The following is a 113090-nucleotide window of genomic DNA, read 5'->3' on the forward strand; positions in this document are numbered from 1 at the left end:
CTGGAGGGGGACGGGGACGGCCGGCGTCCGCCGGGGTGACGAGCAGCGCGTTGACGAGCAGCGCGGTGGCGGTGGCCGGGCAGGGCGCCGGGGCCTCGGATCGGTGGGCGTGGGCGGTGTCCCGGTGCGCGACGGCGAGGCGGTGCCGGCTTCAGGTGCGGTCTGCCGCGACGGGTGGCCGGCGTGGCCGCGCTTCGTGCAGCAGCGGGTGGACCGGGTCGTCCACCCTGATCGTGCCGCCGCGGACCACCTCGGCCCGTAGTCCACCGCGGTGCAGCAGGCCGCGGATCAGGCCGGGCCGAACCAACTGTTCGAGGCGGGCGCAGGGTTCGCTGAGTCTGAGGCCGCGCAGGATCACGGTGCCGACCTGGAACTCCTGGTCCACCAGCGGGTTCAGCCTGATGTCGCGGCAGACCAGGTTGCGGCGGCATTCGGCGGGAGTGAGGGTGATGCCGTACTCGCGGGCCAGGGCGTCGAGGGCCTCGGTCTCGATGAGGGTGACGTCGCAGACTCCGGATGCCCGTCCGGTCCCCCGGCGCCGGGGCCGGGGCCCCTGACCCGCCCAGTAGTTGCGGTCCCCCGCGAGGCCGCGGCCGGTCACCGCCCGGGCCTGTGCGACGCGGACGGTGGGCTCGCCGGTGTGCGCGGCGAGGTGCAGGGAGGTGACCCGGCCGGGTCCGGGAAGCGGCGAGGCCTGCGTCATGGGTGGTTCACCTCTTCAGGAAGTGGTCCGTGAGGGAGCGAAGGGTGCGGAACTGGTTCACGTCGATCTGGTCGAGGCGCAGTTCCCGGCCGATCACGTCTTCCAGCAGCAGGATGAACTCCATGAAGGCGAGCGAGTCGATCAGCCGGTTCTCGATCAGATCGAGGTCCTCCGGGATCTCTTCGACGGTGGGGTTGCGTTCGCGCAGCCAGTCGACGACCGGCTTGATCGCATCGTCCATGGTCACCTCTCCTGGATCCGGTGCGGCTCTTCGGACCTGTTGGTGTGTGCTGCGGTGGTGGCGTTCGGGGCGCCTTCCGCGATCTGCCGCCCGGCCTCGTACTCCCGGCGGATCCGGGCGACGACGGCGGCGGCCGGGTGCGCAGTGGTGACGCGGGTGCAGGATCGGCCGCAGTACATGGCCATCTCCTCGATGCGGCCGGTGGTGGCGTCGCCCGGCGCCGCCGCGCTGTAGCGCGGAACCGGGTGGTTCCGGCCGTCCACCCGCGTGGTGGCTATGAAGGTGGCCGGGGCACGGTCCGTGGTGGTGGTGAGGGGGTTGCGCAGGACGCGGTGCGGGCGGCGTGGCCAGCCGATGTCGAAGAGGGAGGTGATGAGGGTGTCCTCGGCTGCCGCTTCGATCACTCGTCGCTTGAACTCGGGGTGCGCGGTGGATTCTTCGGCCGGCACGAAGAGGGTTCCGGCCATGGCGCCGTCCGCGCCTCGGGCCACGGCGTCGGCGAGGTCCGTTCCGGTGGCGATCCCGCCCGCGACGGCCAGCACCGCCCGGGGATGGCGGGCCCGGACCGTGGCCAGCAGGCGGTCCACGGGATCCCGGCCCAGCAGATGACCGCCGGCCTCGGTGCCTTGGAGGACCAGAGCGGCCGCGCCCTGTCCGAGGGCGGTCCCGGCGTCCGCGAGGGTGCCGGTCTGGACCACCAGCGGGTGTCCGGAGGCCTGCACGGCCCGTACCGCTTCGGTGCCGAGGAGCCCGAAGGCGGTGACGAAGCCGCCCCCTGGCAGTTCGGGCAGGACGGCGCGCAACTGGTCCAGACAGCGGGCCGGGCCGGTGACCTCGGGGACCACGTTCACCCCGAACGGGCGGTCGGTGGCCGCCGCCACCTCCCGGACCAGCCGGGCGGCCCGCGCGGGCGGTTCCTTGTACAGCGCGAGGGTGCCGCCCGCTCCGGCCCGGGACACTGCTGCGCACAGAGCGGGGCCGGCGACGGCTCCCATGCCGGCCTGCAGCAGTGGCAGTTCGAGCCCGAGCAGGGCGTCCAGCCGGGTCACGAGCGCTCCCCCGCCTGCCGTACCGCCCGGTGTGCGGCGGCCAGGTCACCGTCGAAGCGGTCGCCGAGGGCATGCACCCAGCGTTCCAGGCCGAAGGCGACGCAGCCGGTGAAGGCCGGGCTGCCCGCGTGGCGGATGGTGCGGCGTTCGCCGAAGAAGTTGCGGTGGTTGTTGGTGGAGGCGACGGCGGTCCCGTCGGAGTGCAGGTACTCGTCTTTGACCGGGGCGAGCAGCTGCATCACGGTGCGGGCCCCGTCCTTCTGGAAGAACGGGTCGGTGGCGGGCCGCCGGTCCAGGGTGAGACCGAGAGCCGCGCCGAAGGCGAGGATCCGCTGCCGGTACCGGTCGAGATGGGCGCGTACGTCCTCGGCGGAGCCGACGCACACGATCTCGCGCATGGTGAACCCCCAGAGTCTGCGCAGCCCTTCGTGGTGGTCCTCCCTGCGGAAGCACTGCGCGACGGTGGTGATCAGGACCGGGTCGTCCGCGCTGGTGCCGGTGAGATGCAGGAAACAGCCGTAGCAGGCCGCGGAGGGCAGCAGATGGGTGGCGTCGGCCAGATCGGCCGCAGGCAGCGCGGTGGCTCCGGAGCGGTCCGCGGCGAGGGCGTCCAGCCGGTCGGCGCGGATCCGGGTGACGGGGCTGCCCAGGTGCGGAAAGTTCCGGAAGTAGTCGAGGGTGCGCAGGTCGTCGGCGCGCAGCAGCGGCGGGTAGCTCTGCTGCCGGGCTCCGGCCTCGGCACCCCAGCGGGTGAACACCTCGTCGAGTGCGGCCTTCAGCAGGACGGCGGGTTCGTCGAAGGTGGCCAGGCCGTCCCGGACCGACCAGGTGGTCCCGGTGTTCCCCGGGACCGTGGGGTCAGTGACGGGCATCGAACACCCCGATCCGGTGCAGGAAGTCGGTGGTCTTGTGGAGGACCTTGGCGTGGGCGGCCTGCCGGGCGGGGTGGGCGAGCAGCCGTCGGCGCAGCGCGAAGCCGTCCGTGAGGCCGGCGTCCCGGTAGACGGCCGGATTGTAGAAGGACTCCATGCTGGTGGTGAGGTAGCGGCCCAGGTAGTCGCGCAGGTCGAGCCGGTCCGCCTCGTTCAGGCCCCGGTCGAGGAGCCGCTGCCACAGCAGTTGCACCAGGCGGCAGCCGAACGCGATGTGGCGTGACTCGTCCTGGTGGTGGAGCCGGTTGATGTGCCGGACGGTCGGGTGCAGACGCTGGTCTGCGGCCAGGTGGACGTTGTAGTGGTCCACGATCTGCTCGAAGATCAGGATCCGCGCGAAGACCAGGAAGTTCTCGATGTCCTGGGCACGGGGTGCCTCGGGCAGCTTGACCGTTCTGTCGGGATAGATCTTGTCGGCGTACTTGAGGCAGAAGGTGGCGAAGAACCACATGTGGTCGTTCTCCTCACCTATGAAGTGGTGGAAGAACTCGGAGGGCAGCTCGAAGCCGGACGTGTGGACGCGCCGGGTGACTTCGATGAGCAGTTCGCGGATGCCGTGCACGTTGAGGCTGTAGAAGTTGACGCTCTCCCACCGGCCCAGGGCCCGGAGCTGGGCGGGACTCAGTTCGTCCGTCAGCCCGGTGCCGTGGACGGAGAGCAGTTCGGGGGACATCCAGAGCCCGTCGGCGGGGATCTCGGGAGGCCAGTCGAAAGTGGTGAACGGGTTGTAGTAGTCCGCGGTTGCCTTGTCCGACAGCCGGTCGAGCAGCGCGCGGAACTCGGTGTCGTCCCCGGTGGTGGGGCCGTCCGGACCGGTGGGCGGTGTGTTCACGGAGGGCACGGTCATCACTGCCTCCATCGCACGGCCGACAGCAGGGCCTGGTGGAGTTCGGGCGTGGACGCCGCCACGCAGGACCGCTGGTTGGTGACGCTCAGGTCGGTCAGAACGGTTTCGCCGAGCGGCTGTCCGTAGCCGTCGGTGATGACCGCCCCGGCCCGCTCGGCGAGGAAGACGGCCGCCGCGATGTCGTACGGGAACAGGTGCAGGACCCGGCCGTTGCCGGCGCGTTCGAACTCGGGCAGCAGCGCCGGGTCGTCGCGCAGCAGCCGGTTGCCGATGTCCACGTAGGCGTCGAGCTGGCCGGTGAGCAGCCGGGAGATGGACCAGGTGGCGCTGTTGAAGACGAACACACCGCCGGTGTTGGCCGAACGGTCGATGAGATGACCGTAGGCCTCGGTCATCAGCCGGGCCGGGTGGCCGTTGAACTCCAGCGACCAGAACATCCGCGCGAGATCGGTGGTGCGGGTCAGCGCCGGGACGGCGCGGTCGTACCCGTGCGCGGTGATGCCGGGCGTCGTCAGGTCCCCGTAGAGGTGGGCGCCCGTGCGCAGTTCCATCAGCAGCGCGTACTCGACGTCGGCGATGCGGGGCCGCGGTGCCATGCGGGCGACGGCGACCGAGACGGTCGCCGACTCAAGGCCGGCGACGGCGGGCCGTGTCCCGTCGATGGGATCGACGACCAGCAGGTGTGCCGGGTCCTCGCCGTGGTACTGGAGGCCGCGGTCCTCGGAGTAGACGGCCACGGGCAGGTCGTGGTCGACGACGTACTTCCACACGGCCGCCTCGGCGACCTCGTCGAGACCGAACTGCGCGTCGCCGCCCGGTGAATGGCCCCGCACCAGGCGGCTGCCGGACGAGTGCTGAGCGGCCAGTACGGCCTCCCGGACGGCGCCGGCGAGGCCGGTCACGTAGTTCCGCACGGCTGCGGCCTCCGGAGGGCTGTCGTGCTCGGGTCCGGTCATGCGGCGGCCTCCGCCGCGAAGAGGGCGTCGAGCCGGTCGCAGAGCAGGTCGGCCTCGGCGCGGGTGAGGATGAGCGGTGGCCGGATCTTGATCACGTTGCCTCGGCCGTACCTGGAGGTACGCAGGATCAGGCCGTGTTCCATGCCGCGGCGGGCCAGGGCCTGGGCCCGCTCGCTGTGCGGGCGGCCCTCGTCGTCGCCGATCTCCATCCCGATCATCAGGCCGAGGCCGCGCACGTCCACGACGGCGGGGTGCCGGGCGGCCAGCGCGCGGAGCCGGTCCATGATGTGTGCGCCCACCTCCCGTACGTTCTCCAGGAAACCGGGGCGCCCGATCACGTCGAGGGTCACCGCCGCGGCGGCAGCGGCGAGGACATTGCCGCCGTAGGTGAAGGAGTGGTGGTCGCTGCTGAGCCCGGACATCCGCTCGTCGGCGACGATCGCCGCGACCTGGGCGCCGGAGCCGCCGAGGCCCTTGGCGGTGGTCAGGATGTCGGGCCGGACCCCGTAGTGCTCGGCGGCGAACATCCGGCCGACCCGGCCGATACCGGTCTGGATCTCGTCGAAGACGAGGACGATGCCCCGTTCGTCGCACAGGGCGCGCAGCGCGGGCAGGTAGCCGTCGGGCGGCACGATGTTGCCGCCGCTGCCGGAGACCGGCTCGACGACCACGCAGGCGACACTGCCGGAGCTGGCATGGTCCAGGAAGTCGTGGATGCGTTCCACGCAGAGCATGCCGCAGCTGTCGGGGCCGGCCTGGCGGTAGAAACAGCGCAGGCAGTACGGGTCCGGGACCTGGAGCACGCCGGGCATGAGGTGCGGGAACGGTGCCTTGCGGAAGGACTCGCCCGACATGGTGGTCGTCATCATGGTCTGGCCGTGATGACTGCGGAACAGGGTGATGACGTCGCGGCGTCCGGTGGCGAACTGCGCCATCTTGACCGCGCCCTCATTGGCGGTGGAACCGCCCGACACCTTGAGGTGCACCTTGGTCAGGTTCGGCGGGGTGACCTCGACCAGACGCCGGACCAGTTCGTTGACGGGTGCGGTCTGGAAGGTCGAGGTGGTGTGCACCAGCCGCTCGGTTTGGTCGCGCATGGCCTTGACCACTTCGGGGTGGCCGTATCCGAGGCTCAGGTTGAAGGTGCCGGACGCGCAGTCGAGGTACTCGTTGCCCTCGCTGTCGTACAGGTGGATGCCCTCGCCGTGATCCATCTCGAATGCGCTGACCGGGTAGTACAGGTGGTTCTGTGCGTAGCTCAGGGCTTCACCGCGGACGTCGCTCCGGGCACCGCTCCGGGCATCTGTCTGCGTGTCGTGCCGGGCGCGCATGAGGTCGGCCATGTGTCTCCTGTCGACTTCCGTCCCGCGGAATCACGGACGACGGACACCGATATCTCCGGGCGGTGAAATAAAGGGTTCCCTCCGGAATTCGGGGACCAGAATTCATACGTCCAGAACGAAGGTGAAAGCGGCATCCCAGCCTTCGGATGTCTCGCGTACATCCATCAGGCATTCTGGCCGAAAATACTTGTCCAGATGGTTTCGGCGTTCGCCGGGAAAGTAGAGCATCGTGGTCAATACGGCCCCGCCGGGCGGCTGCACCTTCACATGAACGTGCCGCGTCCGTCCCGGGTACACGGCGGGCAGCACCGTCTCCAGCCGCCACCGCCCCTCGGCGTCCGCGAACTGGTGGCCACGCAGTCCGAAGCCGTCGCCGTCATAGACTCCGGCGTCCCCGACCTGCCAGAAGTCGAGCAGGGTACCGCCGATCGGACTGCCGTCAAGGGTGCGCACGGCACCGTGCAACAGCAGTGGGGTACCCCCGTCGACATCACCCCGGAAGCTGGCCCTCAAGGGGGTGTCGGGCTTGTAGTACGGCCCTTCACGCAGGGCGGGCGTGGGCGGCGTCCCGTTGCAGCGAACGGTCGGCGTGAGCGTCTTCACGGCATCTTTCGGACTTCCGCTCGCCATTGCAGAATTCTCCCTTGATCAAGGGTATTCCGGGTTCGATCCAGGCAGACTAACCGACGTTTCCGACGTTGAGAAGAAGGCCGCGTGTCACCTCTCCGCCATTTATAGGACTCTTATCGCCAAGGCTTTCGCCATCGGCACGGACAGCAGTTGGCTTTCGGGAATGGAGCGGCGCACGAGCCGCATGGGAAAGGTGGGAGAGGCGGGACAGGCGGAGAAGACGGGATGCAGGACGTACGGTTGCGGCGCGCGCTGGTCCGGCCGCGACCGGTCCCGGCCTGCTACCGGCTTCCGTCAGTGCCGGCATGTGCCGGCCGGTCGGCAGCGGTTGTGTGCAGGGCGGTGCGCACGCGGGTGAAGTAGGCCGGGTCGGGCGGTGCGGTCAGGATGTCCGCGAGGGCGAAGAGGTCCAGTGTCCGGCTGAGTTGTCGCCAGTGCCCGGGCAGCCGGCCGTTCCCGCCCCGGAATCCCTGGAGGAAGCCCGTGGTGAAGGCGGGCGGGTACTCGTGGGCGAACCGCAGCATGTTCCCGACGTCGAAGAGCGGGGAGCCGCTGAAGGCGAGTTCCCAGTCGAGCACGGCGGCCACCGTCCACTGCCCGGCCCGCCGTTCGACCAGGACGTTCTTCGGGTTGAAGTCACAGTGCACCAGGCTTCGTTCACCGGAAACGGCGGCCAGTGCCCCGGGCCCCCGGCGGGCCAGTGCCCGCAGCACGCCCGCGTCCGTGCCGCTCAGCGGACCGTCCCCGGCCGCGGTGGCCAGACAACGGTCGACGAAGCCCGGCAGGTCTCCCAGCGGCACCGCATCCTCCGGGGCCGGGGCCAGCGACGCGTCACCGAAGGCGCCCGGGCGGGGCAGTCTGACCCGCCCGATCCGCGCCAGCACCGCGCCGACGGCCTGCCCCAGGCTCCGCGCTTCACCGCTCACCGGGCCGTCCGCGAGCACCTGGCTGAGCGGGATCCCGTCCACGAACCGGTAGAGCAGGGTGGGGCGGCCGGTGGCACGGCCGTGCGGATCGGAGGCGACCACCGCGGTCACCGGGACGGAGCGGGCCGCCGCCCGGCCGAGGACGGCGACCTCCACCGCACAGGTGTTGCGCGGGACCCGGCTGCCGCTCGGCCGGTAGCGGCGCAGTACGTACCGCTCCGGACCCGGCGCGTCGGCGTGCTGGGCCGTGAGCAGGGCCATGTCATTGGTGAACCCGCCGGGCAGCGGGTCCACCTCGTGCAGCCGGGCCCCGGGCAGGGCGTGCCGGGTCAGCCAGGTGTGGGTGGCCGGGTCGAGGAGGCCGGCCCGGTCGGGGCTCGTCACACCGGCCAGCCTGCCCGGCCAGGGGCCGTCCTCATGCATCCGGTCCCTCCGACGGCTCAGTTCCGGTCTGCGGCCGTGCTGCGGCGGCGGCTCGGGCCGCCAGGACCAGTCCACCCGCCGGTCCGGCGAGCCGGCCGAGCCTCGCCGGGACCACGAAGTCCTCGGCCGCGTGCTCGGGGAGCCCGGGGTAACCGGCCAGTGTCGCGGTCAGTTCGGCGCGGAGCAGCGGGAACAGCCCGGGGAGTTCGGTGATGCCACCGCCGATCACGATCCGCTGAGGTGCGACCGTGTAGACGATGTTGCGCAGCCCTGCGGCCAGGTAGGCCGCCTCCAGCCGCAGCGCCTCGTGCAGTGTGTCGCCGGTCAGTTCTTCGGCCGGGCTCCCCCAGCGGATGCTCATCGCCTCGCCGCCCGCAAGGCCCTCCCAGCAGTCCTCGTGGAAGGGGCAGGAGCCGCGGAAGGCGTCACCCGCGATCCGGGGTACGGCGAGGTGGCCCATCTCCGTGTGGATCAGGCCGCTGACCACCTTGCCGCCGATCACCGCGCCGCCGCCGATACCGGTGCCGACGGTGAGGTAGACGTAGGTGTCCAGGCCGCGCGCCGCGCCCCAGCGGCCCTCGCCGAGGGCCGCGCCGTTGACGTCGGTGTCGATGCCCACCGGCACACCGAGCGCGGCGGCCACCGGACCGGCCACGTCCACACCGGTCCAGCCGGGTTTGGGGGTGGCGGCGAGGTGGCCGAACTTCGCGTGGCCCGGGCGCAGTTCGAGGGGCCCGAAGGAGGCGATGCCGATCGCGTCCAGCGGACCGGTCGCGGCGGCCGTCTCCTGGAAAAAGGCGATGGCGCGGGCCAGGGTGGGGCCCGGTTCGCCGGTCGGGAAGCGGGTCTCGGCCTCGATCCGGTCGGGGGCCGAGCCGACCAGGCAGACGAACTTGGTCCCGCCGGACTCGATCGACCCGAGCCGCTGAGCGCTCACGCGTCCACCGGCCAGCCGTCGGCGCCGACCGGGCCGGAGTGCGAGCGGATGACGACCTTGAGCGCGTCGTAACCCGCCGGCCGTCCGGTGCCGCCGCCGTCCCGGGTGAGCCCGCCGAGGGCGGTGAACGCATCACCGTAGCGTTCGAGCGGGAACTCGTGTGTCACCAGCCGCTCCAGGACCGGTCCGGTGCCGGTGCCGGGCCGTTCGGGGCCGCCGAGTTCGACGGCCAGGTCCACGGCGACCGGAAAGATGTCGGCCCGGTAGTCCCCGGCACCGATCAGTCGGATGCCCCGGTTGGTGAGCTGGAGCGGGCGCAGCGGCACGGTGTAGGAGTCGTCGAAGCCCATCACCACCACCCGGCCACCGTCGTCGATCAACCGCAGCGCCGCGTCCAGGCCGGTGCCCGTGGTGTCGAAGACGACGGAGGGACGCTCGCCGCCCGCGGCCTTCACCACGGCTTCGGCCGGATCCGTCCCGGCCACGTCCACCACATGGGCGAACTGTTCGCGGGCCAGCTCAAGTCGGTACCCGTCCGGCTCGGCGACGGTGACCCGGCGCGCCCGGCGGGCGGCGACCAGTGCGGTCAGCATCCCGATCGGGCCCGCGCCGAGCACCACCACGGTGTCGTCGAAGGTGAGGGAAGCGGCCCCCACGTTGCTCAGTACGCAGGCGAGCGGTTCGATCAGGACCGCGCTGCGGAAGGGCAGCCCGGCGGGAACACGTTCGACGAATCGTTCCGGCAGGGTCACGGTTTCCGCGTACGTGCCGTCGCGGTCCACGCCGACCTCGGTTCCGGCCTTGTGGCGGCAGAAGTTGGTCGCTCCCCGGCGGCACGGGACGCACCAGCCGCAGTACAGCGTGGGGTTGACCACCACCCGGTCCCCCACCGCGACCGAACGCACCTGGGGGCCGGTCTCCCGCACCACGCCCACCGCCTCGTGCCCGAGCACCACGCCCGGCCGGGCCGGGAACCGACCGAGCAGGATCTTGCGGTCCGTTCCGCAGACCCCCGTACCGACGACCTCCACCACGACATCGTCATCGTTCACGAGCCGACCGGCGGGCCGGTCCTGCAGTTCGGCGGAGCCTGGACCGAGATAGACGAGAGCGCGCACGAAACCTCCCCATCGGTGTGTGGGGGGCGACGCTAGCCCAGCCCGACGCGGCTGGGTACAACGCCTCTGAGCCACTTCTCGACCGGGCCCGTCCTGGCGGCGGTCCCGCGGGCTCCGGGACGGCCGAAGTGCCGGTCTGCGTGCTGGCTGGTCAGCGCCTCCTGCCGGCCCGTACGGAGCCGGGATCAGGTCGTACGTGTCCATGCGCTGCTTCAGTCCGAGATTCGGCGGTGGCGGACAGCTGACGACACGAACACATTCCTCCTGCCCGGCCCTCCCCCGTCGTCGGCCGAAGAAGTCGGGCGTCACGGGCTGAAATCCTCGCAGGAGGGGCAGGCGCCACATCCACCGCCGGTCACACCCCCGTGCCCGCTGAGTGCCGCGCCGCCGTCGGCCAAGTCGTCGCCGGCCGAGTCGTCCCCTTCCTCGATCCGCCGACCGAGGAAGCGGACGAAGCCCCGGTGCTGCGCAGCGTCGGGACGGCACCCGGCCGGGGAGCTGCGACGGCAGGGAACCGGCTCGGGCGCTGTCGGGCGGCGGGTTCTCGCAGCGTTTCGTTCAGGGCCGACAGGTCACCGGAACGCGTTCAGCCCGGTGAGCCCGATGGAGAGATCCCAGAGCCGGGATGCCGCGTCGGGGTCGATGGCCCATGGCTTGACTCCGCCGATGAGCATGTCGTCGGTGGCAGCCGGTTCCGCGATGTCGCAGTCCTGGCAGTAGGCACCTCCGTGGCCTTCGAGCAGAGGAGACGTTGCCGCCCATACGGCTGTCGCCGCACCCTGCTCCGGGGTTTTGAATCCGTCGGCCGGCTCGCCGTCCGGGGTCATCCAGCCTTGCGCGAGCCATTCCTGACGAGGAATGTGACGCTGCAACGGCGTGAGGATGCTGCCGGGGTGCACCGCGAAGGCACTCAGGCCCCCGTCCGCACCCGCGGCCACTCGTGTCGCAGCAGCCCGAAGACCAACTCGTCGACGCGCTGCCCGGCCCGGTGGATGCTTTCGCGCATGACCCCCTCACGCACGAAGCCCACGCCCTCCAGCAGTCGCACCGAGCGCGGGTTGTCGGCGAAGACCTCTGCCGTGATCCGGTCCAGGTGGAGCACATCGAAGGCGTGCTCGACCGCGCGTGCCACCGCCTGATGCCCGTAGCCGAGCCCCCACAGTTCCTTCTCACCGATGACGATGCCCAGCCGGCACCGACGGTGGGCTCGCTCGATGAGCGCAAGGTGAAGGAACCCGATGGGCTCCGCACGGCCGACGAGGCCGATCGCGAGATGGACGGTTTCCTCGCTCGGGCGCATCCACCGCTCAAGCGTCACGGCGACCTGCTCACGAGTGAAGACGAGTGTCTCGTCGTCGCTGAGCCGCTGGATCTCGACGTCGTTCTTCCAGCGCAGCAGCGGTTCGAGGCTCGCCTCGGTGTGCGGCCGCAACTCGACGACGTCTTCGGTCGCCGGGGATGCCGGACTCTCGTTCATGGGGCTTGTCTCTCCCTCACCAGTTCATGGACGCACCGCATCGCGATCTCGGCGGCCGCTCGGTGGGCGGGACCTGGCAGCCCCTGTCCCGTCCGGCGTTCACCTTCCTGCCCCACAGAACCGCAGAACCCCCCAGTCGCAGAACCGCAGAGCCGCCGGGACGGTATTCTCGTCCACCACCCCGACCGGACGGCCCGACTTCGACGTGTCACTCCGGCCGGTGTTCCGGGCCCCCGAACTCCGGAGTGGTGAAGTCGGGGCCGGTGAACGTCCGGCGGGACGTGGCGGCTGGGCCGTCTTCCGGGCTGGAGAAGCCCGGCCTGCTGTAGCCGAGTGTCTGGATGCGGCCGGCCGGGCGGTGCCCAGTGCGTTCCGGGGGTAGGGCTCCGGGGTCGGCGAGGGCGTCCCGCAGAAAGGGCAGGATGCCGCGTTCCAGCAACGCATGCCGCCATGCCTCCCTGGCGCGTGCCACGTCCTCCGGCAGTTCTTCGCCGCGCTCGTCGGCCACCGGCGATGTCGAGCCGTTTCGCAGTGCCGTGGTGAGAAGACCGACAACGCAGAAGACAATGGCGACCGCGGTGAACGCCGCGAAGGCCCAGCCCGTAATGATCATGGAATCCGCGAACGGCGGCGGTGGATCGAGCAGCTTCAGGATGTGGCCCACCAGCAGAAGGAGCGCCGCGCCGCTGCCTGCCATCAATGGCGCCAGAACGGCGATGACGACAAGCACGCCGGGTCCGGAGGCCGCCTCGGCCGGCTGCGGTGCCGCCGTGTCACGTCTGACCGGCCGTGCACGTGCACGGGCTCGCGCCCTGGCCGCCGCTGGAGCTTCCGGGCGTACCCGTAGGCCGAGCAGCGCTGCCAGCAGACGACGGCCGAAGGACATCCCGGTCCACCGATGCGGAACGACACCATCGCCGACCGGTCGGCCGCCCCATCGTGCGGCACCCAGGACAGCGGCATCGAACCGGCGCTTCAGCGTTGCCGGGCCACGGTGACCGGTAGCCGTCGAGCCGGGTCCGGATCCAGGCACGGCGGACACGGCGCGGGCAGGCACGGAGCCGGTGGACGGATACGTGTGCACCGGGCCACGCAGTTCACGGGCCCGCACGTAGTGCTCGTACTCGGCGGCCGCAGCCGCGGTGATGAGAGCGGTGGCATTCAGCGCCATGGAGCGCAACTGCTCGGCATTGAGCCGCTCGCCGACCGCCGCCAGGTCCGGTCGTTCATGGGCGTGACGCAGCGCCTCGTCGAGAAGTCGCTCGTACTCGGGCCGGTCCTCGTTCAGCAGGTTCCGGGCACTGTTCAAAGTCCCTCCTCCCCGATCGGGGGCCCCTGCCGCCATGATGGCGCGCCCTGGCCGTCGAGCCCAGGACCCGAGCCTTCGGTCGAGTCGGAGGAGAAGCGGGTGTCTCGGGCACGCGTGGTGTCTCGGGCACGCGTGGTGTCCGGGAGTTGCCCCCGGTCCGCGGAGAGTTCGTCGGATGCGGGCTCTTGGGTACGCGCATCCGCGACTGCGGCTGGTCGCCTCGGCGAGGCCGCCGGTCGCATGGTTGACGGGGGCCCGCCTGCCTGAGCGGAGGGCCCGACCGCTTCCGCGGAGGGCGCGGGCCGTTGCGGCCGTCGGGGTGGCCGTACGGACGGCGAGGCCGCGGTCACGGCACTCGGGGCTTGCGTGGCGTCGGAGCCGACTGCATCGGCGCCGGCAGGCTCAGTGGAGGGGGTACCGGCACCTGCGGCGTCGGCGGGCTGCCGTTCGCCCGTCACCAGCTGGTTCACCGTCTCGATGCGGCCGAGTTGGGTGAGCAGCATGGGCGCCGATATGCCGACGACGAGGGCGGCGTACCCACCGCTGATCTGTCCCGTTGTCCCGAACAGCACCGCGGCCCCGGCACCCATCAGGCTGTGTACGACGGCCGCGACGGGGTCGACGACGGGGTCGAAGTACGCCTGGAACTGCGGAGCTTGCCCCCGCTCCGCTGCCGCGGCAGTCAACTGCCTGTATGCGCGCCGGTCGTTCTGCCAGGAATCAAATCGGTTGTACAGGTCCAGCGCGCCGCGCAGTAATCCACCCGTCGCCCCCCAGCAGGATCAACGTCGGTACGTCCACGGTCTCCCCTGGGTATCGGCGCTGGCACCTGGTCGTAAGTCTCCGGCCACAGCAGCGAGCGTATGGCCGGCGACCGGCCAAAGGGAAGTGTCCAGGTCCGGGTGAGCGTACTGCGCGCCGCTGATCTCTCCGGCACGGTGGGCCGACCGCGTGGAAGAATCCCGACCCGGATCATCTGGCAGTGGCCCGGAGGACATGTTGCGGGAGTCCGAGAACGAGCATCGGCCAGAAGACCAGGTGTCGGCGACCCGGGACCTGGTGCTCGCCTTCGTCGACGCACTCGGCACTGCCCGCGCTGCGGTTCGGATGTCCGTGCCCTCATTGCACCGGCTGGCGGACCTGCTCGCGCTTGCTCGCTCGGGCGAGATCAGCCGCCGCGGCGAGGTGGGGGGCTACTCGTATGCGGTGCACGGGGCGGGTTGTCGGCCGGCGGGCCCGGACGGGATCGACATCGATGTGGACTTCACCGCGGATGGGACGGAGATCTTCGACTTCTGGCGCCTTCGCCTCTTCGGCCGGAGCCGGCCGACTCCTGTCGACCCCACGCCGAAGGACCTGCGTTCAGCGGTCGAGGCGCTGGATGACGTACTGACCGAGGTCGGGCCGGGTTGGTTCACTGTGTCGGGGACTCCGCAGGACGCGGTCGAAGGCCGAGCAGTACACAGCGATCCGGCATGACCCTCGCAACGGCCTGTCTGCCCGCTGGTCGAGGAGCACCCGGCGGGGGCGTCTCCCGCTCCACGAGCGCCACCACAAGCCGGGCCGCCCGCACCGGGTGCAGCCCTCGGACCACCCTTGGCGCCAAGCAGCGCCGGCGAATCTGCACGGGCTCGGCGCATCGTGTTCCCCACCGCTGCTGTCCTCCTGAACGAGTTCGGGGTTGCAGCCGACGTAGATCCAGAACCCGATCGCGAGGCCGATGGTGACCGGCCAGGCCAGGACACCGGTGAGGAGCAGGTGGCCCGCCCAGGTCGAACGGCTCACTCCGGGGGCGAAGGCCAGAGCGATCAGGGTGAAGGCGACGCCAGGGCAAACGGCTTCCCGAATGGCTCGATGCCGTCCGCAAGGAAGACCCGCTCGCTCCGTGAACGAGCTTCGACGCACAAAACGGATGTCACCCGGAACGGCCAGACGGCGAGAAACTGGTGCCATGCACACAGACAAGGGCGAGGTTCCACTGCCCGGAGGACGCATCACTCCGGGGGTCGTCCGTGTCGGCGACACCGTCCGCAGGCCGGTCACTGCCAGGTCATCCTTTGTCGCCGAACTGCTGAACCACCTACAACAACGCAACTTTGACGGTGCACCACGCCATCTCGGACTCGACAGCGCAGGCCGCGACACATTCACCTACCTGCCTGGTCGAGTGCCGGCCAGATTCCAGCTCTGGAAAGACGATCAGGTTGCGGCTGCCGGCGCACTTCTGCGCTCGCTGCACGAAGCCACTCGCAGCTGCCGCCTTGCCGGTACCTCTCCGGTCGTCTGCCATCACGATCCAGGCCCGAACAACGTCGTGTTCCGCCGGGGTCGCCCGGTAGCCTTCATCGACTTCGATACAGCAGCACCCGGCAACCCTCTGGAAGACCTCGGGTACATGGCCTGGACCTGGTGCATCTCCTCCAAGCCGCAAGCCCCGTCCCCCCACGCACAAGCACACCAGGCAAGGATTCTCGCCGACTCCTACAGGCTCGACACCTCGGAGCGCGGAAACCTCGTCGACGCCATCCTCGACCGCCAGCACCGCAACGCCTGCTGGTGGCACCAACATCTCGACGCTCCAGACCCGCGCGTGGCCGACCGCGGGCAGATCCTCGCCCGGATCGCCTGGTCCTGGCGGGAACACGCACACACAGCCGCCAACCGTGCTGTCTTCGCGGACGCTCTGCGCTGACTGGGATCGACCAAGGCTGGAGAACGCGAATACGTAGGGTGAATCCGTCACGGAATGCGTGCCGGAGCCCTTCCAAGGGGCAGCGTTTGGCAGCGAGTTCGGGCAGCAGAACGGTGCACGTGGCAACCGGAGTGTTCACGAAACTCAGCGGTGCTTCCCGGGATCGTTCGACGGCCGGAGGTCGCCGGGCAAGAGAGAAGAGAACCAGGTCGACTTGAGTTCCGTGCACGAAGCCGGCGTTTCGCAGGGTGCCTTCGCGGTGGAAGCCGGCCTTGCGGGCGACTGCCTGGGACGCGGCGTTCTCGGTGGCGGCTCGCAGTTCCATCCGTTGGAAGCACTGGTCGGTCAGGAGCCGGTGCGGGTCGGGCGCCGGCGACACCAAGCACTCGTTCACGGCCGACACTCAGGTGGTCGACACCCTCACCCGCTCCGGGGCATGTACGGGTTGGGCCTCGGGTTGCCGCTCCGGGCAACGGTGCGCGTTGCGCTCGGCAAGCCGACGTGCGTGCCCGGAAGCGAGCTGTGGTGCGTTTTCCGCGTCCGGCCGCGTCCCGCTTCAGCTCACGTGGAACAGCGGCCCCCGGGCCGTGAAAGGCAGCCGTCCGCCGCGGGGCAGCAGGTAGGCGTGCTCCGTCCTGATCCGCAGCACGTCGCACTCGCCGTCGGTGATGACCAGGATCGGGGCCCCCGGTGGGAAGTCGTCCGCCCGGTGCAGCAGATCGATGCCAGGCTGCAGCAGCGTGCCGCCCCGGCCGCGGACCCGCAGGCGCTGCGCGATCTCGGTGACCGGCAGGTAGCCCGCGTCGTGGGGCGCCGCGTCGCAGAACACGACCCGGGCGGCCGGAACGTCGCGCGCCACCGCGTACGAGGCGATGGCGCCGAGCCCCTTGCCGAGCAGGGTTCGGTTCATCGATGCGGAGGTGTCGAGGACGACGCCGAAGGTGCAGCGCTGCACTTCCTCGGGCGGGAAGTACCGGCCTGCCCGGGGGATGTCCGGGGTGGACGCCTGGCGGCGGGCGGGGCGGGCGAAGCTGCGGATGGGCTCCGGACTCGGCACGAACTCGTCGAACCAGCGGGCGAGTTGTGCGTCCCAGGGCAGCGGCGGCTGGGTCAGGGCACGGATCTCCTCCACCAGGCCGGCGGGCAGCACGGACCGCTCGCTCTGTCGGTGCAGGTCGAAGCCCTGGGTGAGGCCGCGCCGGTAGAACGTGTCGAGGTCGACGTAGTCCCCCGGCGGGCGGAGCGGTTCGCCGAGGATGTCCCCCGCGCCCTTGCCGCGCAAGGTGGCCAGTCGCCGGATCCGGCGCAGATCGCCCGCGATGCGGGCGTAGATCTCCTCGGCGGACAGGCCGGCGAGCTCCGGATCGTACAGCAGCCCTTCCGGCATGTCGCCGATCTGCATCTCGCGCAGCCATTGGTTGATGACGTAGTCGGCGGCGATGTTGAAGAGGTACGGGTCGCGGGCGCCGCAGCGGTCGGCGTGCCGCAGTGCGGCGTGCAGCATCTCGTGGGCGAGTACGAAGCGCCACTCCTCGTCGGTGAAACGGCGGTGCGGGTTCAGGTAGATCTCGCCCGCCGACGCGTCGACGGCGGCGACGGAAATGTTGTGGGCGCGGGCGAGTTCGGCGTCGGCGACCAGGGTCATACCGGCCGCGATGCCTCCGAGCAGCGGGTACGAGGAGACGAACCAGTTGAGCGCGTGCTCCCACGGCGGACGCCGGGTCGCGTCACCGCCGATCGACTCGCGCAGGCCGCCGGCCACGTCCATGGCCCGTGACATGGTGCGGGTCAGGGCTTGGGCGAAGGCCAGTTGCCAGTCGGGCGGGACATCGAAACCGCGCCAGGGCAGCAGGAGTTGGTCGCCCGAGCCGTCCGCCGTTCCGCAGTGGCGGTAGTCGGGCGGGATCCCGTCCCGCCGCCAGCGGGCAGCGAGCTCTTCCTCGTCCCCGCCGGGGTAGGAGACGGGCAGCTCGTCCGGTGCGCGGCCCACCGGGAAGGTCAGCAGGAAGCGGTTGACCACGGCGCAGCGCGCGGCTTGGTCGTACGGGTCGGTCTGCGTTCGCTCGCCCCGGGCGGCCGGTACGTGCCCGAAGCCGAGGTGGATGACGCAGTGTGCCAGCGCCCAGGCCCATTCGGCAGGTTCGGCGCGGCGGGTGGGGTGCGCGTGGACGGTGCCGGCGGAGTCGACGCGTGCGAAACCATGGTCGGGGGCCAGCGTGCAGCCCTTGTCCCGGCAGAAGGTGGCGCCGACGACCGCCAGCGCCGGATTGGCCCGCAGCAGGACGAGTCCGGCCTCGAACGACTCGGCCGCGTGGTCCGGTCTGGCCGCCGCACGACGGCCGCGGGGGTGGCTCATCGCCGTGCCTCGACCAGGCGCGGCATGTCGCGCGCCGCCTCCACCAGGAACCAGGCGGGCAGCACGGGCTGACCGTCCGCGTCGTCCGCGATGACCGTCTGGGCGACTTCCACCGAGATCTCGGCAAGTTGCACGAGCAGGGACTTGGCGCGGTACGCGGTCCGCCGCCCCGCGGCGCCGACGTGTTCCTTGGAGGCGGGCAACTCCTTGACCAGGCGCCCGCGGAAGGAGTCGGCCAGATAATAGAGCAGGTCCCGGTCCTCCAGCCGGCGCGGCCAGGAGGCGTCGCCCTTGATAATGGCCTCGATGCCGTACTCGTTCCGGACGATCTTGGCGTAGCCGCAGAAGGAAACGGCATGCGCGGGCGTGAGCGTGCCATGCGCGACGATCTTCAAGGTGTCTTCGTCGAGAGCAGCGCCGAAGGAGTGCAGGGCGTCGGACAGCATGTGCCACGAACGCGGTGTGGAGAACGGCTCCTCGGTGCGGGGCGGCTTGGACCACAGGTGGTCGGGCCGGTCGGTCAGGTAGTCGGTGATCCACGGGTGGATGCCGTTGCCGACGGCCCACGTCAGCCAGTCGGTGGCCGAGGCCTCCAGGTGGATGTGAGTGAGTCGGTTCACCAGGGCCGAGGCCATGGGTCTGGCCAGGGCGTTGTCGGTGGCCCGGTTTCCGGCGCCGATCACCAGGGAGCCCGCGGGCAGTTCGTATCCGCCGATTCTGCGGTCCAGGATCAGCGAGTAGAAGGCCTTCTGTACGTCTGGGGTCGCCGCGTTGAGTTCGTCGAGGAAGAGGCAGTACGGCTCGTCGCGGGCGATGGACTCGGGCGGGCAGAACACCGACCGCCCGTCGCGGATCTGCGGGACGCCGATCAGGTCCTCGGGGGCGAGCTGCGTACCGATCAGGCTGACGCATTCGAGTCCGAGCGAGTCCGCGAAGGCGCGCACCAGCGACGACTTGCCGATGCCGGGTGCTCCCCAGATGAACACCGGCCGCACCGTGGCGAGTCCGAGCAGCAGCTCGGGGATTCGGGCGGGGGTGACGGACACGGCAGCCTGCAAGGCTCGGCTCCTCGGGGCGGGACGGCACAAATGGCGGAAGGTGTGACGGAACGAACGACCGCGCGCCACCACCTGCGAAGGCGCCCGGGCGATCCAGTGTGCGCGAGCAGAGGGGGCGACGCAGCTTCTTTTCGGCTGCGCAGCACCTGGTGGACCTGCTCCGCGCCCACCGGTCCGTTGTCTCCTGGACCGGGTCGGAGAGACCGTCGCGATCTGTGGTCCGGAGCTGACCCGTCAGGCCCTGGCGGGACGACTGTCCCTGCGACAGGCAGCCTGTCGTGGGAACGCCGGCGGGACGCGGCGGGCGACGGCCTCTTTCCCATCCGCCGTGTCGAGTGCGACAGGTACGGTGCCGTCTCCGGTTCGAGTGGTTCCGGCGATGTCCCGCCGTGCGAGGATCTCCCGATGCCCCCACCTCTGGATGTCGCCGATCCCCCATCCGCCGAAATCGAGGCACTGCTCACGGCCTCCGTCGGCGTCCCGACCACCGTCGAGCGCATCGAACCGCTGCACCATCCCTGGGTGCTGCGCGCCCACCTGGCGGAGGCGACCGGACTCCCCGGGACGGTCGTTGTGAAGTGTCTCCGCCCCGAGGGGTACGGCCTCCGCTCCGCCGAGGAGCTGGCGCGGTGCGAGCACGCCGCGCTCGCCCTCATCGCCGACGACCTCCGCCTCGATCTCGCACCAGGCCTGCACGCCGCTTCACCGGACTCCCGGCTGCTCGTGCTGGAGGACCTGCACCCGCGCAGTGAACTGGCCGAACTGCTGCACCGGGACGGTCACACCCCGGCTCTGGACGCCGAGCTGACCGCCTTCGCGTCCTCGCTGGGCGAGCTGGCCGCCGCATCCGCCGGCCGTGGCGCGCTGTTCAATGCCCGCCGCACGGCGCTGGGCACCGGCACTGACCGGTTGGGCGACTGGGAACACGCTCACACCGGCCTCTGGCGTATCGGGCTCGTCCAGGCCGCCGCATTCGGCGTCCCGCTGCCCGCCGCTGCGGAGCGCGATCTGGAGGCGGCCGTGGCCGAACTGGCAGAGCCCGGCCCATTCCTGGCCCTGACCAACGGCGACTCCGAGGCACACAACTTCCTGACCGGGCCGGGCGGCGGCAAGCTGATCGACTTCGAAGGGGCGGGCTTCCGCCATGCCCTCACTGCCGCGACCGGTTTCACGGTCCCCGGTCCGGACTGGTTGGGAGTATCGGGGCCGGCTCAGGTCGAGGCGTTCCGCCGAGCCCTCGCCCGGACGGTCCCCGAGGCCGAGGACGACCACCGGTTCGGATTCGGCCTGGCTGCGGCTTCCATGGTGTGGGTGATGACGCGCACCGGCCGGCTCAAGACGCTGGACACACGCAGCCCGGGCAACAGCTCCCGCATCCAGATGGTGGCCCTGCTGGAATCCGGAGCCCGCACCGCCGAGACACACCGGGTACTCCCCCACCTGACGGCCTGGTGCCGGTCCACGGCCGACCTGCTGCGCCGCCGCTGGCCCGACACCGACGTCGACGCTGCCGCCGTCGCCCCCTACACCTGGCGTGAACGGTAGGGCGGCAGCTGGGCGGTCGCCGCCGTGGAGGTGCCGGAGGCACCGGCTCGGGCAGCCCGGTCCCGACCACGGGCGGAAGGCCCTGGGCCTCGTGTGTTGTGTCGGGCGGAGGGTCGGACCGGCATGTACCGACGTCAGGATTCGGCAGCGGACAGGTGCCGAACCAACTCGGTGGCCAGTCGTCGCATGACCGTACGGTTGGCACGCCGCATCGTGGCCCGGACGACGGGCGCCAATAGGCGTTCGGAGAGCGGGGCGCGCACCCAGGTGTACGTGAACGCCACGTGGCTTCCGCCGGTCCGCAGCGGTTCGACGGTGTAGGTGCCGTGAGCCAGCCGTCGGCCGCCCGCACTGACGTTCCGCTCGACGATGCACCGCGGCGGATCGGCCTTGACGACCTCGATGGTGACGTCGGTCTTCTTGCCACCCAGCGTGGCCGTGACCGAGGCGCACGATCCGATGCCACGGTCGGGGCCGCTGTAGCTCCATCCGGTCAGGTAGTGGTTGGTGAATCGCTCGTGGTGAGCCATGACATCGAGGAAGTCGTAGACCTGCTCGGGCGTCTGCGGTACGTCGATCGATACGGAGACTGACCTCATGTACCACACGGTACACAGGGCATGTACCAATTGGTACACTCATGACGTGGTGGAAATGGACGGCTCGCACACCGAGGACAGGTCGGCGCCCGGCACCGACGAGGACCGGCGCTCTCAACTGGTGAACGCGGCTGTCGACCACGTCGCGGCACACGGCTTCGCAGACCTGAGCCTGCGCGGGCTGGGTGCCGCGATCGGTGTCAGCCACCGCATGCTGATCCACTACTTCGGTTCGAAGGAAGCGCTGCTCGTCGAGATCGTCCGGACGTCGGAGCAGCGCCAGCGAGATCTGTTGGGCCGGCTCCGCCTGGAACCCGGTCTTTCGCCCTCCGACACGGCGAGGCTCCTATGGCGACAGCTGACGGATCCTCGGCTGGCGGGTCAGGAGCGGCTGTTCTTCGAAATCTGCGGACACGCGCTGCGGGGCCGCCCCGAGGCCGCCCTGGTCCTGGACGGGTTCGTGGACGGCTGGCTGGAGCCGCTCATGGCCGCCGAGGTCGCCGCGGGCAAGGACCCTGCCGTTGCCCGGAACCGCGCCAGGCTGGGGCTCGCCACCGTCCGCGGTCTGCTGCTCGATCTGCTCGCCACCGGTGACCGCGTCGGCGTCGACGCGGCGATGGAGGAGTTCTTCCGGCTGTACTACGGCTCGGAGTGACGCCGTCACCGGTCGGACCGAACGAGGGGTGCGGCGCACACCGCGAGCGACAGCGCCCGGTTCCCCGTGATTCTTCTCGCCCCAGTGAGCCGTATGGTGCAGCCCATGGAATCGTTGATCGCTGCCGTACGCGAACAGGCCGAGGCTGCCAGTTTCCTCGCGTGGCCGGGTGACTTCGACCTGGACCGAGGCGACCATGTCGAAGAAGTGCACCTGGCCTCGGGAGCCGCGCTTGAGGGTTTCGCCGGCGACGGCGCCGGGGGCACGTACTTCTTCTGCGGTGAAGGTGGGGAGGACCGCCCCATCCTCTATGCCGACTCCGAAGGAAATGCGGCTCTGGTTGCGATCGGCCTGCCCGAACTCCTGCGGCTGCTGCTGGTCGCCCCTTGGTGGCGTGACTGCCGAGCGTTCACGGACGAGGAGAGTCACGAACTCGCGGCCGAGTACTTGGAGGACATGCCAGATCTCGTGGCCCAAAGGGACCGTGCCGCGGCAGCCCTGGGCCTGGACTTGTCGGACCAGGCAGACGTCCTGGCCCGCTTGCGGGAGGTAGCGGTTCGAATGGGAGAGAACTTCGTCCTCGTCATCACACCGGAGGGCCACTCCTACGAGCCTCTCATCAGGAACTGAGACGTCCCGCCGCAGCACGCACGCACCGTCCCGAGCGACAGGCGTCAGCCCACGGCGAGGCGGGACAGAAGCGGGCCGCGGTCTTCAGGTCGATGCTGGAGAGTTCGTCGTCCCCCACCAGGGTTGTGCATCGAAAGCACTGGTCGCCGGCGCGACACCGCCAACAGACAGCCCAAAATCGGATGCGGCTTTCACTCGGTCATGCTGGGATCAATCACCATGAATGATCACTTCCTCGATGAAGCCGAGTTGATGGACAGGATGGAACGGAACCTGGCGGAACATGCCTGTCACCTGCACCGGGGTATGAGCGGTGCGAGCGTCACGGATGCGGGTGACCTCCTGGTCGCCGACAGCGGCCTGGACGACGACACGTTCAACATCGTTGCTGCGGCCCGCTTCACCGCCGCCACCGCCCCCGCACGTATCGCCGGGACCGCTCGGGCGCTGACCCGCACCGGCCGTCGTTTCTCCTGGTGGGTTGGGCCCGCCTCGACACCGCTGGACCTCACCACCCGACTGACGGCGGCCGGTCTGCCGGTGTCCGAACGCGAGACGGCGATGTGGGCCGAACTGGACGACACCCTGCCACCGCCTGCCGCCCAGGGTCTGGAGATCCAGCAGGTGGCCACGCCCGAGCAGCTCGCCGACTACGCCACAATTCTTGCCGCGAACTGGGACCCGCCCGCAGACACCGTCCGCCGCTTCTTCGCCCAGGCCGCCCCTCAGGCCCTGGCAGCGCAGTGCCCGGCCCGGTATCTGGTCGGCTACGTGGGGAACCGCCCAGTCTGCTCCGCCGAAGTGTTTCACCACGCGGGAGTCGCCGGCATCTACAACATTGCCACCCTGGCCGCCCACCGTCGACGCGGCTACGGCGGCGCCATCACACTCGCGGCACTCCGCACCGCCCGAGACCGGGACCAGCGCATCGCGGTCCTGCAGGCGTCAGCCGACGGCGAGCCCGTCTACCGTCGCCTGGGGTTCCGCCCCTGTGGCCAGTTCACCGAACACGCCGTCAGCCCCTGAACCGACCCAAGCTCCACAGCCCGGTTCCTTGCGCCCGGGGCACCAGGAGAACCTGGCGCCCCGGGCACCCAACAGGCCGGGCCGGAACTCCGTGGCTGGTGTGTCGTCGGTGGCCGGCAGGATGCCCCGACATCAGAAGCAGGGCCCACGAGGGGCGGTCGTGTTCCGTGTACACGGGACGGGCCGGCCCCCAGGGGAACAATGGTTGACGGCGGGCCGCCGAACGGCACTCAGTACGTCTGGATCTCCAGAAGGTTCCCGTCAGGGTCACGCAGGTGCGCCGCCCGCAGACCCCAACCCGGCAGATCCCGGGCCGGTGCCACCAGGACCGCACCGTGCTGTCGGCACAGCGCGACCGCCGCGTCCAGCGCCGCAGCGTCCGCGACAGGCATCACGAAGGTCGCACCACCCTCATCAGGAGCCGACGGAACCTCTCCGACGAACGCGTCCCGCTGGATCACGGCGAACGCGGTCGCTCCCTCGGGCGCGTCCCAACTGGCGTACCCGGACGCCTCGTCACCGTGCGCGAGCGCATATCCCGTCAGCTCGGGCAGCACGGCCGCGTAGAAGGCAAAGACGGCAGGATAGTCCCCGGCGAGTACACGCGGATACAGAACGAACATGAGTACCAACCTAATAGCCAGGTTCTCTCGACCGGGCCGGTCACAACATCTTCTGCCCATCGATCCGGTCGGCTTCGCCGGGCACCCCTGCTCCACGTGGTCGGCCGCCGTGTTCTGTCGGCAGCTGAGGCACGGTCGATGGGCCGCGTCCGACGGTGTGTCCCGTGCTGTCCACCTGTCGTGCGGGGCGAGGATCTCGGAGGTGCTCACGGACCGTCAGGATCAGTGCTGAGGGGATTGTGGTGGTGAAGCGTTTTCGTGCGGCGCCGGGGCGGCCTCGGCCAGGAGGATGTTCCTGGAGCGGTGTCTCCACATCTCCAGGAAACACTCCTTGTGGCTGGTTCGCTGCTTCGGATCAGCCGCCCGGCCGGAGGAGCACGACCGGCGGCCGGGGCGCCCGGCGGCAGCGTTACGGGCGGTGCTTGCTCGCGAACACCCACCGGTTGCCCGCCAACGCGTCGTTCGGCTCGGGCAACGGTCCGCGTCCGTGCCGGCGGGTGAAGTCGAAGGGGGTCCGAACCGATGTGTCCCAGCCCCTGCCCGCCAGGTGACCGACGGAGTCCGGCCGCGGCTCTCTGTCGAACAGGTTGAGCAGGTCGATGCCGATCTGGTGTGCCGTCGCGGTGTAGAGCGGGCTGTCGCGGTACTCCAGCAGGTCCTTGTCGAGCTTGACCTCGTACGCCAGCGCGCTTCCTCCCGTACTCAACCGGTCCACCGTGTCGATGAGGTCCGTCTCGGCGGCGGCGGGCAGGTAGAACAACAGCCCCTCGGCCAGCCAGACGCTCGGTGCGTCCGTATCGAACCCGGCGTCCGCCAGCGCTCCGGCCCAGTCGGCGCGCAGATCGATCGGGATGGGCATGCGCGCGGCCTTCGGAGTGGCCGACATCCTGTCGAGCACCGCGTGCTTGAACGCCAGCACGCCTTCCCTGTCGATCTCGAAGACCACGCAGCCGGGAGGCCAGTCGAGTCGGAACGCCCGTGAATCCAGCCCCGCCCCGAGCAGGACCACCTGCCGGGCGTCACTCGTGTGTACAGATCGGAGGAGAAAGTCGTCGAGGACCCTCGTCCGCAGTCCGAAGTAGCGCGCGAACCGGCCCCACAGCGGGTTGGTGTCGCCGTCCGGAACCTGTTGTATCCGGACCGGCCAGTCGGCGGACGCCGGTGCGGCGAGCACGAAGTGCTCCGCGTAGATGTCCCGTGCCAGTGTGTCGTGGCGGTGGGTCTCGATCGCCCGCGCCGCGGCGACCAGCAGAGCGGTCAGGCCGACACCTCCTTCCACGCCCTCCACGCCGGTGTTTCGAGACGTTGTGCCGACCACGGGTTCTCCTTCGGACAGTCTGGGACCATGAACAACGGGAAAGGCGGATGAGGACGGATCAACGGTGGACGCGCGACGCCACCGCTCCGGGCACCCTGTGCCTCGGGGAGCGCCCGACCGCGCGCGGTCCTGCGGCCGGCGGTCGGGCAGCGGCCGTCGAGTGCCGCGATCAGCGGCCCTGCCCCTCCGGAAGCAGGACGGGTTTGACCACACGGCCCGCGTCGCAGTCGCGTTCGGCTTCGTTGATGTCGGCGAGTGGGTACGTACGAATGAGCTCGTCGAAGGGGAAACGCCCGGCCTGCCACAGCCCGGTCAGCCGCGGAATCATCAGTCCCGGCACCGCGTCCCCCTCACAGATGTGAGAGATCCTCCTGCCCCGGTCCAATGCCCCCGGTTCGAGCTGCAGCACGGTATGGAGCCGTGCCACCAGACCGAGATGACCGGTCGGGCGCAGGGACCGTAGCGCGTCGTTGATCAGTTGGACGGAGGCCGTGGTGTCGAGTGCGTACTGCGCTCCGCCGTCGGTCAGTCGCCGGATTCGGCCGGGCAGGTCGGCCGACGCGGCGTGCAGCGGAATCGCGCCGAACCGTTCGGCGAGAGCCAGCCGTTCGGGGTGTCGGTCGACAGCCACGATCGTCGCTCCGGAGGCGGCGGCCGCCATCACCGCGGCCAGGCCCACCGCTCCTGCGCCGAAGACTGCGATGGTGTCGCCGGGTCCGGTGCCGAAGGAGTTGAAGACCGCTCCGGCGCCGGTGAGGAATCCGCAGCCGAGTGGCCCGAGCAGTTCGACGGGCAGCGAGGGGTCGACCCGGACGGCGTTGCGGGCCGCGACCACCGCGTACTGCGCGAACGAGGACTGGCCGAACCACCGGGGGGCCAGTTCGCCCCCGGCCGCGTCGCTGAGCCGCGCGGCCTTCTCCTCGCGCCCGCCGAAGAGGTTGAGCGGGGCGAAGGAATCGCAGTAGGCGGGAGCTGCGCTCATGCAGTTCTGGCAGTGTCCGCAGGAGTCGAAGCTCAGCACGACATGGTCGCCGTTGCGCAGGCCGGTGTGCGGGCCGCCAGTCTCCACCACGACCCCGGACCCCTCATGGCCGAGAATCGCCGGCAACGGTGAGCGGCCGTCCGAATGCCGGACCGCGAGATCGGTGCGGCACATCCCGCAGCCCGCGATCCTGACCAGGATCTCACCATCGGCCGGTCCGGTGTTCAGGATCACCTCCTCGACGGCGAATCGGCTGTCGTACGAGCGCAGTACGGCCGCGCCGAACCTCATCGTCATGCCACCTCCGGGCGGTGCACGACGAACGGCCTGAGGTTCCCGTAGAGCCCCCAGGGCCCGCCCGCGACGCCGACACCGCTGTCCTTGATGCCGGTGAAGGGCTGGGCGAGGGACAGTTCGGCGTGATGGTTGATCCACGCCGTGCCGCACTCCAGCCGGTCGGCCACCGCTTCGGCCCGGTCGAGATCGGTCCCCCACACCGAGCCGCCCAGTCCGAAGCCGGTGTCGTTGGCAGCCCCGACGGCTTCGTCGAGGCTCCGGTACGGCAGCACCGGCAGAACCGGACCGAACTGCTCGTCCGTCACCACCGGACTGTCGGGAGGAACATCGGCCAGGATCGTCGGGGCGTGGAAGTAGCCCGGTCGGTCCAGCCGGTGGCCACCGGCCGCGGCTCGGGCGCCGTCCGCCAGGGCCTGTGCTGTGTAGCGCTCGACCCGCGCCAGTTGGGGGATGTTGTTGACCGGACCCAGCTGCGTGTCCGGGTCGAGGCCGGATCCGACGACGGTCGTCCTCGCGCGCTGTGCGAGGGCCTCGACGACGTCGGAGTAGAGCCGGGCCGGAGCGTAGACGCGCTTGACCGCCATGCATACCTGCCCGCAATTGCGGAACGCCGCCCAGAACAGCCGGTCCGCGATCCGCTCCACGTCGACGTCCTCCAGGAGGATGGCGGCGTCGTTGCCACCCAGCTCCAGGGTGACGCGACCGAGCGACGCCGCCGCGCCTGCCGCGACGGCCCGTCCGGTGGGAATCGAACCGGTGAAGGTCACGTGACGGATCCCGGGGTGGGAGGCCAGGCGGGCCCCGAGGGGTTCATGACCGGTGACGATCGTGAGCACGCCCTCGGGGAGGGCGGCGGAGACAACGGATCCCAGCAGCCGTGTGGCGAGTGGTGTGAAGGGCGAGGGCTTGAGCACCACCGTGTTGCCGGCGGCGAGCGCGGGTGCCAGCTTCGCCGACGCCAGTTGGAGTGGAAAGTTCCACGGGACGATCGCTGCGACGGGCCCGAGCGGTCGCCAGCGGATCTCGCTGCGTACCGGGCGGCCGTCGGTGATGGGTCTGGGCCTGGGGTCGAGTTCGGCGAAGTAGCGCAGTCGGGCGGCTGTGCGGGCGATCTCCGCGTACGACTCGGACAGGGGTTTGCCCTGTTCACGGGTGAGCAGGGCAGCGAGCCCCGCCCCGGCAGCCTCCGTGGCGTCGGCTGCCGCGAGCAGGGCGGTGGCACGGGCGCTGCGGTCGGTCCGCCAGTCGCGCCAGGCCTCTTGGGCCCGGCCGACCACGACGTCCAACTCGTCCGGTCGCAGGTCGGGAGCCTCCTCGAATGCCTCGCCCGTTGCCGGATCGAGGACGGCGAAGCGCTCGCCGCCGCTGCCGGGCGACGCCTGACGGGGTTGGTCCGTCGACATTGCCGCGGTCAATTCGCGGCGGCGGCAGCGGCCGCGTGTTCCCGGGCGTGCCGGTCCATCTCCGCCCGGAAGGCGGCCACCAACTGTGGCTGAATCCTTCCGGTGGTGCGGTCGCCCCCCTCGCAGACCGCTCCGCGCACTCCCACGATGTCCGTGCCGACGCGGGTCAGCGTGCCGAGGTCTCCCACCTTCACACTGCCCGCTAGCGCGGCGAGCAGCCCGGCCTCGTGGGCCCGCCGGACGAACTCCGCACAGGCCTCCGGTGGAACGTGGTCGAACAGCCGGGTGCCGTCCTTGACCGCGGTGTCGAGCATGGCCGCGTCGGAGCCGGAGCGGAGAGCGATGTCGGGCAGTGCGAGCGGGTTGACGCAACCGATCCGGTGGGCGTCGGCATAGCCCGAGGCGACGACGAACGCGTCCGACCGGTAGTCCTTCACCGCCCGGACGACGCCCCGCATGACGTCGATGGCCTGTTCGGGCGTCGTGCATCCGTAGAGGCCGACCTTGATGTACGTGGCTCCGGAGACAGCCGCGCCGAGCGCCGCCTGGGCCACCGTGCCGGGCTTGTACGGGACGTCTCCCACGGTGGCGGACACCGGCTTCTCCGCCGGCACCGCGTCACGGATCTCCTTGATGACCCACGGAAAGTTCGCGCCGAGCGATCCCTCGTCGGGCTTCTTGACATCGACGATGTCGAGGTGGTCCGCCGCCTTCGCGCAGTCGAGGGCTTCCTCGACGCTGTCCGGGGAGATGAGAAGCAACAATGTGGACTCCTTCCACCGCATGTGCACCTGGCCGAGGGGCAGGTGTGCGGTGTCGCCTGGATTCCTTGCGGTCGGCTCATCATTGCCAGGGGCCGTGACCACCGGTAGGGCGCGCGGAGTCGGAGCGGTGTTGCCGCCGCGTTCCCAGTGCGCCGTGCACGCCGGTTCGAGCCGGCACATGCATCGGACCAGCACATGTCCGAGCCGCTGACGTCCCGGCCGTTCACGGACAGCTCGATGCTCCGGTCGGCCCGGCCCCGGTCGACGACAGGCGCCGCCGGGTTCTCCCACGGGCAGAGATGCGCCGCCGACATCGTCGACGTGCGACACACCGCAGCAGAACAGGCAACCGGCCTTCCGGCGCCGGGCACCGAGGCGGACATCAGGGCGGACGACAGCTTTGTGGTCCCGTGGCCGCCTGCCTCCTGCCTCCGAGGCTCGGGAGGAGGCGGCCGGCCGGACGCGGGCGTCCCAGGCCGTCGCCTGCCCGGAACCGCTGTGCAGTGGCTGCCGTCACGATCGTGACGATCCTGGGACATTCCGGCGAGTGGGAGGGGGCACAGATCAGACCGACCATGGCTCCGGCGGAGAACAGCCGCAGGGCCATCGAGCAAGGCAAGGAGTACCCATGCGCGTAAACCGCAGGACCGCCATCACTCTCACCGCCGTGCTGCTGGCCGCCGCGGCCCCCACAGTTGCGCAGGCTTCCCCGGCAACGGAAACCGGTGCTGCCCCCTCCGCATGCCGTCCGGCCAACCACACCGCGAAGATCACCGATGCCCCCGCCAGCGCTGGGCACCACCACTACCGCGTCACCCTGACCGCGCCGCGCGGGTACGACCCCTGCGAACTGGCCGGTTCGCCGACCGACGTACGGTTCTCCTACCACGGCTCGCAGACCCGGCTCACCGCCGGCCGATACGGCGACCAGCACACCGCGGTGACCTTCGGCCCCGGCCGCCCGGTGCACTTCGACATCCAGGTTCCCAACGACGCCCGCCAGGTCTCCGCGGACGAGGCGTCCTTCACACTCCAGGCTCCAGATGGGGAGATCCCCGGCACGTCCTTTGCCGAGGGCACGCTGAAGGTTGCCACCGGAACCCTCATCGGCCCGCTGCGGCAGGGTGCCTGACCAACTGCATGCCGGTAGCGGTAGCGGTGCTGGTACCGCTACCGGCGCCGGTTCGGCGCCGATGCCAGTTCCGGTGGGCAGGGCCACGGTCGGATCTCTCGATCAGGCACGTTCAACAGCCCGGAGCGGCAGGTTGGCAGAACATCCGGATTGGCAGTCCGGCTCGCCCGAACCCTGTCTCAGCGTGAATTCGGTCGGCCCCGTCTGGGCACACGCGATGGGTTTCCTCGCCGAACAGCTGCGCGGCACGTGCCCCTTCAGCTATGGAAGCACCATTGACTTCGGCGAACGAATCGTGCCCGAGTCGGAGATGACAGCGTTCTGTGTCTTCGCGCCCATGGTCCTCGGCACAGAGGACTGCCTGGGCATCGACGTCGGCGTTCCGGGACACGAGGCGCACGACGTGATCAACATCCAAGGGATGTACCCCATCCACGAGGTGGAGCAGGAGTTCATCGACGAGCATGGAATTGAGGCCTTCTGGAGAAGCGGTGGGAATCCCACCGACGTACTGCGGCGCCCCGCAGTCTGATCCGAAGATCTTGATCCGTTCGACATGACCTTCACCGGCTCCCGGCCTCCCGGCCGGTCCGGGACGAACCGGCGCAGCTCGCGTCGGCGCCCGTAGCCACTCGGCAACGGCCAGGCGGTCCCGAAGGCGCGCAGCGCGATACCGAGGCCGGCGAGCGCCTTGTTCCCCCACCACGACAGTCTTCCCGGCCAGGACCGTACCGATCACTCCGGCAGCCCGGTCAGGAGCTACGGCATCGTCGAGGAATCCCATACAGCCGGCCGGCGCAGTGGTACTTCGGTCGCAGGCAGCGTGGAAGGAGTGGAGATCCCGGTCGAGGAGCTCGGCGGTCTGGCACTGGACGTGGGCGTCTTCGTCAGACAGTGGGAAGCCGGTCCATCCAGGCGTCGAACAGGCCCAGGTCATAGCGTTCGCGCCGCTCGCCCGACAACGGTTCCTCGGGCCACTTCCACACGACGCGTCCTGGATCCACGCCGTTCAGGGCTTCGTACCACTCCCTCAGGGGAGCGGCCAGCAGGACGTGTTTCTCGAAGTTCCGGCGTGTGCGGGTGGCGTCACCGGCCCGGTGCGCGCGCAGGACCGACTCGGACGGGACGACACAGGCGACCAGGTCGGCGATGCCCAGTGTCCTACGCTTCAGGGAGTTCCGGACGAGCGTCAGTTGGCAGGTGAACGCGTCCGCCCCGGCATCCAGACCTGCCCGCGCGAGGGTCCACGCGTAGTGCAGCTTGAGCGGATCGGTATCGCAGACCGCGATACGTTGCACGTCCTCGTCGTGGACGGCTTCTGCCCACCTGTCTTCGTTCCGACGCACCCAGAAGCGACTCGTCTCCTCAAGAGACGCCGCGTCATCCGGTTGACGACGCCCGTCAAGTTCGCACACCACCTTCGGAATCCGCAGTGAGCTGACATAGCGGCTCTTGCCTGCGGCGCTGGGCCCCTCAACCACGTAGATCATCCTGTCAGTGTTGCAGGACCCGCCCCTGCCGGTCCGGTGGACCGAGCCGGTCCTCGATCAGGCGCAACGGTCCACGGCGGCCGTGGCCCGAGCCGGGATGTGCCGGACCATGATCCAATGACGCACCGTCCGACAGACGAGGCCGATACGTTCCACATTGCACGCCAGCGACGTCCGGTCGGTCACCGTCGGACCGGCGTCCTCGACCGCGGCACCGACGCGTTCGCTCTTCATTCCCCTTGTCTCCCGCTCCACAACACCCCACCCGTACGGGAGCAAAGCCTGCCCCCAGCGTCCTGTGCAGCACGTTTTAAGCTCTCCCTTGATTCGAACGGGAGGGGCGGAAGCGTGACAGCCTGGGGACTGGTAATCGAGACGACCGTGGGCGTCGGGGAGCGCAAGCACACGGAGGCGTATGTGCTGACGCATGTGGAGGGCACGCGCGAAGAGGCTCTGGTGGAGCTGGAGCGGCGTGCCCGGATGCATTCGCCCGAGCATCCCAGGAGTCCGAAGCGGCGTCGGCTCTTCCGGGAAAGCAACGGCTTCCTTCTGGTGATCGACGGCGCCTGGCAGTCGTTCAGCACTCGGTTCACGGTGGCGGAACTGCTGGACGACAGTGCCGCACCCGCCCCGCCACCACCGACGGAGGTCGCCCCACCCGAGGCCGAACCGGCTCCGGCGGAGACGGTGCAGCCTCCGTCTCCGCCCTCGACGCCGCCGGTGGAACGCGACGCGGACGGAGTGCCGGTGCGGCCCACCTGGTGGGGCCGCACCGACCTTCCGTGACGACTGACTGCACCCTGTCGGGCCTCCGGATTCCTCGCAGGGGCTTTCCACACTGCGGATGGGGTCGCCCGTCGGCTGTTCTTCGATGGGGGTGGGGGTGCCGGCTGCGACAAGGGCGGTGCCGAGCGGCGGGCGCAGCAACGGCACAGCCACCCCGGCTGCCGCACTCCCGTCACCGGTGCGGGCAGGAGGAAAGGCCGCGGCCGCCCGGCCGGTACGCTGCCGGGGTGATGGAGCACACCGAGCAGGAGGGGCGGCGACCCGCGAACGACGGGCCGAAGGCCGCCGCCCGTAACCGCGCCGCTCTGGTCGCCGCTGCCCGGGAGATCTTTGCTGAGCACGGTCTGGAGGCGCCCCTGTCCGCGATCGCGCGCAGGGCCGGGGTCGGCCAGGGCGTTCTCTACCGGCACTTCCCGGACCGGACTGCCGCGGTGGCTGCGGTTCTGGAGGAGAACGTGCGCCAGGTCGAGCAGGCGGCCGACGCCGAGGGGGCGACGTTCGCCGAAGTTCTCGGTGTGCTGACCTGGCATCTCGCGGAGTCGGCGGCTTTCATCGGTCTTCTGCATGCCGACCGGGCGGGCAGTCGTTCCGGCATCCGCGCGCATGCCCTGGCCCTGTCCGAGCGCGTCGAGCGTGCCCTGCGAAGTCATCTGCCCGACGGTCATCGGCTGAGTGGCGCGAGCGATCTCGTGCTCGCGGTCGCCATGGTCTCCGCCGCCGTCATCGGCCCCACTCGCGAGGAGCGGCAATGCCGGGCGCTGGCTGCCTGGCGGCTGCTCGGTGTCGAGGTGGGACCGGTGCGGGCCTTCGGAGAATGAGTGGAGGTCGGGTGTCAGCCGCCGTTGGACTGCCGGATGCCTTTCGCGAGCGCGTCGAAGCTGTACAGGTATCCTCCGGCGGGACCACTCACCGTCATGTACGCCTTGGTCCCGCCGGGCGTGATGGCCACGTTCGTCGCCGACTCCAGCCCTTCGGTCCGTGCGGGAATCTCGACTGTCGCCAGTCGCTCTCCGTACCGGTCGTACACGGCCATCGCGGCCCGCCCGTGCAGTCCCTGGTAGAGGTTCCCGTCCGCGTCCACGGCGATCGAGTCGGTCTGGGCGATCCCGCCGTCGACGCGGATGGCCGTGTGCCGGGAGGTCACTTCGCCCTTCGCGTCGAGGCGCAGGTAGGAGATCCGGTTCTCGGTGAGTTCGCTGAACCACAGCCCGCGGTGGTCCGCGTCGAACGAGACCCCGTTCGGCGCGGCCAGTTCCTTGGCCAGAACGGTGGCCTTCGCGCCGTCGCGGCTGATCCGCACCACCCGTCCGTGGGCCTCGCCCTCGGACAGGCCGCGTGAATCGCTGACGTACAGGTTGCCCTCCTGATCGAAGGCGATGTCGTCGGGATTCATCTGCGCCCCGTCGACCTCGCCGGAGAAGAACGTCCGCTTGTCGCCACCACCGGGGGCCAGGCTCACGACCTCGCCGTGGGCGAAGTCGCTGAGGTAGAGCCGTCCGTCGTACGGGCTGAACTGCGCCGAGGTGTAAGCACCACGGCCGTCGGTGTGGACCGCCCGGGACGTCTTCTTCCTGATGTCGATGCGCATGACCTTGGGCTTGCCCTCCGGCGCTGTGACGTCCACGACGAACAGTCCGCCGTCCGTGCCGAACGTCGGACCTTCCAGCAAGGTCATCCCGGTCTCGCTGTGCACCTGGGTCAACTGCATGAACTTCTGCGCGCGGATGGTCCTGCCCGTGGAGACGGACACCGCCGCTGCCTCGGGATCGCCGCTCTCCGTACCGCATCCGGTGAGCACCAGGGTGCAGATCGTGGCGAGCGCGGCAAAAGATCGGGCCGGAATTCGCTGCATGGGGGAACACCTTTCCTGTCCGTTGCGTGGGGTCCGAAGGCCAGGGGATATGTAGCGCGCCGGAGGCGTGAACAGAACCTGGCCGGGTTTCGCTCTGCCTCCGAACTCCAACCGGACACCACTGTCCGGTAGTTGCTACGGTAGCGGACGGCTGCCCGCTCGTGGTGGCCCCACCGATCAGGATCGAGGCCCCGCATGACGACCCCTCACGCGTCGGCGGCCGACGAACTCGCCGCACTGAGGCACCGCTACCGCCTCGAACGCGAGCGGCGCGTCCGCCCCGACGGAGCCGCCCAATACCGCGACGCCGACGCCGAGTTCGGCTACTACGCCGCCGACCCGTACACGGAGGGGCCGGCCGAGCGCGACCCTCTCCACGACACCGTCGATGTCGCAGTGATCGGCGGCGGTTTCGGCGGCATCCTCGCCGGGGCGCGACTTCGGCAGCAGGGAGTGGAGCGCGTCCGGATCGTCGACAAGGGCGGTGACGTCGGTGGCACTTGGTACTGGAACCGGTACCCGGGCGTCCACTGCGACATCGAGGCGCACGTGTATCTGCCGATGCTCGACGAGACGGGATACGTACCGGAGTGGAAGTACTCCCCCGGTGATGAGATCCGCCGCCACGCGGTGCGGATCGCGCACAAGTTCAACCTCTACCCGGACGCACTGTTCTCCACCGCGGTCACTGCTCTGACCTGGGACGAGGCTTCCGAGACATGGATCGTGACCACGGACCGCGGCGACGCCTTCCGGGCCACGTACGTCGTCACCGCCACAGGCACCCTCACCGACCCGAAGCTCCCCGGGATACCCGGCATCGAGGACTTCAAGGGCCACACCTTCCACACTTCTCGATGGGACTACGCCTACACCGGCGGCACCCCGGAGGGCGGCATGACCGGCCTCGCGGACAAGCGGGTGGGCATCGTCGGCACCGGGGCCACCGGCATCCAGGTCATTCCGCTGCTGGCCGAGGACGCCGCACACCTCCATGTCTTCCAGCGCACCCCCTCCACCGTGGACGTGCGGGCCAACCGCCGCACCACCGCAAGCGACGTCGGCGCAGACCGCGAGGGCTGGGCCCACGAACGACGCGAGAACTATCTCCGCATCGTCTCCGGCGAACCGGAGGACCGGGATCTCGTGGCTGACCAGTGGACCGCCTCGGCGGGCCTGCTGGAAAAGCTGCTGCCGAGCTTCCGGCGCCAGGGCGACCGGAAGACCTTCGAAGCCGCCTACGAGGTGGCCGACGCCGCCAAGATGAACGAGCTGCGTGCCCGGATCGAGCAGACCGTCACCGACCCCGAGACGGCCAGGAAGCTCCAGCCCTGGTACCGCTACGCCTGTAAGCGGCCCACCTTCTCCGACCTGTACTACCCGGCTTTCAACCGCGACAACGTCACCCTGGTCGACACCGCGGACACCCACGGCATCGAGCGCATCACCGAACACGGCGTCGTGGTCGGCGGCATGGCGTACGAACTGGACTGCCTGATCTTCGCCACCGGATTCAACGTCGGGACCTCCGGCATTCACTCCGGCAAGCTCCCCGTCCACGGCCGGGGCGGCATCCAACTGCTGCACACCTGGGCACAGCAGGGCCCGCGCACGCTTCACGGCCTCACCAGCAACGGCTTCCCGAACCTGATCCAGATGGGCCCCCTCCAGAACGCCAGCAGCGTCAACTTCACCCACATCCTTGACGAACAGGCCGTCCATGCCGCCGCCCTCATCGCGGCCGCCGAAGCCGGGGAGGCCCTCATCGAACCGTCCCGGGAGGCCGAGGACGCCTGGCTCGCCGTCCTGGCCGACGGCGCCCCCGACCACGAGTGGTTCCACGCCGAGTGCACACCCGGCTACTACAACCGCGAAGGACGCGGCCGGCCCAACGGCCCGAACGCCTACCCGCACGGCGCCGTCGCCTTCCACCGGCTCCTGAAGCAGTGGCGCGACAATTCCGTGGGCGAAATCCTCCGGGCCAGGACTGCCACTCGGTGAGGAGGTGCCCCGGTTCCGTTCCGAGGAATTCTCGCAGGCTCGCGAAAGCCCGTACTGAGGCCTCGCCGCCCCGGGCGCGGAGCCTGCCGTACAGAGCCCGAGGGCATTGTCCGAGGTGGCGGGTACGATCCCGGGCATGCGTCTTGAAGATCAGCTGAGCACACTGGCGGAACTGGGCTTGCCGCTCGCGGTCGGCCGGACCGTGGACGAGTTGCTGTACTCGTGGCCGCGGGAGGCATACGAGCGCAAGCCGTTCGACCTGGTGCTGTTCACGCTGGGCTGCATGGTCGAGGACGAACCGTGGGAACGGTGGCTCTGCGACCGGGCATGGCACTTCGATACCGAGTGCGTCCGCGGCCAGGGTTCGTATGTGGCGATCGCCAGGCAGCTGTGCCGGATCGCCGGCCGGCCGGACGCGTTGTCCGGCCTGCGGGATCACGTCGACCTCGAAACGGAGGAAGCGTGGATCGAGTACACGGCCGACGGCCGGCGGGTCAACTGGCCCGTCGAAGTCAGGGACGACTGGGCCGACCTGATGGTCGTCGGCTACCTCATCGACGAGCTGGAACACGGGGACCGGCGCTTCCATGTCCGGCACAACGGCCAGGCCATGACGCTCTTCTTCCTCGACGACGAAGCGGCCGTACGACTCAACGCGCTCGCCGGGGAACAGGTGGTCTCCCCGTTCCCCGGGTAGCCGGCCCGCTGCCACCGCCTCACCGTGCCGGTGCGGAGTTCCCGGGCGCCCGGCAGCGCGGTGACTTCGGCTGCTTCGGCCATGACCACATGACCCGGCAGAACCTCCTGCGGACGGTCCCGAACCGGAACGATTGAGCTGTCGGGAGGCGTCGGGCCGCGCCGCGGTGACGAACGCGTCAGTCGGCATCCGTCTCGATCCGCCGGCGGGCAGCCGGCGATGTGACCCATGCACGCAGGGCGGACAAGCGGTGTCATCGCGCCGGCGGAATACAACGGTTCCTGGCGAGTCCGGGTCAACCACCCCGACGGGGCACAGGCCGGTGCCCTGCCGGGGGGGCGAGGTGCCTCTATGTTCTTCGTCAAGGTTCGGCTGTGCACCCGTAGTTGGCAGCTCCTGAGCACCTCGGCAACCATTTCGGCTCGGCGGGGGTCCTTCCCACCAGACCCCGCTCGGGGTCATCGGGCACGAGAGTGGAGGAGCTCCGTGGGGGTCCGCAGGGCAGCGAAAGGCATCGGCGACTTCCTGACCGACATAGTGGGAGAAGCCGTCGCCGAGGTGATCCTCAGCCTGCTCGCCTGCGCCCTGCTCGGCTGCCTCGCTCTGATCGCCTACCTGAGCTGGTCCTTCAGTCCACGCCTGACCATCGCGGGGGCCGGGCTGCTCGGCTTCGTCCTCGCCCACGGTGCCTGGCAGACCTTCCGTACTCCCACGAAGGGCGGCCGTCGGGGCCTCGCCGCCCCGACCGCTGTCGGCTTCACTGTGACCGCCATGACGGCCCTCTTCCTGTTGCTCTACGCCACAGGATGCGACTGTCTGTGAGGCCGTTTGGCTCCATGCGCTCGGCCGGCCGGTGCAACGCTCAGCGGCTACGCGAACGCTCAACCATCGCAGGACCGGCGCCGGTCAGGCGATGGCTGATTCCGGGACGCGTGACTCATAGAAGGTTCCGTCGCGGAGTATGGCGAACAGGACGCTGATGCGGTGCCGGGCCAGGCGGAGTAGCAGTCGATGCACGCTTCTGCGACGGACTACTGACCAGCGGCACGATCGGCCGGACGGGTCCGAGCGGCTGCACCGGAGGGCCCGGTGATACGCGTGACGGCGTCGAGGGTCAGCAGGCGGTCGTGGGGCTCCGTGGCCAGGGCGCGGTGTAGGGTCAGCCCCTCGATGAGGGCGTCGAGTTGGCGAGCCGTGTCCGGGTCGAAGTGTTTCTCCAGGTGGCGGCGACTGCGAGTCATCCATTCATGGGTGAGTTCCCGATAGGAGGGCCGGCGGGCGGCGAGGGTGTAGAGCTCCTGGGTGAGAACGAGGTCGCGCCGGCTTCCGTCGGACAGGGTATGGATGAGGTCGACCACCGCCTCTCGGACCTGGTCGCGGTCGGCCGGGGCAGCGAGGTACTCGTCGAACAGCGCGACGATACGCCCGGCGAAGTGGCGGAACGCCTCACGGAGCACCTCGTCGATCCCACTGAAGTGGTAGGTCATCGAGCCCAGCGGGACGTCCGCGCGCGCAGCGATCTTCCGGTGGGATACTCCGGCGGTGCCTTCCTCCGCGACGAGGTCGAGCGTGGCCGTGAGAATGCGTTCGCGGCGCTGTGGGTCGATGTGTCCGGTAGCCATGGTCGTCGCGGCCTCAGAGGGTGCGGACGGGGCGGGCGGGGTTGCCGACGGCTACGACGTCCGCGGGGATGTCCTTGGTGACGACGGCGCCGGCACCGATGACGGAGTTGTCCCCGATGGTCACGCCGGGGAGCACGATCGCACCTCCGCCGATCCATACGTTGTCGCCGATGACGATCGGCTTGGCGGCTTCCAGCTTGTCTCGGCGGGGCTGCGGCTCCAGGGGATGCGTCGGGGTGAGCAGCTGGACGTTGGGGCCGATCTGGCAGTCCTCGCCGATGGTGACGGCCGCGACATCGAGGGCGGTCAAGTTGTAGTTGACGAAGGTGCGCGCCCCGATCGTGATGTTGCTCCCGTAGTCCACGTACAGGGGCGGTCGCACGTGAACTTCGTCCCCCACCGAGCCGAGGAGTTCGACAAGAAGGGACCGGGCAGCGTCCGCGTCTTCGATGTAGGCGGCCTGAAATCGGGCGGCCAGACGCACGGCTCGCTGCTGGCGGACGGCGATTTCGGGGTCGTCGGCGATGTAGAGATCGCCCGCCGCCATGCGTTCGAGGTTGGTGCGCGGGTCCTGTGCAAAGTAGTCCATCGACATGCGTACGATCGTACACTCTGGAGAGTATGAACGTACGCTCCACCTTCCGGCGCTGCGGGGCAGGGGGCGCCCTGCCCCCTGCGGCATGGCGGAGCACTGGCCAGTCGGTGCGAAGGCCGGCCCCTCCGCCGAGGGCACACACGACTCGGCCGGAGCCGGTTCCCACAGTGCTCGGCGGTGATCAACGCGGCATCGCACGGTCCTCGGACGAGCTGTCGGCGCTCGACGGGATTGCGAAGAAGGCCAGCGCCCCGAGGGCCGCGACACTCGCCGCGAGTGCCAGAGCGCCACGCAAGGACCAGGTGGCGACCGGTCCAGCCGCCGCGACTCCCAGCGCGAATCCGGTGATCTTCAAGCTGGCGCCGGTGGTGAAGATCTGGCCGCGCAGATGTTCCGCGGCCTCCCGGTGGCGGACTGCGAACAACGCGGCCAGCTGAGGTCCTTCGCCGATCCCGAGCACCAGTACGGCCACGACCAGCAGCAGCGGTTGCTCCGAGGCGGCCAGGACCAGCGCGGCAGCCTGGACCAGGGCGCCGGTCCAGATGATGGAGTCCGGGGCGAGCGAGTGCGGAAACCTCGCGAGTACGGCGTTGGCCACGAGCGCGGAGACCGCCGCACAGGAATGCAGCATCGCGCCACGGCCGGCGCCGCCCATCACCTGCTCGCCGAGGAACACCGTGCAGGCGGTCAGCATGCCTTGCGCAACGCTGGAGACGACCGAGGTGAGAGTCGCTCGGGCCAGTGGCGGTCGCCCGACAATGACCCGGAATCCGGCAATGAGATCGCTGATCACCGACGCCTCCCGAAGAACGTGCTCCCGAACGGGGCGGGCCGGGAGCATCAGCGCAGTGGGCAGCGCCAGGCCGACGAGCGCCGCGGAGACCACCACAGCGGTCGGTGCCCCCAGCAACTCCGCCGTTCCACCCGCAAGGGCCGGGCCGGCCAGGCTCGCCGCGCCGTACGTCATGGCGTCGAGCGTGTTCGCCCGGGGCAGGCCGGCATCCGGTACGACCCGGGGTAGTTGGGCCGTCCATCCACCCGACAGGGCCGGCGCCGGGATCCCCGTGAGAACTGCGATCAGGACGGTGACGGCAAACGGGAGGCGCCCGATCCCCGCGAGGATCGTCACCAGGCCCACCGCGTACACGACGAGCGCTCCGGCCAGCAGGCGACCCGGCCGGCTCACCCTGTCGAGGAGCGTCCCGAGCAGTGGCCCTCCTGCGGCGGCGGAGATCGTGATGCCCGCGAGCAGCGACGACGCGTCCGAGGTCGATCCGGTCAGCGCGAAGCCGGCCAGCATCAACGCCGGTCCTGATGCCTCGTCCCCGGCACGAGCCGCCACTGCTCCGACGAGGTAGACGGGGAGTGAGCAACGCGTTTTCATGGGCAGGACGTTACGGAGGTAACTCAAAACTCAGCAATATGCGTTACATTGCGCAGGTGTCCCCCAACATAGACGACTGGTCCACCAGGCACTCCGTATTGGCCGTGGCTCGACGTACCGCCGCTCTGGTCAATGCCCTCGATACCGACCGCCCCGACCCTGGCGAAATCGCCGATGTGCTCCGCGCACACGGTGAAGCGGACGACATCGAGCTCACCGCTCACGACGTCGACGGGATGCGCGCGGCGGCCACCCTGCTGCGGGAGGTCTTCGCCGCCCGGACCGCCGACAGTGCGGCCGGCCACCTCAATCGTCTTCTGGCAGAGCAGACCGGACCGCTCCGCCTGACTTCCCATGACGGCAACTCCCCCTGGCACCCTCATCTCGACCACGATGACGACGCCCCCTGGGACGAGTGGTTGCTGGCCTCGTCCTGCATGGCCCTGACGGTGCTCGTCTGGGAACACCAACGTCCACCCGGCAGGATCTGTTCGTCCCCCAGTTGCCGGAACGCCTTCATCTCGCAGGGCAGCGGCCCGGAACGCCGCTACTGCTCCCGCCGATGCGCAACCCGCGAGCGGGTCTCCGCCCACCGACGCTCCCGTTCCGTCGAGCAGTCGGGCGGAACGAAGTAGAAACGTGTCCCGCGTGGCCGTGATCCACGCGGGGCGTTGCGGCTGTCCCGTCCCGCCGGATCCGTACTTCTCAGGTTGTTCGTCCAGATCTGCAGTTGATCAGTCCAGGCTTCCGCGCGGGAGGGCACTTTCGCGTCCCGGCGCCGGGGATCGCCCCGCCGGTAGAGTCGCCAGGAGGAGAGCGTGTCGATCCGGGGGGCTCATGACGGCAGCGGATGCACCGCCCATCGTCCTGGTGCACGGGACGCGGTTCAGCGCGGGACAGTGGAGCCCGCAGCTCGCCGCACTTCAAGAGGACTTCCCGGTAGCCGCCATTGACCTACCGGGCCACGGCGCCCGCTCTGCCCAACCATGGAGCATGAACGCGGCGACGGAGATCATCGCTTCCGCGGTGGACTCGCTCGGCCGCGGGCCGGCTCTGATCGTCGGGCACTCGCTCGGCGGATATGTCTCACTGGAATTCGCGCGGCGCTGCCCGGAGCGGCTGCGCGGGCTGGTCCTCGCGGGGGCCAGCGCCTCGACCAGCGGCCCGTGGGCAACGCCGTACAGGTGGGTGGCCGGCCTCGTCCCTCGTATACCGGCACACCGGTTGGCCCGGTGGAACGACCGTTTGCTGCGCCGGATCTACCCACCCGAGGTGGTGGAGGCGACCATCCGCTCCGGCTACGCCTTCCACACTCTGCCGGCCGCCTGGGGCGAGGTGCTGGGCTGCTTCGACGCGGGTGCGATGCGTCATGTGGCGGCTCCCGTGCTCATCCTGAACGGCGAGAAGGACACCGTCTTCCGGTCCGGCGAGCGGGACTTCGTCCGCGCGCATCCGCATGCCCGCGTGGAGTTGATCCCGCGTGCCGGACATCTCGCGAACTTCGACGATCCGGATGCCTTCACCGAAGCCGTCCGCCGCTTCGCCCGGGATCTACCTGTTCGCAGCTGACCGCGGACCCGTGTGGGTACGACATCCGTTGCCGGCCGGGCTCATTCACGAACCGCGCAGCACCGTCCGGAACCTGATCCGTTCCGGTGCCGGCGGCAGCACGCGTTCATGCCACACCTCGGTGTGGTTCCCGGCCGGGCAGTGCTCAGGTCACGGGAAGCCGTCCCGTCACCGACGCCCCGGCGTTCGTGGGGTGATCCGCAGGAGACCTGCCTAGACGCGACGTGCCCCGACAACCATTGAACTGGCCGGTGTTGTCAGGATCTCGGTGGCGTCCAGGTCCGGATGAGTGAGGTAGAACATGCGGAGTTCATCCACTTGCCCCTCGAAACGAGGCGGCCAATGGGGTGAGGGGGTGAAGTCGTCCAGGACGAGGAGGCCGCCGGGAGCCAGCTGCTCGACGACCCGCTGGGGATCGTCACGCTTGCCACCGCCGTCGCAGAAGAAGACGTCGAACGGGGCGTGTTGCTCAAGCAGCTTCCAGTCCCCCGTGAGAACGCTGACGCGCTCGTCGTCCGCGAAGACGCCGGCCGCTCTGCGGGCCAGTTGCTCGTCACGCTCCACGGTGACCAGACGTGCACCGGCGCCGAGGCCGCTGTGCAGCCAGGCTGTGCCGACTCCGGCACCGGTACCGCTCTCCGCGATGACTCCGTCGGGCTTCGCGGCAGCGGCCAGTTTGAGCAGCCTGCCCACTTCAGGGATGCAGCTCTTCTTGAACCCCGCCTCGGAGGCCACACGCTCTGCGGCCACCACACGAGGCGGAACAATACGTTCCTCCATGGTCCCAACCCCTCTCAACATGAAACATGACCATATCTGCCGGCAAGGGCCTTCAGACAGCTTGCTCCGCCGGGCCTCGGCGACAGAACTCGTTCGCGTCCGTACGAATCATCTGATGTGGTGGGCGCGACAATGGACTTGGAGCCCGAGGGGACATTCATGGCGGACCACGGATGCATCTTCTGCACGATTGTTCAGCGTCGGGCGGAGGCCAGCATCGTCCATGAGGACGAATCGGTGATCGCCTTCATGGATCTCCGGCCCGTCAACCCCGGTCACCTGCTGGTCGTTCCCAAGACGCATTCGGCGGGACTGGAGGATCTTCCGGAGGACGCCGGCGTCCAGGTCTGGAGGGTGGCGCACCGGCTCGGGCGGGCACTGCGCCGATCAGGCCTGCGGTGCGAGGGTGTCAACCTGCTTCTCGCGGACGGCGAAGCCGCGTTCCAAGAGGTCTTCCATGTGCACCTGCACGTCATCCCTCGCTTCACAGGTGATCCGTTTCGCATCGGCTCCGACGGGCGTGTCCATGAACGCGAGCAGCTCGACGAGGCATCTGCCGCCGTCCGCGGCGGTCTCGCCGTCCTGGATGCCCTGCAGCATTGAGAGCCGGAGGGCGGCAGCTCCCAACGGTCGCGTCGGCCGTCGGGAGCACCTGCCGCTCACCAATCCCTGGCGGCGATCAGCTCCTCCGCATCCGCGTCCGAGAAGCCGTACGCCGCCGCCACGAACCAGAAGTCCTCGCCTATCTCCTCACGCGCGACGGTCTCGATCTCGCTCCCCGCCGCCACGAACTCGGCTTCCAGCGCATTGAACTGCTCCGTCGCCACCTCCGTGAGCACGTACAGGGCCGGCAGATCCGCCGGCTGCTCAGCCTCGATCCGCTCGCACAGATTCAGCAGGATCGCCTTGCCCTTGTCTAGGACGTGGTCGGGAAAGTAGGCGTCCGCATACAGCGGCTGCAGAAATGCGTGCCCAGCCACCTGCTGGTTCGTGATCGGCATGGTGCCCCATCTCCTCGAAGAGCCAACGTGCCGATCATGCACCACACCACTGACAGTCCCGGCGCGTGCCCGGAAGCAGTACTTTCGTGCCCCCATTACCTTCTTGGTGGCCCCGCAATGGGGATCCCGGCCTCCGGGCCCGGCACTCCGGTGCACGACGGCGATTTGGCGACTTCCCCGCCGTAACCCTTGTGAGCGGCTTGGGCGCCTACCGCTCCTCGATGGCGTGTTCCTTCAGGAATGCGCCCGCGTGGGCGGCAGCCTCTTCCTTCGTCGCGTAGTGGGAGGTGCTGTCGGCCTCGTCGCGCGTGCCGTCCGCCCCCTGTCCGGTCCACCGCCAGCCGCCCGATGACGGATCCCGGGACAACTCGGCGCTGCCCCCGCACAGTTCGACGAAGCCGGTCCCCGCCGCCGAGGCCGACCTGTCGATGGCTTCGGGCCACTTCTTGCGGGCACCCTGGCGAGTGATCCCCCAGGCAGCGCCCAACTGTCCGTAGCTCGCACCGTAGGAGCCGGCGGTCCTTGCCGCGATTGCCGTCAAGCGCTTGACCTCCGCGTCCACCACCTTCCAGGTGGTGAGGATCGAGAGAGTGACGTCGACGGGGTCGGCATCCCACATGCGTTCTTCGGGAAGTCCGGTCGCTCGGGCACGCATGGCCGAGGCCAGTGGGTTGAGGGCATCCAGAAGAGCTTTGCCGAGGGCGGTCTCTTCCTCAGTGGTGATCTCAGACGGCATCATGCATGCAACTTTAGTTACCGCATGATGGCTTGGCAACCAAAGTTACCGCGAGAGTCGCGGCGTGGGATTGATACTGATTCGCGCCACACGCATATGCACAGTGGGCTCATGGACAAGCGGGGTATGCATCCGGCTCCCGAGGTGCCGGCCGGGACTCTGATGATCGCCGTGGAGCAGACGGTCCGCCATGTGCGAAAGAGCGCCATCGATCTGAGCGTCCCGTTCCGTCCCTGCGCCGCCACCTCCCTCCTCACCGTCCCTGTTCTGGCCGGCGGCCACGGCCTGCTGCGCAAGGCCGAGGCAGAAACCGGCGACAGCGAACCGGTCGCGCCGTCACTCACCCTGGTCGGCAGTCCGGCCGCAACAGGCGACGCGCCTCCCGCCATCGTCACCCCGGGCGCCCACCACCGGGCCTGCGCCACAGTGGACGCTGCGGCCCCGCTGGCTCGCGACACCGGCAGCCCTGCGGGGGTGGTCCACGTCCAGCGGACCGCCGTGATCGAGGAGCAGGCCACAGGCGCCGAGACCGCCGACCGGGCGCGTGCCGCCGAAACCGCTCATCTCGACCGGCTCACCGGGTGCCGTCGAAGTCCGCTCACCTCGCGGGAGACGTGCGCGGCGCGAGGCGCCCCGGAGGCAGCTGCCAGCCCGTTTCCACCGCCCAGCGTTCGGCCGCGATCATCAGGATCTCGGTGGCCGGGGCCTTGATCTGCCCGTAGTCCAGCAGGTCCGGCACGCTGTGGGCCAGCCGTCGTTTGAACTTCCCCCACTGCTGTCGGGCAGCCTCGTCGGCACGCAGGTAGTCACGGAACAGGAGCGCGTAACGGCAGTTCGGGTCGCGCTCCCGGCGTAGGTGTACGTTGCACCTCCGCGCACCCACCGGTGGGGCGAACACCAGCTTGCTGCACTCCTGTCCGCCCGAGACCTCGGCTCGATTCCACGGTTCGGGCCGGCAGCGGAAACCGATCGCGGCGAGAAGCCCGGTCTGCCGGGCTTCCTTGATCTCGGCGACGCGCACCTGGATGTCCACACAGTCCTTGGCCGCCAGGCCCGGCACCGATGTCGATCCGATGTGGTCGATCGTGCGCGCCTCGCCTCCCAGCGCGTTGTACAACTCCCCGGCCAGGCGATCGAAGTCCACCGGCCACTGCGGTTGATACTCCAGTACGGCCACCGGAGCCACTTCATCTGCGAAAGCCATGCCTCCAGCCTGGCCCCCGCAGGTGTTCCGGACGCCGGAACAGCGAAAAGAATCGGATCGAGCGAATGGAATCGGACAGCTCCCCGGGGAGGGGTCAGCCCGTCCCCCGGTCCACCGGCCCCGATACGCCCGCGTCCGTGTCATCCGTTGCGAGTCCCTCCGCACCGGAGGCTTCCACACCAGGAACTCCCGCACCGGAGGCTTCCACACCAGGAACTCCCGCACCGGGGGCTTCCGCACCAGGAGCTCCCGCGCGCAGCCCGTCCATCACAAGGTCCAGGAGGCGCGTCGCGCGCGGCTGCCAGTCACTGTGCGGGTCGATCTGCCAGAGCCCGGCGATGGCAAGTACGAAGTCGTCGGGGCTCATGCCCGGTCGGATGGTGCCGGCCTGCTCGTTGGCGGTCAGCAGCAGGGCGACTGCCCGGGTCACCGGGCCGTGCCCCAGCTTGGCCAGGCTGCCGCCGAAGTTGCTGGTGGACTTGCGCAACGCGTCAGCCAGGCCGGCCTTGGCCATGGCGTACTGGGCCAGCCGGTCCATCCACTCCCTCAGGGCCCGGTCAGGTGCGCGGGTACTGAGCAGCTGGGCCGCGGTGTCTGCGACCTGCTGCATCTCGAAGCGGTAGACCTCCAGGACGAGGGCCTCCCGGTTGGGGAAGTTGCGGTAGAACGTCCCCTGTCCGACGCCCGCCTTCTTCGCGATGGTGCTCAACGGGGCGTCCGCCGCCCGCGTCAGCTCTGTCAGCGCGACTTCCAGAATGCGTTCACGGTTGCGTTGCGCGTCCGGCCGCAGAGGCGCGCCCTGCCCGTCGCGCATCTCGCCCCGTACCTCGTCCCGCATTCTTCCTCCTCACGGAAAGGGCAGCCGAACTCACTGAAAGGGCAACCGAGTCCGGCCTTGCTGAGCGGACAGCTGTCCGCTAGGTTCGACAACAAGTGGACAGCTGTCCGCTTGGACTCACCTTAGCGGCAGATCCGGCCGGTGCGGCCGACCTGCGCCCACCGTCATCGGTTCGTTCATTCTCATCGCCCTCTCCCTCCCGTAATGTCCACCGGGATCGTCTCGCTCGACGCGCATCAGCAATGCGAAAGAAGGCTGATCATGACTCCATCGACGTCCAGTGCCATCACCCTGAACATCAATGGCGAAAAGTACACACTGCCCGTCGACCATCGCACCACCCTGCTCGACGCCCTGCGTGAGCACCTCGACATGACGGGGTCCAAGAAGGGCTGCGACCTGGGTCAATGCGGTGCCTGTACGGTGCTGCTCGATGGGCGCCGAGCGGTGTCCTGCCTCCAGTTGGCAGTCGCGGCCGAGGGACGCGCGATCACCACCATCGAAGGTGTTGCCGACGGCGAGCGGCTCCATCCGGTGCAGCAGGCCTTCCTCGACCTCGACGGCTATCAGTGCGGATACTGCACTCCCGGGCAGATCTGTTCAGCCATCGCGGTGATCGAGGAACACGCGGCGGGCTGGCCGAGCGCGGCGACCGACGATGTCCGGCCGGAGGCCGGGGTGCCCGCGCTCAGCGCCGAGGAGATCCGCGAGCGGATGAGCGGCAACCTGTGCCGCTGCGGTGCCTATGTGTCGATCGTGCAGGCAGTGGCGCAGGCGGCCGAGGTCCGGGGCAAGGAGGCAGCGGCGTGAGGGAATTCGGCTACGAGCGGGCCTTCGATGTTCCCGGAGCGGTCGCACTGATCGGTTCCGACCCCGACGCCCGCTTCCTCGGCGGGGGTACCAACCTCGTGGACCTCATGAAGACCGGCGTGGAACGACCTGCTCTCCTGGTGGACGTACGCGAACTTCCGCTCGACGAGATCGAGTTGGACCGCGACGGAGGACTGCGGATCGGGGCGACCGTCACCAACAGCGACCTCGCCGCCCATCCCGACGTGCGGCGCCGCTACCCTGCGTTGGCGCAGGCCGTGCTGGCAGGAGCCTCGGGGCAGCTGCGCAACATGGCCACGGTCGGCGGGAATCTGCTCCAGCGGACCCGCTGCGGCTACTTCACCGACATCAGCAGGCCGTGCAACAGGCGTTCTCCCGGCAGCGGTTGTCCCGCTGTCAACGGGGAGCACCACAACCACGCGATTCTCGGCGCGTCCGAGCACTGCATCGCCACCCATCCTTCGGACATGGCGGTCGCGCTCGCCGCCTTCGACGCCGTCATCTCGTACGAAACGGCGGACGGGCCGGGCGAGTTGCCGATCGACGGGTTCTACCTGCCCGTGGGTGACACACCGCACATCGAGACCGCGCTCCCGCCGGGCGCTCTGATCACCGGCGTCACGCTGCCGCCCGCCCCGGTGGCCGCCCGCTCGCGGTACCGGAAGGTGCGCGAGCGCGCCTCGTTCGCCTTCGCGATCGGGTCGATCGCCGGCGCGCTCGACGTCGAGGACGGAGTCGTGCGCGAAGTCCGTCTCGCTCTCGGGGCTGTCGCCTCGATGCCGTGGCGGGCCCGTGCGGCCGAGCGCGTGCTGGTCGGCGGACCGGCGAGCGCGGAGGCGTTCGCCGCTGCGGCGGACGCCGAGCTGGCGGCCGCCGAGGCCCTTCCCGACAACGGATACAAGGTGACGCTGATGCGCAACCTCATCGTGGCCGTGCTGACCGAGCTCACCGAGGAGGTCTCCCGATGACCACGACGACCGGGATCCCCAGCGTGACCGGAGCCATCGGCTCCGTCCGCACCCGGGTGGAGGGCCGCGACAAGGTCACCGGGGCGGCCCGGTACGCCGGCGAGGTCCCCTTCGCCGAACTCGCCCATGGGTGGCTGGTGTTGTCGTCGGTGGCCTGTGGCCGGATCCGCTCGGTGGAGGACGGCCCGGTGCTGGCCATGCCCGGAGTCCTGACCGTGCTGCACCACAAGAACGCGCCTCGCGTCGACATCGAGTACATGGGCATGCTGGGGCCGCCGAACCCGATCGTCGGGATCTTCCAGCACGACCGCGTACCCTTCGCGGGCTGGCCGGTGGCGCTGGTGGTGGCCGAGACGTCGGAGCAGGCCAGGGAGGCCGCCGAGGCCCTGGTGGTCGAGTACGACGTGGAGCCGCACGATGTCGCGTTCCGCGCCGACCACCCGGATGCCTACACGCCGCAGAGCACTCCGATGGCGCAGTCGGAGACGGAGAAGGGGGACGTGGAGGCTCAACTCGACGCCTCTGCCGTCGTCGTGGATGCGGAGTACACCACTCCGGAGGAGCACCACAACCCTATGGAGCCGCATGCGGCCACGGCTCGCTGGGACGGCGGCCGGCTCGACGTCGTCGACTCCAATCAGGGCAGCAGCTGGGTGGCGAACGAGCTGGCACAGCTCTTCTCCCTCGATCCGGCATCCGTGCGGGTACGGTCGGAGCACGTCGGAGGCGCGTTCGGGTCGAAGGGACTGAGTCCGCATCAGGTGGCGGCCGTGATGGCCGCGACCGTCCTCCAACGCCCGGTCCGTGTCGTGCTGACTCGCCGCCAGATGTTTTCCCTCATCGGCTACCGCAGCCCGACGGCGCAGCGGATCAGGCTCGGTGCCGACGCCGACGGTCGGTTGCGTGCGTTCGACCACCGGGCGCAGAGCCTCACGTCGACCGTGTACGAGTTCGTCGAGTCGAGCGCCGCCCTGGGGCGTGTGCTGTACGACGCCGACGCGCATCACACCCTGCACCGGCTCGTGCGGCTCGACGTTCCGACCCCGACGTGGATGCGGGCGCCCGGCGAGGCACCCGGGTCTTTCGCCCTCGAATCGGCTCTTGACGAGCTGGCCGAGAAGTGCGGCGTGGATCCGATCGCGCTCCGCGCACGCAATGAACCCGCGACCGGCCCGGTGTCCGGGCTGCCGTTCAGCAGCCGCAATGTGCTCGCCTGTTTCGAGGAGGGCGCCCGCAGGTTCGGCTGGGCGGACCGTGATCCTCGCCCCGGCCTGCGCCGCGAGGGGCGCCGGCTGATCGGGACGGGCACGGCGGCGGCCACCTACCCCTCCGGGGTCGCTCCCTCCACGGCGGCCGTGACCGCGGAGCCGGACGGCACCTTCACCGTACGGATCAACGCGGCGGACGTCGGGACCGGGGCGCGGACGGCGATGCTGCTGGTCGCAGCGGACACGCTGGGGGTGGACCCGGACTCCGTACGGGTACGCATCGCGGACAGTGACATCGGCCCGGCGATGATCGCCGGCGGCTCGATGGGAACGCGCTCCTGGGCGTGGGCCGTGACGATCGCCGCGAACGAGCTGCGGGAGCGTCTGGCGCTGGGAGGTGGCATTCCGTCGGAGGGGATCACCGCCCGGTCGGACACGGCGGAGGCGATCGCCGCGCTCGCCCGGAAGGAGCGCCATTCGTTCGGTGCGCAATTCGCCGAGGTCGCGGTGGACGTGGACACCGGTGAGGTGCGCGTACGACGGCTGCTCGGCATCTACGCTGCGGGCACCATCGTCAACCCGCTCACCGCGCGCAGCCAGTTCATCGGCGGAATGACCTGGGGCCTGTCCATGGCCCTCCACGAGGAGGCGGTCAGGGATCAGGTCTCGGGCGGCCATGTCGGCCCCGACCTCGCCGGCTACCACGTCGCCGCCCACGCCGACGTCCCGCTCATCGAGGCCGACTGGGTGGACGACCCCGTCCCGGGCGATCCGATCACGATCAAGGGCATCGGCGAGATCGGCGTCGTGGGCGTCGCCGCCGCGATCGCCAACGCGGTCTGGCATGCGACCGGCGTACGCCACCGGGAACTGCCGATCCGTCCGGACCGCGTCCTGCGTGCGGCGGACGAGGCCCGCCGCCGGGCGACGGAAGGAATTCCGCACGGCCGGGACGAGAGCGGAACCCGAAGTGGCCCGGCGGAGGGCGGAACAGCGGGCGGCGGGGCAGAAGGAGGAGCGCCGGGTGCTTGACATCGCCGAGGAGCTGAGCCGGTGGTTCGAGGAGGGCCGGGACTTCGCCGTCGCCACCGTCGTGGCCGTCAGCGGCAGCGCACCGCGCGGTCCGGGCGCCGCCCTGGCCGTCGACGGTGACGGCACCGTCATCGGCTCGGTTTCCGGCGGTTGTGTGGAGGGCGCGGTGTACGAGCTGTGCGTCCGGGCGCTTGGGGACGGGCGGCCGGTACGCGCGCGGTTCGGCTACGACGACGAGGACGCCTTCGCGGTGGGGCTCACCTGTGGCGGCGTCATCGACATCCTGGTCACGCCGGTGCGCACGGACGCGCCGGTGTTCCGGGCGGGGGTGTCGGCCGCGGGCCGGGGAGAGGCGGCGGCGCTCGCCCGGGTGGCCCGGGGCCCGGTGGAACTGCTCGGCCGGGCGCTGCTCGTCCGCCCGGACGGATCGTACGAGGGCAGCCTCGGCGGGCCCTCGGAGCTGGAGCGCACTGCGGCCGCGGAGGCCCGGGCGATGCTGGACATCGGCCGCACCGGCACCGTCGAGATCGCGGAGGACGGGGCGCGTTGCCCGGGCGGCGTGACACTGTTCGTGGAGTCGAGGGTGCCGCCGCCCCGGCTGATCGTGTTCGGTGCGGTGGACTTCGCGACGGCATTGGTCCGGGCGGGCAAGTTCCTGGGCTATCACGTGACCGTGTGCGATGCCCGGCCGGTCTTCGCGACCCGCCTCCGCTTCCCGGATGCCGACGACCTGGTGGTCGACTGGCCGCACCGCTACCTCCGGCGTACCGCGACCGACGCACGAACCGTCCTGTGTCTGCTCACCCATGACGCCAAGTTCGACGTTCCCCTCCTGGAGGCGGCCCTGCGGCTGCCGGTCGCGTTCGTCGGTGCGATGGGCTCGCGCCGCACCCACGAGGACCGGGACCGGCGCCTGCGCGAAGTCGGTTTGACCGACCAGGAGTTGGCACGTCTGCATTCTCCGATCGGCCTCGACCTCGGTGCCCGTACCCCCGAGGAGACCGCGCTGTCGATCGCGGCGGAGATCGTCGCGGCCCGGCGCGGCGGAACGGGTGCTCCGCTGACCGGATCGCGGACACCGATCCACCATGACACCGACGGCAGGGAGGCCGGAGACCCCCGCTCGCGAGCGGCGGCCTGATTCGGCGGGGCCCTCAGTGGCCGCGCCCGCTCAGCCCGGCACCGAGTTCCGCCAGGCCGTCGAGGACCAGGTCGATGCTGACCGCGGCCAGCAGAAGCCCCAGAAGCCGGCCGAGCAGTTCGAAGGTCGCATGGTGCGCGGCGCGCAGCAGCCGTTCCAGGAGCAGGATGCAGACGAGGTCGAGCAGGATCACCGCCACGTATGCACCGGCCACCGTGGAGCGCCAGGTCCAGGACGAACGCGCTGTGGCCTCGATGAGCAGTGCTGTCATGGCCAGCGGACTGACGACGAACGGTACGAGAAGCTCACGCAGACCACTGGTCACATCGGGGGCGTCCTGGTCCGGTGCATCCATTCCGGTCGGGATCCCCAGGACGAGACCGACGGCGTAGAGGAAGAAGATGATGCCGCCGGCGAGCAGGAGCGCGGGGGTGCTGATGTGAAAAAGGTCCAGGAGCAGAGGAGCGGTCAGGCTGGCCACCAGACCGATGAAGACCGCCGCGCCACAGGAGATGAAGGCGATGGTGCGCAATTGGCGAGTCGGGTGCAGATCGGCAAGGTGGGCAAAGGAGATCAGTACCTTGGGCGGCCCGACGACCGAGACGAAGGTGATCAGAGCGGCCGAGAAGGTGAGCGCGTTCACCTACGAAATCTAGGCCGCGGGGCCGGAAGCTCGTGGCAGGGCGAGGCTGGTGTCGCTCATCTCCTGGGGGATCCGCTTCGCATCCGAAGCACACCGCTGCCACTGGCCCGGCAACAGCAACAGCAACAGCAACAGCAACTTGCTACCCGGGCGATCACAGTCGGCTCCACCGCACATGCCCGGGTTGCCTGCTGCGGTTCCCGCCCTTCACATGAACAGGCCGGCAGGTGAATCCGTGTTCAGTTCTCTCTGCGCTGCTCGGCCCGGATCGGTGGGGTGGCCGAAGGCGTCGCGAGGGGTACACGGCCCGCCACTCCTGTGGGCCGCAGAGCCTGGCGCCGACCGTACCTCGGACGCAGCCTCGACCTCGGCCTCGGTCGATGCTTCACTCAGGTCGCGGAGGCCGGCTCAGAACACGAACGGGCCGGGCGACTGCGTGGATGTCGCGTTGCAGGTAGCGGTGATGCCGAAGACCACGACCTTGAGGGACGTGGCCACCAGGCTGTCGCCCGAGGCCACAGTCCCCTTGAGCGGTCCCGTCGACACAGGGCTTCCGGCAGGTATGGCGGGGTTGGAGTTGCCGGTGAACGTGACGGCTCCCGAGCCGTTGTTGGTGAGTGTGAGCGTCGACTTGACCGAGTTGGCCCCGACGCTGATCGGTGCCGTGATGGCAGACGTCGAGACGTCGATGGTCGCGGTCGTGCCGCTCTGGGAGGCGGTGAGGGTCGCGCTGCCCGAGCCGTAGGCTCCACAGTCGAAGGAGATGGTCGCGGTGGTGGGGGTGACCGCGTCGGCCGTGGGTGCCAGTGCGAGCGTGCCTGCGGCGAAGGCGGAACAGATGGCGAGTCGCCGTATGCCATGCCTCATGCTGATTGCCCTTCATGTGGGGGGACTGCCGACGCGTCGAATCGGGGAGCCGCGCCGGAATGCAGCAATTTCCTGACGAACCGTCAGTCTGAATTGCCTTCCTCATTGAGGCACGACGACCTTGAAGCAACAAGGCACATCGCCATGATTCTTGACATGCTACGGCCAAATTCGGTCACGTTCGGCCAGCCTCCAGGGCCCAGGGCGCCCGGGGCATGGGGCGCCCTGGGCATGGGGCGCCCTGGGCACGGGACGCCCGCGCACAGGACGCCCGACGGGCATCCAGAGTTCGCCGGGGACACGAACCACCGGGCGTCAATCCGTACCGGTCAGGAGGGCAGCTTCAGGTCCGTGCATCCATGACGCTGTGCCGCCCGTTCGGCAAAGGCACGCAGGGCGGTACGGAGGTAGCCGCGCGACGGGGCCGCATATTCCGTGTCGTTGACGGTGAAGAGGGCGCGCGGGCCCCTGCCGCATGCGGCACTCGCCCAGGCGCTGTGGCGGTCGGTGCCCGCGTCGCCTCGGTAGCCGCCGGAGTCGCCGTCGTCGGGGGTCCGCAGGCTCTGAGCGTACGGTCCGAACGAGGCATCGAACCAGTAGAGTTCCTCGTCCCGCGCCTTGGTCTCGCCGAGTGCGCAGGTTTCCAGGAGCGCGGTGCCGGGGGCGGTGACTTCACGGTGCCAGTCGACGGAGTCGTCGTCGGGGGCGGGAATCCCCGCGCAGGTGCCGGTGGCGTTCCCGGGCGTCGGGCTGTCGGAGTGCACGGGGATGGGCGGCACCCTGGAGCCGTGCGGGGCGTCGCACGACCACCGTTCGGCGGCCCGCTCGGCAGTGGCCGTGGCCAGTCGGGCGATCTTCCCGGTCTCCTCGGCAGTCTCGTGCGACTCGTCGGCGCTCACGGTCACCACGAGGGAGGCGGGCCGGTTGGTGCAGTTGAGCACGATGCCGGTGTCGCGGAAGTCGGTGTGCCCCTGCCAGCCACCGCCGATGGCAACGGGCAGACGGTCGGAACTTCCGTCGCGGAGCATCGAGAGCGGTTCCCCGGAGACGTGTCGGTTGCGGACGGCGTCGTACGGAATCAGGGCGACCAGCAGTCGAGTGTCCGCCACGCCGCACTCGTCCCAGCGGTTGTCATCCGCACCACCCGTACGGTCCCGCGGCAGCCCGGGGTCGATGGCGTACGAGGTCAGGGCGGCGGATTCGGCGGCCGGAATCAGACCCTCGCAGTACGTGGCGAGCCTGTCCTCGTACCGCCACCGCTTGCCGGTGTCGCTCATCCGGTACCAGCCGTAGCCGGCCGCGAGCAGCAGGACCAGTGGCAGCGCCACGTACAGCGCGATCCGGCGCATCGCCCTCATCGGCTGTCGCCCTCCCCCGTATCGATCAGGCGCCCTGCCTATCATCCTTGGCCCGGGGCCCGGCAACCTCCGTAACCGAAATGAGCACTGCTGCGGGCTTTGAGCAGCGCGGATCACACCGCCCGTCCGCACGGTCCGCCCGGGAACACGGTACGGACGCGGACGGTCAGCAATCGGCCGGGGGACGTCCGGCAGGGAAGACCAACTCGCGGCCGGGGCGGTCGGGAGCGTCGCGCACGTCGTCCACCACGGACCCCTGAGCGACCAGCTCCGCCTCGACCTCCCGCCGCTCGCGGATACGCAACGTGGAATCCGCTGTCAGTCCCCCGCAGTAAACTCGAAGGTCCAGCGAAAGGTCACCAGCGGCCCACGCACTTCGAGCAGTTGAACCCAGCTCGCGAACCCGCCGGCTCCAGGGAGCTCCGTCACGGGGTAGGAGGCCTCACGCTTCCACTCCTCCCAGGCGCGCGGCGGGCCGGATCCCGCGTCTCGAACACAAGGATCCGCCGGGTCGCAGGGCCTCGTACGCCGCCCGAAGCGTCATCCGCCACACCTGCGGGTCAACGATGGCCTGGGCCACGTTCGCCGTCGTGGTCACGAGGTCCACCTGCAGGGGCGGCAGTGCCCCCGCATCACCGTGGACCCAGCGCACCCGTTCGCTGCCCGGCTTGCCATGGGCCACATCGACGGACGCCGTTGCCGGATCCACGCCCACGACCTCGATCCCGCGTTCGGCCGGCAGAAGGGCGAACGCTCCTGTCCCACAGCCTATGTCCAGGACCTGGCGCGCTCCCAGCTCCTCGGCCAGGCGGATCTAGGGGACGAGATCACTCCGATCGGATTCGAGCATGTCGTAGAGCGCGGCCAGCCGGGGATGCGTGAAGCTCTCGTCAGCCATGCGGCCGAAGCTACGCAGGACCGACAACGGATGGCTACGGATCTACTCGGTCGGCAAGGGGCGGGCGTACGACCGACGACTTGCCGTCACTCGCGAGCGGAGACTCCGGCCCCGGGTGGCACGCCGGGCAGGAGGAGCCCGCTAGGTTCTGCCCGGCGGATCATGTGACCGTCGGATTGCTGGCTCGTTGTGTCTGGCATGGGGCGGGGTGATCTGACGAATGCCGAGTGGGTCCGGCTGGAGCCGCACTTGCCGGTGTCGGGGCTGCGTGGCGGGCGATGGAACGAGCACCGCAGAGTGATCAGCGGGATCTTGTTCCGGGTCCGGACGGGCATACCGTGGCGGGACCTTGCCGAGCGTCTCGGCAGCTGGAAGACCGTTTACGAACGGCACCGGCGCTGGTCGACGGACGGCACGTGGGACCGGATCCTGTGTGCCGTCCAGGCCGACGCCGAGCTCGCGGGCCGGATCGACTGGAGCATGGTCAGCGTCGACTCGACGTCCTGCCGTGCCCATCAGCACGCGGCCGGCGCTCGCAAGAAGAAGCCACGTGTCCCGAAAAAAGGACGACGCCTCGTCACCACCGCCCCGACGAAGGGCTCGGGGCAGCCTGACCTGCAAGATTCACCTCGCGGGTGAAGGTGGCTGCCGACCGATGGCCCTCCTGGTCACGCCCGACCAGTGGGGCGACGCGCCGCAGATGATCGAGGTCCTCGAACGGATCCACGTCCCCCGCCCCCCAGGGCGGTCGCCCCCGCACCCGGCCGGACCGCTTAGGCGGCGACAAGGCGTACAGCTCACGTCGGAACCGCCGCTACCTGCGAAGACGCCAGATCAAGCACGCCATCCCCGAACCGAAGGACCAACGGGCCAACCGCAAACGCCGCGGCAGTGGAGGCAGCCGGCCCGCCGGCTTCGACAGCGAGATCCACAAACGCCGCAACGAAGTCGAGCGGACGATCAACCGGCTCAAGAAATCCCGGGCCGTCGCCACCCGCTACGACAAGAGGGCCTACGCCTTTCACGGCACCGTCACCACCGCGGCTGTCCGGCTATGGCTCCGGAGCTGAGCCGGCCCGCAGTCTCAGTCCCCGAGGAACCACAGGTACAGGCCCTGCCCGTCGAGAACTACCTGACCCAGCTCGACCAACTCGCTCGCGAAATCATCAGTCAGCACGCCTGCTGGCAGCCGCGGTACCTCCTCCAACAGGGTCGACACCTGCCGATGGTTGAAAACGGTGTCCGCGTACGGCAGCAGGTGTCCCAGCATGGGAAACACTGATTGATCAAGACCAGCCAGCTCAGGACCCCAGACCACACCATGCTTCGCGCGGGCCTCGATCATGCCGTTCTCGCCTCGGACCTGGAGATCAATCACGGTCAGACCCTATGGCCTCGTGATCCGCCGGACAGGGCCTAGGCCGGCCACGTGATCCGCCCGTGCGCCACCTCGACCACTTCCGGCGTCAAGGATTCATGGAACCTCAAGTGGCCGATCGAAACGACATCGTCCCCGTGCCGGTGGGTGTCCTGGACGCGCTCCGCCAGCCAGCAGAGCAGTTCGCCGGCCTTGTCGAAATCATCCGGGTGGATTTCCTGCCGGGAGGTCAGCGACCAGCCCTTCCGCGGCAGGTCCGCGCGCTCCACCAGCGCCGAACCGAGCACACCACCGATCCGCCGGGCCGCGCCGCTGCCCGCCAGCAGTGGGCGGGGATCGTCCTCGATCACCGGCTCTCCCGCCTCGTCCTCCACCACGATCGGGAACTCGGTCACGACGGACAGGCGCTCCGGCCGCGGCCCGATTCCCAGGTGCCAGCGCAGATCGGCCAACTCCGCCCCGGAGAGCTCGTCCCGCAGATCGACCGATACCGCCAGCTCATACACATCACTCATGCGCCGCAGCCTACAAAGGACGACTGACATGGCGATCCGGTCCGGGGCAGGGGAACCCGTCGCATGTCACCCGTGGACCCGCACCACCGCGGCCCTCCGCCCGAATCCGTACCCCCGCGCCCGCTCCGATGCTGCCGACAGGGACGGCCCGGCCCCGGCACCATGTGTCCGTTCAGGCCCGAGAATGCCCGAATCCGTTTACATCCCCGAACTTCGGGCGTAACCTGACGGCGAAACCACACACTCGGGCATGGAACGGATTCAAACCAAGATGTATGCACCGGAGCGGCAGCAAGCAATCCTCCGCCTCGCCCGCGAGAGCGGCCGGGTCGATGTGCTGTCCCTGGCAGAGGAATTCCAGGTCACGGCCGAGACCGTGCGGCGCGATCTGAAGAGCCTCGACCGGGCCGGACTCCTGCGCCGCGTCCATGGCGGCGCGATCCCCGCCGGGCGGCTCGACTTCGAGCCCGATCTCGCCGAGCGCGATGCCGTCGCCATCGACGAGAAGGAACGCATCGCGTCGGCCGCGATCGGTGAGCTGCCCAACGACGGCAGCGTGATCATCGACGCGGGCAGTACGGCCGCCCGGCTGGCCGCGGTCATTCCGCTCGACGCCCACCTCACCGTGGTCACCCATGCGATCCCGGTGGCTGCCCGTCTCGCCGACCACCCAGGCATCGCGCTGCATCTCGTCGGCGGCCGGGTCCGGCCCCGGACCCGCGCCGCGGTCGATGCCTGGGCGTTGAACGCCTACCGTGAGATCAACGCCGACGTCGTCTTCCTCGCCACCAACGGCTTCTCGCCGAAGGGCGGTCTCACCACACCGGACCTGGCCGAGGCCGCCGTCAAGCGGGCCATGATCTCCGCCGCCCGGCGGGTCGTGCTCCTGGCCGACTCCACCAAGTTCGGCCAGGAGCACTTCGCCCGGTTCGGCGATCTCGCCCAGGTCGACCTGCTCATCACCGACACCGGACTCGGCTCCGACGACGCCCTCGCCATCGAGGGCCAGGGCACGGAAGTAGTACGCGCGTGATCCTCACCGTCACCCCCAATCCGAGCCTCGACCGGACGTACGAGCTGCCCCGGCTGACCCGCGGCTCCGTACTGCGGGCCACGGGCGACCGGGTGGATCCCGGCGGCAAGGGCATCAACGTCTCGCGTGCCGTCGCGGCGGCCGGCCACCGTACGATCGCTGTCGCACCACTCGGCGGCCCCGAGGGCGCACTGCTCGCCCGGCTGCTGGGCGAACACGGCATCGAGGCGGCCGGTGTGCCGATCGTCGGCAGCACCCGGATCAATGTCACCCTGGTCGAGCCCGACGGCACACTCACCAAAATCAACGCGGAAGGCCCGGAGATCACCGGGGCCGAGGCCGAAGCCCTGCTGGATGCCGTGCGGAGCCGGTCGGCCGCCACGGACTGGATCGCCTGCTGCGGCAGCCTGCCGCGCGGACTGTCCCCGCAGTGGTACGCCGAACTCGTCGCCCGGAGCCACCGTGCCGGGGCCCTGATCGCCCTCGACACCTCCGGCGCCGCCCTGACCGCTGCGCTGTCGGAGCACCCCGATGTGATCAAGCCGAACGCGGAGGAGCTCGCCGGAGCCGTGGGGCGCCCGTTGGCGACGGTGGGCGATGCCATGAAGGCGGCGGAGGAGCTCCGCGGGCGTGGCGCCGGGGCCGTTCTGGCGAGCCTCGGGGCAGACGGGCAGTTGCTGGTCGACGGCACGGGGGCGTACTTCGGGAGCGCGCGGGTCGATGTGGTCCGCAGCAACGTCGGAGCGGGCGACGCCTCGCTCGCCGGCTTCCTCGCTGCCGGCGGCAGCGGGCAGCGCGCGCTCGCCGTGGCGGTCGCCCACGGCGCGGCGGCCGTGCAACTTCCGGGCAGCGTCATGCCGACGCCCGCCGATCTCGATCTGTCGGCGGTCACCACGACCGCCGAAATCCCTCTGGACCGCCCTCTGACGGATCCGACGTCATGACCGCCGCGTATCGGAGTCGGTGTCCTGACGGCCGCGCATCCGTGCCCTCATCCGCATCCGTGCCGGCGCCTGCGTCCGCACCCAACGACCCGAATGTCCCCCGTGCCGCCCACCGGACGGTCCACGAGCAAGGAGCCCCGCGATGAGTGAACTGATCACCGCGGCACTGGTCGATCTGGACCTGTCCGCCGAGACGAAGCAGGACGCCGCCCGGTCGCTCGCCGTGCGCATGGTCACCGAAGGCCGGGTGACCGACCTCGACGGCTTCCTCGCCGATGTCGCGGCCCGTGAGGCACAGATGCCGACCGGTCTGGACGGCGGCATCGGCATCCCGCACTGCCGCAGCGAGCATGTCGCCGAGCCCACACTCGCGTTCGGCCGCAGCGGCCCGGGAATCGATTTCGGTGCGGCGGACGGCCCCGCCGATCTGGTCTTCCTGATAGCCGCGCCGACCGGGGCCGACGACGATCACCTCACCATTCTGTCCGCCCTGGCACGACGGCTGATGGATCCGCAGTTCACGGAAGCACTGCGCGCGGAGCGCGACCCCGGTGCGGCCGCGGCCCTGATCCGTGGCGAGGATGCCGAGCCGGCCGGCTCGGTCTCCCAGGCCCCGGCATCCAAGGATCCGGCACCCGAGGCGTCTACGCCGGGGACTGCGGCCGGGAATGCGGCTGCGGCTGACGGCACACCGGTGGACGGTGCTGCCCCGGACAACGCCGCACCGTCCGCCGAACCCTTCCGGATCGTGGCCGTCACGTCATGTCCGACCGGGATCGCACACACCTACATGGCCGCCGAGTCCCTGGCGGCCGCGGCCCGCGCCGAGGGCGTGGTGCTCGATGTCGAGACGCAGGGCTCGGCCGGGTTCGAGCGGCTCGATCCGGCGCTGATCGCCGCCGCCGACGCGGTCGTCTGGGCACATGACGTCGAGGTGCGCGACAAGGCACGTTTCGACGGCAAGCCGATCGTCGACACCGGGGTCAAGGCGGGGATCAACCGTCCTGCCGAGCTGATCGCCGAAGCCAGGCGGAAGGCGGAACGCGGCGAGAACACGGTCCTGGCGACCGGCACTGCCGCTCATCAGGACGGTGGAGCCACGACCGGTGGTGACCACGCGCACTTCGGGGTCCGGCTGCGGACCTACCTGATGTCCGGCGTCAGTTACATGGTGCCGTTCGTCGCGGCCGGCGGGCTGCTCATCGCGCTGTCGTTCGCCATCGGCGGCTACGAAATAGCCGGCGCGAAATCCGTCGCGGACCACTTCGTCTGGGGCGAGGCCGCCGGCTGGGCCGCTCTGCTCAACCAGATCGGCACCGCCGCGTTCGCCTTCCTGGTTCCGGTACTGGCCGGGTACATCGCGTACGGAATGGCGGACCGGCCCGCGCTCGTTCCCGGCTTCGTGGGCGGGGCCATCGCGCTCACCGTCAACGCGGGCTTCCTCGGCGGCCTGGTGGCGGGTCTGCTGGCCGGTGCGGTGGTGATGGCGATCCAACGTGTGAAGGTCCATCCCACGCTGCGGGGCATCATGCCGGTGCTGGTGATTCCCCTGATCGCCTCGGCGGTCGTCGGCTTCCTCATGTTCATCGTCGTCGGCAAGCCGATCGCGTCCCTCCAACGTGCCCTGACCGACGGCCTCAACGGGCTCTCGGGATCCAACGCGATCATTCTCGGCATCGTGCTCGGCCTGATGATGTGTTTCGACATGGGCGGCCCGCTCAACAAGGTGGCGTACGCCTTCGCGGTCGGCGGTCTCGCCGACCCGACGCCCGGCAGCCTCAAGGTGATGGCCGCGGTGATGGCGGCCGGCATGGTGCCGCCACTGGCCATGGCACTCGCAACCACCGTACGAGGCGGGCTGTTCAGCAGGACCGAGCGGGAGAACGGCCGGGCGGCCTGGGTCCTGGGCGCATCCTTCATCAGTGAGGGCGCGATCCCGTTCGCGGCGGCCGACCCCCTCCGGGTGATCCCGTCGGTGATGGCGGGCGGCGCGGTGACCGGTGCGCTGTCGATGGCCTTCGGCTGCACCCTGCGTGCCCCGCACGGCGGCATCTTCGTGGTGCCGCTCATCGGAAATCCGTTCCTCTACCTGCTGGCCATCGCCGCCGGAACGACGGTCGCGACCCTCCTTGTCGTCCTGCTCAAGAGCATGGGCCGGAACACGGAGGCAGCCGCCCCGGCGCCCGAGGCGCCCAAGATCTCCGTCGCGGCCTGACGGAAATCCTGATTCCTCCGCTCCCGTCGACGCCCCACGGATTCCGCCGGATTCCGCCGGATTCCGCCTTGTCCCCGTTCCCCCTCCATCCGTCCACACAGGAGAGTCCCCATGCATCAGCGCACTGTCGCCGTCGGTTCCCGCAGCGGTCTTCACGCCCGCCCGGCCTCGTTGTTCGTCAAGGCGGCCACCCAGCAGCCGGTGAAGGTGACGATCGGCCGGGACGGTCAGAGCCCGGTCGACGCCCGGAGCCTGCTCTCGGTACTGGCCCTCGGGGCCCTGCACGGAGATTCAGTGGTACTGACTGCCGAGGGCGACGGCGCGGAGGCCGCGGTCGAGGAGCTGGCCACGCTTCTCTCCCGTGACCTCGATGCAACGCCGTAACCCAAGCTGCCCTGCGACTGTCCGCTGCCCGGTGACCGACCGCCCGCCGGGCAGCGGACAGTTGGCCGGCACCTCACCGCCATCCCGACACTTCCCACCCGCTCACAGCGTTCGGGCGAGCCGGAACCCCAGGTCGTCGATACGGAAGGTCGGGTGGCTCTTGCGGCGGCACGACGCCCGGCAGCTCCGGGGCCGGTCGAAACCGCCCCCGCCGCGGAACACGCGGTACGGGCCGTAGACCTGCGGGTCGTACAGGTCCCAGCACCACTCCCACACGTTGCCGATCATGTCGTGGACGCCCCACGCGTTGGGCGTCCTGGTCGCGACATCGTGCAGCTCACCGCCGGAGTTCCCGCGGTACCAGGCGATCTCGTCCAGCTCACCGTAACGAACGCCGGAGGTACCGGCTCTGCACGCGTACTCCCACTCCGCCTCGGACGGGAGGCGATAGCCGTCGGCCCGCCAGTCGCAGACCACGTCCAGACCGTCGGGGTCGTCACCCGTCGAGTAGCAGGGCCGGAGCCCCGTCGCCTGCGAGAGCAGGTTGCAGAACCGGACCGCCCCGATCCACGAGATCTCGGTCACCGGTGTACGCGGTCCGGCCTCACTCTCGGGCACCTCACCTCCAACCGCGTGGTACAGCTCCCGGGTCACGGGATACGCCGCCAGCCCGAAGGCACCCACCTCCGCCCTCCACTCCGTCCGCGTGCCCTCGTCGCGCAGGGTGATCTCTCCGGCGGGAATGCTCCTCATGCTCTCGGCATCGACCTGGCGAAGTACGGATCCCAGCCCCATCACAGCTCCTCGTGTGCACCGGCGCATCGGACCGACGCGCAGGACCGGCAGCCGCACGGGACCGATTCCGCGCGCTGCCGCCCGCTGAGCGACCGACCTTACAGACGGGAGTGGGACGACGACGCAGCCGATTCAACCGATGTGCCGTCATATCGCCGCGTATGCACATCACTTGGGAGTACAGGTCCCACGAGCCCGGTTGCAGGTAAGACCCGTCGCGCTCGTGACATGGTCTACGGGAGTAGAGTCACCGGTTGCGGGTTACCGGTAACGGGTTACGGGTTACGGGTTACGGGTTACGGGTGAGCAGATCGGCGACCCGAGCGACCATCTGGGTCTCCTCGCCGTTGCGCGGGGACGTCGGATGGTGAGCGAGCACGAAGCGGCGCCGCTGGTCACGAGTGGAGAAAGCGGCGTTCTTGTATCCGTATGTCTCCCCGGTCTTGCCCCAGAGCGTGATGCCGTTGACGGTGGCCTGCTGAAGCCCTGAGCTGTAGCGGGCGGGAGAGCCGTCGAGCATCCGTACATCGGCGGGTGGCAGGGTGAACATCAGCCGGAGCAACTCCGGTTGGAGCAGTTCGCCGGAGAACAGCGCGACCAGCATTCGGTCCACATCACCCGTGGTGGAGATGATGTCGCCCTCGCCCCGGGCGGACGACTGGTCGAACGTCGTGATGTCCCGCAGCCGGCCGTCGGTCATCGTCAGGTAGCCGTGCACGTGGGGTCCATGGATGCGTGGATCGTCGCCGGGCACGACGGTGTGCTCCAGGCCGAGCGGACGCAGGATGCGGGCCTCGACCCCCTCTCCGTACGGACGGCCCGTCACCTTTTCGATGATCAGTGCGGCCAGTACGTAGTTGATGCCGCGGTACTCCTGTCGGGTGCCCGGGGTGAACTTCAGCGGCCCGTGCGTCGCCGTCGCCACCCACTCCCGCGGCGTCCAGTGGTCGAAGCGGTGGCGGAACACCTCCTCCGCGGTCTCCGGTTCCGGGATGCCGACGTGGTCGGGCAGCCCGCTGGTGTGGTTCAGCAGGTGGGCCACGGTGACCGAGGAGAAGCCGGCAGGCAGCCACCCGGGCAGGAGATGTGTGACGGGCGCGTCCAGCTCGATCCGGCCCTCCCCCACCAGCTGGAGCAGCACCGTGGCGACGAAGACCTTGGTGATGCTGCCGATCCGGACCTTGTCCCCTGCCCTCACCGGCCGCCGCGTGACTGCATCGGCCACACCGGAAGTGCCCTGCCAGTGCCCGGCCGTGCCACCGACTCGCAACTGGGCCCCGGTTGACGGCGGGTGCTCCAGGTCGCCGACGGCCGCCTTCAGGGCGGTGGGATCCAGTGGCGGGAGCGATGGGGATGAGGCGGTGGCGCGCGGCGCGGGCAGCGCCGCGGTGGCGAGAAGCGCCGCCGTTCCCGACAGCGCCGCTCCCACAACGGCCCTTCTTGTCATACCTGTTGAGGTCATGTCCCGCATGCTGTCAGCGGGCTGCGGGCCCGGACATCAGGTACTTCCCGGAGCGCTCCCCGAGCACCCACTGAATTCACCCCTACGCCTGTCCTGCCTGATCCCGCAAGGGTGGCTCCGCAACATTCTTCGGTGGGCTCCGGTGTCACAGCACACGACTCTTCGGCCGGCCCTCGGGACGTGTCGCATCGCTTCCGGCGGACTACTCGGGCGTGGCCCAGAAAGGGTCGATGCGGCCCAGCCAGGCGTCTTGTTCATCCGCCAGTGGTTGCTTCAGAGGAAGGGCCAGGAAGCGGCATGCGAAGGTGAGACCGGAGTCCTCGTCATCGCCATTGACTCTGTGCTCCCACATGTCAGGGGTGTCGGCCGACGTCCGGAGGAAGAAGAAGGTGGTCCTGCGTGGCTGCCCCGTTTCGGGGTGCGGCTTGTCCTCCACCGCAACCCGCCGGACCACGACAACGTCCGACAGCCCGGTTTCTTCGGCGACTTCTCGTAGCACGGCCGGTTCAAGTTCCTCGTCCGGCCCGACACCACCTGCGGGCACCTGAGTGCCGGCGGCCGGAGTCCCGACATGGTCGAACACCAGCAATTCGGGTACGGAACGATGCCGGATCACGTATGCGGCGACACGGATTCTGGGGCGGGCCATGCGCTCATTATGCGTGGCCCACGCCCGTGTCGTACGCCGACCGGGACAGGTCGGGACAACTTCCGGATCATGCACCGGAGGTGCTCCTCTCCGAGGTGAGGGGTTTCGGCAGAGTGCGCCCCCTGGAGCGACGTCCCCGCCACTTTGCTTGCGCGACGCAGGCCACCGAAGGTGTCGCATCCCGAGAGCATCGGCATGATGCGCGTCACTGCCGGGGTACTTGAGGCCGGGCATGCGCGATCATGACCGGATGGATCCCCGTTTCCTTGGCATCACCGAGCTGGCCGAAACCCCGCGTGTGGCAGTGGTGGTCGACGTCATGCGTGCTTTCACAGTGGCTGCCTGGGCGTTCGCCCAAGGAGCGGAGAAGATCGTCCTTGCCGAGTCACTTGACGAAGCCCTGGCGCTCAAGGATCGCCATCCGGATTGGGTGGCGATCAAGGACGGTCCGTCCGCACCCGGGTTCGACACCGTCAACTCGCCTGGTCTGCTGCGGTCCATCGACCTTGGCGGACGGACCGTTGTGCAGAAGACCACGGCAGGGACAGTCGGCGCCCTTGCGGTCAAGGAGGCGTCGCTGGTGCTGTGCGCCGGCTTCGTGGTGGCAGAGGCAACGGCCCGGCTCCTGCGGATCCGCGAGTGTGACGCTGTCACCTTCGTCGTCACTGGCGAAGACGGGCGCGCCGATGAAGATCTGGCGTGCGCTCAGTACATCGCCAGGAGGGCCACCGGTGCAGGAGCGGATGCGGCTGAGTACCTCCGCCGCGCCGGCGAGTCGCGTGCCGCCACCGAGCTGGCGCAGGGGATACGCCAAGGAGTTCACCCTGATGATGTCGCGCTCTGTCTTGAACTCGACCGGTTCCCCTTCGCCATGGTGGCGGCATGGGAAGACTCGCTCATGGTCCTCCGTTCGTGCACTGTGCCTTCGCCGACCGGCGATGCCTCGGTCTGACCGTCGGCGAGGCCCGGTGCGGCTCTCGCCGTGCGGGAGCCGGCATCCGGTCGGGTAGGCGCCGATGGCGTCCGCGGGCAACGGGAACAACAGCACCTCCAGACGGAACAAGAGCTCCTTCGCAGTCACGCGCTGTCGGCCCGGTCACCCACCGCGGCCCGCACGAATCGCCTCAGGTGCGCACGTACAACGTCGGGCTGCTCCAGCCAGGGCTCGTGACCTGCGTTCTCGATCCTCGTCAGCGGAAGATCGAGCCGGAGCGCGAGCGATTCAAGCGCCGAGAACGGCCGGGGATCGTTGGCTCCGCCGAGGAGTTCCGCCCTCACGGGCATGCACGCGCGCAGCTCGCCAAGATGCTCATCGAGCGGGTCCACGCGCCCTTCCTTGCCGAGTTCACTGTTCATCGTCCAGTTGACGGGACGGCGGTGCCGGGCCCCCTGCGCGGCCCAGTGCCACCCGCGCTCGGGGTCGGCGTGGTCGGTGAACCAGGCCAGCGTGAGCAGCTCGGCCTCCTGCTCCTCCGTACGGTGCGGCGCCCTCTCCAGTTCGCGGAGCCGCTCCTGCTGTGCTGCGGACATCCGGCGAGCGCGCTCCGCCCGGTCCCCACCGCGCCAGTCACCTACGAACGGCCCGCACATCAGCAACATCGCGGCGACCCGGTCGGAGTTCCTCAGGCAGAACCGGCTCGCCAGGGTGCTGCCGTAGGAGTGCCCGATCAGCACGGCCTCGGGCACGTCCCATGCGTCGAGCATTTCGGCAAGATCGTCGATGTGGCGGTCGAAGGAGTGGCGGCCCCACCAGGGGGACCGACCCGTGCCACGCTGGTCGTACCGGTACACCGGCGCAAGGTCCGCGACCATGGGGGCGATGCCGTCCAGATAGTCCGGCAGTCCCGGACCGCCGTGCAGCATGACCACGGCCGGCCGCCCGGAGGTGTCTCCCAGCGCCCTCCAACGTATCTGTGCCCCATCGGTCATCGACGTGAGGCCCTGCGTCTCCGCCAAGGTCATGTCGGAGAACCTACAGCGGGACCGGGAGTCCTGTGCAGCGGAGCTGCCGGCCTGCATGGCCTCTGCGGTACGCGGGCCGGGATTCGTGGACGGTCTCACCCAGCAGCTCGAACAGCTGAACCTCCGGCCGGTCATCCGCCGGCTGAATCAAATCGGAGGATGCCCGTCGGCGAGCTGAGGCGGGCGATCACGCCGGCGACCGTCCTCGTACGGCCCCGTGGATTACGAACGACCGGTTCAACCGCATGAAGGGCCTGCCGCAGTTCGAGCGATCACACTCGTGCTGCGACAGGCCCTCGCCGTGGGATCCGGGCGGGCCCTGTTCAGCCGGACCTGCGTACCGTCCGGCCGTGTGCAGAGTCAGGCCGTGTGCAGAGTCAGTCCGTATCGGTTCAGAATCTCGTTGATGGGCTGGTGCCAGGTCTCCCCGCCGCTGGTGCAGTTGCCCCAGCCGCCGGAAGTGACCCCCTGGGCCTGGTCTCCGCTGATGAACGAGCCACCGGAATCCCCCGGCTCGGCGCAGACGCTCGTCTTCGTCATCTGGTGAACCGCGCCCTGGCTGTAGTTCACGGTTTCGTTCGTGGCCAGCACGTTGCCGCAGTGCCAGTGGCTCGTGGAGCCGGAACGGCATATCGAGGAGCCGATCGGTGCCTCTGCGGAGCCCCGGACCAGTTGGTCCGAGATGGTGCCCCAGCCGAGTACGACGGGGACGGTCCACCAGCCGTTGCCGACAGTGACCCAGGCGTAGTCGTCACCGGGGAACGACGAACCCTGGAAGTTGCCGATGGCCGAACGGTCCCAGCCGCTGACCGCCGCGCCGGCCTGTCCGCAGTGGCCCGCCGTGACGAAGCCGCCGTGCACCGAGAAGCCGATGGAGCATCGCACGTTGCCCGTGTAGTAGGGGTCGCCGCCCACGGTTCCGGCGGCGAAGGTCCTGGGCCCTTCAGGAGTGTGCTTCACCGTTACGGGGCCGGTCTTGCGGGCCTGGTCGACGAAGGATCGGACATCGTTGTCATTCACTGCCGAAGCAACAACGTCGACGACGACGCGGTTGGCCTTCGGGTCCACGTGCCAGCTGCTGACACCCGCCGGTGCCGTCAGCCCGTCGATCCGCGCCTTCGCCGCGTCGAGCTGCCGCGCGGTGTGACGCACCAGCCGGACGGACGCGCCGGAGGCGCGCACGGCGGCCGACTTCCGGCTGTCGGTGACGGCCACGGTGAGGCGGTTCGTGGCCGGGTCGAACCAGGCGCCGGCATAGGACGACCCGGCGACCCGGCGCGCCTCGCCCTGTACGGCGGTCGCCGTCTTCTCCGCGGCCAGCCTCGCCTTGGCCTGTCCTTCCGTCAGGCCGAAGTCCTTCCGCATCGCGGAGAGCAGCCCTTCGGACGCGGGCGCCTCACCGGTCGCGGAGCGGGGTGCAGCGAGCGGCAGATCCACGGCGGCGGCGGATGCCGGGCCGGAGGCAAGACCCACGGTGGCCCAGGCTCCGACGACAAGTGCGGCAGCCAGGCTCGTACGCAGCGCATTGATACATCTCAAGGCAATGGCCCTTCTGTTGTTCCGGCATCGTGGGGGAGGAACAGCAGGCGTCCGAGAGCTCTGATCTGAGAGCGCTCTCAGAGCGTGCCGAAAACGGACTGTAACGCAGCGCGCCTATCAGGTCCATGCCAATGAGTGGGTGTACTTCGACCGTTGCGCGACAGACGCGCACTGCACCCGCGCCGCGTCTACCCCTTCCGGCCGCCGGACCCGTTGCCCGCCACTCGGTGCGGACGCCTATGCTCGCGTCGGATGATCACGCGTGCCCTGCACGCCGCCCCGTCACCTGCGTCACGAACTGCTGCGCACTCCCCAACAGGAGCCTCACCATGACATCTTCGGCCGACGGGTCCGCCTCCTGGCGCGGTCTGTGGACGGGCACGCCACACGTTCCGCATGAGCCCCTCGACGAGGAGACACGGCGCAACTCCGATCTCCCGGGAACCCTGCTGCCCGCGCCGGCCGGGATGGATCATCCCCTGATCTTCGAGCCCGCCCTGAAGCAGTTCGCCAACGCCTACCGAGCCGGTGAGCCGGTCTTCGGTGAGGGCCGGGAAGACGTGGGCCGGGCCTGGCACCGGGCGCGCCGTACGGCACTGGACACGGTGCTGGCATCCGTCGCGGGCGGCCCCTGGGGCGGCCATCTGGTGCTGCGCGGCAGCGTGTTGATGGCCACGTGGTTCGGGGAGACCGCCCGCGACCCGGGAGATCTGGACTTTCTCTTCGTGCCCCGGGACTGGGCCATGGACGACCCCAGGTCCGCCGGTCTCTTCGAAACGATCGCCCGGGACGCGGCGGAGGCCGCGGCCGCCCGTGACTCGGTCCGGATCGACGCGGCAGGTCTGGTGACGGAGGACATCTGGACGTACGACCGGGTTCCGGGCCGTCGCCTGCTGCTGCCGTGGACGGCGGACGGGGTGCCCGGCGGCACCGTACAGCTCGACGTGGTGTTCAACGAGACCCTGCCCTCCCCCGCCGTGCTCACCGAACTCCAGCCGCTCGGGGACGGACCGGGCTGCCGGATGCCGGCGGTGTCACCCGAACTGTCACTGGCCTGGAAGCTGCTGTGGCTGGTGACCGACGCATACCCGCAGGGCAAGGATCTGTACGATGCCGTGCTGCTCGCGGAACGTACTCCTCCGGGTTACGAACTGGTGCGGGAAGCCTTCGTGCTCGGCGGCACCGAAGGTCTTCGGCCCCCGGGCGCCTGGTGGCTGAACGGGTTCGGGGTGCAGACCGAATGGGAGCACTTCACCGCCGAACACCCCTGGGTCACCGAGAGTGCGGCGAGTTACTGCGGGCGTCTGGCGAAGGCGCTGGCACCGCTGCTGGAGGGTGCTGAACGCCAGGGCGGGGACGACGCGACAAACGTGACGCCCGGGGCGGATGGGTCCGATGCGGTGGATGGGGTCGATGCGGTGGACAGGATCGACGAGGTGGACTCCGAGGTGTCGGGCCGGTATCGGCTCTGGGCCCGGTGGCTGGAGCCGCTGGTGGAGTCCACCCGCACGGCAGCCCGGGAAGACCCTGCCTCCGCTCTCGGGTTTCTGGACGAAGGCGGGCAGGACGGGCTGACGGCCGCCGTCGTGGTCGTACGGGAGATCGCGGGGACGCGGCATCTCGGACTGGCGGACGCGCTCGCCGCCGTCCTGTCCCATCAGGCAAGTTGGCGGTACTGGCGGGAGCACCCCGAGGCATGCGAGCGGGTCCTGGACGAGCTGCGCTGATCCACCTCCCGCCCGGGGCTGCAAGCTGATCGGTCGGCCCTGCCGGACAGACCGGTCAGCCGACCCGGTCCGCCGGCGGGGTCAGCCCGCCCGGCCGATCGCGCTGCGCAGCATGGCGACCGTCGTCGCGGCGGCCGCGCGTTCCGCGTCGTCCTGTGTCGCGCGCACCCGTTCTTCCAGGAGGACCACGGCCGCCTGAAGGACACCCACGCGTACCGGAACGCTCTGCATCGCCGTCAGTACGGCCGCGGCCTGTTCGGCCGGAGTGGCCGTGGCGGCCTGCGGAATGAGGGTGGTGATTCCGCGCCCGAGCGCGCGGTCGCGAGGCGGCTGAGCCGCGGCTGTGGTCACCCGAGAAGTGTGCCGCACCGGCCCCGGGGATTCGGTCAGCGACCTGGCCCCGACGCTGTGGCGCCGTCGCGGACATTCAATGCTGCGGGGCTGTCGTGAACATGGGCGTGGACACGCTTCAACAGCGCCGCCAGCTGGGATTGTTCGCGCGCGTTCAGGGGAGCGAGCATTGACGCCTGCACGCTCCGGGCGTCGTCCTGGAGTTCCGCGAGCACTGCACGGCCGGCCGGGGTGGGCGTGACGTTCACCCGGCGGCGGTCGGCGGTGTCCCGGGCCCGGTCGACGAGACCGGCCAGCGCGAGATCGTCCACGATCTTGACGATGTCGCTCCGGTCGATCCCGAGCCTCGATGCCAGTTCCCGTTGCACATGGGGGCCGAAGTCGATGAGCGCCGAGAGTACGGCCATGTGCCAGAGCCGGAGGTCGCGCTCGGCCAGTCGCGACGCGAGTCGGCTCCGCGCCGCCTTGCCGGTCTTGGACAGCAGATAGGTCGTGAGTCCCAGGAGGCTGGGCGGGGTCTCGCTCATCGGCACCATCCTAGGCGCTCACCAATCATGGGTATTCACCCACCAATGGGGGTGCGTCCCGCCCGGCGCGGTCCGGGCCGCACCCCCGTGTGCAAGGTCCCGCGTCGTCTATCCCTTGGCCCAGTCGCGCATGGCCGTCCGCGAGGAGAAGGCGGCGACATCCTTGTCCAGCGGGTGGTCGGTGTACTGGTGGATACGCCAGGACGCCTTGATCCGGGGTTTCCCCGCGGTCACGTAGTCGGCGATCCACAGGCCGTCCCCCGCGTACGACGTGGTGTCGTGGTTCAGCCAGAAATAGCGGTTGCAGTACAGCAGAACCTTGTGGTGCGGCCGCAGGCGCTTGACCTCGCGGATGAAGCGGTCCTTCTCGGCGTTGCCGGCCCGCGTGCCCTCGCCGTTCTCCTCCCAGTCGACGGCGAGCAGATCGCCCGCCTTCTCCGGGGCCTTGCTCACGAAGTACTCGGCCTGGGCCGTGATGTTCCCCGGCCAGAGGAAATGGTAGAAGCCGAGCACGCACTCCGCGTCCCTGGCCCTTTTCACCTGCGCCGAGAGATGTGGATTGACGTACGAGCGGCCCTCGGTCGCCTTGATGAAGACGAAGTCGAGCCCGTCCGTGTCGAAGGACGACTGATGGGAACTGACATCGACGCCATGGAGCATGGGCACCGCCTTCAAATGGTTTGAGCGCTTCCGTTCTCTTTCTGTACGTGCCCGCAGTCGGTCGTTCCCATCCTTCGGATGAACGGGCGAATCGTTTTGCCATTGCCAGGAATACGGACCGGAAACGGGTAGTTGATGAACCGGCGAGACCACATCACGTACCGCAGTCGCCATCGGAAGGTCGGATCCATGAAGATCGGCATCATCGGAGCGGGCAACATCGGCGGAAACCTCGCCCGGCGTCTCACCGCACTGGGTCACGAGGTGTCCATTGCCAATTCGCGCGGCCCGCAGACGCTCTCCGCACTCGCCGAGGAGACCGGAGCCACCGCGGTCGACGCGTCTCAAGCGGCTCGGGGAGCCGAGGTCGTTGTCGTCACCGTCCCCCTCAAGGCGGTCCCCGATCTGCCCGCCGGGTTGCTCGACGGCGCCGCGGCCGGGGCCGCGGTCATCGACACGGGCAACTACTACCCGCAGCAACGCGACGGCCGCATCGCCGAGATCGAGGACGGCAAGCCCGAGAGCCGGTGGACCGAGGAACAGATCGGCCACCCGGTGATCAAGGCGTTCAACGGGACGTACGCACAGGACATCCTCTCCAACGGGCTCCCCAAGGGCAGCCCCGGCCGTCAGGCACTGCCGGTGGCGGGTGACGACGCGACGGCCAAGCAGGTCGTGCGCGACCTCATCGACGAACTCGGCTTCGACACAGTGGACGCCGGGAGCCTCGACGATTCCTGGCGTCAGCAGCCCGGCACACCTGTCTACGGCCATCAGGGCGACGTGGAGGCCGTCCGCAAGGCGCTCGCCGAGGCGTCCCCCGAGCGCACGGCCGAGTGGCGCGCCTGACGTTCCCGACGCCGGGGCACGACGAGCCGCCCCGGCGCCTCCGCCCTGTCGCGTCCGGCGCTCCGCCCCGGCGTCCGGACGTCGTCGGACGCGTCGGCAGCCGTGGTGGTGGCCACGCTCCTCAGCCGTCGAAGGCGGTGCTGCGACTGACCTTCTCCCACAGAAGTGTCTCGGCACGGGCCTCTTCGAGGTGGGCCCGGATCGCGTCGGTCGCATCGTTGCCGAGCGGCAGTCGCAGTGGCGTCTTCTCTGCGGCGAGGGCGGTGAGAATGGCGGCCGCGGCCTTGTCGGGGCCGCCCTCCTGCTTGCCGTCCGAGCCGGGGAGGCCCGCCCGGACGGGGCCGACGGCCGCGTCGTACGCGGGCATCGCGGTTGTCTGCCGGTGCGCCCCTCCCCCGGCGAACCCGGTGCGCAACGATCCGGGTTCGACGATGAGTACCTTGATCCCGTGCGGGGCCACTTCGGCCGCGAGTGCCTCGGACAGACCTTCCAGGGCGAATTTGGTGGCCGAATAGGCATCGACTCCGGGGAATGTGAACCGGCCGCGCATGCTGCTCATCTGCACGATGGCGCCGGACCGCTGCCGCCGCATGTGCGGCAGCACCGCGCGGACCATTGCCGCGGGGCCGAAGAAGTGCAGGTCCATCAGGTCACGCAGTTCCTGGTCGGTGGTCTCCTCGACCGCCCCGACCATGCCGAGACCCGCGTTGTCGACGACGACGTCGATGCGTCCGTGCCAGAGCACCGTGATCGCCGACGAGGAGAACCTCGGGCGGGCCGCACAGCGGCTGTACATCAGCCGGCCGGCCCTGCCCTACGCGTTGAAGAGCCTCGAATCCGAGTTGGGCGTTCGGCTCTTCGACCGGCACGCCGGGGGTGCGTCTGCGACGCATGCCGGCCGGGAGATCATCGCCGAGGCTCTGCTCACGGTCCGCCAGTCGGAGCGGGTGTCCGCCGCCGCCGAGCGGCACCGGCGCGGTGAGACTGGCGTGCTGCGGGTCGGGTTCGAGGCGAGCGGTGCGGGTGAACTCACCACTCGGGCACGCGCCGAGTTCGCGCGACGTCATCCCCCCGGAGTGCGAGTGGTGCCCAGACGGTACGACTGGGGGCAGGAGGCCGCCGCGCTGCGTGAAGGACTGGTGGACGTGGCCTTCGTCTGGTTGCCCAACGACCTGACCGGCCTCCGCTCCGAACCGGTGCACACGGAGCCACGCGTCGTGGGGCTGCCGTCGGGACACCCGCCGGCGGGACGCGACGAGGTCTCCCCACTCGACATGGGTGACGAGCCGCTGATGTGGACTGAGCGCGCGCCGCGCGGATGGGTGGACTGGTGGGCTGTCAACCCCCGGCCGGACGGGTCGAGTCCGAGATGGGGGCCGACCAACGGCAACGCCGAGGAGATGCTGGAGCAGGTGGCGGAGGGCTCCGCCACCTGCTTCGCGCCGATGAGCATGGCCGGGTACTACACCCGGCCCGATCTCACCTGGGTGCCGCTCACCGATGCCGAGCCGCTGCGGACCTCGCTCGCCTGGGCCGACGGCACGGACAGCAACCTCGTGCGGGGGTTCGCACGTGTCGTGCGTGAACTGGCGGCCGCCGCACCCGGCAGCGGCCCGCACCAGCGCTAAGGCCTGTCCGGCGGATCATGGCGTGGGCGAGGCCCCCCACCTTGACTCTGGAGCCAGTCCACCAGGCCGACGAAGTGATCCACCGGACGCCGTAGGGTGATCGTGTGGACGTATCTGAGGTGTTGGGGGAGCAGGATGAGTTGCGAGCCGAAGCGGAGGGCGTATATCGGGAGCTCCGGCTGGACGAGCTGCTGGCCGATGTCGGCACTCCGACCATCGTCGGGAGCGCGGCGCTGGGCCTGATGGTCCGTCGGGATCTGGATCTGGACGTGGTGTGTGAGCGTCTGGACGATGCTGCCGTGGCGGCTGTCGCCGCGGTCGGTGCTCGGCTTGCGACCCACCCACACGTCCGCCTTGTGAGCTTCCGCAATGACTGCGGGGCGTGGAACCGGGAGCCAGACGCCTACCCCGACGGCCTGTACCTCGGTGTGGAGTGTGTATCGTCCGGGGCCACCTGGAACCTTGACGTCTGGTTCCTCGACAAGCCTGAACGCCAGCCCTCGACCGCCCACCTGACCACCCTGCGACCGCGTCTGACGGACGAGAGCCGCGCGGCCATCATCGAAATCAAGCGGACTTGGGCCGACCGTGCCGAGTACGGCACGACTGTCAAGAGCTTCGACGTCTACTGCGCGGTCCTCGATGACGGCGTCCGCGATCCCGCAGGGTTTGAGGCCTGGGTCGGGCAACGGAAGAAGCCGCAGCCCTGAGTACTACGCCGTGCAGGCTTCGAGCGGCGGATCACGTGCGGAGCCAGAGCCGGATCGCAACAACGGTGACAGTGCCGTGAAAGATGAAGGCGCGTTTGTCGAATCTCGTAGCCACGGCCCGGAAGTTCTTCAGTGCGTTGATCGTCCGCTCTACTTCGTTGCGGCGCTTGTAAATCGTCTTGTCGAAGCCGGTGGGTCGACCACCGTGGCTGCCGCGCCTTTTGCGGTGGGCCCGTTGGTCCTTCGGTTCGGGGATGGTGTGCTTGATCTGCCGTCTGCGCAGGTAGCGGCGGTTGCGTCGGGAGCTGTACGCCTTATCGCCGCCAACATGGTCGGGGCGGGTGCGAGGGCGACCGCCTTCATGGCGGCCCACCCGGATACGGTCCATCACGGGGATGAACTGTGGGGCGTCGCCCCACTGGCCCGGTGTGATCAGCAGGGCCAGAGGGCGGCGTCCGCCTTCCCCGGCGAGATGGATTTTGCAGGTGAGGCCACCCCGGGAGCGTCCGAGTGCCTCATCGGGGCGGTGCTGCCGAGGCGTTGTTCTTTTTCCCGGCACTCGCGGGCGTCTCTTGTGGGCTCCGGCAGCGTGTTGGTGGGCCCGGCAGGACGTCGAGTCCACGCTCACCATCGACCAGTCGATGCGACCTTCAGCATCGGCGTCAGCCAGGACAGCTGCGAAGATCTTGTCCCACGTGCCGTCCGCCGACCAGCGTCTGTGCCGCTCGTACACGGTCTTCCACGGGCCGAAACGCGCAGGTAGATCCCTCCAAGGCACTCCCGTGCGCTGCCGGAAGAGGATCCCGTTGATCACCGTGCGGTGGCTCGCCCAACGACCTCCGCGCTGCCCGGACTTCGGCAGATGCGGTTTCAGCCGTGTCCACTCTTCGTTCGTCAGATCTCCCCGCCCCATGTCCATGCCAACGAATCGAGGGCGAAGCGGTCACATGATCCGCCGGACAGGCCCTAGAGGGAGTCGTCCGGACGGGCCGGAAGGCTGTCCATGAACGAACTGACGGAGAAGACGGCGCGGCCGGCGCCGGGCGGGCCGTAGCCGGGGGGCGAGCTGAGACCGTACTCCTCCATGGTCGCCCGGTAGGCGTCCAGCAGGCGGATGTGGTACTCCAGTGGCGCCCCGTCCGGATTGGTCTTCCCGAGCGGGGTGGTGGGCTCCGGGCACCAGGTGGTGAACCGCGGGGTGATGCCGTGCGACATGAAGAAGCGCAGGCCCTCGGTGGTCGAGGCGATGGCTTCGTCCACCGTGGTGAAGCCGAAGGGCTCCGCCATCTCCACGCCCGCCACGAAGTTGGGGATGACATTGCGGGGGCCGAAGACCTCGGCGGAGTCCAGGATCCGGCGGTGCCACTCGTCACGGCCGACGTAGCGTTCCTTGCCCGGGCAGTAGAGCTCGAACAGCCTGCGGTCCCACACCTCGTAGTTGGGGTGGTAGATCTGCACACCGTAGTCGTGGAATCGCTGCACGTCGGCCTTGGGCAGGGCCTGGGCCACGACCTTGCCGATCCACCGGCCGGGGAAGCGCTCCTCGATGGCCCTGGCGTACTGACCGTAGAAGTCGGCCTCGTCACGGCCGCCGATGTGGGAGGTGATGGCCCCGCCGGTGAGGGTGTAGGCGGTGGAGGTCTTCGCCGTGTCGTACTTGTCGATGATGGCGAGCGCCTCCAGGACCTCCTCGACCGGCTTCACTCCGGTGTACGGGCGTCCCGCCGCCTTGTGCTGGCGCCAGTTGTGGTTGATGTCGCAGTACTGGCACTCCTCCTTCGCGCCGAAGTACTGGCAGACCCGGAACACCGTCAGGTAGACGAGGTACCCCCACTGGATGGTGGGCGCCACCTCCATCACGGACTTGCCGTTCTCCAGCGTGTGCCGGTAGTAGTCCGGCATGGGCGGCAGGCCCACATCGGAGATCCGCCGGCCGTCGAGGTACAGCCCGAGCACGCCGTCGTCGTCGGCCGCGACGCGGTACGGGGACGCCGGGTTGACCCGGACCGACACGACGGTCCTGCGCAGGTCGTAAGGTCCGCCGGTGAGGACGATCTCCTCCGGCGGGCGGCGCAGGGCGGCGGCGCCGAGCTCGGGGAGCGTCCCGTGGTCGAAGGAGAAGATGAAGTAGGACTTCGGCTTGACGTCACCTCCCTCGTTGTCGCTGAGCGCGGATTCGTCGAAGGCCAGTCCGCCGCGCAGCAGGTCTTCCTTGATGACGGCTTCCCGGGGCACGTGCGGGAACCGCTCCATCAGGTGCTCGACCAGACGGGTGCGGTTCCCTTCCGTGCGATGCGGTTCGGTGCGGCTGTGGTCGGTACTGCTGGCCATGTGCGGGACTCCTCGGTCCGGTCGTCTGCGGCGTTCCGGGTACGCCACACTGTGCAACGAACCGGACATGTCCGCAGTGCCCCGACGCACCGGCCGATTCTCGGGGCGCGTCCGGACCGGTCCGCGACAGTCGGTGGCGCGGCAAGGGTCATCGGTCGGTGGCCGCCTCCGGGCCGGTGTTCACCGGGCCCAGTGCGTGGGGCGGTCGAGGGACGGCGGGAGTTTCGTCGCGGTGTCTCCCCCGGCGGCGTTGAGCTGGGACTGGGTGAGGAAGAGGCTCGTCGTGAGGTCGGCGCCGGACAGGTCCGCGTCCCGGAAGTCCGCACCTATCAGGTCGGCCAGGCGCAGATCGGCACCGGTGAGGTCCGCTGCGATCAGATACGCGCCCCGCAGGTCGGCGCCCCGCAGATCGGCACCCCTGAGCCGTGCTCCGATGAGGTCGGCGCCCCGGTGATCACGCTTCTTCCTGCGCGGCGCCGTAGCTCGTACCAGGGCGCCGGCACGGCGCAGCAGCTCGGCCACGACGTCGCGATGCCCAGCCACGTCCAGTTCGCGGAAGGCGTCCGCCGGGAGGTGGGTGAGGCGTTCCGTCTCGTCGAGGGCGCGCCGGATCTCGTGGTGGAGGGAGCGCGCCGCTTCCAGGGACAGCGCTTCCGTGAGGTACCACAGCAGCTCGTGGAGCTGCCGCATGACCGGGAACATCTGGAACATCTGCCGGGCGGTCCGCGGGGCGCCGCGCCAATCCTGTCCGTGGAAGGTCTCGCCGGAGACCTTCTGGCCCGCCCCGAAGCAGTCGTACACCGTGCAACCGGGGAAGCCCCGGGTCCGCAGCTCGGTGTGGATGCCGCAGCGGAAGTCCTCCTGGAGGTTCCGGCAGGGCTTCCCGGCGTCCTTGTCGATCGCGAAGTCCGCGGACCGTGTCAGGGTCAGTGCTACGCAGCACAGCCCGAAGCAGTTCGCGCAGTCGGCGCGCAGCGCGGCACGGTCGGTGCCGGGGCCTTGGACGTTGTCGGGCACGGTGCGTGGATCCTCCGGGTACGGATTTGTCGGACGGTCGACCCTATCGGGATCCGTCACCCGTTCGCGTTAATTTCATGATCATCGCGATGCCGGTCGGTCTTGGGTCACTCACCGCTGGGCGCCCTTCGGCCACCTGTCCGGCGCGTCGGAGCGGGGGCTTCCGGTCCGGGATCCTGCGCGCAATGATGATGGGTAATACATCTTTGTAGTGGGAGGTGGCCACGGACGTGGCGAACGCAGCAGTCGACGACATCCCTGCCCGGCGGGTACTGACCGATCCGGCCGGCCTCGCGCGGTATCAGCACGACGAGGCCGAGTGGGCCCCGTACGGAACGCCCCTGGCCGTGGTGCGTCCGCAGAGCACCGAAGAGGTCAGGGATGTGGTCCGGCACTGTCTGGCCCACCGCATTGCGCTGGTGCCGCGCGGCGCGGGCACCGGCCTTTCGGGCGGTGCGAACGCCGTGGACGGGGCGATCGTCGTGTCCTTCGAGGACATGAACCGCATCGTCCGCATCGACCCGGCGGAGCGGCTGGCCGTCGTCCAGCCGGGAGTGGTAAACGACGATCTGCGGGCGGCGGGCGCGGAGCACGGGCTCTGGTATCCGCCGGATCCGGCCAGCTCGCCCTGGTCGACGATCGGCGGGAACGTCGCCACCAATGCCGGGGGCATGTGCTGCGTCAAGTACGGAGTGACGCGCGACTACGTGCTCGGCCTCGAAGTGGTCAACGGGCTCGGCGAGGTCGTCCCGCTCGGCCGGCGCACCGCGAAGGGTGTGGCGGGATACGACCTGGCCGGGCTGATGGTCGGCTCCGAGGGCACCCTCGGCGTGATCACGGAGATCACGGTGCGGCTGCGTCCGGCACGCCCTCAGGAACGGACCGTGGCCGGATACTTCTCGTCGGTGGTGGCCGCCGGTGAGGCGGTGAGCGCCGTGACCGCGTCGGGCGTGATTCCCTCGGCCCTCGAACTGGTCGACCGCCATTGTCTCGCGGCCGTCGACGCCTGGAAGAAGATGGGGCTCTCCGCCGACGCGGACGTGGTGCTGCTGGGACGGGTCGACACACCGGGAGCCGAGGGCGACGCCGAGGCCGAGCTGGTACGGGAGTGCTTCGAGCGGGCCGGGGCCACCTGGGCCGCGGTCTCCACGGACCAGCAGGAGGCCGATGCGCTGTTCCAGGCACGCCGGCTCGCCTATCCGGCGCTGGAACGGCTCGGTCCGGTCCTGACCGAGGACGTGTGCGTGCCCAGGACCGCGGTGCCCGAGATGCTGGCCCGGATCGAGAGGACGGCGGCCCGGCACGACATCCTGGTGGCCAACATCGCCCATGCCGGGGACGGGAACCTGCACCCGCTGATCATCACGGCGCCCGGCGACGAAGCCGCCCGCGCCCGCGCCCAGTCGGCCTTCGAGGACATTCTCGACGACGCGATCGCCCTCGGTGGCACGGTGACGGGTGAGCACGGGGTGGGGCTGCTGAAGATGCGCGGCATGAACAAGGAGCTGGGTTCCGCGGTGCTGGGCATGCATCACGCGGTGAAGGCGGCGCTGGACCCGCACGGCATCCTCAACCCGGGCAAGGTGCTCGGCGGCTGAAGAGGCCGCCCGCGCCCCGCGCCAGAGCCGCTGTCAGTGGCACGACGCACACTGGCAGCGGTACGGCACGGCCGAAGGGGGACACTGATGGACACCGGGAACGGGGCCGGTTTCGAACCGGCGACCGGGGACGGTCCGAGGACTCCGGAGCCGGACACGGGACGCTCCGCTTCCGTGCGGACGGCGTTCGAGGGGATGCTGCAGATCCGTCGGCTGACGAACACCGGACACGCCGACCCGCAGCATGTACCGGCGCGATGGGAAGTGCTCCGGCCGGTACGGGCGGTCGCCATCGCCCTGGAGGCATCGGGCCTGGCCCCCTCGGCCGTCGACGGATCGGGGCTGCGGACGGCGACCGGTTACCGCTTGCAGCAGGGCGAGGCACCGGGCGGTGTCCGGGTCGAATGGCTCGGTCCGCCGGGCAGCGGGGCATCCCGCTCGGAGGAGGCCGGGCTGACCCGGTGCTCGGCGGTGCTGCGGGAGTTGGGCTGGACGGTGCTGCTGTACCGGGGAGCGCGGCGCCGAAGATTCCTGGAGGTCGAACCGCCGGCCGGGGCACGGGGACCGGACGGCGGATGACGGGCCGCCCGGCGCCGCCTTCGACCGGCATTGTCAGACCCATGGGGGATGCTGGTGGGTCCGACACCTCTGACCGGGAGATGCTGAGATGCGCAATGACGAACTCGCCGCGGCCCAGGCGTACGTCCGACTGCTGGAGGCCACCCGCGCCGCGCTCGCGGATCCCGAAGACGGCCCCTTGTACGTGCCCTTGCTCGCCTCTCCGATCGCCGAGGCCGACGGCGCGCTCCAGCGGGCCGGCCTCTGCGGCAACGAGTCCCGGTTCTTCGACCTGGTGAGCTCGCTGCAGCCGGGCATGTCCGTCGGCGGCCGCTGAACCGGGGACCTCGCGGGCGCCACCGCGATCGCAGGGTGCTCGGCAGCCCGACACGGCCGGCCGGGATCGCACCGGTCGGCCCCATGCGGGCCCTCTTCACCCCGCCGCCCCGATGCGCCACCATGCACCGAACGGCTCGTCAGGCCGGGTACTCCCACGATGAATTGATTCAACCCGCCAAGAGAACCCGACCAGCGCCTTGACTGGAAGCTTGTGGCAAACCTAGCGTACGGTTCAGATGAAACGATTCATACATCCGAACGGTCTCCGGTAGCTGGATGACTCTGCTTACGAGGTGTTCATGTCTGATGTGTCGGCCGTCAAGGCAGCTTTGAAGTCCCAGGTCATCGAAACGCCCTCGTGGGGGTACGGGAACTCCGGCACGCGTTTCAAGGTGTTCGCACAACCGGGGGTGCCGCGCGACCCGTTCGAGAAGATGGAGGACGCGGCCCAGGTGCACGCGTTCACGGGTGTGGCGCCGAAGGTGTCCTTGCACATTCCGTGGGACAGGGTCGAGGACTACGCCGCGCTGACCCGGCACGCCGAGGGGCTCGGGCTGCGGATCGGGGCGATCAACTCCAACGTGTTCCAGGACGACGACTTCAAGCTCGGTTCGGTCACCCACCCCGATCCGAAGGTGCGCCGTAAGGCCACCGACCATCTGCTGGAGTGCGTCGACATCATGGACGAGACCGGGTCCCCCGATCTCAAGCTCTGGTTCTCCGACGGCACGAACTACCCGGGACAGGACGACATCACCGCTCGCCAGGACCGGCTCGCCGAAGCGCTGGCCGAGGTGTACGAGCGGCTGGGCGACGACCAGCGGATGCTGCTGGAGTACAAGCTCTTCGAGCCCGCGTTCTACGCGACCGACGTTCCCGACTGGGGCACGGCGTACGCGCACTGTCTGCGGCTCGGTCCGAAGGCCCAGGTGGTCGTGGACACCGGGCATCACGCACCGGGCACCAACATCGAGTTCATCGTGGCGTCCCTGCTGCGCGCGGGGAAGCTCGGCGCCTTCGACTTCAACTCGCGGTTCTACGCGGACGACGACCTGATGGCAGGGGCCGCCGACCCGTTCCAGCTGTTCCGGATCATGCACGAGGTGGTCAGGAACGACGGTCTGAAGACCGGGACGAACGTCAACTTCATGCTCGACCAGTGCCACAACATCGAGGCGAAGATCCCCGCCGTGATCCGGTCGGTCGCCAATGTGCAGGAAGCGACCGCCAAGGCGCTGCTGGTCGACATGGCGGCGCTGGGTGCCGCACAGCAGTCCGGCGATGTGCTGGCCGCGAACGGCGCCCTGATGGACGCCTACAACACCGATGTACGTCCGCTGCTGGCCGAGGTGCGGGAGGAATTCGGCCTGGCGAGGGATCCGTTCGCCGCCTATCTGGCCTCGGGCAATCAGGAGCGGATCGCCGCCGCCCGGGTCGGTGGCGATCAGGCCGGCTGGGGCGCCTGAGCCCCGGGCTCCCCTCCCCCGTACGACCATCGACCGGTTCATACGGACCCCCGACCACGAAGGAAACTCATGACCTCCGCGACGCATCCCGAAGTCGCCGCGCTCCTGGAACGCGCCCACCGGATCGGCTCCGACGCCCGGAACACCAACTACGCCGGTGGCAACACCTCGGTCAAGGCCAACGGCTCCGACCCGGTCACGGGTGACGACACCGAACTGCTGTGGGTCAAGGGCTCCGGCGGCGATCTCGGCACGCTCACCGAGTCCGGGCTCGCCGTGCTGCGCCTGGACCGGTTGCGCGCCCTCAAGAGCGTGTACCCGGGGGTGGAACGCGAGGACGAGATGGTTGCGGCGTTCGACTACTGCCTGCACGGCAAGGGCGGTGCGGCCCCGTCCATCGACACGGCGATGCATGCCCTGGTCGAGGCCGCCCACGTCGACCATCTGCATCCGGACTCGGGAATCGCGCTGGCGTGCGCCACCGACGGCGAGAAGCTGACCGCGGCGTGTTTCGGCGACAAGGTGGCCTGGGTGGACTGGCGCAGGCCGGGATTCCAACTGGGTCTGGACATCGCCGCGGTCAAGGAGGCCAACCCCCTGGCCGTCGGGGTGATCCTCGGCGGGCACGGCATCACGGCCTGGGGCGAGACGTCCGAGGAGTGCGAGCACAACGCCCTGTGGATGATCCGCACCGCCGAGACCTTCCTCCAGGAACGGGGCAGGGCCGAACCCTTCGGCCCCGAGTGGGCGGGCCGTGAGCCGCTTCCCGAGGACCGGCGCCACGAGCGCGCGGCCGCGCTCGCCCCGCTGGTCCGCGGTCTGGCCTCCACCGACCGTCCGCAGGTGGGGCACTTCACGGACACCGGTCCGGTGCTCGACTTCCTCGCCCGTGCCGAACACCCGAGGCTCGCCGCCCTCGGCACGTCCTGTCCGGACCACTTCCTTCGTACGAAGGTCAGGCCGCTCGTCCTCGACCTGCCCTCGGACGCCCCGCTGGACGAGGCGGTAACACGGCTGAAGGAGCTGCACGAGGAGTACCGGGAGGCGTATCGCGCGTACTACGAGCGTCACGCCTCGCCGGACTCCCCCGCGATGCGCGGTGCGGACCCGGCGATCGTGCTGGTGCCCGGGGTCGGCATGTTCTCCTTCGGCAAGGACAAGCAGACGGCCAGGGTCGCCGGGGAGTTCTATCTCAATGCCATCAATGTGATGCGTGGTGCGGAGGCCGTCTCCTCGTACGCACCGATCGAGGAGTCCGAGAAGTTCCGGATCGAGTACTGGGAGCTGGAGGAGGCCAAGCTGCGCCGGATGCCGAAGGCCAAGCCGCTGGCCACCCGGGTGGCGCTGGTCACGGGCGCGGGGTCCGGCATCGGCAAGGCCATCGCACACCGGCTGGTCGCGGAGGGAGCGTGTGTCGTCGTCGCGGACATCGACGCGGCCAACGCCTCCTCGGTGGCGGAGGATCTCGGCGGGGCGGACAAGGCGCTCGCCGTGACGGTCGATGTGACCAGTGAGGAGGAGATCGCCGCCGCGTTCCGGGCCGCCGCTCTCGCCTTCGGCGGCGTGGATCTCGTGGTGAACAACGCCGGGATCTCCATCTCCAGGCCACTGCTCGAAACGACGGCCCGGGACTGGGATCTCCAGCACGACATCATGGCGCGCGGCTCGTTCCTGGTGTCGCGCGAGGCCGCGCGGATGATGACGGCGCAGAACCTCGGTGGCGACATCGTCTACATCGCTTCGAAGAATGCGGTGTTCGCGGGTCCGAACAACATTGCCTACTCGGCCACCAAGGCCGATCAGGCGCATCAGGTGCGGCTGCTCGCCGCCGAACTGGGCGAGCACGGCATCCGCGTCAACGGTGTCAACCCCGACGGTGTGGTGCGGGGTTCGGGAATCTTCGCGGCCGGCTGGGGCGCCCAGCGTGCGGCGACGTACGGCATCGAGGAGGAGAAGCTCGGCGAGTTCTACGCCCAGCGGACCATCCTGAAGCGCGAGGTGCTGCCGGAGCATGTGGCCAACGCCGTCTTCGCGCTGACCGGCGGGGATCTCACGCACACGACCGGCCTCCATGTTCCCGTCGACGCCGGCGTGGCTGCGGCCTTCCTCCGATGACCCCTGTCGCGGCGATGCCCTGGACGGATGTGCCGGGGCGGGCCTGCGGGGCGCCTCGGTGTTCCGCGATCACCCGGATGGGATGGTCATGTCTGTGACGTCACAGAGCGACGCGACCTTCGCCGCCGTGGACCTCGGTGCCACCAGCGGGAGGGTGATCACGGGCCTGGCCGGGCCGGAAAGGCTCACACTGACCGAGGTGCACCGGTTCGCCAATACGCCGGTCCGGCTGCCGGACGGGCTGCGGTGGAACGTGCTCTCGCTGTACCAGGGCATGCTGGACGGTCTGCGGTCAGCCGCGCGAAGCGGTCCGATCGCCTCGATCGGCATCGACACATGGGCGGTCGACTACGGCCTTCTCGACGCCGACGGGGCCCTGCTCGGGCTGCCCTTCCACTACCGCGACAGCCGGAACGGAACGGCGGCCGAGCAGGTACTGGCGGTGTGCGGGCCGCAGGAGCTGTATGCCGTCGGAGGCCTGCAGCATCTGCCGTTCAACACCGTGTTCCAGCTGGCCGCCCACCGTACGAGTGCCCAGTGGGATTCGGCACGGACGATGCTCCTCATCCCCGATCTGCTGACGAACTGGCTGACCGGCACGGTGGGCGCGGAGATCACCAATGCGTCGACGACCGGTCTGTTCGACGCGTCGGCCGGCGCCTGGTCCGACGAGCTGATCGGCAGGCTGGGCCTGGAACGTTCCTGGTTCCCGCCCTTGCGTGAGCCGGGTGACTCGGCGGGAGAGCTGCTGCCGCATGTCGCCGAGTACACGGGGCTGCCGGCCGGGACACCGGTGACGGCCGTGGCCTCGCACGACACGGCGTCGGCGGTCGCGGCGGTGCCCGCCACCGAGCCGGGGTTCGCCTATGTCTCCTGCGGTACATGGTCGCTGGCCGGACTGGAGCTGGCGGCTCCGGTACTGACGGAGGAGTCCCGTGCGGCCGGCTTCACCAACGAGCGCGGGGTCGACGGAACCGTGCGCTACCTACGCAACATCATGGGGATGTGGCTGCTGGAGGAGTGCCGCCGGACCTGGGACCTGCGGGGTGTCGCACCGGGGCTGGCCGAACTGCTCGCTTCGGCGGCCCGGGCCCGGCCGTTCGCCGCGGTGATCGATCCCGACGACGAGGCGTTTCTCCCGCCGGGTGACATGCCGTCGCGGATCGACGCCCATCTCGTACGGACCGGGCAGGTCCCGCCCGACGGGCCGGGCGGCTATGTCCGGTGTGTACTGGAGAGCCTGGCGCTGGCCCATCGCAGGACGCTGTGGCAGGCATCCGCCCTCGCGGGGCGGGAGCTGAGCCGGATCCATCTTGTCGGCGGGGGTTCGCGCAACGAGCTCCTCTGCCAGTGGACCGCTGATGCCACGGGGCTGCCCGTCACGGCCGGCCCGGCGGAGGCGACCGCGCTGGGCAACATCCTGTTGCAGGCGCGCACGCACGGGCTGGCGGGCGACCTCGTGTCCATGCGACGACTGGTGGCACGGACCCAGGAGTTGCGCCACTACACCCCACGAGGCGACCGGCGGGCCTGGGACCGGGCGGCCGCGAGGCTGGACCCGGGCTGAGCCGGTGCGGCCCCTGCCCTCGTCGGAGAACCGGGCGCCCCTCCGGGAAGCCCGGGTCTCCGACGGAACCGAAGGAAGGAAACTCATGACTGATGTCCCGCCCGCCGCGCTCGACGGTGTGCTCGCCCGCACCGCGCACCGTCGTACCCGGATCGGTCTGGTGTCCGGCGGACTCGGTGCGTACTGGCCGCAGTTCCCCGGTCTTCTCGACCGGCTGCGGGAGTCGGCCCGCTTCGTGACCGGGCAGTTCGAGGAGATGGGCTGCGAGGTCGTCGACGCCGGTTTCATCTCCGATCCGCAGGAGGCGGCGACGGCCGCGGAACGGCTCCGCTCGGCCGACTGCGACATCGTGGTGACGTTTCTGACGACATATCTGACCGCCTCGATGGTGCTGCCGATCGCCCAGCGCGCGCACGCTCCGGTGCTGGTCATCGATCTCCAGCCGACCGAGGCGATGGACCACCCGGACACCGATACGGGCAAGTGGCTGGCGTACTGCGGGCAGTGCCCGCTGCCGGAGATCGCCAATGTGTTCCGGCGCGGCGGCATCCCCTTCCGCTCCGTCTCGGGCCATCTGCGCGACGAGAACGCGTGGAACCGGATCGGCCGCTGGATCCGTGCCGCTCAGGTCCACGCGGCGCTGCGTCACGGCCGGCACGGCCTGATGGGCCACCTCTACCCCGGCATGCTCGACGTCTCCACCGACCTGACGCTGGTCTCCACTCAGTTCGGAGGGCATGTCGAAGTCCTCGAATTCGACGACCTGCGGATCCGGGTCGCCGCCGTCACGGATGAGGCGGCCGCCGAACGGGTCGCGCTCGCGCGTAAGGTCTTCGCCCTCGACGACTCGGTCGACGAGAACGATCTCGCGTGGGCCGCCCGCGTGTCGGTCGGGCTGGACCGGCTCGTGGAGGACTTCGCCCTCGACAGTCTCGCCTACTACCACCGCGGTCTGGAGGGCGAGATCCACGAGCGGCTCGGCGCCGGCATGATCCTCGGCGCGTCGCTGCTGACCGCGCGCGGCATCCCGATGGCGGGTGAGTACGAGCTGCGCACCAGCCTCGCCATGCTGATCGCCGACACCATCGGCGCCGGAGGCTCCTTCACCGAACTCCAGGCCCTCAATTTCCGGGACCGGGTGGTGGAGATGGGCCACGACGGTCCGGCCCACCTCGCCATCAGTGCCAAGGATCCGCTGTTGCGCGGACTCGGCGTCTACCACGGCAAGCGCGGCTGGGGCGTGAGCGTGGAATTCGACGTCCGGCACGGACCGGTCACCACGTTCGGCGTCGGGCAGGAGGCCGACGGGACCTTCACCTTCATCGCCTCCGAGGGCGAGGTGGTGCCCGGGCCGCTGCTGGAGATCGGCAACACCACCTCGCGGGTCGACTTCGGTTTCGACCCGGGCGAGTGGACCGATGCCTGGTCCGCGACCGGCATCGGTCACCACTGGACGCTGTGCACCGGCCATCGCGCCAAGGACCTCAGGGCCGCGGCCGACCTGCTCGGCGTCCCGTTCCGCACGGTCGACGGGCCGAACGACCTCTGATTCCCGAACGTGGCCCGCCGCCCTGCCGAGTGCTCCCGCCGTCCTGCCGAGTGCGCGCGCCGCCCCTCCGGGTGCGACTCAGTCCGTCGATCCGGAGGTGGTGGCCAGGCCGAGTTCGCGGTCGCCGAGCGGGGCGAAGAAGAGTGCGACATCGGCGTCGGTGACCCCGGCGAGAGCCGCCGGGCTCCACCGCGGGTCGCGGTCCTTGTCGATGATCTGGGCGCGCACGCCCTCCACGAAGTCGGGCCTGGTGAAGGCGGTGCACGAAGTCCGGTACTCCTGGTCGAGCACCGCCTCCAGGCTGCCGATCCGGCGCGCCCTGCGCAGAGCCGAGAGAGTCACCTTGAGCGAGGTGGGCGACTTGGTCAGGATGGTTTCGGCGGCCTGCTTGGCGGCAGGAACACCGCTGTTGTCGAGCCGCTCGACGATCTCCTCCACCGAGGCCGCCCCGTAGCAGGCGTCGATCCACTCACGGTGCGCGGCCAGTTCGCCCTCCGGCGCCGGTGAGGCGTACCGCAGCACCGTCTCCTCGATTTCGGCGGCCGTGCCGCAGCCGGCCAGGTCCGCGGTGAGTTCGGCGAGCCGCTGCGAGGGGACGAAGTGGTCGGCGAGGCCGCACAGCAGCGCGTCGCCCGCGCCGACCGCTTCCGCGGTGAGCGCCAGGTGGGTGCCCAGCTCACCGGGCGCCGCACCGAGCAGGTGGGTGCCGCCGACGTCGGGGACGAATCCGATGCCGGTCTCGGGCATGGCGATCCGGGAGCGCTCGGTGACGACACGGACGTCGCCGTGGGCCGAGACTCCTACACCGCCGCCCATCACGATGCCGTCCATGATCGCGACGTAGGGCTTGGGGAATCGGGCGATGCGGGCGTTGAGCCGGTATTCGTCGCGCCAGAAGTCCATCGACTCGCTGCCGCCGGCCCGGGCGTCCTCGTAGATGGACCGGATGTCGCCGCCCGCGCAGAGTCCCCGCTCGCCCGCCCCGGTGATCAGGACCGCGATGACCGAGTCGTCGTGCTCGGCTTCGGCGAGCGCTTCGGTGATGCGGGCCACCATGACGTGATTCAGTGCGTTGAGGGCACGTGGGCGGTTCAGCGTGATGTGCCGGACGCGTCCTTCGGTGTGCAGCAGAACTGGATCTTCGTGGTTCATGAATGCGCTCCGGTCAGCCCCTGTGCCGTATCGACCGCCGATCGCGGACGATCTTCCGCTGCCATTCTGCGGGGCGGGGCCGGCGTCGGAACAGCAGGGGTCCGGGGTCCGCGCGGCCCGACCAATCCTGTCTTCCGGCCGGATTTCGCCGGGTTTCCGCTGTGGCAACCTGCCGGAAGCGGTTCGACAATTGAGTCACCCTGTACGGGCCGCGCCGCCCGGCAGCCCCGCCCGGCGACCTCCGGAGCAGGAATGACCGATCACGACCAGCAATCGAGCACTTCCGTCCCGCCTCGCCCGCTGATCGAGAAGACGCACAACGGCGAGATCGCGACGGCACAGCGCCTTGCCATGAACCGGATGGGCAGCTTCGAATGGGATGTGGAGGCAGGGACGCTCGACATGGACGATGCCGGGCTGCTGGTGTTCGGCCTCGATCCGCAGACCTTCGATTCACGGCCCGAAACCGTACTCGACCGCCTGGAACAGTCGGAACGGAACCGTCTCGATGTGGCGATCGACGAGGCGATCAAGAGCGGTCGCAGTTCGTACAGCGTCCATTTCCGAGTGCCGATGGACAACGGCAGGGAGCAGTGGACCCACATCCAGGCACGAATACTGCGCGCCGACGACGGCCGGGCGCACCGGATCGTCGGCGTGGTTCAGGACGCCACTGCGGAAGTCACCCATTCGGCCTTCGTGCTCGATCTGGAAAAGCGGCGGCAGCGACAGACCAGCATCGTTGAACGCACAACGAGCGCGCTGTCACGTGCGGTGACCGTCGACGACGTCACCGCGGCGCTCACCGGACCGGGCGGGCTCGCCCGGCTCGGGGCGGACGGTCTCTCGCTGGCCCTGGTGGAGAACACCACGCTGAGCGTCATCGCCCTGAGCGGCGATTCGGCGGAGGCGGTCGACGGACTCGGGGACGCCGGGCTGGACCGGCGGTTCCCCCTGGCGGACACCGTCCTCAGCGGTCGGCCCCGCTTCCTGACCTCGGTCTCGGCTCTCACCCACCGCTACCCGGTGCTGGCCCCCTCCGCCGGCCGGCTGAGGTTCCGGGCCGCCGCCTATCTGCCGCTCGTGGCCCAGGCCCGTTCCCTCGGCACACTGGCGCTCTTCTACCGCGAGAACACGTCCTTCAACGCGGACGAGCGCAACCTGTGTCTGGGGCTGGCCGCCATCGTGGCGCAGTCCCTCCAGCGCGCGAAGCTCTTCGACGAGGAGCGTGAATTCGCCACCGGGCTCCAGGCCGCGATGCTGCCGCGGAGGATCCAGGAGATCGAGGGCGGCGAGATCGCCGTGCGCTACCACGCCGCCTGGAGCGGACGTCAGGTCGGCGGTGACTGGTACGACGTGATCGCGCTGCCCAAGGACCGGTTCGGGATCGTGGTCGGTGACGTACAGGGGCACGACACGCACGCCGCCGCCATCATGGGCCAGTTGCGCATCGCCCTGCGCGCGTACGCCGGCGAGGGGCATGCTCCCTCGACGGTACTGGCGCGGGCCTCGCGCTTCCTCGCCGAACTGGACACGGACCGCTTCGCGACCTGTACGTACGCCCAGGTCGATCTCGCGTCGGGCACGGTGCGTGTGGTCCGCGCCGGGCATCTGGGTCCGCTGATCCGGCACATGGACGGGCGGGTCGGCAGCCCCCAGGTGCGCGGCGGAATGCCGCTGGGCATCTCGACCGATTTCGAGGACGAGGAGTTCCCGGAGACCCGGCTCGACCTGGTTCCGGGCGAGACGCTGGTTCTGTACACCGATGGGCTGGTGGAAGAGCCGGGCGCCGACATCGACACGGGGTTGCAGGCTTTGATCCATGAGGTGAGCACGGGGCCGGCGAGCGCCCAGGCGCTGGCCGACCATCTCTCGGACCGGCTCTGGGAGCGTTGGGGTTCGGGCGACGACGTGGCTCTGCTGGTCCTTCGGCGCAGCCCGGACCCCGGTTCGCCAAGGGCACCACGGCTGCACCAGTACGTTCACCAGGCGGACCCCGAGGGACTTTCCGACGCCCGGAACATCGTGCGCCAGGCCCTGACCGACTGGGACATGGCCGAACTCGCCGACGACGCCGAGCTGGTGACCGGCGAACTGCTGGTGAACGTCCTGCTGCACACGGAGGGCGGCGCGGTCCTCACGCTGGAGGTGCTGCCGGAGCCGGTCCGGCGGGTCCGCCTCTCCGTCCAGGACCGCTCCAGTGCCTGGCCGAGACGGCGCAGTCCGGGCGAAACCGCCACTTCGGGCCGGGGGCTGCTGCTCCTGGATGCCGTCGCCACCCGCTGGGGCATCGAACCTCGCGGCGAGGGCAAGGCGGTCTGGTGCGAGATCGGGCCCCCGGGGCCGCCCGTCGTCGCTGCCCGGCCGGCCGGGCAACAGGTGTGACGGCGTGTCGAAAACCGTGCCGCCGCACGCACCGGGCGTGCGGCGGCACGGACAAGACCGGTGGTCCCGGCACTACCGGTGTCGGGACCACCGGCTCATTCGTCAGTCCTGTGCGGTACGGCGCTTGCGCACGGACCACATGATGCCGCCGCCCGCCAGCAGCACGGCCACGGCCGCTCCGGCGATGACCGGGGTGGCGGACGAGGAACCCGTCTCGGCCAGGTCCGGTGAGCTCGGGCTCGGGGTCACCACGGGGGGCGCGGACGTCGAGGGCTCCTCGCTGGGCTTGGCACTCGCGGTCGGCGGCTCGGTGGAGGGTGCCGGCGACGGGGTGCCCTCGGACGGCGCGGGCGGCGGGGTGGTGGTGGCGTCCTCGCACACGGGTGCCGACTTGGTCTCGTCGCGCGAGAAGTTGTCGCCGTCGCCGGCCTTGACGACGAGGTGGACCGTGAGCTCCTTGTCGTGCTTGGGCAGCTCCAGCTTCTTGTGGAACTCCCTGCCGAAGGACTCGGTGGGCAGGAGGTCCTTGCCGTCGACAGTGACGGTCACCTGGTTGGTGACCTTGCTGTTGTAGGCGGTCAGGTCAAGACTCACCTCGGAGCAGGTCACGGCCCAGGTGGGGGTGTGTGCTGCGGCCGGGCCGGCGGTGAGCACCGCGCCGGTCAGGCCGACGACCGCGGCGGCTGCGAGCGTTCCCGCAGCACGCAACGATCTCCTGGGTATGGTCATGGATTCTTCCTCCGCATGTGTTTCATCGCCCGAATGGCGGTGGGGCGCAGAGTACTGCCCTCACCGACACCTGCCGCACCCGCCCCACCAGGCACCCGCGGCCGCAACTGCTCACGCATCACCGCGGCTTCGGACATGCCGGGCACTCTGCGGACCGGAGGGTGAGCGGCGATGCCGTTGTCAGAGGCGGCAGTGCATGATGTGCAGCCCGACGAAGCCCTTTTCCGGGTGGTCGAATCCCTCCGGGAGGGTTCCGAGGATCTCGAATCCGAGCGAGCGGTAGAGCCTGACGGCGTGGACGTTGGTCTCGACCACCGCGTTGAACTGCATGGCACGGAAACCCGACGTGCGGGCCCAGTCCAGGGTGTACTCGCACAGGGCCCGGCCCACACCCTGCCCCGAACGCTTGGGGTCGACCATGTAACTGGCACTCGCGATGTGCGAGCCATTGCCCATGTGGTTGGTGTTCATCTTGGCGGTGCCGAGGATCGTCCCGTCGTCGTCGACCGCGACGACCGTACGGTTGGGAGACTCCAGGAGCCACCAGGAGCGGGCCTCTCCTTCGCCGAGATCGAGTGGGTAGGTGAAGGTCTCGCCCGCTGCGACGATTTCGTGGAAGAAGGGCCAGATGGCGGGCCAGTCCTCGGTGGTGGCTTCCCTGATCAGCATGGGAGACAGGATGCCGGTGCCGCTACCGCGCCGCGAGCTCTTTTCCTCCGTCCGGCGGCCGACCGTCGGGTTGCGTACAGGGGCATCGTCCTCATCACCCGGCGAACGGCGCACGCCCCGGCGGGGATTGCCGACGGCCGGCCTCCCTGCTTGTGCGCCTGCGCAGACCGATCCGGGCAAGCAGGCCAACCACTGGTTCCGCTGCGCCCGTCGGCGCCCGGACGGGGCCGGGCTCCGGGCATGGACCCGGCGGGACGGAGGAAGGGCCCCCAGGGACGAGGTCGCACTCCGGACCGGACCTGGCCCCGGACCTGAGATCGGCATCGGCATCGGCATCCGCATCGGCGCGAGAATCCGGGTCGGTCGCACGCTCGCCCGCCGGAGACGGGAGGGCACACCGATCGCCGCCCGGATGCGGTGCCGGCCGTACCTCCCGGGCGTTGTCCAGCTCCATGATCAGATTCACTCGCCGCCACAACAGCTCGTCCGGCTCATCCGCTCTCATCAGGTGCGCCATGGTCTCCCGCGCCCACACCGGACCGGTCGGCCCGAAGGCAGGCTCGGGTCGGAGCCGGGCGAGGTACGCGCGTTCGTACGGATCATCGACCACCTCCGCCAACTGCACCGGGTCCAGCGTGTCCGCGAGCACGGCCACTCGGGCCCACGGGTCCTCCGTGAGGCTCAGCAGCCGTTCGACCCGGCGTGAACGCCAGTTGCCCGCACGGCAGTCGGCGCCGCCCTCCAACCGGTCGCGCAGCCAGCCCGGGCTCCTGCCGGTCAGAAGCTGCGGTTCCCGGGCGGCGAACCCCGCGAGTTCGTCGGCGAGATAGAGCCAGACGATTGCGCGGTACCGGTTGAGGTAGAAGGTGACGGGTGTGAGGCATCCCGCGCGGGCGAACCTGGTGAAGCGGTCCGGACTGATCCCGAGCTGCCGGGCACCCTCTGCCGTACCGACCGTGCGCACCCGCTCCCTCAGCGTCTCCGGGAACCCGTCCTGCGAACGGAGCCGCTCGATCTCGTCGCGGCCGACCCTCGGCCGCCCACCGTCCTGCGGCACCATCAGGCGGATCAGCCCCAGATGTACGGCGATCGCGAACTCGCCTCGCTTCAAGCCGAGTTCCCGCGCCGCCGTACCCACCGCCATCGCGCTTGCGGCAGGCACGCCCACCGCTGTCGGACCGGCGGTGGGCATGCACACGCCTTCAGCAACAGTCATGACTCTCTCCCCCGTGAGGCTCGGTGACTCTCTGTGAGCACCGTAACCCGGAAGAGAATCCAACCGCCCGGCCTGTGGACAACCCCCGCGGCCCGATCACCGGATCAGGGGCGGTCGGCCCCCTCGCCCGCCGCCTGCCGCGCGGCGACACCCAGATGTTCACCGACCCTGTTGACCAGCAGTGTCATCTCGTAGGCGACCTGGCCGACGTCCGCCTCCGCCTCGCTCAGCACGCACAGACAGCTGCCGTCCCCCGCCGCCGTCACGAAGAGGAGTGCCTCGTCGAACTCCACCATGGTCTGGCGGGCCTTCCCGGCCCGGAAGTGGCGGCCCGATCCGCGGGCCAGGCTGTGCAGCCCGGACGAGACCGCGGCGAGATGCTCGGCGTCCTCGCGGGCCAGCCCCGTACTCGCGCCGGTCACCAGTCCGTCGTTCGACAACACCAGCGCGTGCCGTATGTATTCGACCCTGCTCGTCAGGTCGTCAAGGAGCCAGTCGAGTCCCCTGTCCAGCGCCATTCCCCGCTCCTCCCCGCTCATACGTTCCCCGTGCCCCGTTGCCGTAAGCCTTGCGCACTGGTCACTCGGGGGCAAGCACTCCTTCGTCATGTGGCTTGGTCCGGGCCCCGTGTCGGGCGATGGAGGAGCGTGGTGATGTGACAGGTCCAGCTCATTCGCCGGGCGGACCGGTCCGCAGTCCGCCCGTCCTCGCCGGGGACCGTCTCCTTCCGGCGCCTACACTGAAGACTTCGGGTGCGAGGAATCGAGCCACGCGGAACAGGGAGAGCAAGAGTGTCGAGAGCTGCCGACGGCGGTTTCGAGGATCCGCCCGCGGAGGTACTGGCGGAGGCCGCAGCGGCCTTCGGCCTGCTGGCGACGCCCGCGCGGCTGCACATCGTATGGGCCCTGTCCCAGGGCGAGAGCGATGTGACCGGACTCGCTGACCGGGTGGGCGGCACCCTTCCCTCGGTGAGCCAGCACCTGACGAAGCTCAAGCTGGCAGGGCTCGTACGGTCCCGGCGCGAGGGCCGCCGCCAGGTGTACCTGGTCGACGATCCCGATGTGGTGACCGTCGTCCGGCTGATGGTCGGCCAGCTCGTGGAGCGTGCCGGACACGCGCCCGCACAGTCCTCACGCCTCCGTGGGCTCGGTGCCTGAGAGCAGTGCCGCCGCAGGTCCCGGCAGCACCCACGACCCCGATGGCCCGTCCGCCGTCGTCGTGCCGATGGCGGCCGCGACCGCCCGGCGGGACGCCGCCCACGACACCGCGGCTGCCGCACCGACCTCTCTCCAGGTGCTGCGTTCACTGGACAGCGGACCGAGAGGGCTGCTGGAGGAGCAGGCCGGTGAGCGGCTGGCGCGGTACGGCGAGAACACACTGCCGGCCTGGCGTCCGGTCTCCCGGCCCCGCCGTTTCCTGCGCAGTCTGCGCGATCCGTTCACCTCGGTCCTGCTGTGTCTCGGCCTGGTCTCGGCGGCGGTCGCCTCGTGGGGCACGGCGTGCGTGACGCTCGTGCTCGTGGTCGTCAGCTGTCTGCTGCGTTCCGCGGAGGAGCACCGGGCCGACCGGTCCACGGCCGCGCTGCGGGAGCTGGTGGCGACCACCGCGACCGTACTGCGCCGTACGGATGCGGATGCCACGCCCTACGCCCGTGAGCTGCCCGTCGGGGAGCTGGTGCCGGGTGATGTGATCCGGCTCGGCCCGGGTGATCTCGTACCCGCCGATGTGCGGCTGTTGCGTGCCAATGGCCTGACCGTTCATCAGTCGGCGCTCACCGGCGAATCCGTGCCGGTCGCGAAGCACCCCGTGGACACTCCGCCGGGGCTCAGCGCCGCCGGCGACGGAAGCGACGCCGGGGAAGGGCCGTTCGCCCGGCCGGAGCTGTGTTTCCAGGGCAGCAGTGTGGCGTCCGGAAGCGGTACGGCGGTGGTGACGGCGACGGGCGCGAAGACCAGGTTCGCGGCCGCGTACGACGGATCGGCTCGCCGCCGCGGTACCAGCGCCTTCGACCGTTCGGTGCACGGGATCTCCTGGACGCTGGTCCGCTTCATGCTGCTCACTCCGCCACTGGTGCTGATGGCCAACGCGGCACTGCGGGGCCGGGGTCTGGAAACGCTGCCGTTCGCCGTCGCGGTGGCTGTCGGGCTGACGCCGGAAATGCTGCCGGTGATCGTGACGACGGCGCTGGCCAGGGGCGCTGCGCTGCTCGCCGGGAACCACGGGGTGATCGTCAAGCGGCTGCCCGCGCTGCACGACCTCGGCGCGATCGACGTGCTGTGCGTGGACAAGACCGGAACACTCACCCAGGACCGGCCGGTCCTGGAGAGCTCCCTGAACGCTTCGGGTGTGCCCGATCCCGCGGCGCTCCACTGGGCCGCGGTCAACGCGCTGTGGACACTGCAACTGGCCGATCTGCCCGCTCCCGACGCCCTCGACGAGGCGGTGCTGGACGCGGCCGAGGAGCGGGAGGAACCACTGTCCGCGTACGACGGCGTCGCCGCGCTGCCGTTCGATCCGGTGCGCCGTGTCGCCACCGCGGTGGTCCGTCGCCCCGGGAAGCTCGGTGTGCACACCCTCGTGACCAAGGGAGCCGTCGAGGCGGTGCTCGAACGGTGTGCGCTGGACGAGGCCGAACGGACCCGGCTGGGCGAACTCGCCGCCCGCGAGACCGCGAACGGTCTGCGGCTGCTCGCCGTGGCCCGCGCCGAGCGCCCGGCCCGGCCGCGTCCGTACACCACGGCCGACGAGAGGGGGCTGAACTTTCTCGGCTTCGTCACTCTGCGGGACGCGCTCACGCCGAGCGCGGCGGAGGCCCTCGGCGCACTGAAGGACCGCGGCATCGCCGTCAAGGTCCTCACCGGCGACGATCCCGGCACCGTCGCCCGTGCCTGCCGGGATCTCGGTCTCGAACCGGGCGAGGTCCTGTCCGCGGACCGGATCGACGCGCTGCCGGACGAGGTGCTGGCAAAGGCCGCCGACCGGGTCACGGTCTTCGCGCGCTGCACGCCGGAGCACAAGGCACGGATCGTGTCCGCGCTGCGCACGGCCGGGCGGACCACCGGGTTCCTCGGCGACGGGGTGAACGATCTGCCCGCGATGCACGCGGCGGACGTCGGCATCTGTCCGCGCAACGCGGTCGATGTGGCGAGGGAGACCGCGGATGTGGTTCTTGCCGAGAAGGACCTCGCGGCCATCGATCACGCGATCACCGCGGGTAGGCACTCCAGCGGGAACATCGCCACGTATCTGCGCATCACGCTCTCGTCGAACCTCGGAAACGTCATCGCGATGCTCGCGGCGGGGCTGATGCTGCCGTTCCTGCCGATGCTTCCGGCGCAGGTCCTGGTGCAGAACCTGTGCTTCGACGTGGCGCAGCTCGCCTTCGCCTTCGACCGGCCCGCTTCCGAGGTGCTGCGGTGGCCCACGGTGCTGCGTCCGCGCGACTTCCTCCACTTCATCACGGGCTTCGGTCTGCTGAACGCCACCGCCGACCTGGCGACGTTCGCCGTGCTGGCCGTCGCCCTGCACGGTTCCGCGGCGTCGGGTGGGCAGGACGCCTTCCACTCCGGGTGGTTCACCGAGAATCTGCTGACCCAGGCCCTGGTGATGCTGCTGCTCCGTACGGGCGGACGAGTCGCAGGCGGTAGGGGCGGCGGGCCGCTGCGGGTGGCCGCGTGCGGTCTCGCCGTGGTCGGCCTGCTGCTGCCGCTCACCCCGCTCGGTGGGCTGCTGGGCATGAGCGCGCTGCCGCCGCTCTACTACCTGTTGCTGGCGACGGTGCTGGCCCTGTACGCATACGGCCTGCGGGCGGCCCGGACCCGCTACGAACGGAAGTGGAGCCGATCATGAGCCCGTCACCCGTCGAACGCCGGGAAACGCGCGGCGAGGCCGGCACCGATCTCGGTGACGGGCCGGTTGTGCGTGCCCGTCGCGCCACGCTCGACGACGTGCCGGCCCTGGTCCGTCTGCGCGGGCTGATGCTGGACGGAATGGGTGTGGAGACGGGTGGCGCGGACGCGCCGTGGCGGGCGGCCTCCGCGCAGTGGTTCGCCGAGCAGTTACGCCGGCCCGGTGAGTTCGCCGCGTTCCTGGTCGACGACCCCGTACTCGGCGTCGTCTCCAGCGCGGTCGGAACGTGTGACGCGCACGCCCCGGGCCCGGCGAACCTCAGCGGTCTGCAGGGGCACGTCTCCAATGTCAGCACCGATCCCCGGCGGCGCCGGCTGGGGCACGCCCGGGTCTGCCTCGACGCCCTGCTCGGCTGGTTCCGCGAGGAGGCCGGGGTCACGGTGGTCAATCTCAACGCCACCGCGGACGGGGCCGCGCTGTACGAGTCGTACGGCTTCGCGGTCCCCCGCCACCCGGTGTTGCAGCTCCGGACGGCCGGGGCGCCGCGCCGAGCGCCGTCGTCCCGCTGCTGACGGCCGGTCAGCCGTACGTGAGGTCGGAGCAGGGGTCGTCGTCGGCCGACCGGGCCTCGTCGGCGACGGCGGAGGGGACGGTCGAGGGGGTCGGCGCCCCGGCGGACGCTGTGGGGTTCTGTGCGTAGTCGCTGCCCAGGATCACCTGGATCCCTGCGGTACCCGACTCCGACGTCCGGGCGCCCGAGAAGAGCCGGGCGGTGGTGGCCGCCTGGTCCTTCAGGCCCGGCCCGTACTCGATGACGGTGGAGGTCCGGTCCTGGCTGCTCGCCGTGGCCGTGGTGGTGACGGTGAAGTCCCGGGAGCGCAGGAGTCCGGCCGCCTGGGCTGCGAGCCCCCTGACCGTGGTTCCGTTGTAGACGGCGACGCTGATTCCCTTGCCGGAGACCGGGGCTTCCGCCGTGGGGGACGCCGAGCGGCCGGCCTTGCCGTCGCCACGGTCCGAGGACTTGCCCGATCCCTTGGCGCTGGCGTCCTTGCCGTCGACCGTACGGTCGGCCCTCAGCGCGGCCCAGAGCGCGTCGGCGTCCGGTTCGACGATGGCGACGCGGGCCCCCTCGTATCGCCAGGGGACGGTCACGAACTTGGTGTTGTGCAGGTCGATCTGCTTCATCGACAGGGCGAACGACAGCAGCCGGTCGGCCGATCCGAGTCCGGGGTCGACGGTCATCGCATCGGTTGCCGCGTTGGCCAGGGGCAGCAGCGTGGTGGGGTTCAGCCCCTGGGACTTGACCTTCTTGATGAGGGAGGCGACGAAGGCCTGCTGCCGCTTGATACGCCCTATGTCCGAGCCGTCGCCGATGCCGTGCCGCAGCCGGACGTAGTCGAGCGCCTGCTGACCGGAGACGGTCTGGGGCCCCTTCGTGAAGATCTTGGCCCCTCGGGTGGTCCGCTTCGGGCTGAGGTCGCGCTGATAGATGTCCTGGGGCAGGCACACCGGAACGCCGCCGACCGCCGAGGTCAGTGACGAGAATCCGGCGAAGTCGACGACGACTGTGTGGTCGACGCGCAGGCCGGTGAGGTGCTCGACGGTGTTCTGGGTGCAGGCCGGGTTCCCCTCGGCCGTCTCACCCACCGAGAACGCCCCGTTGAACATGACGGAGTGCTGCGGGGCGGTCCACTTGCCGTCGGCCCCCTTGCAGGCCGGGATGTCGACCAGCGCGTCACGCGGAATGGACACGGCGACCGAGTGCCTGTGATCGCCGTAGACATGGAGAAGGAACGCGGTGTCGGAGCGTCCCACCTCGCCCGTGCCGCCGCCGAGCCTGCTGTTGTCGCCAGAACGCGAGTCCGATCCGATGACCAGGACGTTCTGCCCCTCCGAGGAGTCGGGCGGCCGGTTGTCGGAGATGCCGTCCGCGCTGAAGGTCTCGATGCTGCCGCCGAGTTTGAGGTAGACCCAGCCGACTCCGGCGACCAGCAGCACGAGGAACGACAGCCCGAACATGGCTGTCCGGCGCAGGCGCCCGGCCCTTCCCCTGCCCGGTCCCGCTTTGCGACTTCCTGTCATCGGCCACCCCGTCCGTCCGGTTCCCATGAGGGAAGACGTGCTCCGCCGCCTCATGGTTGTACAGTTGCGCAATGTAGCAAGTATTGATGTTCGAACCGATCATCGGACCTGCCTACAGCCAGCTTGAAGCACTGTCCGCGAATGCCGAACGGAAACTCCGGCCAAAACACCGAAAGGAAGGGCGGGACGCACATGTTGCGCAACGGCCTCGAACCCTGGCACCTGTTGATCGTGGCGATCGTGGTGGTCGTGCTGTTCGGCTCGAAGAAGCTGCCGGACACGGCCCGAGCCCTGGGCAAATCCATGCGGATCCTGAAGAGTGAGGCGAAGGCCATGAAGGAGACCGATGTGCAGGCGCCCCGTACCGACCCACCCGCGTAGGGCGCCGGCCCACCAACGTACGGCACGTCTCACGGACGTTCACTTCAAGGCTTGCGCAAGCAAGGGAACCATGGTCACGACGCCGTCGTTGACCGGGTGACGGCGAAAGCAGCGCCGTTCACCGAATCGCTGGACCACTGGATCAATGGAGGATGTTCATGGGTGTGACCCTGGCCAAGGGCGGCAACGTCTCCTTGTCGAAGGAGGCACCCGGCCTGACCGCAGTGACGGTCGGCCTGGGCTGGGACGTACGGACGACGACGGGCGCGGACCACGACCTGGACGCGAGCGCACTGCTGTGCTCGGAGTCGGGGAAGGTCCTCTCCGATCTGCACTTCGTCTTCTACAACAACCTCACGAGCCCGGACGGTTCGGTCCAGCACACCGGGGACAATCTGACCGGTGAGGGCGAGGGCGACGACGAGTCCATCAATGTGGAGCTGTCGACCGTCCCGCCGGATGTGGCCAAGATCGTCTTTCCGGTCTCGATTCATGACGCGCAGAGCCGTGGGCAGAGCTTCGGCCAGGTCCGCAACGCGTTCATCCGCGTGGTGAACCGGGCGAACGGCGTCGAGCTGGCCCGCTACGACCTCAGCGAGGACGCGTCGACGGAGACCGCCATGGTCTTCGGCGAGCTGTACCGGCACGGCACGGAGTGGAAGTTCCGTGCGGTCGGACAGGGATACGCCTCCGGCCTGGCGGGAATCGCGTCCGACTACGGCGTCAACGTCTGACGGGGACGGACCCCGCGCATCACGGGCACGGGCCCTCCCTTCCCCTCCGCCGGAGCGGGGAGCGGGGGCCCGTGCGGCCCGTCCGGTCCGGGGGCGGATTTCGAAAGCCGCCGGCGGCGCCCGGCGGAGAATGGCCGCCGAACGATCGGCCCGCCAGTCGAACGCTCATGGCGTTCCCCCGAGGTTTCGTGCCGTTCCGCTCCGTCGGCAACTACGCGATCATGTCCGCATGGCCGATGACCACACACACGTCCAGGAGTTCTTCACGGCGCGCGCGGCGGACTGGGACACCCGCTTCCCGGACGACGGGCCCGCCTACGAGGCAGCTGCCGGCTCCCTCTCGCTGCACCCGGGGGACGCGGTGCTCGACGCCGGCTGCGGCACGGGTCGGGCGCTTCCCGCCCTGCGGGCGGCGGTCGGGCCGCAGGGCACGGTCGTGGGCGTGGACCTGACAGTGGCGATGCTGGAGGAGGCGGTACGGGCCGGGCGGGACCGGGACGGGGCACTGCTGCTCGCCGATGTCGCCCGGTTGCCGCTGAGGTCCGCGTCATTGGACGCGGTGTTCGCGGCGGGGCTGATCTCCCATCTGTCGCGTCCCGGCCCGGACCTGGCGGAGCTGGCCCGGGTGGTGCGACCGGGCGGACGACTGGCACTCTTCCATCCCATCGGGCGGGCGGCCCTCGCGGCGCGTCACGGCCGCCGGATCACGGACGACGATCTGCGGGCCGAGCCCGGCCTACGGCCGTTGCTGGCCCGTTCGGGCTGGCGGCTCGATGCGTACACCGACGAGGACGACCGCTTTCTCGCCCTCGCCGTACGGGCGTCCTGACGCCCCCACCCCGTGTCGTCGGGCTCACTCCGCGGGTGTTCCGGAGCGCGGGTTGTGCGGGATCGGGCAGCCTCCGACGCCCGGGACGGGGAACGTTCCCAGCCCGGCGACCTCGTAGCCGTCCGGGTAGCCCTTGATCTCCGGGTTCTGCCGGGCGTAATGAGGGGTGGAGCGCGGCGGCAGGAGTCGCACCGCGCGTGCCCTCAGCCGCAGTGCGCCATGCGTGAGGCCGCGGGCCGCAGCACTCGGGCGTTCGTACCGGAATGCCCGCAGCAGGGGCTCGTCGAGCAGCGCGAGGGCGACCTTCCGCGCGGCGGGGGCCAGCGGGCGCGGGTACCAGGAACTCATCAGGTCCAGGGTGGCGTCGGCGACGCGGCGTCCCCCTTCGTCCCAGCCGAAGTGTTCGGCCTCATAGGTGTCGAGGACGCGCTCGAAGTCCTCGTACGTCTGCGGGAGTTCCTTGATGCCCATGTGCGCGCCCAGGACCCGGTAGTAGGCGGCGCACGCCCGTAGTTCGTGGTCGGAGAGCCGGCGCCAGCCGTAGGAGTCGAGCCAGCGCTTCGGGGTGACGACGAAGGTGCACAGCACATAGCGCATGTCGTCGTTGCTGATGTCGTAGCTGCGGTGCATCTGGTTGATCCGGCGCAGTGCCGTACGCCCCGGGTCGCTGTCGAAGCCGTGCTCCATGACCGTGTCCAGGAGCAGCGCGGTGTCGTCGTAGCGCTTCTGCGAACGGTCCGTCAGCTCGGCCGTCTGCGCGAGGAGCCGGCCGATGCTGGGTACGGCATAGGTTCGGTACAGGGCCAGTTCGAGCGCTCGGGTGATGTCCCAGGGAAACTCGTGGGTCGCCGTGATCCGATAGATTCGAAGGAAGTCCCGCTCCGGGTCGAGACGCTGAATCTCCTTCAACCAGTCGTACCGCTTCACGGCGATCCCCCCTTGTGTCGGCCGAAGGCACAACTTTACTTCGGCGGGGAACACCGCAAGCGGGAACGGCGTGTCGCGTGGTCACCGCTCTTCGGGAACGCGGCCCCCGTGATCGGCGCAGCCGGCGAGCCGGCCGGGCCGTCGTGGCGTCCGCCCGCCGGGCGCGGCGAATCGCCGCGGTCAGTGGTCCGCCCTCTGGGCGGACTCCCCGCCGAACGACGGGCCCGGTCCGGCCCCGCACACGGCTGTCGTCCGGCGTCGCAGGCAGTCGGTGTCCGGCCTTGTCAGGGCCTCGACGAGTGGGTTACTCACTCGTTAAGGTGCGCCGACGGACAACGACGACGGACGAGGAGAGTGCCGTGGCTGCGCCGATCGACACGGTCGCCGACGACGACGCGCTGTATGTGCTGACCGCGGTGCTGCTGACACCGGCGCAGTTCCCGGGCGTCCTCGGTGACGACTACCCGGCCGCTTGTGCGGCGCTCGCGCTCGAACCGTACGCCGAGGGGTACGGGCTGGTCCTCGGCCAGGACGGGGGTGGCGCGCGGTGGACTGTCGTCGTCGAGGACGTGTCGCTGGTCGCCGTCGCGATCGCGGCCTGGGACTGCGGAATGGACTACGACCTCTCCCCCGACGACCGTTCGGTGGTCTGTGCGCTGCCCGGCTGGCCGCTGCCGGTGGCGGTCGCCGCTCCGGGCGTGGCCGCGCCGCATGATCCGCTGCCGGACCCGGAGGCCGAGGGCGCCGAACCGGAGCCGCTGACCCCGCCCGACACGGAGTCGTGGGGGCCCGCCCAGCGGCGCATGGGCGCGGACGAGATAGCGCACCAGTGGACCGCGTGGCGCGAGCAGATCGACGACGAGACGGCCTTCGCCGACCCGCCGGGCGTGGACGGCACCGGGGGCGAGGACGCCCGCGAGCCCGCACCCGGGGCCGAACCCGCGTCTGCATCCGGACCGGGATCCGGACCCGGTGCTGAGCACGGGGCTGAACCTGTGCCCGAGCCCGACCCACACCTTGATGCACCCGACCCTCACCCTGAAGTAGAGGTTCAGGGTGAGGCCGACATCGAGACGGAAGCCGGGGACGAACGGGACGACGATGCCGCCACGGGCCCGGTCACGGACTCGCCCTCCGGTGTGCACCCCGGTGTGCGGCGGGCACTGGCTCAGGCGCACGACTACATCGATGCCCCGCCGCCGCCCGGCCGCGTCCGGTCCTCCTTCGCCACGGGCGAGGCACGGATGCTGCGCGCCGACGGGCCCGGCTGGTCACTGGTGGCCCGGACCGACGACATCGCGTTCATCCTGTTGGACGAGGAGCCCGGCGAGGTGCTGCCGGTCGGGCGTGGAAGCGAACTGCCGGGGCTCCTGAAGGCTCTGGACGCGCTCGCGGTACGGCCGGCCTGAGTCCCGTCAGCGGCCTATTTCCTTGCGGGTGATCCTGCGGAGCCTGCGCCGCTGCCCCGGGTCCAGCAGCAGATACGCGACGGCCGGAACTCCGATCAGGACAAGCAGCGACAGCCAGAAACCGATGAACGGCATCAGGATGACCGCTACGACCACTCCCCCGATGGCGATCTTCGCGCTGTTCGACATCGTCCACGCCTCCTTCGCGGCCCGGAGCCGCTCCTGCTGTGAGAACGCATGTGCCCGCCCATCGGTTCCAGCCACCCGGTGACTCACCTCAGCGGTTCGCCGACCTCGTGCATGTGCCGCAGCGCCTGCCGGTAGGACTCGATCAGTCCGGTCTCCGCGTACGGCATACCCAGCGACTTGCAGTGGGCGCGCACCATGGGCTGTGCCAGGCGCAGGTGCGGTCGGGGCATGCTCGGGAAGAGGTGGTGCTCGATCTGGTAGTTGAGCCCGCCGAGGAACCAGTCGGTGAGGATGCCGCCGCGTACGTTGCGCGAGGTGAGGACCTGGCGCTGGAGGTGGCCCCAACGTTCGCCGTCGGGGTCGGGCATTTCCATGCCCTTGTGGTTCGGGGCGAAAGCCATGCCCAGATGGAGGCCGAACAGCGCGTGGTGCACGAGCGCGAAGACGACCGCCTTCCCCGGGGACAGCACGGTGAACAGCAGTGTCGCGTAGAGACCCAGGTGGGCGACCAGCAGCAGTGCCGCGAGAGCTCGTTCCCCGATGGGCTGCCGGCGCAGGTACTGGAATCCGGAGATCTTCAGTGCGATGCCTTCCAGGAGCAGCATCGGGAAGAAGAGCCGGGCCTGGTTGCGGGTGAGCCAGCGGGCGAAGCCCTCACGCTGGGCGGCCTGCTTCTGCGTCCAGACCAGGGCGCCCACGCCGACGTCCGGGTCCTTGTCGATGTGGTTGGGATTGGCGTGGTGGCGTACGTGTTTGTCGTTCCACCATGCCTCGTTCATCCCGAGCAGCAGGTTGGCGTGCACGAGGCCGACGGCGCGTCCCGCCCTGCGGTCGCCGGTTATCTGGGCGTGCCCCGCATCGTGTCCGACGAACGCGGTGCGCGACCAGAAGACCGCCAGCGGCAGCGCGAGGAGCAGGGTCCACCAGGTGTCGCCGAGGAGGACCATGCCGGCGATCACGGTGCCCAGGGCGATCAGATTGACGGCGATGCCCGCGGCGTACCAGCCGGTTCGCCGCTCCAGGAGGCCCTGCCCCTTCACGTCCCGCAGCAGCGGCGCGAAGTCGCTGCCCTGCGACGGACCGGTTCCGGCGCCGGCGGCACCTGACGCGCCCGCCTCCCCGTCACGGACCGCTCCAGAACTGCCTGCGCCGTCGCGGCTGCCTTCCGCTGCGGTGGCTATGGCCTGGGGCATGACGTCTCCGGTCTCTGGAAAGCTGCGCTGACCTGTAGAAACGTACGGGGACCGGGTATGCGGCAACCATGGCGCCACCACCCGGGGCATCCGGGGGTATACCCCCGCTCTCGACGGGGGTGCTGGCCACACCCGGGAATGAGGGCCTGCCCCCTGGCCGACGCACGGCAGGACGTCCCGACGGAACAGGATGTGTCCTGGATCACCGCGATTTCCCTCCTGGGTGAGGACATCGATGGGGTACCCTCGGCGACCCGACCCCCACTAGTCAAATTTGAGGAATTCGGCATCACTGTGCAAAGACTCCCTGCGGCAACGCTCCCCGAGATCTCCGCACTCTCCGCCTGCTCCGTGGTCTTCCTGCCCGGGGATCCTGCCCGCTCCGGCCACATCGCCTTCTGGCATCCGGACGGCAGCGGCCCGCCCCACGGTCCCGGTTGCGTGGAGGAGCTGGCCGTCGTCGGCGCCGACGCACAGGTGTACGGCGTACCGGCACGGTTGCTCCCGGTCCGCGACGCGCTGCCGGTGCTGACGCGTGCCCGGCTCTCGGCACACGCCTCCGACGCTGCCGCCTTCTGGGGTGCGGCCGCTCTCCTCGCTCTCCAACTCGCCGCCCGGGGCCTGCTGCTGCCGGGGCTCACCGACACTGACCACGACGCCTGGCGGGCCGGTCCGCTGACCGCGGACGACCAGTCGCGGATCCGGACGCTCGCCGCCTCGATGCCGCCGTCGGCCCACGCGGTTCCGCTCGACGGATCCATGGAGCCCGTTCTGCTGCCCGATCCCGAGCGGCTGCTGCGTGCGTTCCTCGACGCGGTGGTGGACGGTCTCCCCCGGACCCCCGCCGCCCCGTCGGCCGGCGGCGGCCCGGCCTTCACCGCCGACGAGCCGCAGCGTCTGCCCGGCCATCGGGGCTGGGTCACCGATGTCGCGGCCGGGCACGACGCGGGCGTCCGGCTCTCACTCCGGGTGGAGGTGTCCGGGCTCACGGCGCCGGACGAGGGCGGCGAGCGGTCCGCCGGACCCTCCTTCCGTGTGGTCCTGCAGATCCACAGTGTCAGTGATCCGACGCTGGTCTCCGACGCGGCCGAGGTCTGGGCGGGCGGTGCGGGCACCGCAGCGGTCTTCGGACCCCGTGCCCGGATGGACGTCCTGCCCGCACTGGGCCGGGCGGCCCGTGCCTGGCCGGCGCTGACCCCGCTGCTGTCCGCGGCCGTGCCCGACTCCGTGGAGCCGGACGACGACGAGCTCGCCGAACTCCTCGGACCCGCCGGACGGGCACTGGCCGCGACCGGGGTCCAGGTGCACTGGCCCAAGGAGCTGGCCCGCAAGCTCACCGCCCGCGCCGTGATCGGGCCGCCCGACGGCGAGGAGGACGGGGAGCCCGGCGGCGTCGCACGCGGCGGGTCCGACGCCCCACCGCTCCTGTCGGCCGACGCGCTGCTGGCGTTCGACTGGTGGTTCGCGCTGGGTGATCAGAAGCTGAGCCGCGCCGAACTGGATCGCCTGGCCGAGGCCAACCGGCCGGTGGTACGGCTGCGGGACCAGTGGGTGCTGATCGACCCGGAGGAGGCCCGGCGGGCCCGCGGGACCCGGGACCGCAAGGTCACCCCGATCGATGCGCTGGGCGCGGTCCTCACCGGTTCCACCGAGGTCGACGGGGAGCGGGTCGAGGTCCGGGCCACCGGCTGGCTGGAGCAGTTGCGCCGCAGGCTGGCCGATCCGGAGACGGCCGGGCTCCGGGGCGGGCCGCAGCCGGTCGGACCGCCCGAGGACCTCGCCGCCACTTTGCGCGACTATCAGCTGCGCGGTCTGAACTGGCTGCACACCATGACCTCGCTCGGCCTCGGCGGCTGTCTCGCGGACGACATGGGGCTGGGCAAGACCATCACGCTGATCGCGCTGCATCTGCACCGCCGGAGCATCGAATCGGCCGCCGGCCCGACGCTGGTGGTCTGCCCGACGTCGCTCATGGGCAACTGGCAACGGGAGATCGAGAAGTTCGCGCCGGGCACTGCGGTGCGCCGCTTCCACGGCCCCGCGCGCAGCCTCGACGACCTGGCGGACGGCGAGTTCGTCCTCACCACGTACGGCACCATGCGGCTCGACGCGCCGAAGCTCGCGGATGTCCGATGGGGCATGGTGGTGGCGGACGAGGCGCAGCACGTGAAGAACCCGTACTCGGCCACGGCCAAGCAGCTGCGGACGATCGGCGCGCGGGCCAGGGTGGCGCTCACCGGCACCCCGGTGGAGAACAACCTCTCCGAGCTGTGGGCGATCCTCGACTGGACGACGCCCGGGCTGCTGGGCCGGCTCGGCACCTTCCGTACCCGCTACGCGCGGACCGCGGAGGGCGGTGATCCGGCGGCCGCCGAGCGGCTCGCGGCCCTGGTGCGGCCGTTCCTGCTGCGACGGCGCAAATCCGATCCGGGTATCGCGCCGGAGCTGCCGCCGAAGACCGAGACGGACCGCACGGTGTCGCTGACGGCGGAACAGACGGGTCTGTACGAGGCAGTGGTGCGCGAGACGCTGGAGGCGATCTCCGGTGCCGACGGCTTCGCCCGGCGCGGTCTCGTCGTCAAGCTGCTGACGGCGCTGAAGCAGATCTGCAACCACCCGGCGCAGTACCTGAAGGAGAACGAGCCCCGGATCGCGGACCGTTCGGGGAAGGTGGAGCTGCTGGACGAGCTGCTCGACACGATCCTGGCGGAGGAGGCGAGCGTGCTCGTCTTCACCCAGTACGTACAGATGGCCCGGCTGCTCGAACAGCATCTGGCGGCGCGAGGGGTGCGTACGCAGTTCCTGCACGGCGGCACGCCCGTCGCGGAGCGCGAGGCGATGGTCAACCGCTTCCAGGCGGGCGAGGCACCGGTCTTCCTCCTGTCGTTGAAGGCGGCCGGTACGGGTCTCAACCTCACCAGGGCCGGTCATGTCGTGCACTTCGACCGCTGGTGGAATCCGGCGGTCGAGGCGCAGGCCACCGACCGCGCGTACCGGATCGGCCAGACCCAGCCGGTGCAGGTGCACCGGCTGATCGCCGAGGGCACCATCGAGGACCGGATCGCCGACATGCTGGTCCGCAAGCAGGGGCTCGCGGACGCGGTGCTCGGCTCCGGCGAGGCGGCGCTGACCGAACTGAGCGATGCGGAACTGGCCGATCTGGTGGAGCTGCGAGGGGGCACACGATGAGCGACGGACACGACGGCGACCGCTACGACGGCGGCGAGTACGGGAGCGACGGCCGGGACGGCGCCGCCCCGGGACAGGAGCGGACCTTCGCCGCGCTGCCGCCCGCCCACGGCCAGGGCTTCGCCCGGTCCTGGTGGGGCCAGGCGTGGCTGAAGGCCCTGGAGGACACGGCGCTGGACGGCCGGCAACTGAAGAAGGGGCGCAGGTTCGCCCGCGAGGGCCGGGTCGGTGCGGTCTCGGTGCGGCCCGGCCGGATCACCGCGGTGGTCCGGGACGGGGACTCGTCCACGTACCGCAGCGATGTGCTGCTCCAGGAGTTGAGCGAGGCGGCCTGGGAGCGGTTCCTCGGCATGGCCGTCGAGCGGGCCGGGCACATCGCGGCGCTGCTCGACCGGGAGATGCCGCCGCACCTGGTGGAGGACGCGGCGGCGGCCGGGGTGGAGCTGCTGCCCGGGATCGGCGATCTGGACCCGGAGTGCACCTGTGAGGCGTGGGACCACTGCCCGCACACCGCAGCGCTGTGCTACCAGGTGGCGCGGCTGCTGGACCAGGACCCTTTCGTGCTGCTGCTGATGCGGGGGCGTGGTGAGCGGCGGCTGCTGGACGAGCTCCAGGTCCGGATCGCGGCCCGTGCCGAGAGGCACGCACCGTCCGGCCCGGCCGACGGTTCCGGGGCCGTGGCGGCGATGACCGACGATCGGGGGATACGGGCGGACGAGGCGTTCGCGGCCCGGGACATCCTGCCCCCGCTGCCCGGTCCTCCGCCGCTGCCCGCGGAGGCCGGCTCGGCACCGTCCCTGGACACGGAGACCGAACCGCAGGCAGGCCTGGATCCGGCGGCGCTGGAGATGCTGGCGACGGACGGAGCTGCGCGGGCCCGTCGGATGCTGTCCGAGGCGCTCGCGCCCGGCCACGAGAAGCAGCCGCCGCCGACCGCGCTGACCCCGCAGCAGGATGCCGTGCGGCTGGCCGCGGAGGCCCGGCCCGAGCCCGGGGTCGCGAAGCGGCTGGCCGCCGGGTCGGGGCGGCGCGGGGCGGAACTCGACGCGGCGGTGCGGGCCTGGCGGTACGGCGGGGTGGCCGCACTGACCGTGCTCGAAGAGGAGTGGACTCCCGGTCCGGAGCACCTGGCCAGGGCGCGGGCGCGGCTCGCCGAGGCGTGGGAGGAGAGCGAGCGGCCCCGGCTGCGGGCGGCGGGCAATCGCTGGACCGCGGTGGACGGCGGCGTCCAGCTCCGGTACGGACAGGACGGGCGCTGGTGGCCGTACCGCAAGGAGAGCGGTCGCTGGGTCCCGGCGGGTCCGGCGGACGACGACCCGGCGACCGCGCTGGGTGCCTCGTACGGGCCGGAGGACTGAGGCCGGCCCGTACGGCGGACAGGGCCGGTCCACGACGGGCGGGGGCGTCGGACCCGCACCCCCGCCCGTCGCCGCGTTCCGTCCGTGCGTTCAACCGGATGTAACCACGTGTTGAGGACGAGGGCGGAACCTGACGGCCGTCAGAGCTGTTCATGCACCAGGAGGCCCCATGTCCGCGCGCGTTGTCCGTCGTTCCCTTGCCGTCGGTCTGCCGCTCGCCCTGCTCGGTACGGTGATCGCGACCGGGACGGCGACCGGCGCGCAGGACCACCGGCAGCAGCGTCCGGAACGTACGGCGCGGGTCACCGCCACCGCCGTGCTCGGCGACGTTCCGCTGGCAGGTTTCAGCAACGGGCTGCTGCCGGGCACGGTCGCGGACGACCGCGGGGTGCAGCTCGGCGGCATCGGCAGCGACATCTGTCCCGCGGGCCGCCGGGGCGAGTTCTGGACCGTCACCGACCGCGGACCCAATGGTCAGATCAAGATCGACGGGAAGAAGCGACGTACCTTCCCGGTGCCCGGCTTCGACCCGGCGATCGTCAAGGTGCGGGTCAGCGGGAAGCGCGTCAAGGTCCTCGAAGCCATACCGATCACCACCCGGTCCGGGGCCGCTGTCACCGGTCTGTCGAACCAGCCGGGCCGCGACGAGGCCCCGTACACCTACGACGCGAAGACCCCGCTCGCGTACAACCCGAACGGTCTGGACACCGAAGGCATCGTCCGTGCCGCCGACGGCAGCTTCTGGCTCGTGGACGAGTACGGCCCCTCCCTGGTGCACGTCTCGGCCCACGGCCGGGTCCTCGCCCGTCACGTGCCGAAGGGGCTCGGGCTGACGGGCGCCGACTATCCGGTGGTGGAGTCGCTGCCGGGCGTACTCCTGCACCGCAAGATCAACCGCGGCTTCGAGGGGCTGGCCCTCCTCCCGGGCGGCGATCTGGTGCTCGCGGTGCAGAGCCCGCTCTCGCTGCCGGACCAGGACGCGGGCGAGGCCTCGCGCAATGTGCGGCTGCTGCGCTTCTCGACGAAGAAGCGCACGGTCACCGCGGAGTACGCCTACCGCTTCGACGCGGTGGATGTCGTGGACCCGGGCGAGGACGACACCTCCGAGCTGAAGATCTCCTCCGTCGTCGCGCTCGGCCGGCACGAGCTGCTGGTCGAGGAACGCACGGACAAGGCGGCCCGACTGCACCGGGTGACGCTCCCGCGCGGCTCCGGAATCCTGGGATCCGCCTGGGACGACCCGACGACGTCCCCCTCGTACGAGCAGCTCACCGACCCCTCGGCGGCGGGCGTGCCGGTGCTCCGCAAGAGCCTGGTCGTCGACCTGGGCAAGGTCGCGGGCGTGCCCGGGAAGATCGAGGGCGTCGCGGTGACCGGCCGGAACACGCTGGCCCTCATCAACGACAACGACTTCGGGATGACCGACGGTGCCGAGGCGTTCGACGCGAACGGCCGTCTGGTCGACAGCGGCATCGAGACGTTGGTGACGGAGCTGAAGCTGGACCGCCCGCTGCGCGGCTGACCCACATGCCGGCGCGCGGACCGCGGCCGCTTCCCCGGCCCGGCTTCGGGCCCAGCCGACCCGCGCGCCCCCGAACGGACTCCTGCTCCGCATCCGGCCCTCCGCAGCGACCGCTACGGAGGGCCGGTTTCGTCAACCAGCCCTTTCTGTAAGGGACTTCACGCGGCTCGCATCGCACTTCCGCCCGGCTCGCCAATCCCAAGCCCCCTCGCCCTTACCGACATCGAGGTACATTCCGGCGTTCCCCCTTTCCGCGGCGGCCATTTCCTCGTCTGCTGTCTTCCGCCGCCCGCGCGGCGCCCGTACGGTAGGGCGCGCGAGACACTCGGCCGCACATCGGACAACACCTTCCGGCCATCGGACGCCAAGGGGGCCGCGGGATGTCGGGGGAATCGGGCAGCGCACTCCCGGGCGCTGCCCCTCGTGCTCCGTCTCCTGCTTCCCGGCGCCCGGGATCGCGGTGTTCGTCCTCGCGTCGCCGACGGCCTCCGCCGGGCCCCCGGCGTCGGGCATCGCCCGCGGGCCCGGCTCGTCCGTCTCATGCCCAGGTCCGGTCGCCGGTGTCCGGATGCCGATCGGGTCGTTGTGCCCGTGGTACTCGCCGCACCCACCCCTCCCCCCACACACAGGAGTGTTCATGCACCGCAGAAGGATTCTCCAGGGCGCCGCGGCGACGGCGGCCGCCGCCCTGATTCCCGCCTCCACCCGCGCCGCGGCAGCGACCACCGCGGGTGACACGGACTATCCGCTCGCCCACTGGACGCCCGCCTCCACCTCCAACTACACGGCTTCGAGCCGCCCTTCGGCCTATCCGGTCCAGTATGTGATCATCCATGTGACGCAGGAGACGTACCCGGACACGATCGGGATCTTCCAGAATCCCGCGAAGCAGGTATCCGCGCACTATCTGGTGCGCTCGGCCGACGGCTATGTCGCCCAGTGCGTCCGGGAGAAGAACATCGCCTGGCACGCGGGCAATTGGGACTACAACACGCGCAGCATCGGCATCGAGCACGAGGGCTGGGTGGACAAGCCTTCGTACTTCACCGACGCGATGTACGAGAAGTCGGCGCTGCTGACCGCCTCGGTGTGCGACCGCTACGGCATCCCCAAGGACCGCGCACACATCCTCGCCCACGCCCAGGTCCCCGGCACCGACCACACCGATCCCGGGCCGAACTGGGACTGGGTGCGGTACATCCGGCTCGTCAATCTGTACTCGGCGGGCTGACCCGCCTCGCCACCCGGGACGGCCGCTCCCTTCGCCGCGGTTGTCGCGGCGGCCCGCCGCGACGACGATGGGGTGTGCGGGAACCCCTGGACGGGAGGGTGAATTGACGGATCCCTGGGTGGCGCTGGCAACCGATACGGACCCCGGCAAGCGGATCGGCCAACTGCGCCGCGCGCACGAGGCGTTCACCACGGCGGGCCGGCTTGAGCGGCCGGTGCGGCCGGTCGTCGGTGAGTCGTGGCGGCGCTCGGCGCGGGCCAGGGTCAGCCCGGACGGTGCGGCCCTGGTCGAGCTGGGCCCGGACGATCTGGGCCCGTACCGGGACGGACATCCGCTGGCGCCCGCCATGCCGGTGATCCGTGAACTGATGGGCGCCTACACGACGGACGGGGGGCATCTCCTCGCGGTGTGCGACGCACACGGGAGGCTGCTGTGGGTCGAAGGCCCCGCGGTGACCCGGCGGGCCGCCGATCGGATGAACTTCGTGGAGGGTGCCCGCTGGTCCGAGGCGGCGGCGGGGACGAACGCGCCGGGGACGGCCATCGCCGTGGACCGTCCGGTGCAGGTCTTCGCCGCCGAGCACTTCCTGCGGCCGGTCCAGCAGTGGACCTGCGCGGCGGCGCCGCTGCACGACCCGCACACCGGACGAGTGCTGGGCGCCGTCGACATCACCGGGGGCGACCGGCTCGCGCATCCGCACAGCCTG

At 70.0% G+C, this 113090-nt stretch carries 105 protein-coding genes and 5 pseudogenes (1 of these 110 running past the window's edge); 51 read left to right on the forward strand and 59 right to left on the reverse strand.

Annotation, left to right across the window (positions count from 1 at the left end; genetic code table 11):
- Positions 1 to 151: 151 nt before the first annotated feature.
- The 14 genes and pseudogenes from AADR41_RS04135 to AADR41_RS42785 all read right to left on the reverse strand — a co-directional run bounded on the left by AADR41_RS04135 (position 152) and on the right by AADR41_RS42785 (position 12891).
- Complete coding sequence (locus tag AADR41_RS04135) at positions 152 to 703, reverse strand: MOSC domain-containing protein (RefSeq protein ID WP_342279991.1); 552 nt, start codon at positions 701 to 703, stop codon at positions 152 to 154.
- 7 nt (positions 704 to 710) lie between these two features.
- A complete protein-coding gene (locus AADR41_RS04140) occupies positions 711 to 944 on the reverse strand; it encodes an acyl carrier protein (protein ID WP_342279992.1) in 234 nt (77 codons plus the stop codon).
- Between the two features lie 2 nt (positions 945 to 946).
- Positions 947 to 1993: an NAD(P)H-dependent flavin oxidoreductase gene (locus tag AADR41_RS04145; protein ID WP_342279993.1), complete on the reverse strand. Its 1047-nt coding sequence runs from the start codon at positions 1991 to 1993 to the stop codon at positions 947 to 949.
- Positions 1990 to 2865, reverse strand: a complete 876-nt coding sequence (locus AADR41_RS04150) for a hypothetical protein (protein ID WP_342279994.1) — start codon at positions 2863 to 2865, stop codon at positions 1990 to 1992. The genes AADR41_RS04145 and AADR41_RS04150 overlap by 4 nt, the downstream gene beginning before the upstream one ends.
- Positions 2852 to 3772, reverse strand: a complete 921-nt coding sequence (locus AADR41_RS04155; RefSeq protein ID WP_342279995.1) for a diiron oxygenase — start codon at positions 3770 to 3772, stop codon at positions 2852 to 2854. Before AADR41_RS04155 ends, AADR41_RS04150 begins: the two co-directional genes overlap by 14 nt.
- The gene (locus tag AADR41_RS04160) at positions 3772 to 4728 is read right to left on the reverse strand and encodes an inositol monophosphatase family protein (RefSeq protein WP_342279996.1); all 957 of its coding nucleotides are present in this window, start codon (positions 4726 to 4728) and stop codon (positions 3772 to 3774) included. Before AADR41_RS04160 ends, AADR41_RS04155 begins: the two co-directional genes overlap by 1 nt.
- On the reverse strand, positions 4725 to 6071 hold the full coding sequence (locus AADR41_RS04165; protein WP_342279997.1) for an aspartate aminotransferase family protein: 1347 nt from the start codon (positions 6069 to 6071) through the stop codon (positions 4725 to 4727). Before AADR41_RS04165 ends, AADR41_RS04160 begins: the two co-directional genes overlap by 4 nt.
- A gap of 102 nt (positions 6072 to 6173) precedes the next feature.
- Positions 6174 to 6674, reverse strand: coding sequence for a dioxygenase family protein (locus AADR41_RS04170; protein WP_342279998.1), 501 nt, complete (start codon positions 6672 to 6674; stop codon positions 6174 to 6176).
- Positions 6675 to 6982: 308 nt separating this feature from the next.
- Positions 6983 to 8050 carry a phosphotransferase gene (locus AADR41_RS04175; RefSeq protein WP_342279999.1) on the reverse strand — a complete coding sequence of 356 codons (1068 nt, stop codon included), beginning with the start codon at positions 8048 to 8050 and terminating at the stop codon, positions 6983 to 6985.
- Entirely contained in the window at positions 8043 to 8987 is a 945-nt protein-coding gene (locus tag AADR41_RS04180) for an ROK family protein (RefSeq protein ID WP_342280000.1), read from the reverse strand. The genes AADR41_RS04175 and AADR41_RS04180 overlap by 8 nt, the downstream gene beginning before the upstream one ends.
- Entirely contained in the window at positions 8984 to 10039 is a 1056-nt protein-coding gene (locus tag AADR41_RS04185; RefSeq protein ID WP_342280001.1) for a zinc-dependent alcohol dehydrogenase, read from the reverse strand. Before AADR41_RS04185 ends, AADR41_RS04180 begins: the two co-directional genes overlap by 4 nt.
- A gap of 638 nt (positions 10040 to 10677) precedes the next feature.
- A pseudogene (locus AADR41_RS04190) lies at positions 10678 to 11034 on the reverse strand (oxidoreductase); the annotation flags it as partial.
- On the reverse strand, positions 11016 to 11582 hold the full coding sequence (locus tag AADR41_RS04195) for a GNAT family N-acetyltransferase (RefSeq protein ID WP_342280002.1): 567 nt from the start codon (positions 11580 to 11582) through the stop codon (positions 11016 to 11018). The pseudogene AADR41_RS04190 and the gene AADR41_RS04195, both read right to left, overlap by 19 nt.
- A 208-nt stretch (positions 11583 to 11790) precedes the next feature.
- A complete protein-coding gene (locus AADR41_RS42785) occupies positions 11791 to 12891 on the reverse strand; it encodes a hypothetical protein (protein WP_446750974.1) in 1101 nt (366 codons plus the stop codon).
- A 1059-nt stretch (positions 12892 to 13950) separates the two neighbouring features.
- On the opposite strand from AADR41_RS42785, the gene AADR41_RS04210 reads away from it, so the two are divergent.
- Entirely contained in the window at positions 13951 to 14370 is a 420-nt protein-coding gene (locus tag AADR41_RS04210) for a DUF6896 domain-containing protein (protein ID WP_342280003.1), read from the forward strand.
- 472 nt (positions 14371 to 14842) lie between these two features.
- A complete protein-coding gene (locus AADR41_RS04215; protein WP_342280004.1) occupies positions 14843 to 15583 on the forward strand; it encodes an aminoglycoside phosphotransferase family protein in 741 nt (246 codons plus the stop codon).
- 556 nt (positions 15584 to 16139) lie between these two features.
- Here AADR41_RS04215 and AADR41_RS04220 read toward each other — a convergent pair.
- On the reverse strand, positions 16140 to 17939 hold the full coding sequence (locus AADR41_RS04220; RefSeq protein WP_342280005.1) for a vWA domain-containing protein: 1800 nt from the start codon (positions 17937 to 17939) through the stop codon (positions 16140 to 16142).
- Complete coding sequence (locus AADR41_RS04225) at positions 17936 to 18997, reverse strand: MoxR family ATPase (protein WP_342280006.1); 1062 nt, start codon at positions 18995 to 18997, stop codon at positions 17936 to 17938. The genes AADR41_RS04220 and AADR41_RS04225 overlap by 4 nt, the downstream gene beginning before the upstream one ends.
- A 405-nt stretch (positions 18998 to 19402) precedes the next feature.
- Between AADR41_RS04225 and AADR41_RS04230 the strand changes: the two genes are divergently transcribed.
- Complete coding sequence (locus AADR41_RS04230; protein ID WP_342280007.1) at positions 19403 to 20542, forward strand: hypothetical protein; 1140 nt, start codon at positions 19403 to 19405, stop codon at positions 20540 to 20542.
- A gap of 134 nt (positions 20543 to 20676) precedes the next feature.
- Here AADR41_RS04230 and AADR41_RS04235 read toward each other — a convergent pair whose 3' ends face one another.
- Positions 20677 to 21141 carry an SRPBCC family protein gene (locus tag AADR41_RS04235; protein ID WP_342280008.1) on the reverse strand — a complete coding sequence of 155 codons (465 nt, stop codon included), beginning with the start codon at positions 21139 to 21141 and terminating at the stop codon, positions 20677 to 20679.
- Between the two features lie 55 nt (positions 21142 to 21196).
- Between AADR41_RS04235 and AADR41_RS04240 the strand changes: the two genes are divergently transcribed.
- From AADR41_RS04240 to AADR41_RS04250, 3 genes are all read left to right on the forward strand, one after another.
- A complete protein-coding gene (locus AADR41_RS04240) occupies positions 21197 to 21796 on the forward strand; it encodes a TetR/AcrR family transcriptional regulator (RefSeq protein ID WP_342280091.1) in 600 nt (199 codons plus the stop codon).
- A gap of 105 nt (positions 21797 to 21901) precedes the next feature.
- Positions 21902 to 22426 carry a hypothetical protein gene (locus AADR41_RS04245; protein WP_342280009.1) on the forward strand — a complete coding sequence of 175 codons (525 nt, stop codon included), beginning with the start codon at positions 21902 to 21904 and terminating at the stop codon, positions 22424 to 22426.
- A 261-nt stretch (positions 22427 to 22687) separates the two neighbouring features.
- Positions 22688 to 23452 (forward strand): GNAT family N-acetyltransferase, encoded by a 765-nt coding sequence (locus AADR41_RS04250; RefSeq protein WP_342280092.1) that lies wholly within the window; start codon positions 22688 to 22690, stop codon positions 23450 to 23452.
- A 230-nt stretch (positions 23453 to 23682) separates the two neighbouring features.
- Here AADR41_RS04250 and AADR41_RS04255 read toward each other — a convergent pair whose 3' ends face one another.
- From AADR41_RS04255 to AADR41_RS04275, 5 genes are all read right to left on the reverse strand, one after another.
- A complete protein-coding gene (locus tag AADR41_RS04255; protein WP_342280010.1) occupies positions 23683 to 24075 on the reverse strand; it encodes a VOC family protein in 393 nt (130 codons plus the stop codon).
- Positions 24076 to 24484: 409 nt separating this feature from the next.
- Positions 24485 to 25393 (reverse strand): class I SAM-dependent methyltransferase, encoded by a 909-nt coding sequence (locus AADR41_RS04260; protein ID WP_342280011.1) that lies wholly within the window; start codon positions 25391 to 25393, stop codon positions 24485 to 24487.
- 169 nt (positions 25394 to 25562) lie between these two features.
- Positions 25563 to 26666 (reverse strand): NAD(P)-dependent alcohol dehydrogenase, encoded by a 1104-nt coding sequence (locus tag AADR41_RS04265; protein WP_342280093.1) that lies wholly within the window; start codon positions 26664 to 26666, stop codon positions 25563 to 25565.
- Positions 26667 to 26668: 2 nt separating this feature from the next.
- Positions 26669 to 28075, reverse strand: coding sequence for an aldehyde dehydrogenase family protein (locus tag AADR41_RS04270; protein ID WP_342280012.1), 1407 nt, complete (start codon positions 28073 to 28075; stop codon positions 26669 to 26671).
- An 8-nt stretch (positions 28076 to 28083) separates the two neighbouring features.
- Complete coding sequence (locus tag AADR41_RS04275; protein WP_342280013.1) at positions 28084 to 28839, reverse strand: (5-formylfuran-3-yl)methyl phosphate synthase; 756 nt, start codon at positions 28837 to 28839, stop codon at positions 28084 to 28086.
- Positions 28840 to 29467: 628 nt separating this feature from the next.
- Between AADR41_RS04275 and AADR41_RS04280 the strand changes: the two genes are divergently transcribed.
- Positions 29468 to 29971, forward strand: coding sequence for a DUF4232 domain-containing protein (locus AADR41_RS04280; RefSeq protein ID WP_342280014.1), 504 nt, complete (start codon positions 29468 to 29470; stop codon positions 29969 to 29971).
- Positions 29972 to 30104: 133 nt separating this feature from the next.
- Entirely contained in the window at positions 30105 to 30503 is a 399-nt protein-coding gene (locus tag AADR41_RS04285; RefSeq protein WP_342280015.1) for a hypothetical protein, read from the forward strand.
- Between the two features lie 355 nt (positions 30504 to 30858).
- Here AADR41_RS04285 and AADR41_RS04290 read toward each other — a convergent pair whose 3' ends face one another.
- Positions 30859 to 31461, reverse strand: coding sequence for a hypothetical protein (locus tag AADR41_RS04290; RefSeq protein WP_342280016.1), 603 nt, complete (start codon positions 31459 to 31461; stop codon positions 30859 to 30861).
- 348 nt (positions 31462 to 31809) lie between these two features.
- Here AADR41_RS04290 and AADR41_RS04295 point away from each other — a divergent pair, with 348 nt between their 5' ends.
- On the forward strand, positions 31810 to 32247 hold the full coding sequence (locus tag AADR41_RS04295) for a hypothetical protein (protein ID WP_342280017.1): 438 nt from the start codon (positions 31810 to 31812) through the stop codon (positions 32245 to 32247).
- A 230-nt stretch (positions 32248 to 32477) separates the two neighbouring features.
- A complete protein-coding gene (locus AADR41_RS04300) occupies positions 32478 to 33065 on the forward strand; it encodes a TetR/AcrR family transcriptional regulator (RefSeq protein ID WP_446750978.1) in 588 nt (195 codons plus the stop codon).
- 14 nt (positions 33066 to 33079) lie between these two features.
- On the opposite strand, the gene AADR41_RS04305 is transcribed toward AADR41_RS04300, so the two are convergent.
- Positions 33080 to 34099, reverse strand: coding sequence for an SMP-30/gluconolactonase/LRE family protein (locus AADR41_RS04305; RefSeq protein ID WP_342280019.1), 1020 nt, complete (start codon positions 34097 to 34099; stop codon positions 33080 to 33082).
- A 195-nt stretch (positions 34100 to 34294) separates the two neighbouring features.
- Between AADR41_RS04305 and AADR41_RS04310 the strand changes: the two genes are divergently transcribed.
- The 3 genes from AADR41_RS04310 (at position 34295) to AADR41_RS04320 (ending at position 37619) form a co-directional block, all read left to right on the forward strand.
- Positions 34295 to 36100, forward strand: coding sequence for a flavin-containing monooxygenase (locus tag AADR41_RS04310; protein WP_342280020.1), 1806 nt, complete (start codon positions 34295 to 34297; stop codon positions 36098 to 36100).
- 136 nt (positions 36101 to 36236) lie between these two features.
- Entirely contained in the window at positions 36237 to 36797 is a 561-nt protein-coding gene (locus AADR41_RS04315) for a hypothetical protein (RefSeq protein ID WP_342280021.1), read from the forward strand.
- Between the two features lie 486 nt (positions 36798 to 37283).
- Positions 37284 to 37619: a lysine transporter LysE gene (locus AADR41_RS04320; RefSeq protein ID WP_342280022.1), complete on the forward strand. Its 336-nt coding sequence runs from the start codon at positions 37284 to 37286 to the stop codon at positions 37617 to 37619.
- Between the two features lie 209 nt (positions 37620 to 37828).
- Here AADR41_RS04320 and AADR41_RS04325 read toward each other — a convergent pair whose 3' ends face one another.
- The 3 genes from AADR41_RS04325 to AADR41_RS04335 all read right to left on the reverse strand — a co-directional run bounded on the left by AADR41_RS04325 (position 37829) and on the right by AADR41_RS04335 (position 40398).
- The gene (locus tag AADR41_RS04325; protein ID WP_342280023.1) at positions 37829 to 38419 is read right to left on the reverse strand and encodes a TetR/AcrR family transcriptional regulator; all 591 of its coding nucleotides are present in this window, start codon (positions 38417 to 38419) and stop codon (positions 37829 to 37831) included.
- 13 nt (positions 38420 to 38432) lie between these two features.
- Entirely contained in the window at positions 38433 to 39014 is a 582-nt protein-coding gene (locus AADR41_RS04330; RefSeq protein WP_342280024.1) for a sugar O-acetyltransferase, read from the reverse strand.
- A 181-nt stretch (positions 39015 to 39195) separates the two neighbouring features.
- On the reverse strand, positions 39196 to 40398 hold the full coding sequence (locus tag AADR41_RS04335; RefSeq protein WP_342280025.1) for an MFS transporter: 1203 nt from the start codon (positions 40396 to 40398) through the stop codon (positions 39196 to 39198).
- A 38-nt stretch (positions 40399 to 40436) separates the two neighbouring features.
- Here AADR41_RS04335 and AADR41_RS04340 point away from each other — a divergent pair, with 38 nt between their 5' ends.
- Positions 40437 to 41033 (forward strand): CGNR zinc finger domain-containing protein, encoded by a 597-nt coding sequence (locus AADR41_RS04340; protein ID WP_342280026.1) that lies wholly within the window; start codon positions 40437 to 40439, stop codon positions 41031 to 41033.
- Between the two features lie 202 nt (positions 41034 to 41235).
- Entirely contained in the window at positions 41236 to 41967 is a 732-nt protein-coding gene (locus AADR41_RS04345; protein ID WP_342280027.1) for an alpha/beta fold hydrolase, read from the forward strand.
- A gap of 213 nt (positions 41968 to 42180) precedes the next feature.
- On the opposite strand, the gene AADR41_RS04350 is transcribed toward AADR41_RS04345, so the two are convergent.
- Positions 42181 to 42768: an O-methyltransferase gene (locus tag AADR41_RS04350; RefSeq protein WP_446750975.1), complete on the reverse strand. Its 588-nt coding sequence runs from the start codon at positions 42766 to 42768 to the stop codon at positions 42181 to 42183.
- A 138-nt stretch (positions 42769 to 42906) separates the two neighbouring features.
- Between AADR41_RS04350 and AADR41_RS04355 the strand changes: the two genes are divergently transcribed.
- Positions 42907 to 43350, forward strand: a complete 444-nt coding sequence (locus tag AADR41_RS04355) for an HIT family protein (protein ID WP_342280029.1) — start codon at positions 42907 to 42909, stop codon at positions 43348 to 43350.
- Positions 43351 to 43406: 56 nt separating this feature from the next.
- Here AADR41_RS04355 and AADR41_RS04360 read toward each other — a convergent pair whose 3' ends face one another.
- Positions 43407 to 43748, reverse strand: a complete 342-nt coding sequence (locus AADR41_RS04360; RefSeq protein WP_342280030.1) for a DUF5713 family protein — start codon at positions 43746 to 43748, stop codon at positions 43407 to 43409.
- A 208-nt stretch (positions 43749 to 43956) separates the two neighbouring features.
- A complete protein-coding gene (locus AADR41_RS04365) occupies positions 43957 to 44487 on the reverse strand; it encodes a hypothetical protein (protein ID WP_342280031.1) in 531 nt (176 codons plus the stop codon).
- 201 nt (positions 44488 to 44688) lie between these two features.
- Between AADR41_RS04365 and AADR41_RS04370 the strand changes: the two are divergent.
- A pseudogene (locus tag AADR41_RS04370) lies at positions 44689 to 45060 on the forward strand (MFS transporter); the annotation flags it as partial.
- 22 nt (positions 45061 to 45082) lie between these two features.
- Here AADR41_RS04370 and AADR41_RS04375 read toward each other — a convergent pair.
- Entirely contained in the window at positions 45083 to 45688 is a 606-nt protein-coding gene (locus tag AADR41_RS04375; protein WP_342280032.1) for a GrpB family protein, read from the reverse strand.
- 232 nt (positions 45689 to 45920) lie between these two features.
- Positions 45921 to 46502, reverse strand: a pseudogene (locus tag AADR41_RS04380) (TetR/AcrR family transcriptional regulator); the annotation flags it as partial.
- A gap of 285 nt (positions 46503 to 46787) precedes the next feature.
- Between AADR41_RS04380 and AADR41_RS04385 the strand changes: the two are divergent.
- From AADR41_RS04385 to AADR41_RS04400, 4 genes are read left to right on the forward strand one after another with little or no spacing between them, the layout of a single operon-like run.
- Positions 46788 to 47336: a (2Fe-2S)-binding protein gene (locus tag AADR41_RS04385; protein WP_342280094.1), complete on the forward strand. Its 549-nt coding sequence runs from the start codon at positions 46788 to 46790 to the stop codon at positions 47334 to 47336.
- Positions 47333 to 48325, forward strand: a complete 993-nt coding sequence (locus tag AADR41_RS04390) for an FAD binding domain-containing protein (RefSeq protein WP_342280033.1) — start codon at positions 47333 to 47335, stop codon at positions 48323 to 48325. Before AADR41_RS04385 ends, AADR41_RS04390 begins: the two co-directional genes overlap by 4 nt.
- Positions 48322 to 50565 carry a xanthine dehydrogenase family protein molybdopterin-binding subunit gene (locus tag AADR41_RS04395; RefSeq protein ID WP_342280034.1) on the forward strand — a complete coding sequence of 748 codons (2244 nt, stop codon included), beginning with the start codon at positions 48322 to 48324 and terminating at the stop codon, positions 50563 to 50565. Before AADR41_RS04390 ends, AADR41_RS04395 begins: the two co-directional genes overlap by 4 nt.
- Complete coding sequence (locus AADR41_RS04400; protein ID WP_342280035.1) at positions 50558 to 51706, forward strand: XdhC family protein; 1149 nt, start codon at positions 50558 to 50560, stop codon at positions 51704 to 51706. The genes AADR41_RS04395 and AADR41_RS04400 overlap by 8 nt, the downstream gene beginning before the upstream one ends.
- 13 nt (positions 51707 to 51719) lie before the next feature.
- Here AADR41_RS04400 and AADR41_RS04405 read toward each other — a convergent pair whose 3' ends face one another.
- From AADR41_RS04405 to AADR41_RS04420, 4 genes are all read right to left on the reverse strand, one after another.
- The gene (locus AADR41_RS04405) at positions 51720 to 52349 is read right to left on the reverse strand and encodes a MarC family protein (protein WP_342280036.1); all 630 of its coding nucleotides are present in this window, start codon (positions 52347 to 52349) and stop codon (positions 51720 to 51722) included.
- Positions 52350 to 52757: 408 nt separating this feature from the next.
- Positions 52758 to 53216 carry a hypothetical protein gene (locus AADR41_RS04410; RefSeq protein ID WP_342280037.1) on the reverse strand — a complete coding sequence of 153 codons (459 nt, stop codon included), beginning with the start codon at positions 53214 to 53216 and terminating at the stop codon, positions 52758 to 52760.
- Between the two features lie 329 nt (positions 53217 to 53545).
- A complete protein-coding gene (locus AADR41_RS04415; protein WP_342280038.1) occupies positions 53546 to 54574 on the reverse strand; it encodes a hypothetical protein in 1029 nt (342 codons plus the stop codon).
- 442 nt (positions 54575 to 55016) lie between these two features.
- A complete protein-coding gene (locus AADR41_RS04420) occupies positions 55017 to 55388 on the reverse strand; it encodes a class I SAM-dependent methyltransferase (protein WP_342280095.1) in 372 nt (123 codons plus the stop codon).
- Between the two features lie 282 nt (positions 55389 to 55670).
- Here AADR41_RS04420 and AADR41_RS04425 point away from each other — a divergent pair.
- Positions 55671 to 56542, forward strand: a pseudogene (locus AADR41_RS04425) (IS5 family transposase).
- Between the two features lie 14 nt (positions 56543 to 56556).
- Here AADR41_RS04425 and AADR41_RS04430 read toward each other — a convergent pair.
- Both AADR41_RS04430 and AADR41_RS04435 read right to left on the reverse strand, forming a co-directional pair.
- Entirely contained in the window at positions 56557 to 56850 is a 294-nt protein-coding gene (locus AADR41_RS04430) for a hypothetical protein (RefSeq protein ID WP_342280039.1), read from the reverse strand.
- 38 nt (positions 56851 to 56888) lie between these two features.
- Complete coding sequence (locus AADR41_RS04435) at positions 56889 to 57365, reverse strand: hypothetical protein (protein ID WP_342280040.1); 477 nt, start codon at positions 57363 to 57365, stop codon at positions 56889 to 56891.
- Between the two features lie 271 nt (positions 57366 to 57636).
- Here AADR41_RS04435 and AADR41_RS04440 point away from each other — a divergent pair, with 271 nt between their 5' ends.
- The 4 genes from AADR41_RS04440 to AADR41_RS04455 all read left to right on the forward strand — a co-directional run bounded on the left by AADR41_RS04440 (position 57637) and on the right by AADR41_RS04455 (position 61941).
- The gene (locus tag AADR41_RS04440) at positions 57637 to 58398 is read left to right on the forward strand and encodes a DeoR/GlpR family DNA-binding transcription regulator (protein WP_342280096.1); all 762 of its coding nucleotides are present in this window, start codon (positions 57637 to 57639) and stop codon (positions 58396 to 58398) included.
- Complete coding sequence (gene pfkB, locus AADR41_RS04445; RefSeq protein ID WP_342280041.1) at positions 58395 to 59342, forward strand: 1-phosphofructokinase; 948 nt, start codon at positions 58395 to 58397, stop codon at positions 59340 to 59342. The genes AADR41_RS04440 and pfkB overlap by 4 nt, the downstream gene beginning before the upstream one ends.
- A gap of 142 nt (positions 59343 to 59484) precedes the next feature.
- Complete coding sequence (locus tag AADR41_RS04450) at positions 59485 to 61557, forward strand: PTS fructose transporter subunit IIABC (RefSeq protein WP_342280042.1); 2073 nt, start codon at positions 59485 to 59487, stop codon at positions 61555 to 61557.
- A 111-nt stretch (positions 61558 to 61668) separates the two neighbouring features.
- Entirely contained in the window at positions 61669 to 61941 is a 273-nt protein-coding gene (locus AADR41_RS04455; RefSeq protein WP_342280043.1) for an HPr family phosphocarrier protein, read from the forward strand.
- A 102-nt stretch (positions 61942 to 62043) separates the two neighbouring features.
- On the opposite strand, the gene AADR41_RS04460 is transcribed toward AADR41_RS04455, so the two are convergent.
- From AADR41_RS04460 to AADR41_RS04470, 3 genes are all read right to left on the reverse strand, one after another.
- Positions 62044 to 62694 (reverse strand): formylglycine-generating enzyme family protein, encoded by a 651-nt coding sequence (locus AADR41_RS04460; RefSeq protein ID WP_342280044.1) that lies wholly within the window; start codon positions 62692 to 62694, stop codon positions 62044 to 62046.
- A gap of 331 nt (positions 62695 to 63025) precedes the next feature.
- On the reverse strand, positions 63026 to 64198 hold the full coding sequence (locus tag AADR41_RS04465; RefSeq protein WP_342280045.1) for a serine hydrolase domain-containing protein: 1173 nt from the start codon (positions 64196 to 64198) through the stop codon (positions 63026 to 63028).
- Between the two features lie 202 nt (positions 64199 to 64400).
- A complete protein-coding gene (locus tag AADR41_RS04470; protein WP_342280046.1) occupies positions 64401 to 64847 on the reverse strand; it encodes an NUDIX hydrolase in 447 nt (148 codons plus the stop codon).
- 250 nt (positions 64848 to 65097) lie between these two features.
- On the opposite strand from AADR41_RS04470, the gene AADR41_RS04475 reads away from it, so the two are divergent.
- Positions 65098 to 65799, forward strand: coding sequence for a 2-phosphosulfolactate phosphatase (locus tag AADR41_RS04475; protein WP_342280097.1), 702 nt, complete (start codon positions 65098 to 65100; stop codon positions 65797 to 65799).
- Positions 65800 to 65924: 125 nt separating this feature from the next.
- On the opposite strand, the gene AADR41_RS04480 is transcribed toward AADR41_RS04475, so the two are convergent.
- Positions 65925 to 66809 (reverse strand): alpha/beta fold hydrolase, encoded by an 885-nt coding sequence (locus tag AADR41_RS04480; RefSeq protein ID WP_342280047.1) that lies wholly within the window; start codon positions 66807 to 66809, stop codon positions 65925 to 65927.
- Positions 66810 to 67169: 360 nt separating this feature from the next.
- Positions 67170 to 68348 carry a S1 family peptidase gene (locus tag AADR41_RS04485; RefSeq protein WP_342280048.1) on the reverse strand — a complete coding sequence of 393 codons (1179 nt, stop codon included), beginning with the start codon at positions 68346 to 68348 and terminating at the stop codon, positions 67170 to 67172.
- A 329-nt stretch (positions 68349 to 68677) separates the two neighbouring features.
- Here AADR41_RS04485 and AADR41_RS04490 point away from each other — a divergent pair, with 329 nt between their 5' ends.
- Positions 68678 to 70075, forward strand: a complete 1398-nt coding sequence (locus AADR41_RS04490) for a nucleotidyl transferase AbiEii/AbiGii toxin family protein (RefSeq protein ID WP_342280049.1) — start codon at positions 68678 to 68680, stop codon at positions 70073 to 70075.
- An 81-nt stretch (positions 70076 to 70156) separates the two neighbouring features.
- Here AADR41_RS04490 and AADR41_RS04495 read toward each other — a convergent pair whose 3' ends face one another.
- From AADR41_RS04495 to AADR41_RS04505, 3 genes are all read right to left on the reverse strand, one after another.
- Positions 70157 to 70426, reverse strand: coding sequence for a hypothetical protein (locus tag AADR41_RS04495; RefSeq protein WP_259934195.1), 270 nt, complete (start codon positions 70424 to 70426; stop codon positions 70157 to 70159).
- A 35-nt stretch (positions 70427 to 70461) separates the two neighbouring features.
- Entirely contained in the window at positions 70462 to 70953 is a 492-nt protein-coding gene (locus AADR41_RS04500) for a MarR family winged helix-turn-helix transcriptional regulator (RefSeq protein WP_342280050.1), read from the reverse strand.
- A gap of 108 nt (positions 70954 to 71061) precedes the next feature.
- Positions 71062 to 71613, reverse strand: a complete 552-nt coding sequence (locus AADR41_RS04505; RefSeq protein WP_124722290.1) for a glycoside hydrolase family 25 protein — start codon at positions 71611 to 71613, stop codon at positions 71062 to 71064.
- A 135-nt stretch (positions 71614 to 71748) separates the two neighbouring features.
- Between AADR41_RS04505 and AADR41_RS04510 the strand changes: the two genes are divergently transcribed.
- On the forward strand, positions 71749 to 72462 hold the full coding sequence (locus AADR41_RS04510; protein ID WP_342280051.1) for an NADPH-dependent F420 reductase: 714 nt from the start codon (positions 71749 to 71751) through the stop codon (positions 72460 to 72462).
- Between the two features lie 121 nt (positions 72463 to 72583).
- On the opposite strand, the pseudogene AADR41_RS04515 reads toward AADR41_RS04510, so the two are convergent.
- Positions 72584 to 73216 (reverse strand): annotated as a pseudogene (locus AADR41_RS04515) (SDR family NAD(P)-dependent oxidoreductase); the annotation flags it as partial.
- On the opposite strand from AADR41_RS04515, the gene AADR41_RS04520 reads away from it, so the two are divergent.
- Positions 73188 to 74090 (forward strand): LysR family transcriptional regulator, encoded by a 903-nt coding sequence (locus AADR41_RS04520; protein ID WP_342280052.1) that lies wholly within the window; start codon positions 73188 to 73190, stop codon positions 74088 to 74090. The pseudogene AADR41_RS04515 and the gene AADR41_RS04520 overlap by 29 nt on opposite strands.
- Before the next feature lie 104 nt (positions 74091 to 74194).
- Complete coding sequence (locus AADR41_RS04525) at positions 74195 to 74800, forward strand: hypothetical protein (RefSeq protein ID WP_342280053.1); 606 nt, start codon at positions 74195 to 74197, stop codon at positions 74798 to 74800.
- 31 nt (positions 74801 to 74831) lie between these two features.
- On the opposite strand, the gene AADR41_RS04530 is transcribed toward AADR41_RS04525, so the two are convergent.
- The 3 genes from AADR41_RS04530 to AADR41_RS04540 all read right to left on the reverse strand — a co-directional run bounded on the left by AADR41_RS04530 (position 74832) and on the right by AADR41_RS04540 (position 78148).
- Entirely contained in the window at positions 74832 to 75713 is an 882-nt protein-coding gene (locus AADR41_RS04530) for an IS5 family transposase (protein ID WP_342280098.1), read from the reverse strand.
- Positions 75714 to 75766: 53 nt separating this feature from the next.
- Positions 75767 to 77131 (reverse strand): radical SAM protein, encoded by a 1365-nt coding sequence (locus AADR41_RS04535; protein WP_342280054.1) that lies wholly within the window; start codon positions 77129 to 77131, stop codon positions 75767 to 75769.
- Between the two features lie 180 nt (positions 77132 to 77311).
- Positions 77312 to 78148 carry a pentapeptide repeat-containing protein gene (locus tag AADR41_RS04540; protein ID WP_342280055.1) on the reverse strand — a complete coding sequence of 279 codons (837 nt, stop codon included), beginning with the start codon at positions 78146 to 78148 and terminating at the stop codon, positions 77312 to 77314.
- A 230-nt stretch (positions 78149 to 78378) separates the two neighbouring features.
- Here AADR41_RS04540 and AADR41_RS04545 point away from each other — a divergent pair, with 230 nt between their 5' ends.
- The 7 genes from AADR41_RS04545 (at position 78379) to AADR41_RS04575 (ending at position 87340) form a co-directional block, all read left to right on the forward strand.
- A complete protein-coding gene (locus AADR41_RS04545; protein ID WP_342280056.1) occupies positions 78379 to 79746 on the forward strand; it encodes an FAD-binding oxidoreductase in 1368 nt (455 codons plus the stop codon).
- An 87-nt stretch (positions 79747 to 79833) separates the two neighbouring features.
- Positions 79834 to 80325: a hypothetical protein gene (locus AADR41_RS04550; RefSeq protein ID WP_342280057.1), complete on the forward strand. Its 492-nt coding sequence runs from the start codon at positions 79834 to 79836 to the stop codon at positions 80323 to 80325.
- Between the two features lie 88 nt (positions 80326 to 80413).
- Positions 80414 to 80641 carry a hypothetical protein gene (locus AADR41_RS04555; RefSeq protein ID WP_342280058.1) on the forward strand — a complete coding sequence of 76 codons (228 nt, stop codon included), beginning with the start codon at positions 80414 to 80416 and terminating at the stop codon, positions 80639 to 80641.
- A 301-nt stretch (positions 80642 to 80942) separates the two neighbouring features.
- Positions 80943 to 82109 carry an L-rhamnose isomerase gene (gene rhaI, locus AADR41_RS04560; RefSeq protein WP_342280059.1) on the forward strand — a complete coding sequence of 389 codons (1167 nt, stop codon included), beginning with the start codon at positions 80943 to 80945 and terminating at the stop codon, positions 82107 to 82109.
- A 69-nt stretch (positions 82110 to 82178) separates the two neighbouring features.
- Positions 82179 to 84224: a bifunctional aldolase/short-chain dehydrogenase gene (locus AADR41_RS04565; RefSeq protein WP_342280060.1), complete on the forward strand. Its 2046-nt coding sequence runs from the start codon at positions 82179 to 82181 to the stop codon at positions 84222 to 84224.
- Between the two features lie 88 nt (positions 84225 to 84312).
- The gene (locus AADR41_RS04570; RefSeq protein ID WP_342280061.1) at positions 84313 to 85791 is read left to right on the forward strand and encodes a rhamnulokinase; all 1479 of its coding nucleotides are present in this window, start codon (positions 84313 to 84315) and stop codon (positions 85789 to 85791) included.
- 85 nt (positions 85792 to 85876) lie between these two features.
- Positions 85877 to 87340 carry an L-fucose/L-arabinose isomerase family protein gene (locus tag AADR41_RS04575; RefSeq protein ID WP_342280062.1) on the forward strand — a complete coding sequence of 488 codons (1464 nt, stop codon included), beginning with the start codon at positions 85877 to 85879 and terminating at the stop codon, positions 87338 to 87340.
- A gap of 78 nt (positions 87341 to 87418) precedes the next feature.
- Here the strand turns inward: AADR41_RS04575 and AADR41_RS04580 are convergent, their stop codons facing one another.
- Positions 87419 to 88492: an enoyl-CoA hydratase/isomerase family protein gene (locus tag AADR41_RS04580; RefSeq protein WP_342280063.1), complete on the reverse strand. Its 1074-nt coding sequence runs from the start codon at positions 88490 to 88492 to the stop codon at positions 87419 to 87421.
- A 252-nt stretch (positions 88493 to 88744) separates the two neighbouring features.
- On the opposite strand from AADR41_RS04580, the gene AADR41_RS04585 reads away from it, so the two are divergent.
- Positions 88745 to 90877, forward strand: a complete 2133-nt coding sequence (locus AADR41_RS04585; protein WP_342280064.1) for a SpoIIE family protein phosphatase — start codon at positions 88745 to 88747, stop codon at positions 90875 to 90877.
- Positions 90878 to 90979: 102 nt separating this feature from the next.
- Here the strand turns inward: AADR41_RS04585 and AADR41_RS04590 are convergent, their stop codons facing one another.
- From AADR41_RS04590 to AADR41_RS04605, 4 genes are all read right to left on the reverse strand, one after another.
- On the reverse strand, positions 90980 to 91606 hold the full coding sequence (locus AADR41_RS04590; RefSeq protein ID WP_342280065.1) for an LAETG motif-containing sortase-dependent surface protein: 627 nt from the start codon (positions 91604 to 91606) through the stop codon (positions 90980 to 90982).
- Positions 91607 to 91786: 180 nt separating this feature from the next.
- On the reverse strand, positions 91787 to 92275 hold the full coding sequence (locus AADR41_RS04595) for a GNAT family N-acetyltransferase (RefSeq protein ID WP_342280066.1): 489 nt from the start codon (positions 92273 to 92275) through the stop codon (positions 91787 to 91789).
- Positions 92276 to 92369: 94 nt separating this feature from the next.
- Entirely contained in the window at positions 92370 to 93491 is a 1122-nt protein-coding gene (locus AADR41_RS04600; RefSeq protein ID WP_446750976.1) for a DUF6397 family protein, read from the reverse strand.
- Between the two features lie 104 nt (positions 93492 to 93595).
- Complete coding sequence (locus tag AADR41_RS04605; RefSeq protein ID WP_342280067.1) at positions 93596 to 94009, reverse strand: roadblock/LC7 domain-containing protein; 414 nt, start codon at positions 94007 to 94009, stop codon at positions 93596 to 93598.
- Between the two features lie 273 nt (positions 94010 to 94282).
- On the opposite strand from AADR41_RS04605, the gene AADR41_RS04610 reads away from it, so the two are divergent.
- From AADR41_RS04610 to AADR41_RS04620, 3 genes are read left to right on the forward strand one after another with little or no spacing between them, the layout of a single operon-like run.
- Positions 94283 to 94648 carry an ArsR/SmtB family transcription factor gene (locus tag AADR41_RS04610; protein WP_342280068.1) on the forward strand — a complete coding sequence of 122 codons (366 nt, stop codon included), beginning with the start codon at positions 94283 to 94285 and terminating at the stop codon, positions 94646 to 94648.
- A complete protein-coding gene (mgtA, locus tag AADR41_RS04615) occupies positions 94632 to 97340 on the forward strand; it encodes a magnesium-translocating P-type ATPase (RefSeq protein WP_342280069.1) in 2709 nt (902 codons plus the stop codon). The genes AADR41_RS04610 and mgtA overlap by 17 nt, the downstream gene beginning before the upstream one ends.
- The gene (locus tag AADR41_RS04620; protein ID WP_342280070.1) at positions 97337 to 97912 is read left to right on the forward strand and encodes a GNAT family N-acetyltransferase; all 576 of its coding nucleotides are present in this window, start codon (positions 97337 to 97339) and stop codon (positions 97910 to 97912) included. Before mgtA ends, AADR41_RS04620 begins: the two co-directional genes overlap by 4 nt.
- Positions 97913 to 97919: 7 nt before the next feature.
- On the opposite strand, the gene AADR41_RS04625 is transcribed toward AADR41_RS04620, so the two are convergent.
- A complete protein-coding gene (locus tag AADR41_RS04625; RefSeq protein WP_446750977.1) occupies positions 97920 to 99422 on the reverse strand; it encodes an LCP family protein in 1503 nt (500 codons plus the stop codon).
- 192 nt (positions 99423 to 99614) lie between these two features.
- Here AADR41_RS04625 and tatA point away from each other — a divergent pair, with 192 nt between their 5' ends.
- The 3 genes from tatA to AADR41_RS04640 all read left to right on the forward strand — a co-directional run bounded on the left by tatA (position 99615) and on the right by AADR41_RS04640 (position 101366).
- Positions 99615 to 99803: a Sec-independent protein translocase subunit TatA gene (gene tatA / locus AADR41_RS04630; protein ID WP_342280072.1), complete on the forward strand. Its 189-nt coding sequence runs from the start codon at positions 99615 to 99617 to the stop codon at positions 99801 to 99803.
- A 158-nt stretch (positions 99804 to 99961) separates the two neighbouring features.
- Positions 99962 to 100537 carry a TerD family protein gene (locus AADR41_RS04635; RefSeq protein WP_342280073.1) on the forward strand — a complete coding sequence of 192 codons (576 nt, stop codon included), beginning with the start codon at positions 99962 to 99964 and terminating at the stop codon, positions 100535 to 100537.
- 229 nt (positions 100538 to 100766) lie between these two features.
- Entirely contained in the window at positions 100767 to 101366 is a 600-nt protein-coding gene (locus AADR41_RS04640; protein WP_342280074.1) for a class I SAM-dependent methyltransferase, read from the forward strand.
- A gap of 24 nt (positions 101367 to 101390) precedes the next feature.
- On the opposite strand, the gene AADR41_RS04645 is transcribed toward AADR41_RS04640, so the two are convergent.
- A complete protein-coding gene (locus tag AADR41_RS04645) occupies positions 101391 to 102293 on the reverse strand; it encodes an oxygenase MpaB family protein (RefSeq protein ID WP_342280075.1) in 903 nt (300 codons plus the stop codon).
- 359 nt (positions 102294 to 102652) lie between these two features.
- On the opposite strand from AADR41_RS04645, the gene AADR41_RS04650 reads away from it, so the two are divergent.
- Positions 102653 to 103702 carry a hypothetical protein gene (locus AADR41_RS04650; RefSeq protein ID WP_342280076.1) on the forward strand — a complete coding sequence of 350 codons (1050 nt, stop codon included), beginning with the start codon at positions 102653 to 102655 and terminating at the stop codon, positions 103700 to 103702.
- Between the two features lie 6 nt (positions 103703 to 103708).
- On the opposite strand, the gene AADR41_RS04655 is transcribed toward AADR41_RS04650, so the two are convergent.
- On the reverse strand, positions 103709 to 103891 hold the full coding sequence (locus AADR41_RS04655) for a hypothetical protein (protein ID WP_124722584.1): 183 nt from the start codon (positions 103889 to 103891) through the stop codon (positions 103709 to 103711).
- An 83-nt stretch (positions 103892 to 103974) separates the two neighbouring features.
- A complete protein-coding gene (locus AADR41_RS04660; RefSeq protein ID WP_342280077.1) occupies positions 103975 to 105084 on the reverse strand; it encodes a fatty acid desaturase family protein in 1110 nt (369 codons plus the stop codon).
- Positions 105085 to 105378: 294 nt separating this feature from the next.
- Between AADR41_RS04660 and AADR41_RS04665 the strand changes: the two genes are divergently transcribed.
- From AADR41_RS04665 to AADR41_RS04685, 5 genes are all read left to right on the forward strand, one after another.
- The gene (locus AADR41_RS04665) at positions 105379 to 108273 is read left to right on the forward strand and encodes a DEAD/DEAH box helicase (RefSeq protein WP_342280078.1); all 2895 of its coding nucleotides are present in this window, start codon (positions 105379 to 105381) and stop codon (positions 108271 to 108273) included.
- Positions 108270 to 109631: an SWIM zinc finger family protein gene (locus AADR41_RS04670; RefSeq protein ID WP_342280079.1), complete on the forward strand. Its 1362-nt coding sequence runs from the start codon at positions 108270 to 108272 to the stop codon at positions 109629 to 109631. The genes AADR41_RS04665 and AADR41_RS04670 overlap by 4 nt, the downstream gene beginning before the upstream one ends.
- Before the next feature lie 169 nt (positions 109632 to 109800).
- Positions 109801 to 111153 (forward strand): esterase-like activity of phytase family protein, encoded by a 1353-nt coding sequence (locus AADR41_RS04675; protein WP_342280080.1) that lies wholly within the window; start codon positions 109801 to 109803, stop codon positions 111151 to 111153.
- A gap of 637 nt (positions 111154 to 111790) precedes the next feature.
- Positions 111791 to 112384 carry an N-acetylmuramoyl-L-alanine amidase gene (locus tag AADR41_RS04680; RefSeq protein WP_342280081.1) on the forward strand — a complete coding sequence of 198 codons (594 nt, stop codon included), beginning with the start codon at positions 111791 to 111793 and terminating at the stop codon, positions 112382 to 112384.
- Positions 112385 to 112487: 103 nt separating this feature from the next.
- Positions 112488 to 113090, forward strand: the 5' end (the start) of a protein-coding gene (locus tag AADR41_RS04685) for a GAF domain-containing protein (protein ID WP_342280082.1). 648 nt of this gene lie beyond the right edge of the window; 603 of the gene's 1251 nt are visible here — the first part of the coding sequence; its start codon is at positions 112488 to 112490; the stop codon falls past the right edge of the window.

This window comes from Streptomyces sp. CLV115 (assembly GCF_038448545.1).
Taxonomy (GTDB): Bacteria; Actinomycetota; Actinomycetes; order Streptomycetales; family Streptomycetaceae; genus Streptomyces; species Streptomyces sanglieri.

Coding starts and splice junctions, on each gene's coding strand:
- AADR41_RS04475 (WP_342280097.1), top strand. CDS start 65,098: ATGGATCCCCGTTTCCTTGGCATCACCGAGCTGGCCGAAACCCCGCGT.
- AADR41_RS04270 (WP_342280012.1), bottom strand. CDS start 28,075: ATGTCGACGGACCAACCCCGTCAGGCGTCGCCCGGCAGCGGCGGCGAG.
- AADR41_RS04640 (WP_342280074.1), top strand. CDS start 100,767: ATGGCCGATGACCACACACACGTCCAGGAGTTCTTCACGGCGCGCGCG.
- AADR41_RS04250 (WP_342280092.1), top strand. CDS start 22,688: ATGGAACGGAACCTGGCGGAACATGCCTGTCACCTGCACCGGGGTATG.
- AADR41_RS04150 (WP_342279994.1), bottom strand. CDS start 2,865: ATGCCCGTCACTGACCCCACGGTCCCGGGGAACACCGGGACCACCTGG.
- AADR41_RS04535 (WP_342280054.1), bottom strand. CDS start 77,131: ATGGCCAGCAGTACCGACCACAGCCGCACCGAACCGCATCGCACGGAA.
- AADR41_RS04435 (WP_342280040.1), bottom strand. CDS start 57,365: ATGAGTGATGTGTATGAGCTGGCGGTATCGGTCGATCTGCGGGACGAG.
- AADR41_RS04310 (WP_342280020.1), top strand. CDS start 34,295: ATGACGACCCCTCACGCGTCGGCGGCCGACGAACTCGCCGCACTGAGG.
- AADR41_RS04635 (WP_342280073.1), top strand. CDS start 99,962: ATGGGTGTGACCCTGGCCAAGGGCGGCAACGTCTCCTTGTCGAAGGAG.
- AADR41_RS04440 (WP_342280096.1), top strand. CDS start 57,637: ATGTATGCACCGGAGCGGCAGCAAGCAATCCTCCGCCTCGCCCGCGAG.
- AADR41_RS04235 (WP_342280008.1), bottom strand. CDS start 21,141: ATGAGGTCAGTCTCCGTATCGATCGACGTACCGCAGACGCCCGAGCAG.
- AADR41_RS04585 (WP_342280064.1), top strand. CDS start 88,745: ATGACCGATCACGACCAGCAATCGAGCACTTCCGTCCCGCCTCGCCCG.
- AADR41_RS04135 (WP_342279991.1), bottom strand. CDS start 703: ATGACGCAGGCCTCGCCGCTTCCCGGACCCGGCCGGGTCACCTCCCTG.
- AADR41_RS04415 (WP_342280038.1), bottom strand. CDS start 54,574: ATGAGGGCGATGCGCCGGATCGCGCTGTACGTGGCGCTGCCACTGGTC.
- AADR41_RS04595 (WP_342280066.1), bottom strand. CDS start 92,275: ATGCTGATCAGGGAAGCCACCACCGAGGACTGGCCCGCCATCTGGCCC.
- AADR41_RS04655 (WP_124722584.1), bottom strand. CDS start 103,891: ATGTCGAACAGCGCGAAGATCGCCATCGGGGGAGTGGTCGTAGCGGTC.
- AADR41_RS04450 (WP_342280042.1), top strand. CDS start 59,485: ATGAGTGAACTGATCACCGCGGCACTGGTCGATCTGGACCTGTCCGCC.
- AADR41_RS04530 (WP_342280098.1), bottom strand. CDS start 75,713: ATGGGGCGGGGAGATCTGACGAACGAAGAGTGGACACGGCTGAAACCG.
- AADR41_RS04195 (WP_342280002.1), bottom strand. CDS start 11,582: ATGAACGAGAGTCCGGCATCCCCGGCGACCGAAGACGTCGTCGAGTTG.
- AADR41_RS04315 (WP_342280021.1), top strand. CDS start 36,237: ATGCGTCTTGAAGATCAGCTGAGCACACTGGCGGAACTGGGCTTGCCG.
- AADR41_RS04220 (WP_342280005.1), bottom strand. CDS start 17,939: ATGAGCCACCCCCGCGGCCGTCGTGCGGCGGCCAGACCGGACCACGCG.
- AADR41_RS04520 (WP_342280052.1), top strand. CDS start 73,188: ATGCGTCCGTGCCAGAGCACCGTGATCGCCGACGAGGAGAACCTCGGG.
- AADR41_RS04160 (WP_342279996.1), bottom strand. CDS start 4,728: ATGACCGGACCCGAGCACGACAGCCCTCCGGAGGCCGCAGCCGTGCGG.
- AADR41_RS04290 (WP_342280016.1), bottom strand. CDS start 31,461: ATGATCTACGTGGTTGAGGGGCCCAGCGCCGCAGGCAAGAGCCGCTAT.
- AADR41_RS04675 (WP_342280080.1), top strand. CDS start 109,801: ATGTCCGCGCGCGTTGTCCGTCGTTCCCTTGCCGTCGGTCTGCCGCTC.
- AADR41_RS04375 (WP_342280032.1), bottom strand. CDS start 45,688: ATGGCTTTCGCAGATGAAGTGGCTCCGGTGGCCGTACTGGAGTATCAA.
- AADR41_RS04570 (WP_342280061.1), top strand. CDS start 84,313: ATGTCTGTGACGTCACAGAGCGACGCGACCTTCGCCGCCGTGGACCTC.
- AADR41_RS04345 (WP_342280027.1), top strand. CDS start 41,236: ATGACGGCAGCGGATGCACCGCCCATCGTCCTGGTGCACGGGACGCGG.
- AADR41_RS04140 (WP_342279992.1), bottom strand. CDS start 944: ATGGACGATGCGATCAAGCCGGTCGTCGACTGGCTGCGCGAACGCAAC.
- AADR41_RS04510 (WP_342280051.1), top strand. CDS start 71,749: ATGAACCGGCGAGACCACATCACGTACCGCAGTCGCCATCGGAAGGTC.
- AADR41_RS04265 (WP_342280093.1), bottom strand. CDS start 26,666: ATGAGGTTCGGCGCGGCCGTACTGCGCTCGTACGACAGCCGATTCGCC.
- AADR41_RS04325 (WP_342280023.1), bottom strand. CDS start 38,419: ATGGCTACCGGACACATCGACCCACAGCGCCGCGAACGCATTCTCACG.
- AADR41_RS04555 (WP_342280058.1), top strand. CDS start 80,414: ATGCGCAATGACGAACTCGCCGCGGCCCAGGCGTACGTCCGACTGCTG.
- AADR41_RS04350 (WP_446750975.1), bottom strand. CDS start 42,768: ATGTTGAGAGGGGTTGGGACCATGGAGGAACGTATTGTTCCGCCTCGT.
- AADR41_RS04660 (WP_342280077.1), bottom strand. CDS start 105,084: ATGCCCCAGGCCATAGCCACCGCAGCGGAAGGCAGCCGCGACGGCGCA.
- AADR41_RS04305 (WP_342280019.1), bottom strand. CDS start 34,099: ATGCAGCGAATTCCGGCCCGATCTTTTGCCGCGCTCGCCACGATCTGC.
- AADR41_RS04240 (WP_342280091.1), top strand. CDS start 21,197: ATGGACGGCTCGCACACCGAGGACAGGTCGGCGCCCGGCACCGACGAG.
- AADR41_RS04300 (WP_446750978.1), top strand. CDS start 32,478: ATGGAGCACACCGAGCAGGAGGGGCGGCGACCCGCGAACGACGGGCCG.
- AADR41_RS04490 (WP_342280049.1), top strand. CDS start 68,678: ATGACATCTTCGGCCGACGGGTCCGCCTCCTGGCGCGGTCTGTGGACG.
- AADR41_RS04340 (WP_342280026.1), top strand. CDS start 40,437: ATGCGTTACATTGCGCAGGTGTCCCCCAACATAGACGACTGGTCCACC.
- AADR41_RS04155 (WP_342279995.1), bottom strand. CDS start 3,772: ATGACCGTGCCCTCCGTGAACACACCGCCCACCGGTCCGGACGGCCCC.
- AADR41_RS04565 (WP_342280060.1), top strand. CDS start 82,179: ATGACCTCCGCGACGCATCCCGAAGTCGCCGCGCTCCTGGAACGCGCC.
- AADR41_RS04385 (WP_342280094.1), top strand. CDS start 46,788: ATGACTCCATCGACGTCCAGTGCCATCACCCTGAACATCAATGGCGAA.
- AADR41_RS04215 (WP_342280004.1), top strand. CDS start 14,843: ATGCACACAGACAAGGGCGAGGTTCCACTGCCCGGAGGACGCATCACT.
- AADR41_RS04455 (WP_342280043.1), top strand. CDS start 61,669: ATGCATCAGCGCACTGTCGCCGTCGGTTCCCGCAGCGGTCTTCACGCC.
- AADR41_RS04620 (WP_342280070.1), top strand. CDS start 97,337: ATGAGCCCGTCACCCGTCGAACGCCGGGAAACGCGCGGCGAGGCCGGC.
- AADR41_RS04360 (WP_342280030.1), bottom strand. CDS start 43,748: ATGCCGATCACGAACCAGCAGGTGGCTGGGCACGCATTTCTGCAGCCG.
- AADR41_RS04605 (WP_342280067.1), bottom strand. CDS start 94,009: ATGGCGCTGGACAGGGGACTCGACTGGCTCCTTGACGACCTGACGAGC.
- AADR41_RS04175 (WP_342279999.1), bottom strand. CDS start 8,050: ATGCATGAGGACGGCCCCTGGCCGGGCAGGCTGGCCGGTGTGACGAGC.
- AADR41_RS04255 (WP_342280010.1), bottom strand. CDS start 24,075: ATGTTCGTTCTGTATCCGCGTGTACTCGCCGGGGACTATCCTGCCGTC.
- AADR41_RS04625 (WP_446750977.1), bottom strand. CDS start 99,422: ATGACAGGAAGTCGCAAAGCGGGACCGGGCAGGGGAAGGGCCGGGCGC.
- AADR41_RS04280 (WP_342280014.1), top strand. CDS start 29,468: ATGCGCGTAAACCGCAGGACCGCCATCACTCTCACCGCCGTGCTGCTG.
- AADR41_RS04335 (WP_342280025.1), bottom strand. CDS start 40,398: ATGAAAACGCGTTGCTCACTCCCCGTCTACCTCGTCGGAGCAGTGGCG.
- AADR41_RS04355 (WP_342280029.1), top strand. CDS start 42,907: ATGGCGGACCACGGATGCATCTTCTGCACGATTGTTCAGCGTCGGGCG.
- AADR41_RS04365 (WP_342280031.1), bottom strand. CDS start 44,487: ATGATGCCGTCTGAGATCACCACTGAGGAAGAGACCGCCCTCGGCAAA.
- AADR41_RS04600 (WP_446750976.1), bottom strand. CDS start 93,491: ATGACTGTTGCTGAAGGCGTGTGCATGCCCACCGCCGGTCCGACAGCG.
- AADR41_RS04680 (WP_342280081.1), top strand. CDS start 111,791: ATGCACCGCAGAAGGATTCTCCAGGGCGCCGCGGCGACGGCGGCCGCC.
- AADR41_RS04330 (WP_342280024.1), bottom strand. CDS start 39,014: ATGTCGATGGACTACTTTGCACAGGACCCGCGCACCAACCTCGAACGC.
- AADR41_RS04165 (WP_342279997.1), bottom strand. CDS start 6,071: ATGGCCGACCTCATGCGCGCCCGGCACGACACGCAGACAGATGCCCGG.
- AADR41_RS04460 (WP_342280044.1), bottom strand. CDS start 62,694: ATGAGGAGCATTCCCGCCGGAGAGATCACCCTGCGCGACGAGGGCACG.
- rhaI (WP_342280059.1), top strand. CDS start 80,943: ATGTCTGATGTGTCGGCCGTCAAGGCAGCTTTGAAGTCCCAGGTCATC.
- AADR41_RS04590 (WP_342280065.1), bottom strand. CDS start 91,606: ATGACCATACCCAGGAGATCGTTGCGTGCTGCGGGAACGCTCGCAGCC.
- AADR41_RS04505 (WP_124722290.1), bottom strand. CDS start 71,613: ATGCTCCATGGCGTCGATGTCAGTTCCCATCAGTCGTCCTTCGACACG.
- tatA (WP_342280072.1), top strand. CDS start 99,615: ATGTTGCGCAACGGCCTCGAACCCTGGCACCTGTTGATCGTGGCGATC.
- AADR41_RS04670 (WP_342280079.1), top strand. CDS start 108,270: ATGAGCGACGGACACGACGGCGACCGCTACGACGGCGGCGAGTACGGG.
- AADR41_RS04465 (WP_342280045.1), bottom strand. CDS start 64,198: ATGACCTCAACAGGTATGACAAGAAGGGCCGTTGTGGGAGCGGCGCTG.
- AADR41_RS04500 (WP_342280050.1), bottom strand. CDS start 70,953: ATGAGCGAGACCCCGCCCAGCCTCCTGGGACTCACGACCTATCTGCTG.
- AADR41_RS04410 (WP_342280037.1), bottom strand. CDS start 53,216: ATGAGGCATGGCATACGGCGACTCGCCATCTGTTCCGCCTTCGCCGCA.
- AADR41_RS04245 (WP_342280009.1), top strand. CDS start 21,902: ATGGAATCGTTGATCGCTGCCGTACGCGAACAGGCCGAGGCTGCCAGT.
- AADR41_RS04550 (WP_342280057.1), top strand. CDS start 79,834: ATGGACACCGGGAACGGGGCCGGTTTCGAACCGGCGACCGGGGACGGT.
- AADR41_RS04575 (WP_342280062.1), top strand. CDS start 85,877: ATGACTGATGTCCCGCCCGCCGCGCTCGACGGTGTGCTCGCCCGCACC.
- AADR41_RS04230 (WP_342280007.1), top strand. CDS start 19,403: ATGCCCCCACCTCTGGATGTCGCCGATCCCCCATCCGCCGAAATCGAG.
- AADR41_RS04580 (WP_342280063.1), bottom strand. CDS start 88,492: ATGAACCACGAAGATCCAGTTCTGCTGCACACCGAAGGACGCGTCCGG.
- AADR41_RS04480 (WP_342280047.1), bottom strand. CDS start 66,809: ATGACCTTGGCGGAGACGCAGGGCCTCACGTCGATGACCGATGGGGCA.
- AADR41_RS04470 (WP_342280046.1), bottom strand. CDS start 64,847: ATGGCCCGCCCCAGAATCCGTGTCGCCGCATACGTGATCCGGCATCGT.
- AADR41_RS04395 (WP_342280034.1), top strand. CDS start 48,322: ATGACCACGACGACCGGGATCCCCAGCGTGACCGGAGCCATCGGCTCC.